Below are 103,477 nucleotides of genomic sequence, written 5' to 3'. Positions count from 1 at the left end.
TTATTGCTGGCCTTTTTTTGTTAGACGGGAAAAGGTTTCGCTCAAGAATGTATTTCAATTCTATTTTTAGCTTTATTGTTGGAATTCAGCATCAGCTTGGCTACTCAATCCGTAAGATAATTGACCTTAGGTGCTCAGGTAAGGTTCTGATTTTTTAACAGGTGAGAGAAGTTCGCTAAGAATTTTTGGATTTTCTTTGCTACCACCAACTGGCAGTATTGGTTATCTGGATTATTGGTGTAATAGTCTTGATGATAGCTCTCCGCACTGTAGAAATTACGGTAAGGAACAACGGTGGTAACGACGGGATCTGCGAACTCTCCACTTTCATTAATAGCAGCTATTTTTTGATTGCTAAGTGCTTTTTGTTGATCATTGTGATACAAAATCGTTGAACGATATTGTGTGCCAATATCATTACCTTGGCGATTAAGCGTCGTTGGATCATGAATAGCAAAGAACACCGTTAAAATCGTTTCGACACTTATAAGATCGGCATCAAAGGTAATTTGCACTACTTCGGCGTGATTTGTACTGCCTGAGCAAACTTGCTCGTAACTTGGATTTTCTACATCACCGTCGGCATAGCCGCTCACTGCGCTTTGAATCCCTTTTATTCGTGAGAAAATATTTTCTACACACCAAAAACAACCTGCACCTAGAGTGATTTTTTCAATTGTCATTTGCAACTCGCTTGTGTTGATATACGGGCAGTTAATTGCCTACGACATTGTATGGCTAATGATGTTTGTTTGTCTATATCCGTCTTGCAGCGACCCGGTTGACTATCATCGCAAACGAAATTTTAGGACGTTTTGTTGGCAATGTCGTTATCAAAAGTCATAGCCTACGTGTTGATGAAAACGCACGGTTAGCTCATTTTGAGCTGGGTCGATTTCAAGCTCTGTTGCCATTAATTTTATTGCTTGCTCTATTTGGTTAAGAAAACGACCAAAACCATAGGCATCAAAGCTTTCTTTGGTGGCGACAAAAATTAGATGAACGTTGTCAACTAATTCGTCACTTCGCCATTTACTGATGATCCCGCATGGACTTTGTTCAGGGTTATAACCGAGCATTTGCAACTCACCTGCTCTTGATATTTGTTCTTCTACACTATGCCTGACAATAGGAACCAATCCATTGGCAATAAGAGCACCATTGTTTAGGTTAAATCGTTTGGCAACTAGTGAAAATGAGTCTGTTAAGAAGGTATACAAAGGGTTATAAGGATCGGTGGAGTTTAGATCAATATCGACCAAATTAAGAATTTGCTCAGTAATGGTTAAATTAACAACGGCATAAGTAATCGAGGAGCTTTGCTCTGGAAACTCAAATTGATATTGACGATAGCGGTCGCTAATATGTTTTAGTTTATGCGCTTTTTTATTGATGCAACCTTTATTTTTGGCAAATAGATCATAAGTAAGATGTTGATGATCTCTTACGCGAATGCTGTTGGCGTCTAGTTTAAATTGCTTACTATAGTCGGCAAGAAGCTTTAGCACTCGCTTATGAAAATGGGCGGCGTTTTTACGTATGTCATCGCCATTTGCCAGGAACACTAGAGTGATTTTATTTGCTCTTTTTGATACATCGTAAAAGGCATTTTGTAGGTGATGCTCCTGAGGATTGTAATAAAACAGTATTTGTTGCCTAGTTTGCCATTGATGCATATCTTGACTATATCTAACCCTGACCAATTTATCATTGGCAACAAAAACAGTACTTTCTAGTTGATAATCGTGACTGAGAGTGAACAATGCTTGCGATAAACTTTGGTAGAGCTTTTCGTATATTCGTTCACTGTCATTTAGCAGGTCAAACTGGCGTATAAGTTCATCTGTTAACGCGAATTCGGCCAAAATATATTGGTTATCTCTTGCCGATGTTGGGATATAAGCTTTTTGAGCGGCACTACGTTTACGTACGATCGACATTTACTATTCCTACAGTCACGCTATTACGCGGTTTTCCTAAATCGGAATAATTATAAGGCTTGCTTATGACAGAATTATGTCAATTATCTGGTTGCTTTAACAGTAAGCAGGTGCTTACTGCTGCGGTAAATGATACGTGACTATTTGATTTCGTCCGTTACCTTTCGCTTGATATAACGCGGTATCGGCTTCAATGATGGCAGCGTCTAAAGATAAGTCATCTCTGACATTGGTAACACCAATACTGGTCGTAATCGCTTTACTTAATCCGAGTTTTTGGTAGGGAAAGTTAGCAATACTGTCAACAATCTTTTGATAGATAACTCTGGCTTTTTCAGGCTCTTTGTTGGCGAGTAATAATAAAAACTCTTCTCCACCTAAACGACAAAATATATCACCTTCACCAAGTAGCTTTTCAATGGTTTTTACCGTCGCTTTTAGTACAGAGTCTCCAATGTCATGTCCATAGGTATCATTGATACTTTTAAACTTATCTAAATCCAAAATTGCAACGGATAAATTGATATCACCTGTCCGATTTTTAGATTTTTTAAATAATGTTTCAGCTAATTCTAATCCTGCGCGTCGATTTAAAATACCGGTGAGGCTATCGGTATTTGCAAGTGTTCTAATCTTCTTGAGTAGGATAAAGGTCCAAATTAGAAGCCCTACTAATAAAATAATAAATATCGATAGAACCATCAGGTATTGGTTTTTCGCTTTGATTAATTGCTGTGACAAAGAAAGCTTTTGCTGCTTTTTTTCATTCTCAAGAGCTAACGCTTCGACAACTTGACTTTGCTCTTCAGCATGAGCAACTTTGGTCGAACGTTGAGAGCGCACGGCACCTTGACTATCACTGTAATTTCTAACGGCTTTGACAATGCTCTTCGCCGCATTATATAAGGCGTCGATATCATTATTTTTGTAGTATAAATCAAGGTTTATGTTATCAACTTTAAACAAGCCAAAGATATCATTGTTCGCTTTATAAACAGGTAAAACTTCATCAATTATCGCTTGTGCTCGCTCAAATTGTTTTAATTCAATTAATGCTTCAGCCATCATTATTTTAGCATTACTGATAATGTCAGGTCGCAGTCGCTGTGAATGCTCCAGAAAACTATCTATATTATCAACCGCTTCTTTGTAGTTTTTTAATTGAAAATTCGCAGTAGCTAAATTTTCGAGCACACCTAAAAAACGGTCGTGTTTAGGAGTAATCTCATCTCGCTCTAGCAATTCAGTCAACATCACTTTTGCTTCTACCGCTGCTCCTTGGGCGATTAGCGACCGTGCTTCAAGTTCTTTAAAAGCAATAAGTAAGTTATTGGCTTCAAGTTCTGTCGCTTGTTTACGACCAACTACGATAGCATTTTGAACTTCCTTAAAGTCTTGGAAGTTCAATCGTAAATTTGCGATGTGTAAAAGCATGTTCAAGGCTAGGTAATACTCTTCTATGTCTTGCCATTGACTATAGTTAGTAATGGCAATATCTAAAGCGATGTCCGCTGCTTGGCTTCCGAGGTAAGCGTAGTAGAGCATGTAGTTGTAGTAAGCCGTTAGCAAACTGTCGTCAAACGAATTAATGGTAGACTCCATTTGCTGAAGTGATGGCAGTGCTTCAGCCCATCGACCTTGAACAAACAACTTTCCTGATAAAAGCAATTCTAACCAAACTTGGTTAATCGGTTTACTGCGATCAAGTATGCTTTGTGAGCGTTCAATGTAGTAATCGATAGCAGGATAGTTATTAGCAAGACTAGCGGTATTTATGGCAAGAATGATCCAGCGAAGCTTTTCTTTGTTGGTACTAAAGTTTACTTGTATCTCCAAGTTTTTCATGCCTTTTAGCGCCAAATCAGCATCAGTGTAGGAAAGTTTTTCTAACTTATTGAGTTGTTCATTAAAAGAGCTTGTATACGCTGTCGATGGCATACTAATCATCGTAATGAAAAACATTGCCACAATATTGATAAAGTACTTCTTATTTATCATAAATTAGTTTATCCATGTTAATAATTAGCGATCAGCTACAGCCTATTTTCCTTGAGGTAATTATCAAACGAAGCTTACTCTTGATTTGTTCAATTAAAGTTTTGCTAGTGTGATCAGAGCTAGCAACAGAGTAATCGTATTGTTATTACTTTTATGATGATGATCTTCGTCGTTAATGTATTAGCTAGAATCTATATTTCTATCGATTTTATTTCTATTAGTTGCATAATGTTAAAACAATAATCTAGAGTCAAGTTTTTATATGTTATCAAGCGAAAATGAGCTGCGTATCGCGGTAAACCAAATCATGCCTTTTGGCAAGTATGCAGGAAGAAAATTGCTCGAATTACCTGAGCCTTATTTAGTGTGGTTTCATGCCAATGGTTACCCAGAAGGCAAGTTAGGGCAGCAATTGGCATTAATGTATGAAGTTAAGCTTAATGGACTAGAGGCGTTAGTAAAGCCATTAGTTAATCGATAGTATTTGTACGGAGGTTAAATTTTTTAATTATTAAAACTTTTTACTTATGTATTACAGTTATATTGCGATTTTATTAACAGCCTGTTTTTTAAATCGATTATTTTTATTTTGGTTTTGTGTGTTTTTTCTACAGCAGTATTTCACTTTATCAAGTCTGTTCACCACATGAAAAGTGCTTGCAATGACCTCTTATTTGTTCTTAAATCAAAAGGTCGATAAATTTCCTTTGTCGACCGTAGAAGTCAAAATAAAGCTATACTTATCAATAAGTTATGGAGTGAATCTATGAGAAGACAAAAAAGAGATCGTTTAGGTAGAGCGTATTCAAACGGTTATCAAGCAGGCCTTTCCGGAAGAAATAAAGAAAATTGTCCTTATCAAAATAGCGATGCAAGATCAGAATGGTTAGGGGGATGGCGAGAAGCCATTACCGATAGAAATTCAGGGTTATTTAAATAACAAACAAGATACTAAAAAAGCTCCGAAAGGAGCTTTTTTAGTATCTAAAAGGCAAAAAGTACATTTAACTATTTATTTACTTCTAAATTATCAACATTTTTATTCATTAAAGCGAGTGCTTGATGCCACTCTTGTGGTGTGTTGCAGTTTTTCAAGAGCGTCGGTGACTGCACGTCTAATGAAATGTGAGCGATGCCACTGATAAACGCTTTTATACTTGGACCTTTGTTATTTGCAGATTTAAGTAAGTGCATGAGGGTTTTTAGCATTTCATTGTTGCAAGGTAGATACAAGGGAAGGGGAGATTGTTTAAAGAAGCAAGCTTTGTTGGCATTTTCACCCGTACGTAATAGCTTTTTCAATAGACAAGGTGTTATCAGAGGCATATCAATTGGCAGCACTAAAATAGCGGATGGCTTTGTTTTGTTTACTACGCTATAAATTCCAGATAATGGACCAAGGTTGGCAAAGACATCAGGAATATCATGTTGGTCGCCACTGACAACAACCTTATCGAGCGAACACTGAGATAAAAGGGCGACGGCATATTCCAACATAGATTGATTACCGAGTCGTAATGAACCCTTATCTATACCCATTCGAGTTGATTTTCCTCCTGACAATACAACACCTAAGGTCATTTTAACCACCAATTGTCGAGAAGTTTTCAGTGGCTCCAACCAGTTTGTCGTGAAGAAAGTGACTAGACTTTTTATCCATCAGTAGTTGCCTTAAATACGGTGCGAGCTGGTTTTTATTATCGTGTGTTAATAAATGCCGAAGATCATGCCCTTGTTCGGTAAAAAGACAAAGGTGCAGTTTGCCTAAAGCACTCACTCTAAGTCGATTACAGCTGTGACAAAAATCTTTGCTATAAGGCATGATCAGTCCGATGTTGCCTTGATAATCATCATGTGAGAATTCTAATGCTGGGCCTGAGGTTTTATCACGCGCCAAAGGGCGCCAACCATCATTTAGTAGCCTTTGTTTAAACTCATCACCAGCAACATGTTCCTTAGCGAAAAACTCTGGATTGTCGCCTGTTTGCATTAATTCGATAAATCTTACCGTAATTGGTGTTTGTTTGACCCAGTCTAAAAAGTAGTTAAGTTGCTTTCGATTGAAAGTATTCATCAAAACGGAGTTAACTTTTATCTTAGTCAAACCAAGTGCAATAGCATTATCGATACCTTTGAGTATTTCGGGTAACTTATTATGGCCAGTAATGGTATTGAAAAGGCGAGGATCTAAGCTATCGATACTCACATTAAGTGAGGTTAATCCAGCTTCAACCCAAGTAGGTAATTGTGTTGAGAGTTTATATCCGTTGGTGGTAATGGCAATGTGGTCAATGTGATTAATGTTTGATAGGGTTTCTATCACCTTCGGTAAATCTTTTCGCAGGGAAGGCTCCCCGCCAGTGATCCTAACTTTTCGAGTGCCTAAGGACGCAAAGGTTTCTACCAGTACTTTTATTTCTGGTATCGATAGAAAGTTGCGCTCAGAATTAGCTTGGTAACCATTCGGCAAGCAATAATCACAATTGAAATTACAAACATCAGTAATCGATAGCCGCAAGTAATTAAACGAGCGGCCGAAAGTATCAGTTAACATTTCACCTTTCCAAATGTCGGGAGGTTAAAGCGTTTCCAGTTTAACCTTGGTGATCTATTTGTGATCACGGCTTAAGCGGCATATTTATCACAACTTAGCCAGTTAAGCTCGGCGAATTTAAATTTGTTATAGTCTAGCGAAGTTAGCTTATAAAGTCTTCAATGTTAAACTATAGCGTCTAGCGCTTGTATATGCAGCTTTTATGAAAAAATGACAAGCTAAGACTTGTAACATTTTGCTTTTTTAATGTTATTACTTGCAAAAATTAACGATCAGAGTATATTACTGTTTATGTATACAGTTGTGGGTGTTTTTTAGTTAAGTACAATTGTACAGAGCGAATTGATAAATTATTAAGGGAAAGCAATGGCAGTAGAAAGTCGATTTGTCGTTATCAGAAATGGGGTGGAGGTTGAGACATTTATGGATAAGAAAGCGGCAGATGAATATGACAAAATGTTGGACATGGCGGATAATTTGACCGAAATGCTTCAAAAAGCCCCAATTGAATTATCAGAGAGTCTTCAAGAAGAGTTAAGTATCTATCTAGCTAAGCATAGAGAAGATGTGCTTATTGCGCTGCAAGCTAAAAAACCAAAAGCGGTGAAGAAAGCGCCAAGTAAACCAAAAAACGTATCTGAAGATAAAAGTAAAGAAGCTGCAGATTCATCGGCTGATGCAGCATAAATTTTTTGGTAAGGTAGAGTGGTACAGTACGAACTGATCCGCAGTGATCGAAAGTCATTGGCGTTAAAAGTGATTAATGGCAAAGTGATCATTCGTGCACCCTTTTACACTTCACAAGATTATATCGACGCTATTGTCGCCAAACGTAAGTCTTGGATCGAACAAGTTACTCAAAAGCAAGCTCAACAACTACCACTACAGAACTTTCTTACCCATAATGGACGCCTTTGGTTGTGGGGAAGGTTACATCGCTTAGTTATTCTTGAAAGTAAGCAATCGGACATTATTATTGATGATGAAACGGTTACCCTCTGCATTAAATCGAGCACCTACCAACGTATTAAAAATAACCATAAGTTAAATATCTATATAAAAAAAACGTTAGAACAATGGTTTGCTAAGCAAGCTGAACTAGTGATTCTTCCCAAAGTAGAGAAACTTAGTCAGCAAGTAGGACTGTATCCAAAAACTGTTAATATTAGGCAATTCAAGGCTCGTTGGGGGAGTTGCGATAACTTTGGTAAGATACAATTTAACTATCTGTTGTTAATGGTACCCGATTGGGTTATCGACTACGTGGTTGTGCATGAACTTTGTCATTTAAAACATTTAAACCATAGTCGAAAATTTTGGCAATTGGTCGCACAACATTATTCAAATGTTGAGCAGGCTAAAAAGTGGCTTAACCTCCATCAGGCTAAGCTCATTTGGCAAGGTGTTGATGCGCTAAATCCATTTAAAAAATAATTTCAGTGATCTGTTGTATCTCCTCGTGCGTACAAAAAATAACCATTGGTTTGAAACTTGCTTTGTTAGTTCACCATAGTTAGGCATTGAGAACGAGGGGATTGTAATGAAAACATACGATTATTGCTTAAAAGCAACGACGATTTACCTGTTATCAGCAATGGTTTCTCTAACTTTTATCACGGTTGTCTTGTTTTAGTGGTTAGTTTAAGGCCTTGCTAAATAATTTGAAAAGCTCAGTAGCGAAACGCTATCGAGCTTTTGTCTCTTTTCAATAACTTTATATAATTTTTATATTAGAAACATGAGCTTAACGATTCCGTGATTCAAGGAAAGATATTTGATGTTCAAAAAATGACAATAAATCGTCTTAGAGCATTAACACCAGAGTAATTTTAAGGTAAATTAAAGCGGTTAAAAAATAACAATAAAAAAGGATTAGTAATTCCATGAGCTCGTCAGTATTAATCTGTGATGACTCCAACCTCGCGCGAAAACAGGTGTTACGTAGCCTGCCAGAGTCGCTGAAATTAAATGTTGAGTTAGCTACTAATGGACAGGAAGCCGTAAACCTTCTTCAACGTCAAAATGTTGACCTTTTATTTCTTGATTTAACCATGCCTATTTTGGACGGCGTTGGTGTTTTACAAGCAATTAAAGACCACGATATAAACGTGTCTGTGTTTGTTATTTCCGCAGATATACAGCCTGAAATGCAAGCCAAGGTTTTAAGTTTAGGCGCAAAAGCTTTTTTGAAGAAGCCTATACAACAAGCGTTGTTAATTGAGCAACTAACAGATCATGGTTTTGTATGAAGCATTTTAATTTAAATGAAGACCAGCAAGATTGTTTACAAGAATTAATCAATGTTGCCATGGGACAAGCCAGTGATCAGCTAGCAAGGTATTTAGATACGTTTGTTTATTTGAAAGTACCAAGTATTGAACAAGTCAGTTCTATTAATCTCATAAATGCGTTAAACCCCTCTAAGGATGCTGTTGCCATTGTTAGTCAGGGTTTTTTTGGCTATGAGGGGATACGTGGTGAAGCGCTATTGGTTTATCAACCCAAAGATTCGGATCGCTTAGCCGATTTGTTGGGTTATGAGCCGGGTGAGTTAACACTGGAAGAACAAATCACGGATCTAAGTTCTATTTTGACAACGACATTTTTAAATGTCTTTGCCAGCCAAATAGATAACCAAATGTCTTACAGTGCGCCAAGATTGTTATCGTCCAAACAGGATGCGATGTCTGAGCATATTGCACAACAGTCGTTTAACTGGGATTTCGCTTTAAAAGTCAAAATTACCTATCAAGTGACCGATTACTCGTTTAATTGTGACATGATTTTGCTAATTCCTGAATCTGCCATCGTTAATATTACCGCGGTAATTGATCGTATATTGGAGTCCTTCTAGATGCTGGCAAATAACTTTTGTGCGAGTATTACTGAAAAATTGAACACGGGCATTTTGGTCATTGATCTAGACTTTAACATTGTCTTTTGGAATCGATTTTTGATGATTCACTCGAACAAAGCAGAACAAGATGTTATTGGTCACAGTATATTTGAAGTGTTTCCAGAGCTTCCGAAGCGCTGGTTTGAACGTAAACTCTCGAGTGTTATTGAACTTCAAAATCAAACATTTTGCTCTTGGGAACAGCGCCACCATTTATTTGAATTGCCCCATACAAGGCCAATAACGACCGACAGTGCTTTTATGGCACAAAATTGTACGTTTATTCCATGTATAGAAGATGGCAAGACTAATCAGGTTTGTATTTTAATTGAAGATGTGACTGATGTTTATCATTATCAAACCAAGTTAAACCTTGCGTTAGAGCAGTTGGCGCTGTCTAACCGTATCGACGGGTTAACAAAAGTATTTAATCGTAAGCATTGGGAAGAATGTTTAGCGAAAGAGTTTGCTAGAGCGCGTCGCTACCAACACAGTCTCGCATTGATCATGTTCGATTTAGATCATTTCAAATTGCTAAATGATACTTTTGGCCATCAATGTGGCGATAAAGTGCTGATAAAAGTCGCTAGTGATATTTCTGATCTATTACGCTCTTGTGATTTATTTGGACGATATGGCGGTGAAGAGTTTGCTGTGATTCTACCTGAAACTGATTTGCAAGGTGCTGTAGATGTTGCGGAACGAATTCGTCACGAGATCGCTAACATGAATATTAACTATCTTGATGAGTCCATTGACGTTACAGCAAGTGTCGGCGTCGCGGTGATTAACTCAGAAGATAGTCGTTATGAAGATTTGATTTCGAGTGCTGATATTGCCTTATATCAAGCTAAGGCTTCTGGAAGAAACTTGGTTTCGATTGCAAGAGAACCGGTTGAATGTGTATAAAAAACGAATATATTCAACTTGTCCTATCATTTATTCATAAACTATAACCATTTATTCAATGTTAGCTGTTGACATCTAACTGCGCATCAGGCATTTTAGCTTCATGAAATTACGTACTAGCCACATTACCATTATTATCACCACTACCATTCTCAAACGACTGGTGGTTATTGGCTGACGTATAAAAAAAATTATTTTATCAAAGCTCGTAACCACAAAGGTTTCGAGCTTTTTTGTTTTTAGGGGATGTAAAAATGCGTGTATTAAAATTTGGTGGTTCATCATTGGCAACGGCGCAAAAGTTTATGCAGGTTGCTGATATCGTGAATAACCAAGCTCAACAATCACCAGTAGCTGTGGTTGTTTCAGCACCTCAAGGGGTGACCAATCATTTAGTTGCAATGGCTGAAAATATTTCAGATGAGCAAAAACTGAAAGATGACTTAACCCATTTTAATACCGCAATTACTAATATTATTAATGATTTGAGTGCTCAGTTACCAGGCTTTACTAGCCAGCATGCTGAACAAGTACTTGCCAATTGGGAGCATAAGTTAGCGCGTTATTTACAGGGTGCGACGATGTTATCCTACTGTCCTGATCATATTAGAGCGATCATTATCAGTATTGGTGAACGTTTGAGTGTTGCTATTTTAGAGTCGGTGCTTAATGCGCAACAAGTTGATAACTGCGTTATTGAGCCTGAGCAATTTCTACGCACAAATGATGTCTCACTAAATGCCTTAGCCGATTTGGTATTGTGTAAAGAGCAATATAATCAGCATTATAGCAATTTAGCGCGAGTTGGCATTATGCCGGGCTTTATTGGCGTTGATAGTAGGGGCAATGTGACAACGTTAGGGCGAAATGGCTCCGATTATTCTGCGGCAGTATTGGCAGTATGCGCACAAGCTGAACGTTGTGAAATTTGGACTGATGTTAATGGTGTCTACAACGCTGATCCTCGACTAATTAAAGAGGCAAAACTACTTGATTATTTAAGTTATCAAGAAGCGATGGAGCTTTCTTATTTTGGCGCCAGTGTCCTGCACCCGAAAACCATCGGTCCTATAGCTCAATATCATATCCCTTGTTTAATAAAAAATACCAGTAATCCTGAAGCACCGGGTACGTTGATCGCTAATGAAACTGATCAACAAAAACAAGTGAAAGCGATTTCGAATCTTGATGATTTAACCATGGTAAATGTCTCGGGCCCAGGAATGAAAGGCATGGTCGGTATGGCAAGCCGAGTATTCGCGTCCATGAGCCGAGAAAACATCTCACTGGTATTAATTAGTCAGTCTTCAAGTGAATATTGTATTAGCTTTTGTATTCATTCTGAAGATGCGCAAGCTGCTGAACAAGCATTAAAGCAGGAGTTTGAATTAGAATTACTCAATGGACTTTTAGAGCCGATTAATTTGCAGCATGAACTGTCAATCGTATCTTTGGTTGGTGATGGTATGCATCATCAACAAGGCGTTGCCGCAAAGTTCTTTAGCTCTTTGGCGCAGGCACGTGTCAATGTCGTTGCTATTGCACAAGACTCTTCAGAGCGCAGTATTTCAGTGGTGATAGAAAAACGTAAGTGCACTGATGCGATGAAAGTGAGTCATCAAAACTTTTTCTCCCACCAACCAACAATTGATGTGTTTCTTGTTGGCTGTGGTGTAGTTGGTAGTGAGCTCATCGCACAAATTGCGCGTCAGCAACAAAAATTAAAAGCGCAAAATATCGTGCTAAAAGTTTATGGCTTAGCCAATAGTAAAGGAATGGTTTTTGATAAAGAGGGTATTAATCTCGAAAACTGGCAACAAGTACTCAATCAAAATCCTGTTGCGGTTAATGTTGAAAACATTAAAGCTTTTGTGAGAGAGAATCATCTGATTAACCCGGTGCTGGTAGATTCGACATCAAACGAGCAATTGGCAATGAGTTATGTTGATTATCTCAACGAAGGGTTTCATGTTGTAACACCTAATAAAAAAGCGAATACGGATTCATGGCAATACTATCAAGCGCTTCGAAAAGCTGCTCAGCATACCAATCGCCGCTTTCTCTATGAAACTACGGTTGGCGCAGGGTTACCTGTCATCGACACCTTACAAAGTTTGATAAAAGCGGGTGATGAATTAGTGCAGTTTGAAGGAATATTGTCTGGTTCATTATCTTATATTTTTGGTAAGCTAGACGAGGGCATGAAACTTTCAGAGGCAACGGCAATTGCCAAAGAAAATGGCTTTACAGAACCAGACCCGCGTGATGATTTAAGTGGTATGGATGTCGCACGTAAGTTGCTGATAATGGCTCGCGAAGCGGGTATGCAATTAGAGTTAACAGATATCGAGATAGAGTCGGTATTGCCTGAAGACTTTGATGATCAAGGTGATGTGGCGACGTTCATGCAAAACCTTTCCAAGGTCGATGAATGCTTTAGCTCACGTGTCGAAGTCGCTAAAGCTGAAGGCAAAGTGTTACGTTATATTGGTAATATTATCGATGGCAAATGTAAGGTATCGATCGAAGCGGTTGGAGCAGATCATCCTTTATATAGCATAAAAGATGGTGAAAATGCTTTGGCTATTCATAGTCGCTACTACCAACCTTTACCATTTGTGTTAAGAGGTTACGGTGCTGGCGCTGAAGTAACGGCGGCTGGGGTCTTTGGCGATTTATTAAGAACATTAGCTTGGGAGCAACAACACTAATGTCAGTATCAGTATTTGCACCGGCATCAATTGGAAATGTCAGCGTTGGTTTTGATGTTTTAGGTTTAGCGGTGAAACCGGTAGACGGTTATTTGCTTGGTGATATTGTTACCATAGCCGAATCAACGAGTGATTCACTTGAAGTTATTGGTGAATTCGCCAGTAAATTGCCCGGTAATGTAAAAGATAATATTGTTTGGGGCTGTTTAAGTTTGTTCAATCAAGCAATGAAAAAAGCAGGTCACAAAACGGTAAATGTCAGCATGACTTTGGACAAAAAGATGCCAGTCGGCAGTGGTTTAGGTTCAAGTGCATGTTCGGTAGTTGCTGCTTTAGAAGGGTTGAATCAATTTTATCACAAGTACTACCAGACTGGATTTAATCAACAACAAATGTTGTTGATGATGGGAGAAATGGAAGCTCAAATTAGTGGTAGTCTACATTATGATAATGTCGCACCATGCTACTTAGGTGGTATGCAGTTAATGGTGCCTGATGACAATATTATTAGTCGTTTTTTACCACAGTTTGATGATTGCTATTACATAATGGCGTATCCTGGCATTTCTGTTTCTACCAAAGCGGCTCGCGAAGTGCTGCCGAAAGAATATAGTCGTCAGGATTTGATTACCTTTGGTCAGCGTCTAGCAACTTTTGTCGATGCATGCCATCGTCAGGATAAACAGCAAGCATTTTCAGTATTAAGTGATGTTGTTGCAGAGCCATATCGCTGTCATTTATTACCTAAATTCTCTGAAGCAAAAGAATATCTGTTGGCGCAAGGGAGCTTGGCCGTGGGAATTTCTGGCTCTGGTCCAACGTTATTCTGTGTTGTCGATCACAAAGAAAAAGCACAGCAATTGGCGACATGGTTGAAAAATCATTATTTACAAGTAGCAGACGATGGCCATGAATATGGGTTTGTTCATATTTGTCAGGCAGATAGTCAAGGTGCCTGCGTTATATAAACCGTTTTTAAAAGTTAGAGAGAACCATAGTGAAATTTTATAATTTAAAAGAAAGTGATGAACAGGTTAGTTTTTCAGGTGCCGTAAGGCAGGGGCTAGGTAAAAACCAAGGTTTGTTTTTTCCAGAGTTTATTCCAGCTTTTGATGATATCGAGTCGTTATTAGCATTGCCGTTAATTGAACGCAGCGTTAAAGTATTATTGCCTTTTGTCGGTGACGATTTATCAGAAACACAGTTAACCGAAATAGTGACAGAGGCGTTTAATTTTCCCGCGCTGATTCAGCCTATTAGTGAAAATAGAGCCATATTAGAGTTGTTCCACGGGCCGACGTTAGCATTTAAAGATTTCGGTGCTCGTTTTATGGCCAAATGTCTGCAAGCATTTAGCAAAGATAAAAAGATCACCATCTTAACAGCGACTTCTGGCGATACCGGTGCAGCTGTTGCTCATGCTTTTCATGGCTTAGACAACATTCGTGTCGTTATCTTATATCCCAAAGGTAAAATTAGTTTATTACAAGAAAAAATGTTTACCACTTTAGGTGGTAACATCGAGACACTTGCTATAGAAGGGAGCTTTGATGACTGTCAGGCGTTGGTCAAACAATCATTTAATGATCGAGAGTTGGCGACGACTATTGGATTAAATTCAGCTAATTCAATCAATATTAGCCGTTTACTCGCCCAAATTTGTTATTATTTTGAAGCGGTCGCACAACTATACCGCCAGCAAGGTAAAGCAGGTTTAAATAACTTAGTCTTTTCTGTGCCAAGCGGTAACTTTGGTAATTTGACTGCAGGGTTGTTTGCTAAAGCGATGGGCTTGCCGATCAAGCGTTTTATTGCCGCTACCAATGCAAATGATACAGTGCCTCGCTATTTACAAACAGGTGAGTGGTCGCCTAATGACACGATTGCAACAATGTCTAATGCCATGGACGTCAGTAATCCGAATAACTGGCCGCGCGTTGAACATATGTTGATAAATGGTTTGGTTGACAAAGATTGTGTTAGCTCTGTCTCTATTGATGAGGAACAAACGCAAATGACAGTGATTGCGTTGGCAAAACTTGGCTACATTAGTGAGCCTCACGCGGCCGTTGCCTACAAAGCATTGCAATACAATGCGGCGGATGATGAATTTGGCGTCTTTTTAGGTACTGCCCATCCAGCTAAGTTTAAGGAGGTAGTTGAAAGCACCTTAGGGCAACCAATAGCATTGCCAAAAGAGCTTGCAGATTGTGCGAGCGAGACCATTTTGTCAAAAGATATGCTAGTAAATTTTGACAACTTAAAAGATTATTTAATTGCAGGAAATTAACCAAGTAATGTAAATTTCCCGTACATTCAAAGGCAGTATATACTGCCTTTTTTATTGAGTTTATTAATACCGAGACGTTTATTTTGTCCCCAATAAAGCCTAACTTACCGCCCAAGTGGCAAGCGTTTATTGCTGAGCAGCAACAACAGGAATACTATCAACAGTTAATGACTGACCTTGACCAGCAAAAAGCTGCTGGCGAGATAATATTCCCTGATGAGCATGATATCTTTAATGCATTTGCTTATGCTGATGTGCCCGATATCAAAGTGGTCATTTTAGGCCAAGACCCTTATCACGGTTTGGGAGAAAATGAAGTGCCGCAAGCCCATGGTTTAGCGTTCTCGGTGCCAAAAGGCATAAAGGCACCACCCTCCTTAGTCAATATTTATAAAACTCTAGCGTTGGATATCAAAGGGTTTGTTACCCCTAACCATGGCTGTTTAACTCGGTGGGCTGAACAAGGTGTTTTGTTGCTGAATACTGTACTGACCGTTAAAAAAGGACAAGCAAACTCCCATCAAAATTTAGGCTGGGAAAAATTTACCGATGCAGTAATTGATAAGCTAAATAAGGAAAGCTCTGGATGCGTATTTTTGCTGTGGGGAAGTCACGCACAAAAGAAAGGGCAAAGTATTAATCGAGAAAAGCATTACGTTCTGACCTCAGTTCACCCATCACCACTATCGGCTTATCGAGGCTTTTTTGATTGCCAGCATTTTTCCAAAGCAAATTACTGGTTAAAAAATAATGGGAAAAATGCAATTGACTGGTCACTTGAATAAAGGGTATTGCGTTACCAAAAAATACTGACCTACCTTGTTTTAAAACCAGTAGGTCAGCATTTTTCTATCACCCTTGCTTAGGCACTATAGTTCCATCACTTAGCGTGACGGTTTCTATCGTTCTACCTTTGCAATACTCGTCTAGCTTATTTGCTTCAATCGCTAAAACTTTTTTAGCGCGGTTAACTAGACTTTCAAGTAAAGGATTTGACACAGATAATAGCGATGTTTGCAATCTATGGGCATTACATACCTCAATAGGAATTTGAACTTTAATCAAGGCCTCTTTGCGCTCAATCATTTTATCTGTATTGATATAATGTAAGGTAATTAAACTATTATCGAGCTGGCTTTGCACTAAACCTCCATAAATAACATTGTATGCAAGCCAGCAAGCGATAAAAAATCCAAGAGTAAAGCTAAAAAAATGCTTTAAAAGTGTTGCTATAATTTTTGCAGTTTTAGTCATTTATGGCCTTTAACTTAAGTAATGTAGTGGCAAATTTTATCATATCTTATTTAACTAAAAAATTTCTTTAAGTGTGCGTATTGGGCACGTTTCTATGGTTTATGAACTACCATTTCCTGCTACAAAATTAGATTAGGGAATTTAGTTGTTGTTGAATTAAATGGAAATAGAGAAGGTAACCAAACGAATAAGTGTTGATAATTCACCAGAACATCATATGTCATAGCGATGTCGTTTATATCTTTACTCAACCTCATCTTTGCATAAAGGAAGTATTTCTAACGCCTAGTTTAACTTACTTATGTGTAATATTGTCGTGAAATAGTTGGCTATTTCTGCAAGAACACGCCTTGAATTAAGTAAAAGGTAATGTGCTAGAAAGCCACAGTGAGTTAAGAGTTTGATTTTATTGTTTTCGTGTAATTTCTCATGCAAACCTGAGGTGACTTAATCAACAGTTGCGTCGCTGTGCCTATTAGTACAAATCCTCACAGAGGAACTTAAGGTAAGCGTTGCTCTGTCATCTTGGTAGTTAAAGTGAATGAAGATATTACGTTAATTGAAATAGTTTTTCCCTTAATGCGTTTAAATGATGTTTGGTGAGTTGTATTTTTCTACTATCTTTGTTTTGTTGGGTTATTTTTGCTAAATAATTATTTATGTTAGATTTTTATTGTTGTCATTCTGTGTTTTGCTAAAATTTGATTAGGTTCTTGTTGTTAATTAGAGTGTGTCATGTCATTAGAGCAATATTTTTTACCATTTCGTCGTCATATTATTGGTCAAGATTTGTGTCATACCATTAACGGTGAGAAGCACCAAATTGTTTATGCAGATTGGACAGCGAGTGGACGGTTATACAGACCTATTGAGCGTTACATCACTGACACTTTAGGCCCATATGTTGCTAATACTCATACGGAAACGAGTTTAACAGGCCGCGCGATGACCAACGCTTATCATGAGGCTCAAAAAGTTATCAAAAAGCATGTTAATGCTTGCCAAAACGATATACTCATTACTGCTGGCACTGGGATGACCGGCGTTATTAATAAGTTTCAGCGGATATTAGGTTTGCGTATTCCAGAGCGAATGCAACCTCAAGTACATTTCGAAGAGTGTGATAAGCCGGTTGTTTTTATCACCCACATGGAACATCACTCTAATCAAACATCCTGGAACGAGTGTGATGTTACCCTAGAAATTATTGATCCTGATAGCGATGGGCTGCCATCATTAGCGCATTTAACGTTATTATTAGAAAAATATGCGCATCGCAAAGTAAAAATAGGGTCTTTTAGTGCGTGTTCAAACGTGACAGGGATCAAGACTCCTTATTATCAGCTGGCAGAAGTAATGCACGAGCACAATGGCTTATGTTTTGTTGATTTTGCATGTTCAGCGCCTTATGTCGATATTGATATGCATCCGAGTAATCCAAAACAGGCTTTAGATGCAATTTACTTTTCTCCGCATAAGTTTTTAGGCGGCCCTGGAAGCTCAGGAGTACTGATTTTTAATAAATCGTTATACAAAAATCGCGTTCCTGATCACCCTGGCGGAGGAACCGTTACTTGGACGAATCCATGGGGTAAGCATAGCTTTTTTAATGATATAGAAATGCGTGAAGACGGCGGTACGCCGGGCTTTTTACAATGCATTAAAACGGCTTTAGCGATTAAAGTTAAAGATGCAATGGGCACCGATAATATTGCCAAGCGAGAGCAAGAAATTACCCACTATGTCATGGATGAATTAGCAAAAAATGATCAGGTGGTTATGCTTGAACCTGAATGTCGAGATAGGTTAGCGATTGTGTCGTTTTATGTGCGCGGAGTTCACCATAATTTGGTTGTACGTCTGTTAAACGATAAATTTGGTGTTCAAACGCGTGGTGGCTGCTCTTGTGCAGGCACTTATGGGCATATTTTGTTGAACGTTGATCAAGACACCTCGTCAAAAATTACTGAACAAATCGATATGGGGGATTTTGCTGAGAAGCCTGGCTGGATCAGAGCAAGCTTTCATCCGACGATGAGTAATAAGGAAGTTGCATATGTTGTTAATGCGATAAATCAAGTCACTAAAAATATTGTTGAATGGAGCAAAGGCTATCGTTTTGACCCAACCTGTGGTGATTTTCACTTAATTAACGGTGATGTCAGTTATCCAAGCTTGGCTGAATTTGATGCTTTTGGTGTCAGTTCAGAAACTCAGCAGGGTACTTCAATTATAAAAAAGTTATTCGGTTAATTTGTAAGTGAGCAACAATCGCCTTGAAACTGTTTTAGTTTCGAGGCAATACACTTTTGAATTATCCTTGGGTCAACACCCCTAGGCTTTAAAATCAATTAACATTTCCGCTGCGACACAATGGCAATCATGTTGGCAAATCGGGCAGCAATATCCATCTTTGCTTAACTCATTCCAACGATCAGGATGGTTTTTTATCAGTTGACCACCACATTTGGTAAAGTATTTTACCGCGCTGTTTCCTGGGCTTTCTCGCCATAGGTGGCTGATGCCAGCCTTAGCACCTTGCTTCATTGCCGCGGCTATTGATAATTTTAATAGTGTTGAACCAATACCATATCCGCGATAATTTTCATCAACGGTATTGCACTTAAAATAACAAATTTGCCGAGGTGAATATTGCCATAAATCAGGAGAGCACCATTGATCAATATCCCAACGTCCCACAGCAAAGGTAATACGAAACCCAACTAATTTATCACTATCATAAGCAACATAGCTTGCGTTAACACCTTTGGCTACCCCCTTGTCATACCAAGACTGCATGCTGTGATTATCCAAGTAACCAGCTCCATGTACGTCGGTCGCTAAACGGATAACGGCTGAAAAATCTTGTGGCTGCATTTCACGATAATTTAGTTGCATCTTACTGATCATATTAGCTTAGTTAGTGTAAACGAAATCATAGCTTATCAGGCTTTATTACGATAATGTAGCCTTATTGAAATTTTGGCCCAGACGACGTGAGGCCTGCTAATTGCACCGTAATGGAGTAAAAATAACGATGTACGATCCTCTTCTTGATAGTTTCCCTGGCTGTGGTGAAGCTTATCCAGACAGTTATTGGGCAAAAACTTCAGGCCAACCCCCTGCTGATGATGGAATAGTTTGCAAAGACATTGATGTTGACGTAGCAATTATTGGTGCTGGGTACACTGGAATGTCATGTGCATTGCATTTAGCGAGAGAGCACAATATTAAAGCTCATGTTCTAGAAGCCAATCAAGTAGCCTGGGGGTGTAGCGGAAGAAATGCAGGATTTATTCTAAAGTCTTCAGGACGAAAATCTTTTCTCACGATGGAAAAACAGTGGGGAGAAGAGGTCATGCGCGGTATTTATGATGAGATGGCTGCAGGTGTTGATACAGTAAATCGCTTAATTGGTGAGGGAATAGAGTGTGATCGCCAAACCAATGGCTACATTAAAGTTGCTCATAAACGTAATAAATTTACTGAATTAAAACAACTTGCCGAGCTGCAAAAATCGAAGTTTGGTTATGATGTTCAAGTGTTGGACCGAGAAACATTACATCAACACTATATGGCAGATCAAAATGCTTATGGGGCAATTAGATATCAAGATGGCTTTGGTCTTAACCCTCTAAAACTCGCCTGGGGCTATCAAAAGCTTGCCAGAGAGGCTGGCGCCAAGATACATACGAGCTCACCAGTTCAGGATTGGATCGAGTGTGGCAGTAAACAACGGCTAATCACGCCCAAAGGAATCGTTAGCGCGGATAAAGTGGTTATTGCAACCAATGGCTATACCCCAAAAGGATTTCATCCTTTGACGACCAATAAAACGTTACCCGTTTTATCGCAAATTATCGTGACAGAGCCGTTAACGGATGAGCAGATACAAGCGTGTAATTTTTTAACGTCTAACGTGGTAATGGACACGAGAGAGCTCAAGTATTATTACCGTAAGCTACCGGACAATAGGATACTGTTTGGTGGGCGAGGTGCGATTACAGGTAAGTCAGCAGAAGATCCCTACTATGCCAACCGATTATTAAGTGTTTTAAAAACAAGTTTTCCTCAGTTAAAAGAATTAACGATCGCCTATGCTTGGTCGGGCTGGATTTGTATGGCATTAGATGATTTACCGCATATTTATCAAAACCCAACTCAATCAGTTTTCTACTCAATGGGGTATTGCGGTGCAGGAGTTTCTTTCTCTGTGCAAGCAGGCAAACGGTTAGCTGAAAAGGTTGCTGAGAAGTCAGTGCCGAATTTACCTTTATATAATAAGCCTTTGCCAACATTTCCGTTTGCACCGCTGAGGCGGGTAGGCCAGTGGGGCTTTTTTCATTATGGAAAAGTTAAAGACACTTGGTTTTAAACGCAGATAAAGGACTACAGCTAAGTTTTAGTCACATGAACTCGTTCAATTGACGCGATTGAGTTGCCCATTTTGTTTAAAACTCGCGATATTATCGGCGATCAAATCAAGTAGCTTTTGCTGTGCTTGGTGACTTGCCCAAGCAATGTGGGCTGTGATCACAAGGTTATCGAGCGGATTTGCCAATAGTACATCATCAGCCTGTGGCGGTTCTTGAGTTAGCACATCCAACACCGCGTATGCGATCTGTTTTTGTTCTAACGCTTGGTGTAAATCCTTAGGATTGACAATCGCGCCACGAGCGGTATTAATCAGCATCGCCGTTGGTTTCATCAACGCTAAGGTTTTCGTATTAATTAACCCTTCCGTCTCTGGAGTCTGCGGACAATGCAGAGAGACAATATCCGCTTGTGCAAGTGCGTGTTCAAATGAAACACGTCCTCCGCGGATCTCGCTAGCGTTTGGTCGTTCAGCGATTAAAACTTCCATGCCAAACGCTTTGGCAACATTCGCGACGCTCGCTCCTAATGCGCCATAACCAACAATCGTTATCGTTTTCCCAGCGATTTCCTCACTACCATTACCGTGTAAACAAAATGAGTGATGTCGTTGCCATAAACCGCTTTTAACATTGTCGATGTGGTGTTGAGTCTTGCTAAAGTAGGCAAGTATTTGAGAAAACACATATTGGGTGACCGAGTTTTTCGCGTAATCAGCGACATTAGTTACGGCAATGCCGAAGGCCTTTGCCGCGACTAAATCGACATTGTTAGTGCCGGTGGCGGCAATACAGATAAGTTTTACCTTGGAAAGTTTTGCAAGAATATCATGGCATAAAACCACTTTATTGGTGATGACGATATCTGCGTCTTGGCAGCGTTCAATCACTTGTTGATTGGCTGTCAGCGGATAGGTAATCAGTTCGTTAACTTGGCTTTTTATCGCGCTTAGCGAAAGTTGCTCACTAAAGGTTTGACGATCTAAAAATACAGCGCGCATTTTGGTTAAACTCCTTTATTAATTGGTTGGCTTTTCAAGTTGAACAATTTCTTCGCTAATGAGTTGAAGGCGTTCATGCATTAATTGTTGAGCATCTTGCAAACCTTGATTGTAAAAGTAGCTTCCCATCTCATCGCTGATAAAATCGAGTAAAAAATCTGCGTCAAATTGTCCCAGTTCGATGCTTAACTCGTGTTCAAAATATTGTTGTAGTTTTAAGATCAGGTGGTCTTTCTTATCTTGCTCAAACTTCATTGTTTTTACTTAGCGGGTTAATTTTGCGGTATAGTATAACGAAAGTTGATTGAGATATCTTGGAGTCTAAATGGCCACTAAGCCTTCATGGCAGGATAAAGTTAAAGCACTTTGGTATACCGAGTGTCAGTTTTGTCGTCGCGCCCGCTTGTTGCTTTTGTGGTTAGTATTGATGTTAATCGTTGATGGCTTATACTTTCATTTAGTATTCTCATTTTAATCGTCTCTTTGGAGGGCACAATGTCACTACGATGGAGTGATTCTTTAGAAATCGCATTAGATTTGATTGAGCAGCATCCCGATATTGATCCTAAACAAATTCGATTTACCGATTTGCGCGAATGGGTTTTGGCACTCGAGCGCTTTAATGATGATCCTGCGCACTGCGGGGAAAGAGTGCTAGAAGCTATTCAACTTGCGTGGATAGAAGAAGCAGATTGATAACCTTTACTTGTTAATGCTATTACTCACATATGCTCAAATTTAAGTACATTAACTGTTGTTATTACTTTTTTGTCCAATAATCTTCGTCTATACTTGCAGGCACATTCGTTACGTGTCTTTTTCTTCGCTAACTAACCGACTCATTTATTGATAAAAACATGACTGATAAACAAAAACGTCCTTTATACATCCCTTACGCAGGTCCAACATTATTAGAAACGCCTTTGTTAAACAAAGGCAGTGCATTTACCGCTGAAGAACGTAAACACTTTAATTTAATGGGGTTGCTACCGCCACGCTATGAGAGTATTGAAGAGCAAGCTGAGCGCGCATATATGCAATATCGAAGCTTTCACACCAACTTAAATAAGCACATCTATTTGCGGGCGATTCATGATAATAATGAGACATTATTTTTTAAATTGGTTTCACAACACTTAGAAGAAATGATGCCAATTATCTACACGCCAACGGTGGGAGATGCCTGCGAACAGTTTTCTGATATCTACCGCAGCTCACGTGGCTTGTTTATCTCATACGAAGAGCGCCATAATCTTGATGATATCTTACGAAATGCCACTAAAAATAAAGTAAAGGTTATCGTCGTTACTGATGGTGAACGCATCCTAGGACTTGGAGATCAAGGGATTGGGGGAATGGGGATCCCGATTGGTAAGTTATCGCTTTATACTGCTTGTGGTGGTATTAGCCCTGCTTATTGTTTGCCAGTTATGCTTGATGTTGGTACCAATAATGAAAAACTGTTAAATGATCCAATGTATATGGGCTGGCGACATGAACGCATTGGTCAGGCAGAGTATGACGAATTTCTAGAGATGTTTATTCAGGCCGTTAAACGACGCTGGCCTCACGTGATGTTGCAGTTTGAAGATTTTGCTCAGCCAAATGCTATGCCGCTATTATCACGTTATCGTGATGAAATATGCTGCTTTAATGATGATATTCAAGGCACTGCATCGGTAACGGTTGGTACGCTATTGGCGGCGTGTCGTTTGAAAAAAGCTCACTTAGCAGATCAAACTGTGGTTTTTGTTGGTGGTGGCTCTGCAGGGTGCGGCATTGCTGAGCAAATTATTGCGCAAATGATTAAAGAAGGTGCAGCACCTGAAAAAGCAAGAAGCCAAGTGTTTATGGTTGATCGCTTCGGATTGCTTACCGAAGGAATGGCTAATTTACGAGATTTTCAACAAAAGTTAGTACAATCGAAAAGCGCGGTTGCTGATTGGGAAATTTTAGGAGACTATGCGTCGCTAATTGAAGTGATAGAAAATGCTAAACCTGATATTTTAATTGGCGTCTCCGGTGTTTCTGGGCTTTTCACTGAGCATGTCGTAAAAACGATGAAATCTCACTGTCATTTACCGATCATTTTCCCATTAAGTAACCCAGTGAGGCAGGTAGAGGCAACCCCTGAGCAAGTGATTCATTGGACAGAAGGTGAGGTCATTGTTGCAACGGGAAGTCCGTTCGACCCGATTGAATATCAAGGAAAGCTTTATCATGTTGCTCAGTGTAACAACAGTTATATTTTTCCGGGTATTGGGCTAGGGGTCGTTTCCGCCAATATCAATCGTATCACCGATGAAATGTTGATGATGGCCAGCGAAATGTTAGCGCAATCTTCACCGCTGGCTAATACCGGCAAAGGCGAGCTTTTACCTCCGATTACGGAAATTGCTAATCTTAGTAAGAAAATTGCTTTTGCTGTTGCAAAGGTTGCTTTTAAGCAAGGATTAGCGCTTGAAATTAGCGATGAACAATTGTTAGAAAAAATTGAGCGTAATTTCTGGAAACCTGAATATCGACAATACCGACGCATTAGTATGTAGTCTAATTTATCAGGTTTAAGTTATCTTGAGCAGATGGGGCTTAACTCTATCTGCTCAAGATATTATTTTTCATTGCTTCAGCATAGAGGTTATGCATTCAGTAATATTTATAATGCTTTGTATCTGCTGATAAGAATTATTAGTCATTTAATGGCATTTAGTCTATAATCGCGCCCAAAATTTTCCCAGTTTATTAATTTATACTTTAAGAGGGCTAAACATGGCTATCGAACGTACGTTTTCTATCGTAAAACCAGATGCAGTTGCTAAGAACGTAATTGGTCAAATCTACAACCGTTTTGAAACAGCAGGTTTAAAAATTGTTGCTGCTAAAATGGTTCATTTATCAAAAGAAAAAGCAGAAGGTTTCTATGCTGAGCACAGCGAGCGTCCATTCTTTGGTGCTTTAGTTGAGTTCATGACTTCTGGTCCAGTAATGGTTCAGGTGTTAGAAGGTGAAGATGCTGTTCGTAAGAACCGTGAAATCATGGGCGCTACTAACCCAGCTGAAGCGTTAGCAGGTACTTTACGTGCTGATTATGCTAACTCAATCGATGAGAATGCATGTCACGGTTCAGACGCTTTAGAATCTGCTGCTCGTGAAATTGCTTACTTTTTCTCTGATGATGAGATTTGTCCACGCACTCGTTAATCTCATTCACCAATACGGCTTACCTAGCCGTTACATGATTTAGTAAGTGGTTATAAAAAGGATTTTACTGATTTTCAGTAAAATCCTTTTGCTATTTAGCCATAGGTCATCACTAAATTGTTTGCTTTGGCGATAAAGTGTACAATTTACTTGGAATTTTAAGTTGGAAGCGTTTTCATGACAGATGTTGTAACTGTTGAACCCATTGTAGCCAAGAAAAAAGTTAATTTACTTAACTTAGATCATCAAATGATGCGTGAATATTTCGCCTCAATTGGTGAAAAACCGTTTAGAGCCGATCAAATAATGAAGTGGGTCTATCATTTTGGCTATGATGATTTTGAGAAAATGACGAATCTTAACAAAAAGTTAAGAGAGAAGTTACAACGTAATTGTGAAATCAAAGCACCGGAGATTTCTAAAAAGCAAGTCTCAAATGACGGTACCATCAAATATGCATTGTTGCTTGAAGGCGGACAAGAAGTTGAAACGGTATGGATCCCTGAAAACGACAGAGCAACCTTGTGTGTATCCTCTCAAGTAGGCTGTGCGTTGGAATGTACTTTTTGCTCAACAGCCCAGCAAGGCTTTAACCGTAACTTATCGATGTCAGAAATCATAGGACAAGTATGGCGAGTAGCAAATGATATTGGTGCAACTCGTATTGCAGGTAAACGACCCATTACTAATATTGTCATGATGGGGATGGGAGAGCCATTACTCAACATGAAAAATTTAATTCCTGCTTTAGATACCATGTTGAATGATTTAGGCTATGGCCTTTCAAAACGCCGTGTCACGGTAAGTACATCAGGCGTAGTCCCAGCGCTTGATATGTTGAAAGACAAAATAGATTGCGCGCTGGCAATTTCAGTTCATGCGCCGAATAATCAATTGCGTGATGAACTTGTACCCATCAATAAAAAATATCCACTCGAAGAATTTTTAGCTGCTGCTGGCCGCTACGTTGAAGGTTCTAAAGCCAATAAACAAGCAACTATTGAGTATGTGATGTTAGATCATGTTAACGATAGCACCGATCATGCCCATGAACTTGCACACGCATTAAAAGATTTACCGAGTAAAATTAACCTGATTCCTTTTAATCCATACCCAGGTTCACCCTACAAACGTTCGAGTAATTCTCGCATTGATCGTTTTGATAAAGTACTGCAAAGTTATGGCTTTACAGTGATTACCCGTCGTACTCGTGGCGATGATATTGATGCCGCTTGTGGGCAGTTAGCGGGGGATGTTTTAGACAGAACCAAACGAACTGCAAGCATTGCAGAAAAAAAACAGGTGAAAGCTGACGAAATATCAGTAAAAATAGTAGGATAACTCAAGTTCAAAAGTGAAACCTACGGATGATGGTGAATAGTAATAAAATTTTGATTAGTTTGGCATGTGCTGGAATGCTAGCTGGCTGCGTAACTCAGCGTTATGATGGCGAGAATAATAATCCAGTAATTCAAAATGAATCATCTAAAAATGATATCGCTATGACTCGTATTTCCTTGGGTTTAGAATATTTGAGGATGGGCAATACTACCCAAGCAAAGCTTAACTTAGAAAAAGCGAAACGTTTTGCGCCAAACTTAGTGCAAGTACATACGGCTTTTGCCCATTATTATGATAAAGTGGCTGAGCCAGAATTAGCCATTAAGGCCTATGAAAAAGCACTTTCAATTAAGCCAGATGACGCTGATACCTTGAACAATTATGGCGCATTTTTGTGTAAGCATAATCAATTTGATAAGTCAGAAAAGCAATTTTTAAAGGCGATTAATACGCCCAGTTACCTTCTGGTATCACAAAGTTATCAAAACTTATCCATTTGCCAATTAAAGGCAAAGCACTTTGATAAAGCAGAAAATTACTTAGAAAAAGCTATTGTGCATAACCCGAACGATGCCGATGTTTTACTTCTTATGCTACAAGTGCAATATATCAAAGGGAATTACAAAGGGGCGAAAGAGTATCTTCAGCGTTATGAAAAAGCGACAAGACGTTTTACGCCCGAAGCGCTAGGATTGGCGTTTAAAGTCTATGACCGTTTGTTTGACCGTCAAACGGCAAAAAATTATGCCAGTATGTTAGTAAAAATGTTTCCAGACTCTTATCAAGCACGTCAGTATTTGCTTAATGGCTTAACGGATACTGATGCAGACAAACTGGCTAAAGAGTATCAGTTAACGCAAATAAAACCTTATGAGAAGAAAAAACGGGTTGTTGTATTGTCGCCTGATAAACCTCTTTCAAGTAAGCCTGAGAAAACCCTAGTTGCGTCAGATGCTAAGGCGAATGAAGCTCAAACAGACGTAGTTGCAACTGAAGGTTCACCAACCGATACCAGTGAATCTGAACAAGCTAAGGTACAGGTTAGCCAAACCGAAGCAAGCGCGATTGAACAAGTTCAGGAAAGCTCGGTAACCGCAATTTCAGAGCCTCAAAGTGAAGTAGAAAATACTGATGAAGCTCCCTTGAAAACAGAGCTTCTAGCGGTTAGTCCTGAAATTGAACAACAAGAGCTTGAGTTGGCAAAACAGCGAAAAGCTGAATTAGAAAAACAAAAAGCAGAACAATTGCAAGACGATAGTGATGTTTCAAGCGCCGTCGCCAGTGCATTGCAGGTTGAGCAAGTATCACCAAGTAAAAAAACAGAAGATGGTCAACAGTTGATGACCATCCCCGTTCATGTCGTCAAAAAAGGAGAAAGCCTTTTTGCTATTTCCAAAAAATATAATATTCACATGAAAGCGATTGAACGCTGGAATAACTTTAGCCGCAATCAAGTATTGCGTCTTGGACAAGTGCTGTATTTAGCTAACCCTGATAAAGCCGCTAAGTCTCAAGAGAATTAATCAATGACGAATAAAAATAATACCGAAGAGCTATCAGATGATATGGAGGTTGTCGGTCCAGGACAAATGCTCGCACAGGCGCGTGAAAAAGCTGGCTTAACCCAAAAGGATGTCGCCGAAAGATTAAACTTTCGAACTACATTAGTTAAAGAGCTTGAGCAAGATATCTTTGATAAAAGTTTGCCTGCAACGTTCAACCGAGGATATCTAAAGAACTATGCCAAACTGGTAGATCTTCCCGTAGATGATGTTTTAGCAAGTTATGAAATGATTTGTGTTGCAGAAATGCAAGGGGCTGAAATGCAGAGCTTTTCGAAACAGACAGAAAAGCAGGCGGAAAATAATCGGTTAATGTGGGTAACCTACCTAATCGTTGCGTTACTTATTGGTTCAACCTTAATGTGGTGGCTACAAGAAAATGCAAAAGAGCAAGACAATGCCAGCACTAACGCATCACAAGTAGAAAGCTTGCCCACTAAAACTAACGATGATAGCCAAACGAGTGTCGAAGGTAATGCAGAACTTAGTGAAAATCCTGCGGCTGAGCAAAAGGCGGAACAAGCGATAGAACCTACAGTGAGTGATGTCAATGAGAATCTTGGTGAGGAGTCTTCCACGCAAAGCCTTTCAATCGATGCAAATCAAGACACCACTCAACCAACGAGTGTAGGGCGACAAGCATTAGATCAGTCAAATCAGCAAGCTAACCCTGATGCGAATGTCTCTGACACTGAAATTTCCGCGGCAGATAGTGTTGATGTTAGCTTTACTTTTTCTGGTGATTGTTGGGTTAATATTTATGACGCTACCGGAGAGCGCATTGCCTGGGGCATTAAAAAGTCAGGGTATGAAATGAATATCCAAGGTATTCCGCCGTTTAATATCACCCTAGGTAAGCCAGAGTTAGTCACCATAGTTTACAATGGCGAGGCTGTTGATACGTCCTCGTTTGCTAAAGGCAATATTGCCAAATTTAATTTACCCATGACGGAAGAATAGTCCGTTTTATACAGTCAGTAATTTAAGAGATCTTATGTTTAAAGAATCCCCGATTATCCGCCGAAAATCTCGACAAATTATGGTCGGCAATGTGCCTGTGGGTGGCAATGCACCAATAGCGGTGCAATCGATGACCAATACCTTAACCACCGATGTTGAAGCAACGGTTAAACAAATAAAGGCACTAGAAGCCGTTGGCGCTGACATTGTTCGAGTAAGTGTGCCAACCATGGATGCCGCAGAAGCATTTAAGCAAATAAAGCAACAAGTTAATGTCCCTTTAGTGACTGATATTCACTTTGACTATCGCATCGCACTAAAAGTTGCTGAATACGGCGCCGACTGCTTGCGAATTAATCCAGGCAATATTGGTCGAGAAGATCGCGTTAGGGCGGTAGTGGAATCAGCGCGAGATAAAAATATCCCGATACGTATTGGTGTTAATGGTGGCTCTTTAGAAAAAGACATACAAGAAAAGTATACTGAGCCAACACCTGAAGCTTTGCTTGAATCAGCAATGCGACACGTTGAAATTTTAGATAAACTGAACTTTCATGACTTTAAAGTCAGCGTGAAAGCGTCTGACGTCTTTTTAGCCGTAGGGGCTTATCGATTGTTAGCAAAACAAATTGATAACCCACTGCATTTAGGGATTACTGAAGCTGGCGGATTGCGATCTGGTTCGGTTAAATCATCTATCGGGCTAGGCTTATTACTTTCTGAAGGTATTGGTGATACCTTACGAGTATCTTTAGCTGCAGATCCCGTTGAAGAAATTAAAGTTGGCTTTGACATTTTAAAAGCACTTAAGTTACGTAGTCGGGGTATTAACTTTATTGCCTGTCCAAGTTGCTCTCGTCAAGAGTTTGATGTCATTGCCACCGTCAATGAACTTGAGCAACGTGTCGAAGATATTATGACCCCGATGGATGTATCGATTATTGGCTGCATTGTTAATGGCCCTGGTGAAGCGACGGTGTCAGATCTAGGTCTTACCGGCAGCAGTAAAAAAAGTGGCTTCTATTTAGATGGTGTCCGTCAAAAAGAGCGTTTTGATAATGATAATCTCGTTGAACAGCTTGAACAACGTATTCGAGCGAAAGCGAAATTAATGGATGAACAAAATCGCATCAACATTAAACAATTATAGCAATTTACCTGGTAGAAAAATTCAACGATAAGCAGTTAAATTTTACGTTTGTCGTCAATCTGCCTATAATGCGCGCAGCATAAAATATTTGAGTTAAAAGAGAGAAGTTACCAAGTGAGTAAAGCTATTCAGGCCGTTAGAGGGATGAACGATTGTCTTCCTTCAGAAACTAACATTTGGCAAATGGTTGAAGATACGCTGCGCCGTGTTGCCAGCAATTATGGCTTTGCTGAAATTAGAATGCCAATTGTTGAGTCAACTCACCTTTTTAAGCGCTCTATTGGTGAAGTTACCGATATTGTTGAAAAGGAAATGTATACCTTTGAAGACAGAAATGGTGATAGTCTGACATTGAGACCTGAAGGAACAGCTTCTTGTGTAAGGGCTGGCAATCAGCATGGCTTGTTGTACAATCAAGAGCAACGCTTGTGGTATATGGGACCTATGTTTAGGCATGAGCGTCCACAAAAAGGCCGCTATCGACAGTTTCATCAGTTTGGTATCGAAGCATTTGGTATTGCAACTCCGGATATCGATGCAGAAATTATTTTACTATCTTCTCGCCTTTGGCGGGAACTTGGAATCAATGAATTTGTCACATTAGAGTTGAATTCGTTGGGATCTTCAGAAGAACGCGCTAATTATCGAGAAGCATTAGTTGCCTTCTTAAAAGAGAAAGAGCACTTACTCGATGATGACAGTAAACGTCGGATGCATACTAATCCGTTGCGGGTGTTAGATAGCAAAAATCCAGATGTGCAAGCAGCGCTAGTTGATGCACCAAAGCTTTCTGAGTATTTTGGACAAGAGTCATTGGAGCATTTTGAGCAAGTTTGTCAGCGTCTAGACGCGGCGGGCATATCATATGTTATCAATGAGCGACTGGTTAGAGGTTTAGATTACTATAACCGCACAGTGTTTGAATGGGTGACTGATAGCTTAGGTGCACAAGGTACGGTTTGTGCAGGAGGCCGATATGACGGTCTAGTTGAGCAACTCGGTGGTAAATCTACACCAGCGTTTGGGTTTGCACTGGGTATTGAACGCTTAGTGTTGATGTTAACTAGCTTAGAAAAAGTAACTAACATTCGCCCGCAGGCTGATGTTTATTTAATCAGCCTTGGTGAAGGTGTTGATGTCAAAGCTTCTGCGTTAGCAGAACAATGGCGAGATGCGGTTCCTGATATTCGTATTCAAAACCATTTAGGTGGCGGCAATATGAAAAAGCAAATGAAGCGCGCAGATAAATCGGATGCAAGCGTAGCTATTATTATCGGTGAAGACGAGCTAGCACAGCAAATCGTCGCGGTAAAATATTTACGTGAGAAGAAAGAACAACAGAGTTTGGCTTTTACACAAGTGCCAGACTTTTTAGCAAGTTTAATTAAGGGTTAGTTGTGGATATACATCAAACAGAAGAACAGCAAGTCGAAACGATAAAACGTATTTGGAGCGAGTACGGAAATTCAATTATTGCCGGTTTAACCATTGGTTTAGGTGGCTTTATTGGCTTTAATTTTTATCAAGAGAATAAGCTTGAGCAAGAATTAGCAACCGCTGACGCCTATCAGTCAGTTGTTGAATTGTTAGCAGAAGAAAAGAATGAAGCGTTTAGAAGCCAAGCTAACGCTTTTATTGCTGAAAATAAAGAATCAGCCTATGCCGTGTTAACGGCGCTTTCGTTAGCTAAAGATGCAGCTACACACCAAGACTGGTCTCAAGCCGAGCAGCATTTAACAACAGCAATTAATCAATCTACCGATAAAGCAATTACCGGAATTGCTGTGTTACGTAAGGCAAGAGTTCAATTGCAACAGGAAAAAATAACCGAAGCATTAGCCACTTTAGAAACGCCTATAGCAGCGTCATTTGCTGCTAGTGTAGACGAAATCAAAGGTGACGCTTATTTAATGCAAGGTAAAAAAGAACTTGCTCGTAACGCTTATCAAGCTGCAATCACGGCAAGTGGAGATAATGTACCGTCTGCTTTGCAAATGAAGTTAGATGATTTAGCAGAGAGCGTTAGCATCGCTCAGTAAGAGGTTATTCTCTTTCCTAGACGGGAGTATTAAGTGCGCATATATAATAAGAAATTAACGTTATCCTTATTGATGGCAATAGGGATCACAGCGTGTTCATCAACGGATGAAATCGATCCAACTGAGCCTGCTGAATTACAAGAAATTCAAGTAAGCTATACACCTGAGGTTGTTTGGAGTCAATCAGTCGGCGATGGCGTTGACGATTATTACTCACAGCTTCGACCTATCGTCGCTTACGATAAAGTCTTTACTGCTAGTAGAGAAGGCGATGCATACGCATTTGATGTCTCAACAGGTAAGCAAATATGGCATATCGATTTAAGTGACATCAATAATGAACGCGGATTTTTTGACAGCACAACCTCTGCGATGATTAGCGGTGGACCTACGGCTGGCATTAATCGAGTGTTTTATGGTAGTGAAAATGGCGATGTCTTTGCTTTAGAAGCCGACAATGGCAGCGTAATTTGGCAAGGAAAAGTTAAAGGTGAGGTTATTGCAGCACCAGCCTTTGACCAAGGTAGTGTTGTCGTCAATACATCTTCTGGCATTATTAAGTCCTTCAATGCAACCAGTGGCGAAGAGGGGTGGCAAATAGAGCAAGACGTGCCACCGTTATCGTTACGCGGTATTAGTGCTCCTGCCGCTTTAGCAGGTGGTGTGATTGTCGGAGCTGCCGATGGTACATTGACTGTTTATATATTAGATAACGGTCAACAAGGTTGGACAGCCGAAATCGGTGAAGCAAGTGGTTCTACTGAGCTTGAGCGTGTTATTGACGTAGATGCAGCACCTATCATTTATGATGATAAGGTCTATGCTGTGTCAGCGAGAGGACACCTGGCTGCGGTAGATTTACGTTCAGGCCGTACACTTTGGAAGCGCCAGTATTCATCATTTAGTGCCGTTGCTATTGACGGAAATACCATTTTTCTAACAGACGTTAAAGGTCATGTTTACGCAGTAGATAGACTTAATGGTTTAGAAAAATGGAGCCAGCCAGCGCTCACGAATCGAACAGTAACAGGTCCTGCTGTTGTCGGTGACTATGTTGTTGTTGGTGATTATGAAGGTTATTTACATTGGCTATCTCAAGAAACAGGTGAATTTGTTGCCCGCTATGAAGTTGATAGTAGTGGCATATACACTGCGCCAACAGTTGTTGACGGTGTATTGATTGTTCAATCAAGAGATGGTGACTTACAAGCAATTAAAACCCCCTAACGGTTTTGATTAATGCTAAAATAGTAAACGGCTCCTCCGTGTATTGCGGGTGGGGCCGTTGTTTTTATAGAATTGTCTTATTTTAATAGACTATGAATTATCAGTTTGAGGTTTAAATGCTCCCAGTTGTCGCCCTAGTTGGCCGTCCTAATGTTGGCAAATCAACGCTATTTAATCGATTGACTCGCAGTCGAGATGCACTAGTGGCGGATTACCCTGGTTTAACCCGAGATCGTCAATATGGACAGGCGCAAGTAGAAGAGCACCCCTTTATTGTCATTGATACGGGGGGTATACATGGTGATGAAACCGGGATTGATGCCTTAATGGCAGAGCAATCGATGATGGCTATCGATGAAGCGGATGCGGTACTCTTTTTAGTCGACGCTCGTGCAGGTATGACTGCCGCTGATCAAGTGATTGCTGAGCACTTAAGAAAGCAAAATAAGAAAGTATTTCTCGTTGCTAATAAGATCGATGGTATTGATGCTGATTCTGCCGTCGCTGAGTTCTATGCGCTAGCTTTAGGTGAAGTTCATCAAATCGCTGCTGCGCATGGACGAGGTGTTACTCAGCTATTAACCTTGGCCTTGACCCCGCATATCGAAGCATTATCGCAACGCTCAACAGAGGAAGTGGATGAATTAGATGAAGAGTATGATGCTTTCGAACCCAGCTTAACGGATGAGGAAGTCATTGCTCAATCGCCAGAGCAAGATGACATGATCAAGCTGGCGATTATTGGTAAGCCAAATGTTGGTAAGTCAACGTTAACCAATCGAATTTTGGGTGAAGAGCGGGTTGTTGTCTATGACATGCCAGGCACCACTCGCGATAGCGTTTATATTCCTATGGAACGGGAAGGACGCAAATATACACTGATTGATACCGCTGGTATTAGACGTCGTAAAAATGTTACTGATGTTGTTGAAAAGTACTCAGTAATAAAAACATTACGTGCAATAGAAGATGCTAATGTATGTTTACTGATCATCGATGCCCACGAAGGTATTACCGATCAAGATTTGAGTTTATTAGGGTTTATTTTAGAAGCAGGTCGCTCATTAGTGTTAGCCGTCAATAAATGGGATGGCTTAGATGAACACGTTAAAGATCGAATTAAGTCGGAATTAGATCGTCGTCTTGGTTTTATTGATTTTGCTCGAATGCACTTTATTTCAGCACTTCATGGAACCGGCGTTGGTCATTTGTATGAATCCGTTGAAGAAGCTTTTGTTTCCGCAACTAAACGTATTTCAACGTCAATGGTCACTAAAATACTTGATATGGCGGTATTTGATCATCAACCGCCAATGCATAATGGTAGGCGTATAAAGTTAAAATATGCGCATGCAGGTGGTTATAACCCGCCAATCATCGTTATTCACGGTAATCAGGTTAAACACTTACCCCCCTCATATAAGCGCTATTTGATGAACTACTATCGAAAGTCGTTAAAAATTATGGGAACACCGATTAAAATCGAGTTTAGAGAAACGTCTAATCCTTTTGCCGGTAAAAAGCGATTATCTTATTCTGAGCAGAAAAAAATCGCTCGAAAAACACAAGGCTATAATAAAGATAGTTAATAGTGCCAAGATAAAATGTCCTGCGGACTCAATAGGGGAAACATCACTAGATTTTCCCCAAATCAATGAGTTCCGCAGTGACCCGCTTATCACTTGGCGTAATGTAGCGCTAAAAATCTAATCGATTAAAGCTGAGCTGATTTATTTATGCCAAGCAGATATCTGCTTTGAATTGTGATAACGCTTGGATATCAATTATTTGCAAATAAAGTGCTTTTTGCTAATGTAAGAGATATTCATTAGAAAAGTTAAGCATAATTGTTATGACTGCTGCACCGATAAAAATAGACACTGCTGAGCGGCTAAACCGTAATTTGGCGCTAATGCAAGCTGGGTCGGCAGTTACCATCGATGTTTCAACCCCTGCCGGGCAAAAAGCCAAATTTAGAACCGTATTTATTGGTTATTTACCTAAACAGTACGTACTCATTCAAATGCCTGAAAGTAATCGTCTTGGTAATTTTTCCAATTTTATTGTTCAAGGTACGGCCGTTACTGTAAGAGGGTTAATTGAAGGGCATGAAGGTACAGTAGCCGCATTTATCTCCTCTATAAGGCAAACGCTTCAAATACCCTCTCGCATCATGGTGTTAGACTTTCCCAAAACGGTCAGTGTGCAAAGTTTGCGTAATGCCGTTCGTATTGATGCTAATATCGGCAGCACAGTCCAAGTTGGTGAAGAGTACTGGCAGGCGACAATTACAGATATTTCAGTCAGTGGATGTCAATTATTAATCACCAATGGCTATAGTTTAAAAATTGCTAAAGGTGACAAACTAAACGCTGTGATCGAAAACTTCCAAGATAAAGAAAACCTAAAACTAGTCTATGAAGTGTGTTCAACAAAAATTATCAATGAAGATCTTTCTTTAGGGATCAAGTTTGACCCAAGTTACCGCGAAGCTGTGATCAGGATCATTAACGATATCCTAATCCAAGATCAGTAATACCAATTAAACTAAAGATCTGATTATTCAGCCAGAACTAAAAGACTTAGAGGCAAGGACTTGAATGCAGTTAATGCTTATTAAGCTTTCGTATGTTTTTGTTTCGCGATGACTTCACCAATGATGTAACCATCACGCACTTGAATCTTTATCTGCTCATGTTCATTGGTATCATTAATACTGCGAATTATTTTTTCGTTTTCATTTCTGGTGACGCTATACCCGCGAGCGATTGTCGCTAATGGACTAACAACGTGGAGTTGTTCGATTAGGTGTCCGAATTTTTGTTGCTTTGACTTTATTTGACGCTCAATTGCATTGTAAAAGCGCTTTTGTATTTGAAGGTATCGCTCTTGATTGCGTATGAGCATTTTTTCTGGGTTATGGCTGGTGAGCCTCGTAGCTAATCCGCTAGGCATAAGTCTTAATGCTTTTACGTAGCGATACATCGCTTGCTCGAGTCGGTTCGCTAATTCGTCGGTTTTTTGCTGTTGCTGTTGCAAGCGTGCTTTAGGATGAACTTGCATTAACCGGTGTTTTACTTGGCTAAATCGAACCGAAGATCTTGATAAATAACCTTGTGCTAAAAAATGAAGGTGCTTAGTTCTATTGCTTAGTTGAGTCAAAAGTTCATTGGCATCGGTTGATACCAATTCAGCAGCTGCAGAGGGTGTTGGTGCTCTTAAATCAGCAACATAATCGCTAAGCGTTGTATCAATTTCATGACCGACGGCGCTAATTATTGGAATAACACTATGATAAATTGCGTTAACGACGGTTTCTTCATTAAAGCACCATAAATCTTCTAAAGAACCGCCACCTCGTCCAACAATCAACACGTCACAATAGTGATGTTTATTGGCACTTTCTATAGCAAGACTTATGTCATTTGCTGCTAGGTCTCCTTGAACCAAACTTGGGTAGATGACCACCTCTACACTTGGATTTCTTCGTTTTAACACTGTGATGATATCTTTTACGGCAGCACCGGTAGGAGAGGTGATAATACCAACGCAATTAATTGCTTTTGGCAATGCTTTTTTATGCACCGGCGAAAACAAGCCTAGTGCGTTGAGTTTCGCTTTTAATTGTTCAAATTGCTGGCGCAGCAATCCATCACCTGCTGGCTCCATCGTTTCAATGATTAATTGAAAGTCGCCGCGGGGCTCGTATAGTGAAACTTTTGCTCGCACCAACACTTGTTGGCCATTGGCGGGGCTAAGACGAACTCTTTGGTTACTGCCTTTAAACATAGCGCAGCGTACTTGAGACTTACTGTCCTTTAACGATAAATACCAATGTCCAGAACTTGCTGGTACAAAGTTAGATATTTCACCCGTTAACCAAACCGTTCTTAACTCACTTTCCAGCATAAACTTCACTTTTTGGGTAAGTTCACTAACCTGTAAAATATGCTGTTGGCTCATAGAGAAGGTACTCTTTCATTGATTTTTTTGTGAATTGGGCTGCTATTATAGTTTTTTAAGGGAAATAATAAAATTTAAGTTTACCTGTTCTAGAAAAACGGTTAAAATTCTGCCGCAATATTTCATCCCTTACCTACTTTTTTAGAGAGATGTTGCGATGCTACGAATTGCTCAAGAAGCACTAACTTTTGATGATGTTCTTTTGGTGCCTGCGCACTCAACCGTTTTGCCTCATACGGCTGACTTAAAAACCAAATTAACCCGTAAAATAAGCCTTAATGTCCCTATGGTATCTGCATCTATGGATACAGTTACCGAGGCTAGATTAGCTATTACTCTCGCACAAGAGGGTGGTATTGGTTTTATCCATAAAAATATGACGATTGCTGAACAAGCGCGTAATGTTTCTCAAGTAAAAAAATATGAAAGCGGTATCGTTTCTAACGCGGTAACCGTGAGCCCTGATGCTACTATACGCTCAGTGATGGAACTTGCTGATGAGTTAGGCTTTTCGGGTTTTCCTGTTGTAGATAGTGCCAATAATTTAGTCGGTATTATCACTGGGCGCGATTTACGTTTTGAAACTAATTTAGATAAGCCTGTTTCAGCGTTAATGACCACAAAAGAGAACTTAGTCACCGTTAAAGAAGGCGCTAACCGCGAAGAAATTCTAGGCTTAATGCATGAACACAGAATTGAAAAAATTCTGATGATTGATGACGACTTTAAGCTTAAAGGTCTAATTACAGTTAAAGATTATCAAAAAGCAGAAAGTAAGCCTAACGCATGTAAAGACGAGCTAGGTCGATTGCGAGTTGGCGCGGCTGTTGGTGTTGGTGCAGGTACTGACGAACGTATCGATGCATTGGTTGCTGCTGGCGTTGATGTGTTATTAATTGATACTTCACATGGCCATTCACAAGGGGTTATTGATCGCGTTAAGGAAACTCGTGCTAAATATCCTGACTTACAAATTGTTGCTGGTAACGTCGCAACTGCTGCTGGTGCAAAAGCATTGGCTGATGCTGGAGTTGATGCGGTTAAAGTAGGGATTGGTCCAGGTTCAATTTGTACAACTCGTATAGTGACTGGCGTCGGGGTGCCACAATTAACGGCAATTTCAGATGCTGTTGATGCGTTAAAAGATACGGATATTCCAGTTATTGCTGATGGCGGTATACGTTTTTCTGGGGATATTGCCAAAGCGTTGGTTGCTGGGGCACATTGCGTAATGGTTGGTAGTATGTTCGCCGGTACCGAAGAGTCTCCAGGTGAAGTTGAATTATATCAAGGTCGCTATTACAAGTCTTATCGCGGTATGGGATCTTTAGGTGCGATGAGTCAGAAAGAAGGCTCTAGTGATCGCTACTTCCAAAAATCTGATGGCGAAGCGGATAAATTAGTGCCTGAAGGAATTGAAGGTCGTGTCGCGTATAAAGGTCCGGTCGCGGCTATTATTCATCAACAAATGGGTGGTTTACGCTCTTCAATGGGGTTAACAGGCTGCAAAGATATCGAAACGATGCGAACTAAGCCTCAATTTATGAAAATTACTGCAGCAGGGATGGGAGAGTCTCATGTACATGACGTTACCATTACCAAAGAAGCGCCAAATTATCGCATGGGCTAAACATTAGTTAAGTCAAATAAGACAAAAAGTAACGACAGATAACGTAGTTGCTTATAATTTTTAATTGCAGGCTGATCTGTTAATAATCACAGGTCAGCCTGCTGCTTTATCATCATCAGATACGTTTTATTAGGAAATACACATGAGCAAAGATATTCATGATCATCGAATACTCATCTTAGATTTTGGCTCTCAATATACTCAACTTATTGCTAGACGCGTTAGGGAGATTGGTGTTTATTGTGAATTATGGGCTTGGGATGTAACTGAAACGCAAATTAAAGAGTTTGAGCCTACAGGTATCATATTAGCGGGTGGCCCAGAGAGTGTTACTGAATTTAATTCGCCACGTGCGCCTGAATATGTCTTTAATGCTGGTGTCCCAGTATTAGGCATTTGTTATGGTATGCAAACCATGGCAGAACAGCTCGGCGGCGCTGTTCAAGGTTCAGAGCATAAAGAGTTTGGTTATGCTGCTGTTGAAGTTATTGCTCAATCATCGCTATTTAAAAATATTGAAGATTCAATTAATAGTAACGGTAATGCCTTATTAGACGTTTGGATGAGCCATGGCGATAAAGTTTCTGAAATCCCTTCCGATTTTGTCACGATTGCACAGACACCGAGTTGTAAGTATGCCGCGATGGCAAACGAAGAGAAAAAGTTTTATGGTGTCCAATTCCACCCAGAAGTCACACATACTAAGCAAGGAATGCGAATTTTAGAGCATTTTATTGTTGATATTTGTCAATGCGAAAAGCTATGGACGCCAAGTTCAATTATTGAAGATGCCATTGAGAAAATGAAAGCTCAAGTTGGTGATGATGAAGTGGTTCTCGGATTATCTGGTGGTGTTGATTCATCGGTTGTGGCGATGTTACTTCACCGCGCTATCGGCAAAAAGTTAACGTGTGTATTTGTTGATAATGGTTTGTTGCGCCTTAATGAAGGCAAACAAGTGATGGAAATGTTTGGTGATCATTTTGGCTTGAATATTATCCATGTTAATGCTGAAGATCGTTTCTTAGCTCGCTTAGCGGGAGAAAATGATCCCGAGAAAAAGCGTAAAATTATTGGTAATGTATTTGTTGAAATATTTGATGAAGAAGCGAGTAAATTAACTAATGCTAAGTGGTTAGCGCAAGGCACCATTTATCCAGATGTTATTGAGTCAGCGGCATCAGCTACGGGTAAAGCACATGTCATTAAATCTCACCATAATGTTGGTGGCTTACCAGAAGATATGGAGCTTGGTTTAGTTGAACCATTACGTGAGCTATTTAAAGATGAAGTGCGCAAAATCGGTTTAGAACTGGGCTTGCCTTATAACATGTTATATCGTCATCCATTTCCAGGACCTGGACTTGGTGTGCGTATCTTAGGTGAAGTAAAGAAAGAATATGCCGACTTATTGCGTCGTGCTGATCATATCTTTATTGAAGAGTTACGTAAGCATGACTTATATGACAAGGTTAGCCAAGCATTTACTGTGTTTTTACCGGTGCGTTCTGTTGGTGTCATGGGGGACGGGCGCAAGTATGACTGGGTGGTTAGCCTAAGAGCCGTAGAAACGATTGATTTTATGACCGCGCATTGGGCGCATTTGCCATATGACTTTCTTGGTTTAGTGTCTAATCGAATCATTAATGAAATCGACGGCATCTCACGAGTGGTTTATGATATTTCAGGTAAGCCACCTGCAACGATCGAGTGGGAATAGTGATTCTAAAGCATAATGCTTAGCTAGAACTTATAAAACTAGCTTATAAAAGTAAATTTTCGACGTAAAACCCCATTGTTAATACAATGGGTTTTTTTTATCGAAACAAGGAACAATTTTTGATGGCAATTGAAAGAATCGAAACTGGAACACGCATGAGCCGTATTGTTAAACATAATGGTACAGTGTATCTATGCGGACAAGTATGCGCTGATGCGTCAAAGCCAATCAAAGAACAAACGGAGACGATGTTAGCTAAAGTTGAAGCATTACTAATTAAAGCCGGCAGCTCAAAAGAACATATGTTATCAGCGACCATTTATTTAAAAACAATGAAAGATTTTGCCGCAATGAATCAAGTGTGGGATGCCTGGGTACCCGAAGGCTGTGCGCCAGCACGAGCATGCGTGCAGGCACCAATGGCAAGAGAGGCTTTATTAGTTGAGATTTCGGTAATCGCCGCACAAATAGGTGAGTGCTAAATTCTCTAAGCTCATTTACTTGGTTTTATTCGTAATTTTTTGTTACAATTTGTTAATGATTTGTATTTAAGTACAATTCTATTTAATTTAAATAATATAAAATTTAGTCAACCAACAAGGACGTTTATATGCGTTATATCCTTTTTGTAGCTGCGGTGCTGCTGAGTATAAGCCAGTTTTCATTTGCTAAGTCTCAGCAAATCCCACTACAGCATTTTTATCAATTACCAATGGTTCAAAATCCGGTAATTTCTCCAGACGGAAAAAACATTGCTGTTATTTTGAATCAAGATGGTTTAACTCAAGTCGCCATTGTTGACTTCAATGATCATAGCAAGGTGAACGTAATCCTTCAGTTAGGTGCAGAAAAGTATCGCATCGATGAGTTAAACTGGGCTAATAATGAAAGGGTTTTGGTAACTGTCAGTCAACCAATGAAAGTTGATCGTTACCGATTAAGGAGTACTCATTTATATTCTGCATCACTTGATGGTAAAGATGTTTTTGAGTTAAGAAAGCGAGGAAAAAGGCGTGAGTCAGCATTAGAATTCTACTATGCTAGTCCTTCGCTTCTGAGTTTGCTACAAGATGATCCTGAGCATATTTTAGTCACTCAAAATGACCCTCGAGATAAGAATTATAGCTCAGTCTTTAAGGTTAATGTTAAAAACGGTGATTTTGAAAAATATTTACCCAATGGCAAACGAATTGTCAGTTGGGGAGTATCCCCCAGCGGTGAAATACTGCTCGCTGTAGGTGTTGATAGCGATCCAGATAAAGATATTAATTACATATACACAAGGAAAGATTCTCGATCAGATTGGCTTTTGGTAAAAACCCGTGAGGCATTTAAAGATGAAACCTTTGGGGTAATTTCTTATTTACCAGAAGAAGACTCTATCATCGTACTTAGTGATTATGTAGAGGACGATACTAAGCCACGAAAAACGTCGTTGTGGAAATATAGCATCGCAGAAAATAAATTTACGGAGTTATTAGGGCAAGCTCCTGGTCAATATGATGTAACAGGCGCAATTTCTCGTCTAGAGGGGAAAACAAGAAAGGTTATCGGTTTTACTTATAATGATGGTTTTTTAAAACGGCAGTATTTTAATCCAACTAGCCAATCAATATCAGTCCAAATAAGTAACTTATTTAAGCAAAAAGGCTTGCAAGCGAGTTTATGGGACTGGGATAGCACCAAAAGTCGTTATATTGTAAAGACAGTTAGTGATAAAAAGCCTATTAATTACTTTCTATATGATAAATCAAAGAACAAGCTGACGCCATGGTATGGTCAATACCCCGTTCTATCAAAAACAAATTTGAATGATGTTATGCCGATTACATTTAAGGCGCGAGATGGTATGCAGTTACATGGGTATTTAACTTTACCAACGCATGTACAGAATGCACCTGTGGTATTATTTCCGCATGGAGGTCCTTATGCACGTGATAGCCAATATTTCGATCCCTTTGTACAAATGTTTGCCAGTCGTGGTTATGCGGTTTTACAAGTGAATTATCGCGGCTCTACAGGGTATGGCACTGATTATCAAACGGCGGGTTACCTCGAGTGGGGTAAAAAGATGCAAACCGACCTAATCGACGGATTAGATTGGCTCGAATCTAAGCAGCTGGCTAATACTAAACAAGCTTGCATTGTCGGTGCTAGTTATGGTGGTTATGCTGCTTTGGTTGCAGGTTTTCAAACCCCTGACCGCTTTAAATGCATCGTAAGTATTGCGGGAGTATCTGATCTTACTAAACAAGTAAGTGATTGGAGAATGAAAGGTTTAAAGAACTATGTAGAAAACGCCGTTAGCTCTATTAAAAGCGAACAAATATCGGTTTCACCGATTTATCATGTGGAGAAATTTAAGGCGCCTGTTTTATTAATTCATGGAAAGGTCGATACCAGAGTCAGCTATTATCAATCTGAATTAATGTATGATGCATTAAAAAACGCCGACAAAGAAGTTGATTATGAACTGTTTGATTGGGGCACCCATCATTTAAATGATGCAGGAAATCGCCAAAGAGCTATGGAGTTGATGGAAAGCTTTTTGCAAGAGCATTTATAAGAATTTTCAATATTATTATAAACCGCAACGAGAAAGTTCATGTTGCGGTTTTTTTAGTATAGTACTCTTTGTTGCTGTAATTATTTACAGTGTTTTTATTGACGATGTTTAATTGCTAGGTATACTGAAAAACATTGTTCACACTGATAAAGGGATGTTAATGGTAAGGCTATTTGGTTTTGGCTCTTATTTTGGGGTATTAGATGCAAGTCCATTCGTGGTTAAGGCGGATTTATTGCTGAAAATGTCAGGGCTGGCGTATCAATATGATGGCAATATTAATCATATAAAAAACTCGCCTAAAAATAAATTACCTTATATTCAAGATGGTGGGCGATTGGTAGGTGACTCTCATTTTATTCAACAATATTTGAAATCAGAATATCAGGTGTTGATGGATGAACATCTAAGTGAAAAACAACTCGCACAAGCCAGTTTATATAGCAAAGCAATTGAAGAAGGCTTGTATTGGTGTTTGGTTTACTCTCGTTGGATAGCACCTGATACATGGCCAATTGTGAAGGACGCATTTTTTGGTAAATTACCACTACCGTTGCGATTGCTTGTTCCAAAGCTTGTTCAAAAAGGAGTGAAAAAGAATCTCTATGGTCAAGGTATATTAAGGCATAGTGAGCGTGAAATTTTGCAGATAGCTAACGAACAATTTGCTACGCTATCCGTGTTGCTTGCCGACCAAGATTACTTTTTTGGCCAACAACCAAGTACCTTTGACGCTATTGCCTATTCGATGTTGATGGAATTCATAAGTGTTAACTTTTCCAACCCATTTAATGAAGCGGCGAGAAGCTATCCTAATTTACTCGCGTTTTGTCAACGAATTGAAAACCAATATTATTAACAAATAAAAAAATCATTATTTCTCTTTTTGCTGTAACAAATTCCCAATTCTTAAGACTGAATAGAAAAGATTGGATAAAAGAGGTTTTTTTATGAGTGAGTTTTTTGTCTTAGCAGGTGGCATAATTGCAATGATGGTGGTTATGCAGGTGGTAGCAAATAAGTTTGGTCTTGACGTTAATGGCCTTTTCGGTTCATTGGAGCCGGTAAAAGGTACCAATGTTGATATGCTTTTATCGGCGAAAGATAAAGAAATTAAGGCGTTGTCTGAGCGCGTTGCGGTATTAGAGCGTCTGGTGACTGATCCAAGTGAGCAGTTAAAAAGAGAGATAGAACAACTTAAATAATATCTGGCTAGAGTTACCTTTTAACAGATGTGCTATTTAGTGTAACTTAAGCACCGACAGTTCTCTGTTAGTGCTCAAGTTAAACGGCTAAGCCAGTGATTGCTGGCTTAGTTGCTGTTAGCTTAGTGATTGTGTCCACAACCGCCTTCACCATGGACATGTCCGTGGGCTAATTCTTCTTCAGTTGCATCGCGCACTTCGATGATTTCGACATCAAACTGTAAATCTATGCCAGCAAGTGGATGATTACCGTCTACGGTAATTTCATCATCTTTAACGTCTACAACGATAACGGTTTGCTCACCTTCGTCTGTTGTTGCTCTTAGTTGAGTGCCAACTTCTAAATCGTCAATTCCTTCAAACATTTTCTTAGGAACGGTTTGTACAAAGCCATCATGACGCTGCCCATAGGCTTGCTCGGCTTCGACACTTACTTCAAATTTATCGCCGGCAAGGCGATCAACGAGCGCAGATTCTAGCCCTGGGATCAAATAACCGGTGCCATGGATAATGGCCAAAGGGTTATGATCGTATGAGCTGTCGATTAAAGTGCCTTCGCTGTCAGATACGGCATAATGTAATACGACAACTTTATTTGGGGCTATTTTCATAATTGATCCTAAATTTTATTGATTAGTTAAAGAGTAGGGCAGCGGCCTCAAGCTTAATATCGCCTCAGGGTGTCCTTGAATACGGAAATTGGTACTAATACTTACATCTGATGGCAGCACCATTTGTAATAAAGTTTGTTTATCATCTTGATAACTACAGAGAATGTCACCAGCTTTACGCCAGTTTTCGCCAATTTGCATTTCAACAATACTATCAGATTGTATACTAAAATCTAGTTGTCCTGCTAAAGTTTGCATTGAACGTTTATTTTTTCCTAGATACTGCATTCGAGCAACAGTTTCCTGTCCTAGATAACAACCTTTAGTAAAACTAATGCCATGAATTGCTTGTAAATTAAGCATTTGTGGCACGTATTCACCAATATCTGGTTGGGTTAAGCAAGGGAAACCTTCTGTAATTTCGTGGTAATTCCAAACTGCGTCAGTCACGGTTGGCAACTTAAGTGGTTGAAGTTTTCCTAATACAGCAGATTCATCACCTATGATTAAATAGCGAGGAATTTCACCACCTAAATAAACGAGCGTTATACCGTTATGGTCAACGACTGGTGTAAGGCTATCGGGTATTTGTGAGAACTGACGCTGCAGAAGTGCTTTTCTATCTTTACCTGTCAACACATAGTAGCTTAATTGCTCTGCTACCTTTATTTCTACTTTTGCAAAAACACCAAATTTTTGCAGTTCGGCTAAAGAATTTTTTATGGTTTGCAAGGGTTGAATTAATAGTAACTGCTCTTGTCTTTCAATTAAGCGAAAGCAACTATGAACCTTACCTTTAGCATTACAATGGGCTCCTATAAGAAGAGGGTGTTCGCTTAAGCTATTAACATCACAAGTGACTTGACCTTGCAGGTACTTATAACGCTCTTCTCCAGAAAGAGAAATTGCGCCAATGTTAGCCAACTTAATTAAGTAGTTGTCAGGAAGTGAAGAAGTATTACTCATAGTTTATCAACGCATTTTTTCAAATATTTAGTTAGGTAAAAATGAGTTTATCAAATTGTCGTCACTGGGTTAACTGTCTTTTTGTGATCTAATTCATCAAAAACAAGTCAATTACATAGCTAAACTAGATTCGAATTTGCTAAAATAACGAAAAATAACTATCGGGAAACTAAATGTCTGAAGGTAAAAATAAAGCTCGTTTAAAGTGGGCTTGTCGTAGAGGGATGTTGGAGCTTGATGTCTTATTTATGCCTTTTGTCGATGAGGCTTATGATGATTTGTCAGAAGAAGATAAATTGACATTTGAACGCTTACTAACCTGCCAAGACCCAGAATTGTTTGCATGGTTTATGGGGCATGAAACTTGTGAGGATGAGGCGCTAAATGGAATGGTTCAGCACATACTCTCAAGGGTTAAAGTATAATATAACAATTAGCCCGTCATATTGTTTTTACTTATTTAAATTGGCTTATTTAGCATTTAATATCGTTGTTTTTCAGCTGTTGCTTTTAGCCTTCGAGTTGGGCGCCAACCAGTGGTTGATTATTATGGTCACACTCGTTGGTTGCGTGTGGTATTTTTATAAATTTAGGCAAGACTACCCGCGTCCGATTGTACTTTTTGAAGATGGCGTATTGCGCTTAGACAGCAATGAAAGTCAACCGGCGACATTGACACCGGCAAGTCGCACTACACCTTTTGGATGCGTTTTGGCGTATCAAATTGAAAAGTCTGAAAAACGTAATTTGCTTAACAACGATATGTCGTTGCAGGTCAAGAATAATGAGCATTGGGTTATTAATAAGCAGATTTTTATTTTTAGAGATAGTGTTGATGCTGCAAGCTATGCTCGGTTATGTCGTGTAATTAGGCGTCAAAGAGCGCTTAAAGATATTTAAGCCGCTCAGCTAACAAGATTTATTTTAAAGAGTTTTTTATTTTTACGTTAGTTTGGCGAGAACACTAAAATGAGAGTTTAACATCAATCTGCTCTTTAAAGCCTTTATAAACGCTATTATTTTTTACTTGGTGTTAATATCGTCGGCATTGGCTCTTTTGCTAACTCTGGGTAATCCAAAGTGTAGTGTAACCCTCTGCTTTCTTTTCGACTCATCGCGCTTCGAATAATTAATTCAGCTACTTGCACTAAATTTCTCAATTCTAAAAGGTTATTACTCACTCTAAAGTTACGATAATATTCATCTATTTCTCTTTGCAATAATTCGACTCGGTGCAAGGCTCGCTCTAAGCGTTTAGTCGTTCTTACTATCCCGACGTAATCCCACATAAATAATCTTAGTTCGTGCCAATTATGTTGAATGACAACTTCTTCATCAGAGTCTGTGACGCGACTTTCATCCCATGCAGGCAATGGCAAATAGGGTTTAGTCGTGTTTAAACTGGTTTCAATGTGTTTAGCTGTGGCTCGAGCAAATACTAGGCACTCTAATAATGAGTTACTGGCTAATCGATTAGCACCGTGTAATCCTGTATAAGTTACTTCACCGATAGCATACAGGTTATCAATGTCTGTCAGGCCATTTTTATCTACCATAACACCGCCGCAGGTATAATGTGCGGCGGGAACAACCGGCATTGCTTGTTTGGTAATATCAATACCTAGCGCTAATGTTTTTTCATAAATGGTGGGGAAATGTTGTTTGATAAAGCTCGCTGGTTTATGACTGATGTCAAGGTACATACAGTCAGCACCTAATCGTTTCATTTCAAAATCTATTGCTCGAGCGACAATATCTCTAGGTGCCAATTCTGCTCGCTTGTCGAAACTTGGCATAAAGCGACTACCATCTGGTCGTCTTAATATGGCACCTTCTCCTCGCAACGCTTCGGTTAGTAAGAAATTACCTGCTTTGGGATGAAAGAGACAGGTCGGATGAAATTGATTAAATTCCATATTGGCAATTCTGCAACCTGCTCGCCATGCCATTGCGACACCATCACCACTGGCCACGTCAGGGTTTGAGGTATACTGATATACTTTACTTGCACCGCCTGTTGCTAGAATTGTTTTATGAGCATAAATCCGCTCTACTTTTTCGCTATTTCTATTCCATATATAGGCACCGATACAAGCATCTTTGCTATTTTTGTCAACAATTAAGTCAATGGCATTATAGCGCTCAAATACGCGAATTCGGTTATGCTCTTTGACTCTTTCTACCAAAGTTGTTTGTATTGCTTGCCCTGTTGCATCAGCGGCATGTAAAATTCGTCGATGACTATGTCCACCTTCTCGTGTTAAATGATAGGGCTGGTTTGAGTCACCTGTACCTTCCTTATCAAAATCAACACCTTGGTTGATTAACCACATCATGCATTCTTTTGCATTTTCAGCGGTATATTTGACGATTTCCTCATTACATAAGCCGGCACCAGCGACTAAGGTATCGGCAACGTGCGAATCAATGCTATCTTTTTCGTCTAAAACAGCGGCAACACCTCCTTGTGCATACATGGTCGAGCCTTCGTTTACAGGCCCTTTGCTAAGTACCACAACATCTGCATTTTTCGCTAAATGCAGCGCTAATGACAGTCCAGCGGCTCCACTGCCAATAATAAGTACGTCACAATTGTGTTGCTGATTCATAATGTTAATTAAATAAGGTATTCTATAGTGAAGTGAATTTTAACGTTAATTGTGATTTCATCATAGTCGTAAAGCGCTTATTGTTCGATTTATTAATTTTTTTTAAATTTAAATCGAACTTTTAAAAAAAAGCTATGTCTTACTTTTAGCGTTTGCCAAGAGCCAGATGTAATAAATAACGTGAGTTTTAGGAGAAGTGGCTCGAATGAGCGAACAAAATGTCGACCAAAAGTTGGTTGAACGAGTTCAGTGTGGTGATAAGAATGCATTTAATCTGCTCGTTAGTAAGTACCAGCATAAAGTGGCGAATTTGGTTTCACGCTATGTTAAAAACCATAGTGATGTACCTGATATAGTGCAGGAGGCTTTCATTAAGGCATATCGCGCGTTGCCAAACTTTAGAGGTGAAAGTGCATTTTATACTTGGCTGTATCGGATAGCGGTAAATTGTGCAAAGAACCATATGGTAGCCGGGAGTAGGAAACCACCAGGCTCGGATATCGAAATTGAGGATGCAGAAGTTTATGACGAAGGTGAAGCGTTACGAGAGAATGCTTCTCCTGAAAAGCTTCTGCTAACCCAAGAAATTAAGCGTGTTATTTTTAATACGATAGAGCAATTACCTGATGATTTGCGTACCGCAATTAATCTGAGGGAACTTGAAGGATTAAGTTACGAAGAAATTGCGACCATTATGGAGTGTCCTGTGGGTACAGTGCGCTCTAGAATATTCAGAGCTCGTGAAGCTGTGGATAAGAAAATTCAGCCTTTGTTAAAACGTTAATGTTTTGCAAAGAATAATATAGGTGCAACTATGAATAACGCAAAGTTTGAGAACGTCTCTTCACTCATTGATGATGAACAATTAAGTGATGATTCAATCGAACATGCATTGAATGAGCAGGAACTTTCTGAGGCATGGTCAAGGTATCACTTTATTGGTGATGTGATGCGTGATGAGGTTAGTGATCAGATACCGGTCGATATGAGTGCTAGTATTGCAGCAGCTATTGCGGAAGAACCAACCGTCTTAGCACCTAAGCAAACGTCTGGCTTTAGAGACGCGGTTAAGGCGCAAGTGATCAAACTCGTCAAGCCTTTTGGGCAAGTGGCTATTGCTGCCTCTGCTGCTGGGTTAATGGTTGTGGGAGTTCAGCAGAATGTTGCCAATAATGATGTCGTCTCACCTAGCCAAGTTGTTAAAACGACACCTTTAGGTGGTTTCGCAGAGCCAGTTAGTTTAAACTTTCAAAACTCCGCTAATAAGCGCAGCGAGCAAGAGCAGTCTATTGCAGAACAGCAGCGTCGTTTTCAAGCGTTGTTGCATGACCATCAACAGCAATTGAAATTAAGCGCTGTTATAAGTGAAACAGAACAATCAGAGAATAAGGCAGAAGATACGCCTAAATGATAAAATTTATAAGCCTTTTGGTAGCGGTGACCTTGTCGTTTCCGCTATGGGCAGATGAACAAGCTAAAGCATCGTTAAAAAAACTTTCAGAATCGATAAAATCTCTCAATTTTAGTACATCCTTTGTTGTCGTGAAAAATAATCAGGCAGAACCCTATCACTGGTTTCACGGTGTCGATGAGTCCGGTAAACAACTCGAAATACTTTCGGCGTTGAATGGTCCAAGAAATGATGTCTTAAAAAGAGACAATATTGTGAGTTATATAGAGTCTGAACTACCTCCGTACTCAGTCTACGCAAATGAGCTTAAAGGGCCTATTCCTACAGCGTTCGCAAAAGATTTTGATGTGATTGAACAAAGCTATAGTTTTGTTTCTGTTGGCCGAAGCCGAGTGCTCGGACGTAGCGCGCAACTAGTGCGAATTGTTCCTAAAGATCCTCATCGTTATGGATATTGGCTTTGGTTAGATCAAGAGTCTGGCTTATTGCTGAAAATGGCTGTTGCAGGTCGAAATGGGCAATTACTCGAGCAAGTGCAATTTACCCACTTAGATTTAAATGACCAATTGCCAGATAGTTTGCTGCAGCTGAGGTCTGCTGACTTACCTCAGGTAATAGAGCTACCCGAAAATTATCAAGTCCCAGAGCTGTCCTGGCGTGTAAATTGGTTGCCGCAAGGCTTTGAAAAAATAAATGTTAATCGCCATCGAATAAGCATCACTAAGCAACCAGTAGAATTTGTGTTGTTTAGCGACGGTTTAACTGAAGTATCTGTTTATGTAGGTCACAGTAATGAAAGACAAAGAACGGTCGATTACGTTATGGATGGTGCAACCGTTGCGTTAAACCAAGTGAATAATAACATAGAGGTCAGTGTTGTTGGCAAAATCCCATCAACGACGGCAAAAGCTATCGCTGATTCGGTAATTCTGCTGACAAAAACTCGGTAAGCATATGGTTGAAGAAAGTGCGCGAGTTACTCAGGTGCTCGAACCACATAAAGTTATTGTTGAAAGTGAAGTTAAGTCAACGTGTTCAGGATGTCAGCAACTTGAAAACTGTGGCAGTGGTCAAGTTGCGAAAGCTTTTCCTCATAAAAAACTTTCATTAACACTGGAAACCGACTTAGCACTTTTAGCAGGTGATACGGTTGTTATTGGTATCCCGCAACAAGCGTTGCTGTTATCAGCATGGCAAGTATATGGATTTCCTTTGCTAGGTTTAATTGTAGGAGCACTCATTGCTCAACAATTACTCGAAATAGGGGTGTTGTTGCATGAGATTTTTGCTATTTTATTTGCTGTGTCGTGCGGATATGTGGGCATGAAGTTGGCGACAAAGAGACAAAAACTACTAGCGATTAACTCAACGCTAACCCCTAAAATTTTACGAAAAGAAACAACGAAAATTCCTGTAACAGAAATTCAGTAGTTTATATCAACAAAAGATAGCGGCAGAGCGCTAAATTCGATAAAATCTCGCAATTATTTACTTTATTACCCTTTGAATTGAATTTTCATCTATGAAACATATCCGAAATTTTTCTATTATCGCTCACATTGACCATGGTAAATCCACTTTATCAGATCGCTTGATCCAACATTGTGGAGGATTGCAAGATCGCGAAATGGAAGCTCAAGTACTCGATTCAATGGATTTAGAAAGAGAACGCGGTATTACCATCAAAGCGCAAAGTGTTACGCTTGATTATAAAGCCAAAGATGGAGAAACCTATCAGTTAAATTTTATCGATACGCCAGGACACGTCGATTTTTCCTATGAAGTTTCTCGTTCTCTAGCCTCTTGTGAAGGAGCGTTGTTAGTTGTAGATGCCGGACAAGGTGTTGAAGCTCAAACAGTGGCAAACTGCTACACCGCTATCGAAATGGATTTGGAAGTACTTCCCATTTTGAATAAAATCGATCTTCCTCAGGCTGATCCAGATAGAGTAGCAGAAGAGATAGAAGACATTATCGGTATCGATGCAACAGGTGCTGTTACATGTTCAGCAAAAACCGGTCTTGGTATCGAAGATGTACTAGAAACCATTGTGGCCAATATTCCTCCACCGAAAGGTGATCCTAATGCTAATCTTCAAGCGCTAATCATCGATTCTTGGTTTGATAATTACCAAGGGGTAGTTTCCCTCGTTCGTGTGATGAATGGTGAAATTCGTAAAGGCGACAAGATGGTGGTGATGTCTACAGGACAAACTCATATCGTTGATAAAGTCGGTATCTTTACCCCTAAACAGTATGAAACAGGCATATTAAAAACGGGTGAAGTTGGCTTTGTAATCGCTGGTATTAAAGAGATTCATGGTGCACCTGTTGGTGATACGTTAACCATCGCGAAGAAAGAGGCTGATAAGCCTTTACCGGGTTTTAAGAAGGTACAGCCTCAAGTCTATGCCGGTATTTTTCCAATTAGTTCAGATGAATACGAAAACTTCAGAGAAGCGCTCAATAAGCTAAGCCTTAATGATGCGTCATTATTTTTTGAACCCGAAAATTCATCGGCATTAGGTTTTGGTTTTAGGGTCGGCTTTTTGGGGATGTTACACATGGAGATTATTCAAGAGCGTTTAGCTCGGGAATATGACCTTGATTTAATAACAACTGCCCCAACTGTTAATTATGAGATTGCATGCACCAATGGTGATATTTTATCGATTGATAATCCGACGGATTTGCCACCACTTAATAATATTGATGAAATACGTGAACCGATAGTTCAAGCAAACATTCTTGTACCGCAAGAGCACCTTGGTAACGTCATTACTTTGTGTATTGAAAAACGCGGTGTACAAAAAGATATTATCTATCATGGTAATCAAGTTGCGGTAACATACGAGTTACCGATGGCTGAAGTCGTCATGGACTTTTTTGATAAGTTGAAATCGACAAGTCGTGGTTATGCATCGCTTGATTATCATTTTGTCCGTTTTGAAGCTGCGGATATGGTCAGAGTTGACGTGATGATCAATGGTGATCGCGTCGATGCGCTTGCGATGATCACCCATAGAAGTAATTCTGTTGCTCGCGGTCGTATGTTAGTAGAAAAGTTAAGAGAGCTTATTCACCGACAAATGTTTGATATTGCAATTCAAGCTGCGATTGGCAATAACATCATTGCACGTACAACGGTGAAACAGTTACGTAAGAATGTAACGGCTAAATGTTATGGTGGCGATGTTTCACGTAAGAAAAAGCTTCTTCAAAAGCAAAAAGAAGGTAAAAAACGCATGAAACAAGTGGGTAATGTAGAAGTACCTCAAGAAGCGTTTCTTGCTGTATTGAAACTCGAAAAGTAATAGGACGGTTATGGCAGTTTATTTTTCAATTTTTTTAGTAATAGTTACGGTAATTACTGGCATTGTCTGGCTCGCGGATAAGTTCTATCTAGCGCCGCAAAGACAATTGAAATTAGCTGCCGCTCAACAGCAATGTGAAAGTGACTTAACGCCTGAAGTGGTTGAAAAACTGCTTGAACCATCAGGTTTTGTTGATACCTCAGTGCAGGTATTTCCTGTTATTGCGTTTGTATTGATTCTAAGGTCTTTCTTATACGAACCGTTTCAAATTCCATCAGGTTCGATGATGCCAACCTTGCTTGATGGCGACTTTATCTTAGTCAATAAATTTAATTATGGCTTAAGAGATCCTGTTGCTCGCCATAAGTTTTATGAAAATGGTGCACCGGAGCGAGGCGATGTGGTCGTCTTTAAATACCCTGTTGATCCTAATACCGATTTCATTAAGCGAGTTATTGGATTGCCGGGCGATAGAGTCATATATCGAAATAAGTCTTTGTATATCAAGCCAGCATGTCAAGTCAGCGATGCCAAGTGTCCAGAGTTTGAACAAGTTGAAACTACCTTTGTTAACAGTGATGAATACAGCAGCGAGCAAGAGACATTGACTCGCTACACTGAAAAGTTACCAAATAAAACGCATGATATTTTGGTGAATAATCAGATTCTTCAACGTACTGAGCACTTTTTTCAACAAAATGGCAGTCAACGCGATGAATTTGTTGTACCTAAAGGACATTATTTTGTCATGGGTGACAATCGCGATAATAGTTTAGATGGTCGCTTTTGGGGCTTTGTTCCCGAACAAAACTTAGTTGGTGAAGCTGTTGCTATCTGGATGAGTTTTGATTTTGAACGAAGTGAAGACGATTTCTTACCTCGTTGGATACCAACCGGCATTCGTTTCGACCGAATAGGTAGTATTCAGTAATGCGCAAGAACACAGCTTTGGCGATTGCTCGCCTTAGCAAAAAAATTGATTACCAATTTAATGATGAATCGCTTCTTGTCAGAGCCTTAACTCATCGAAGTGCCAAAGGGAAGCATAACGAACGTTTAGAGTTTTTAGGGGATTCCATACTTGGTTTTGTCATTGCTCAAGCATTATATGAGCAATTTCCCAAAGTTAATGAGGGCGATTTGACCCGCATGCGATCTAGTTTAGTGAAAGGGGTGACCTTAGCTGAATTAGCGAGAAGTTTTGAATTAGGTGAGTATTTAATTCTTGGTCCAGGTGAGATGAAAAGTGGTGGGCATCGAAGAGAGTCTATACTCGAAGATGCTATTGAGGCGATCATTGGAGCGGTTTATTTGGATTCCGATATTGATACTTGTCGCACTTTAGTATTGAAATGGTTTGAACCACGATTGTCGGCTATAAAGCCGGGACAAGCACAAAAAGATCCTAAAACGCAATTACAGGAATATCTTCAAGGTAGGAAAATTGAACTGCCACAGTATGAGGTAATCAACACTACTGGGCAGTCGCATAATCAAGAATTCACTGTTCGTTGTACAACGGCAGTAATAGAACAAGAAGTCATTACTAAGGGCTCTAGTCGACGCAAAGCCGAGCAATCGGCTGCAAAGCAAGTATTATCGTTATTAAAGGCTGGAGAAAGTTAATGACAACTCAACAACGTTGTGGTCTTATCGCCATTGTAGGTCGTCCGAATGTTGGTAAATCTACATTACTTAATGCCTTGTTAGGACAAAAAATTAGTATTACCTCAAGAAAGCCACAGACAACTCGTCATCGTATTCTCGGCATTTTAACTGAGGGTGACCATCAAGCCGTTTTAGTTGATACTCCGGGCTTACATGCAGAAGAAAAACGTGCCATTAATCGTTTAATGAATAGGGCGGCTAGCAGTTCAATAGCAGAAGTAGAGTTAGTACTCTTTTTAGTTGAAGGGACGCATTGGACGTCTGACGATGAATTAGTCTTGAATAAGGTTAAAAAGAGTGGTGCACCGTGTATCTTGATTGTCAATAAGGTTGATAATGTCCAAGATAAAGAAGCCTTGCTACCTCATTTGCAAAAGCTCGGTGCGATGCACGAGTTTTCCGATATTGTCCCGATCTCTGCAAGTAAAGGAGATAACGTCGATAAAATAAGAGCCATGTGTTTGAACACATTGCCAGAGGGCGATTTTTGGTTTCCTGAGGATTATATAACGGATCGTTCTAGCCGTTTTATGGCATCGGAAATTCTTAGAGAAAAGCTAATGCGCTTTACCGGTGATGAACTGCCTTACTCTACTACCGTTGAAATTGAGCAATTTAAAGTTGATGATAAAGGTGTTTTACACATTAACGCTTTAATACTGATCGAGCGCAATTCACAAAAACGTATGGTTATCGGTAATAAAGGTGAAAAGTTAAAAACAATTGGTCAAGAAGCTCGTAAAGATATGCAAGAACTATTTGGTCAACGTGTTTTTCTTGAAACTTGGGTTAAGGTTAAGTCTGGTTGGGCAGATGATGAACGCGCTCTACGCAGTCTTGGCTATGGTGATGACTACTCTGGTTAAAGTGTGGTTGACAAGAGTTAGGCATTCATAGTTTGTCATTTCAACAGGTCATTGGGGCAACATTGGTAAATAGTGATGAATGAGTCATTACAAGCTGCTTACTTATTGCATCATCGTCCCTACAAGGAAAATCAATTACTCGTTGAGTTTATTACTGAACATAGCGGAAAGGTAGCGGCTGTTACTTTTATTAGCCACTCAGCTAAGTCAGATAGAAAGAGCTTACTGCAACCATTTAGACCTTTAATAGTCTCTTTTTCAGGTCATCACAGTTTACGAAAATTAACTCTAGTTGAATCAGATGGTCGCTCGTTACCGCTTAAAAAAGATAGCTTGTATAGTGCATTCTATTTAAATGAGTTGTTAGTTAAGCTTTTACCTGAATTAGCACCTTGCCCTGAGCTATTCGCATTGTATCATCACAGTATTCATTCGTTGGTTCAAGGCGTTGATTTAGAAAAGATCTTGCGACAGTTTGAACGAATGTTGCTTGATGAATTGGGTGAATCCATTGATTTCTCATCTTTGCTTGCCTCCCAAGGGCAAGAAGTTCAGTATATTCCCAATCTAGGGTTTGTCGAGGCCAATAAACAGTATCATTACCCGATATATCAGGTAATAGATATTCAGGCAATTGCAGATGGCAACATCGTGACTCAACAAACTCGTCGTGCTTACAAATTACTGATGCGGCAGGTTATAGAACATATACTTGGAGATAAAACACTCCATAGTCGCAAGCTATTTAAAAGAGGTTAGAATGAAAGATATATTATTAGGTGTAAATGTTGATCATATTGCGACACTGCGTCAGGCTCGAGGTACGAGCTTTCCTGACCCCGCACATGCTGCAAGTGTTGCCGAACATGCTGGCGCTGATGGGATTACCATACATTTACGTGAAGATCGTCGCCATATCCAAGATCGAGATGTTTATGTTATGAAGCAAACGTTACAGACTCGGATGAATCTTGAAATGGCAGTCACAGAAGAAATGCTGACAATCGCATGCGAGGTTAAGCCCGAGTTTTGTTGTTTAGTGCCTGAAAAACGAGAAGAGTTAACCACCGAAGGTGGGCTTGATGTTGCGGGGCAGCAAGATAAGATCAATGACGCAGTAGCAAGACTGGCCGCATCGGGCATAAAAACAAGTCTATTTATTGATGCTGATTTAGCTCAAATCGACGCGGCAGTAATGAGTGGCGCACCCTTTATCGAAATTCATACGGGTGGTTATGCTGATGCAGCAGATGAAGAGAGCCAGCAGGAAGAGTTGCAGCGACTCATTAAAGGAATAGAGTATGCTCATGCTAAAGGATTGAAAGTGAACGCCGGCCACGGTCTAAATTACTTTAATGTGAAGCCGATTGCTGCGATTCCTGAGATCATAGAATTGAATATTGGGCACGCGATTATCGCCCGAGCGGCTATCGATGGTTTGGACAAGGCTGTTCGTGATATGAAGCGCTTGATGATAGAGGCGAGAAGTTAAGGAAGGTTATGTCTGTCATTGGTATTGGAAATGATATTGTTGAAATCTCGCGCATCGCTCAGATGGACAATGCAGTTAAGGTTAAACTTGCCAAACGAATATTGACCGAAAACGAATTTCAACATTATTGTTCACTTAAGGTTTCGGATGCTTTTTTAGCGAAACGATGGGCTGGAAAAGAGGCCGCAGCTAAAGCCCTCGGCACAGGTATCGCTGCGGGTGTCTCTTTTCAACACTTTGAGATTATCAACTTGGCATCCGGTCAACCGAGTTTGCAGTTGTCAGAACGCGCTTTGGAAGTTGCCAAAAGCAAGGGTGCTAGAGATTGGCATATATCACTTTCAGATGAAAAGCACTACGCAACAGCGTTCGTTGTCCTCTCAAGTTAATTGTACAAAAAATTAGTATTTTTTTTTATATCACCTATACTCAGAACTATACTCGCTGTTAATTTGGTCTTAGGTCGTGTTATATGCAGTCACTTAAACAACCTATTGTAGAAAGAAGAAAAGAGCCTCCAGAGAAATCTGTGTGGTGGAACAAGTTATCTTTGGCGCAAAAATTCTCAGCAAGTAGCTTAGGACGTTTTGGCTATGAACTTCAATTTGTTCGCAATGAAAACGGACACAGTATTGCTGTATTGATTTGTAATGGAGGTGTTGCTGTTATCAGTGAAGACGGTGAAATAGATACTTCGCCAAACATTCATATCCGTTGATAGCTCATTTCTTGTTTTACAGTTATTAGTGGCTGTCTTCAGCTTCCATGAAGCTGTGTCTTTACATTGTTGTTCACAAAAGCGCTAACGCAACGGCCTTAAAAATTCTTAGCTTCGACATTTTACCTATATCATCTTAAAGCGTTAATAATAGCTTAACCCTTGTTATACCTTTTAAGTTACTTCTGTGGTTTGCTTAAGTTCATCAAAGAATTGTGGCGCAAAATGGATGACATTATCAATATGTTCAAAAAGCTCTGAAAATTCAGGTTCAAGATCATCGATAAGTTCACCTTGTTTTAACGCTGTTTCAAGGTGATGAACTATTTGAGCAAGGCTTGGCACGCCAGAATAACAGCAGGCTCCATTGAGCTTATGAATAGTGACTTTCAGCTGTTCAATATCTTGAGCAATTAACGTCGACTCTAACAATTGTTTTGTTTCAGGTAAACTGTCGACTAAACCGTGTAGCATATCGTGGGCAAGTTTTGACTTTTTACCCGCTCGTTTGAGTGCTAATTGCCAATCTATAACTTTAGCTAATGGTACCGGTGAGCTTTCAATATTGGGGAGTACTTCTTCTTTGTCTGCAGGCGCTTGATTGTCTGCTATCGTAAGCAGCCTTTGCCCTAATAATTGAGGATCACAGTATTCATAAATAATGTGTTTGAGCATTGCCTCATCAATTGGTTTGGTCATATACGAGTCAAACCCTTCATTGATGAGTTTATCCTTTTCACTGCTTAGCGCATGTGCGGTAACAGCGATAATTGGCGTTTGTTCGTTGAAGGTATGCGCTTTAATATTTTTAAGCGCGGTAATGCCATCCATTACCGGCATTTGAATGTCCATAAAGATCAAGGCAAATTTTTCATTCTCACAAAGTTTTACGGCTTCTTTACCATTGGTTGCTAACATTACTTCTTGAACTTGCTCATTTAATAAGGCATTAATGAGTTTTAAATTGGCATCATTATCGTCGACCGCTAGCACTTTAATCGGAAGTTTGTTTTCGGTGGCTTGCATTTCATAAGCAGGCAAGTTCATCTTACTTGGCGCTAATACTTTTTGCAGTTTATCTGCTGTTATTGGTTTGCTTATACAGCTTTTTGCACCGGCGACAATGAGCGCTTCTTGCAAGTTAGGTGAGTTACTATTAATGGCAAGGTGAATAATAGGGACATGTTGCTTAATTTTATGGATAAGCTCTTTTAAATTGTTCAGTGCCGTTGGGGTTGCGTCGTGGCCAATTAAGGCAAGGTCAAATTGTTGCCGAGCAAGAACTTCGGTTACCTCAACCATGTTTGAGACTTTTGTTACCTGCATTTGCCACTTTTCTAAAATTTCTGTTGTTGCGACGCTGCTATAGTGATGCGACTCAAAATACAGTATTCGTTGTTTTACCAGTAAAGCAGGAGATAAAGAAATACTTTCTGGAATTGGATTAACTTCGCACTGGAAAGTAAACCAAAACGTTGAGCCTTTTTTCTCCTCACTGAAGAAGCCTATCTCACCGTTCATTTCGGCAACAAGTCGCTGCGAAATAACTAAGCCGAGTCCTGTACCGCCGTAGAGCCTGGTCACACTTTGATCTGCTTGTCCAAATGCTTCAAAAATTGACTCTTGTTGCTGAGCGCTCATACCAATACCGCTGTCGGTCACCGTCACTTTTAAGACAGCACTTTGTTGACTGATTAGTTCACTGTCTATTTCAATATTAACATAGCCATCATCGGTAAATTTAATGGCGTTACTGGCAAGGTTAATGAGAATTTGCTTTATTCTCATCGCATCGCCGATATATGAATCCGGAAGGTTGTGATTAACTCGTAAAGAAAGCTCGATATTTTTCTTATGAGCGCTTGGAGCAAGCAAGGTTAAGGACTCTTCTACAGATTCACGCAGCGAGAAAGGTACTTTTTCGATAACCATTTTACCGGCATCAAGTTTCGAGAAATCAAGAATATCGTTAATGATTGCTAGCAAATTTGCCGCTGAACGTTCTATGGTCTGTAAATAATCACGCTGAGTATCGGTTAATGGAGTCTTTAATACCTGACGAGTAAAGCCAATAACACCATTCAATGGTGTGCGTAGCTCATGACTCATATTTGCCAAAAATTCTGACTTCACCTTATTAGCTTCTTGCGCTTTACGTTTAGCAATATCAAGCTCTACGTTTTGGATCTCAAATTGTTCAAGGCTTTCTCTCAAGTCGATGGTTGCTTGGTCAATGCTTTTCTGCATCTCATCATGATAATCTCCAAGCGATTGAGCCATGGCATTAACACCATTCTTTAAAAAATTCAATTCGCCAATAAGTTGCCCACTAACACGACTCTCTAGCTTTCCTTCTCTTATTCTATCAACGGCCTGCACCATAGATTTGATTGGGCGAGTAACATTTTTTATTAAGCGAATAGAGAAAATGGCATTAATCAGTACACCTAAAATCACCAAGGTAAAGGCAACGAGTACTTGGCTTTGTTGGTCATACTTTATCTCATTTTTGTCTATTTGCATGGCAATATAGCCAACGATTCCTTGAGATAAATTATTTCCAGTGCTACTGCTATCAAGGTTAATTTCATTGATAATCGGTGTACGAAAAATCAAATAGTCATTGTTATCCGTCACAGTCGTTGTTTCTGGAATGCTTTCATTAGGGCTGAGGCGCATTAAACCAATATCGCCGTGATAGGCGCTGGTAACAAAAATTTGATTATCTTTTGTAAAAACTGTGATGCTTTTAATGATTGATGACTGGCTGCGATGTGCAAATCCTACGAGATTACGGAGTTTGTCACGTTTATTTTCTGTCAGTGCTTCGACACTAGCAATTGCTAAAGGCTCAATAACACTGCGAGAGCGCTCTGTTAAATAATGATCGAGTTCAGCATACCGATTGTATGAGAAATAGCCAGCAAGCGTTATTCCAATTAACGTTGTTGGTACTAGGGTTAATAAAATTACCCAATCTTTCAGACTAATTTTATGCATTATTCACTGAACTTTAGTGTTTAATCTTTTATAGTAGAGTAAGGCGTATCATGGCATAACTTAGCACAAATGGATAGCATCGCTGTTGTCATCCTAATGCACTGGCCAGATATCACATTTAAACAACAAAAGAGGGATTCATGGTTTCGGTTAGAAAGTCTCATCAAATGTCTGAAACAAGCTTTGAACATTGGTTAGATTCGCTTGAATTAGTTGCTCCTAAACGCGAGGCGTTAGAGCAGCTTTGGGGGCGGGTAAAGGATATGTTTGCTGGTAATGAAGAATGTGAGACTAAATCATTTGAAATGGTCGAAATTTTGGTGTCATTGAATTTAGACAGTGACTCGCTCATCGCAGCTTTTATGTTCCCGTTATTGGAGTATAAGATGATAAACCAAGCGTTCTTAGATGAAAATTTTTCTAAGAATGTTTGTGACCTATGCCATGGCGTTGTTCAAATGGACGCCATTCGTTCATTACACCGAAGCCATAAAGGTAAAGCCGCTGAAAATCAGATAGAAAAAGTGAGAAAAATGCTTTTGGCCATGGTTGATGATGTTCGTGCCGTGGTGATAAAACTTGCAGAAAGACTTTGTTATTTAAGGTTAGTTAAGAATTATGACGAAGAAACACGAGTTATCGCAGCTAAAGAAACTGAAACTATTTATGCTCCGCTGGCAAACCGTTTGGGTATAGGCCAATTGAAGTGGGAGTTAGAAGATATTGCTTTTCGTTATCTTCATCCTGATGTTTATAAAAAAATCGCCAAGTTACTTGCTGAGAAACGTTTGGACAGAGAGCAGTACATGATTGACTTTGTTGCTTCGCTCAATGAAAAACTAAAAACAGAAGAAATAAAAGGAAAAGTTTACGGTCGCCCGAAACACATCTTTAGCATCTGGAAAAAAATGCAAAAGAAATCGTTGGATTTTGAGCAATTATTTGATGTCAGGGCCGTTCGTGTCATTGTCGAAAGGATACAAGATTGTTATGGCGCATTGGGGGTAGTTCATACTAACTGGAAACATTTGCCGAGTGAATTTGATGACTATGTCGCGACACCTAAAGCCAATGGTTATCAGTCAATTCATACCGTGGTATTGGGACCCGAAGGAAAGTCGGTAGAAGTACAAATTCGTACGCAGCAGATGGATGATGATGCCGAACTTGGTGTCGCTGCTCATTGGCGTTATAAAGAAGGAACTGCGAGCGGCAAAACAACCGGTTTTGACGATAAAATTAGTTGGTTAAGAAAAATACTACAATGGCAAGAAGACGTTAGTGAAAATGATGATTTCATTGATGAACTGCGCAGCCAAGTTTTTGAAGATAGAATTTACGTATTTACACCTCAAGGTGATGTAATAGATTTACCTGCAGGTTCAACACCTTTAGATTTTGCTTATTACATTCATTCTAATGTTGGCCACCGTTGCATTGGTGCAAAGGTATTTGGCCGCATTGTACCATTTACCCATCGCCTTAAAACTGGTGATCAGGTTGAGATCCTAACCAGTAATACTCCTAACCCCAGCAGAGACTGGCTAAATCCTAATCTGCACTATATTCACACACCAAGAGCCAGAGCTAAAGTACAGCACTTTTTCAGGCTCCAAGATCGAGATAAACACATCGCTCTAGGCAAAGAGCAATTAGAGCAAGAGTTGGAAAAATTGCAGTTAACTGCAGTTGATTTGTCGGCAGCGGTTAATAAATTTAATATGAACACACTGGAAGATTTATTTGCTGCACTAGGAAGCGGAAACGCCAGACTGCAGCAAGTGGTTAATTTTCTTCATCAACAAGCAGAAAAACTACAACCGAAAGCTGAAGTTGACTTACAGAGTCTGGTCAGTAAACCATCAGTACAGAAATCAAAAGTTGATAACAATGGTATTACGGTTTCAGGCGTTGGTAATTTGTTAACTCACATGGCTAAGTGTTGTATGCCAGTTCATGGTGACGAAATTACTGGCTTTATTACCCAGGGGCGCGGAATTTCAATTCATCGACAAGATTGCGAACAACTTGCTCATTTATTATCTACTCAACCTGAGAGGCAGGTCGACGTTCAATGGGGTGAGCAAAGTAAAGGCGCTTACAAAGTGACTATTATGATCACCGCTTATGATAGACAAGGATTGATTCGAGATATTTCGACGATTATCGCTAATGAGCGCCTAATGATTATCGGTTTAGAAAGTCATTTTGATCAAGCAAAAGAAACGACGACAATGTCGATTCAATTAGAGATTGAGAGCAATGATAGTTTAACGCGGTTGTTAAACAAGTTTTTGCAATTAGATGATGTTATCGAAGCGATTAGAAAATAATTAGAGCGTCTTGAATTTTCATGTTTTATTTTTGTTCGAGTTAAATGTGTTTTGACCACGGCGCAAGGAATGTAGCATAGTTATTCTATGTAAAATCCTTGCAGAGCTTCTGCGTCCTGCTCACGCTAAGTACTTAGGTCTTATAGGCAACAAAGGGCAAAGCACATTTAAACGAATCCGTAGGACAGCGTTTATACGCCATTTATACTGTGTTATCGTCAATTCGAATAGAATAACTATGAAACATTGACTCTGTCTTGTATAAATGACGTCTAAATCACTGCAAAAACAAACAGTAAAGATCAACACGCTCTAATAAGAAATTATAATGATGAAAAATGATAAACCTTCCATAGAAAAACTCCGTTGGATCATGTCGCAACTTAGAGATCCTGAAGCAGGATGTCCTTGGGATATTAAACAAACCTTCGCATCAATTGTGCCTCATACGATCGAAGAAGCCTATGAAGTTGCAGATGCGATTGAATCACAAGACTTTACCGAGCTAGAAAAGGAACTTGGTGATTTGTTATTTCAGGTGATCTTTTATAGTCAATTGGGGCAGGAGCAAAGTAAATTTAACTTTGATAGTGTGGTTGCAGCCATTTGTGAAAAGCTGATCCGTAGGCACCCTCATGTCTTTGGTGATAAGAGTTTAACCACCGATGCGCAAATTAAAGCCAACTGGGAAAATGAAAAAGCTAAGGAGCGCCAACAAAAACAAAATGATAGCGAGCTAAGCATATTAGCAGATATCCCTAAAGCCTTGCCGGCATTATCTCAAGCGGCAAAGATTCAAAAACGCTGCGCGCATGTCGGCTTTGATTGGGATAATATCGATGATGTCTTCGCTAAAGTTGAAGAAGAAGTACAAGAAGTTAAGCAGGAGCTACATCAATCTAAAGAAAACCTTGCCGAGGAGTTAGGTGATTTAATGTTTGCTGTCGTCAATTTATGTCGTCACGCAAAGCAAGATCCTGAAAGCTTGCTGCGTCAAGCCAACCAGAAGTTTACCCTCCGTTTTCATCAAGTTGAGGCGCAAGTAAAACAATCAGGGCAATCCTTTGAACAACATTCATTATCGGAGCTAGAGGCATACTGGCAAAAAGCAAAGCAGCATAACTAACCGTCGCAACTTATCAAAAGGAAACAATATGTTAGCCACACCACAATTAACTGATAGCAGTCTAACCCTAGATAGTGGCATAGCGTTACTGCAATTTGAGCGTCATGATGTTCGTAATGCTTTAACCGGAACTGCATTGGTTGATGATATCGTATTAACCTGTGAATGGGTTAATAAAAACCATGACATCGCTGTACTAGTGATCACTGGTCAGGGTAGCGCATTTTCCTCTGGCGGTAATGTTCGGGATATGGCCAGTAAATCTGGTGATTTTGAAGGTGATGTCCAAACACTTGAACAACGTTACCGTCAAGGTATCCAACGGATGCCGCTGGCAATAAGTCAGCTAGAAGTCCCTGTGATTGCTGCCATTAATGGGCCCGCGATTGGAGCAGGTTTTGATTTAGCCAATATGTGTGATATGCGTATTGCTTCATCTCGTGCTAAGTTTGGTGAAACATTTATCAATTTAGGGTTAATACCTGGTGATGGCGGTGCTTGGTTTATGCAGCGACTTATTGGTTATCAAAAAGCCGCCGAATTGACATTTACCGGCAAAATCATCGATGCTCAAACGGCTCAAACCTATGGTATTGTGATGGATGTGGTTGAACCTGATGCACTAATGTCAACAACAATGGCATTAGCGAAAGAAATAGCAAGTAAACCTAAACAAGCGACACGTTTAACCAAGCGTTTAATGAAACTTGCACAGAAAAGCGAGTTGCCAGAGTTTTTAGAGGTTTGCGCGGTCTATCAGGGCATGTGTCACCAAAACCCTGAACATTTAGCAGCGGTTAACGCTATGCTAGCTCAAATGAACAAGTCTTAAGCTAACTAAGGTGATAGACATTAACTAGGAAGATTTGTGCGAGCAATCAACTTCATTTTTAGCTTTGTAACACTTTTGTTAGCCAGTTACTCTCCCAGTGCCTTGGCAGAGAGCCTAGCAACGCTGGAAAAAAGTGATTCTGGACTTGGTTATTTAGCTCTTGGTATCTTCACCCTTGCCTATTTTTTAGTCGTACTTGAAGAGTTCATCAAGCTTAGAAAGTCAAAACCAGTGATATTAGCATCCGGTATTATTTGGATTATCGTTGCGGTTCTTGCGTTTGATAGCAAAGATGGTGATGCGATTATGCACGCGGCCCTTAATCATAACTTACTCGAATATGCATCACTTTTATTGTTTTTAATGACGGCAATGGTCTATGTAAATGCATTAACTGAACGTAATGTATTTGAAGCGTTGCGAGCATGGTTGATTAAACAAGGTTTTACTTATCGGCAGCTTTATTGGATCACCGGTTTTATCGCATTTTTTATGTCGCCGATTGCGGATAATTTAACAACGGCCTTGTTAATGGGAGCCGTTGTTTTAGCTGTAGGAGCTGAACAGCCAAAATTTGTTACCTTATCGTTTATCAACATTGTTGTTGCTGCCAATGCTGGTGGTGCGTTCAGTCCGTTTGGTGACATTACTACGCTAATGGTTTGGCAATCAGGTAATGTTCATTTTTTTGGTTTTTTTAACTTATTTATTCCTGCATTGGTTAACTTTATTGTGCCAGCGATAATCATGGGGGTTGCCATTCCTGCTCTACAACCTAAAGCTTTAGATGCAAAAGTAAAAATAAAACCTGGTGGTTATTTTGTCTGTATGTTGTTTATTTTAACGATTATCACGGCTATTAGCTTTGAACAGCTGCTTCACTTGCCACCTTATTTAGGGATGATGACAGGGCTCTCTTACCTGTTTTTCTACTCTTACTACTTAACGGTTTCACGGCGGAAGTTGGGAAGCAGTATTTCAGAATTTAATATTTTTAACCGTGTTGCCCGTGCCGAATGGGATACTTTGCTATTTTTCTTTGGTGTGATTTTCTGTGTCGGTGGTTTAGGGGCGATAGGGTTTCTAACGTCAATTTCTAGCTTTTTATACCAAGATCTGGGGGCTACTACCGCCAATATCATCGCAGGGTTATTGTCAGCGGTGATTGATAATATTCCAGTGATGTTTGCGGTATTGTCGATGGAACCAGATATGGATACCAGCCAATGGCTATTGGTGACTATGACCGCTGGCGTTGGTGGAAGTTTATTGTCAGTAGGCTCAGCTGCTGGCGTTGCATTGATGGGGCAGTCTAAAGGGATGTATAGCTTTTTTAGTCATTTAAAATGGAGTTGGGCGATAGCGCTTGGCTACGCGGCTAGTATTGCAGTGCATCTTATTATTAATGGAGGCTAAGCATGATAAGCTGGTTCACTAAACAAACGTTGATAAGGCGTGCAACGGTCGCAGGAGTCATTGGGGTTTGTATTGCCATTATAGCGTTTACTTACAATTACCATTATCACCATTCAAACTTTATTGGTTATCAAGTCATCGTCGCACCAGCGATACTTATGTTGAGCTTTTTCACAGAAGAAATCAATTTTGTCCCTAAAATGGTATTATTTCTAACGGGTCAGTTTTTAGGATATTTTATTGTCGCTTATACAATTATGAAGATAGGTTTGCGGTTAAACAAATCTTAGGAATTTCTATGCATTTCTTAAAATAAGCAAGATTGGTCAAGATCTATTGCGGAGTTCAGGTATTGTTTAGTTACCAAGCACAAGGGATCAGCGATGAGTTGTTATCAACGACGTTTTAATCAGGTGTTGAGCTTTATTGAACAGAATTTATCTGAGCCAATAAATGTTGAACAGCTTTGTAAAATTAGTCATTTATCAAAATTTCATTTCCATCGGCTTTGCAGCAACTACTTTGGTATGACTGTAATGACCTTAGTGAATTTGCTGCGCTTAAAGCGAGCGGCTTACCAGCTAGCCTATCGAATTGAAAAACCGGTGATTGAGATCGCCCTTGAAAATGGGTATCAAAGCCACGAAGGATTTACCAGAAACTTTAAAAAGCATTTTCTCCAAAGTCCTTCACAATTTAGACGGTGCCCAAACTGGATTGCTTGGCAACAACACTATCAACCAATGATTACGTTAAGGAGCCAAATGATGGAACCAGATGACCAATTTAATGTCGAGATTGTTAATTTTGAGCAAACGCCGATTGCGATAATGTCGCATAAAGGACCACAACATCAATTAAGTCAAACGATAAGTAAGTTTATAGCTTGGCGCAAAAAGAATAAGCTCTCGCCGAATGTCAGTCGAACATTTAATATTATCTATGATGACCCAAATGTCACACCACCAGAGGACTATCGATTCGATTTAGCCTGCACTTATCGTGGCTCACCGGATGTAAGAGATGAAAATATTCAGTTTAGTGAGTTACCTGAGAGTCAATGTGCACATATTCGACATACTGGAAGCGACGATACGCTAGGTAACGCTATCAATTATTTGTATTCGCATTGGATAGTAAAGCAACAATATCAATTAGCGGACCTACCGCTATTTATTGAGCGAGTAAGTTTCTTTCCCGAAGTAGCTGAGCAAGATATGATAACCGACATATACCTTCCTATTTGTTAGCCTCAGCATAAATTTTAAATAAAGATCATAAAAGGCTCAATTAAAAAGGGTAACGCTTTTACGTTACCCTTTAATGAATTTGAACTGAAGGCTTACTGATATAAAGGTTAAGAGTCTGACTCAGCAATTTCAGCATTGTGATAGACATTTTGTACATCATCACAATCTTCTAGCATCGCCATGAATTTCTCAAAGTTGGCGATGTCATCTGGATCGGTGATCTCAGTATACGTTTGAGGAACCCAAGTAATTTCTTCAACTTCCAAGTCATACTCAGGCATAGTGTCAGCAAACGTTGTTTTTATTTTGTAAAACTCAGTATGCGGCGCATGAACAGTAATAATACCATCTTCGAGTTCAACGTCTGTGACATCAATGTCTGCCATCATTAGATTTTCCAAAACGGCTTCATCATCATCACCTTTAAACGCAAATACCGCTTGATGATCAAACATATGAGATACGGTACCAGACGAGCCAATTTTTGAATTAGTTTTAGTGAAGCATAAGCGGACATCTTTAATGGTTCGATTACCATTGTCAGTTAAACAATCGATAATGACCATGCAGTTTCCAGGGCCAAATCCTTCATAGCGGGCTTCGGCATAATCTTCACCTGCGCCACCTTTCGCTTTATCAATTGCTTTTTCGATAACATGCGCAGGCACTTGGTCTTTTTTCGCTTTATCAATTAAGCGACGCAATGATAAGTTGCCATCAGGATCAATGCCGCCATTTTTGGCAACAACGTAAATTTCTTTACCGTATTTAGAATAAAGTTTGGTTTTTTGGCCGGCGGTTTTCGCCATGGAAAGTTTTCGGTTCTGGTACGCTCTACCCATCTTGCATCATTCTCTGTGACTAAAATTCTAATCAGGTGATTTTAAAGTGTCTTAGGAGGTTTTTCTAGTCGCGGATTGATTTTGTTTGTTTTAATTAGCAACTAAACTGCCATTGGATAGTAAACATTAGCTATTATTGATTAAAAAAATAGCCAGACCTTTTTGTTTAAGTCTGGCGTTAATATGTTAATTTACTCATTTAGTCACCGTCTGTCGCGTTGTGGTTGTCTCGACTTCCCATATGGTTACGCTCAGGTGGCGCAGATGGTGAGCAAATACCCAGATATCTTTTATCGGCTTAAAAGAAAAGTTCATTTTCATTCTCCTATTTGGTTGCCGTCATTGCTAAAGTTGACATCGATGAAGCACTAGCGAGTGACTTTTTAAGATGATGAAGGTTGTTAACAATCACTTGATCATTGGTTAGCAAAAGTGCTGAGGTTAAGTCATCAAGAGCAGCATACTTATCATCTAAGTAATAGTTAACGATGGCTCGGTTACTAAATGCTAACGCTTTTAGTCTTTTACTTTGATGGCTGCTAATCGCTTCTTTGTCTATTGCGCTAATCGCTTCACTGCAGTCTGTTTTTGCTTGCACATAATTTTCAGTTTGCAGGTTAGCAACGCAAAGCCCCATTTTTTTATCGAAGACGCTGGTCCTTTGAGTAAGCTCTAAAGCCTCAATGCCTTTTAAGTATTGACCGGTTTTTATTGCGCTTGAACCATCAGCACCCTTGATAATAGCGACGGTAAATTTAGGTGATAACTCATAAGCTAGCGCAGAACCGATATATACAGAACTTAATGCTAGCAAGGTTAACAGTGGTTTTATTGTTTTCATAACAAATCCTTAAGTAGTTTCTAGGTTTATACGCGAACCGTATTGCTTGCGTATAATCAAAGGATATGTGCAGACCATACTGGTGACAAACGATATAAATTACATTGCATAAGTGAAGTTTTTTCAGTTATCACCTTGTGGTTTCTTTTTAGTTCAATGGTAAAGTTTGACCTGCACTTTACCTTACATAACCTCAGCTCTGCATAAGGAATGCATTTCTAACGGCGATTTTTACTCACTTCTGGGTTATATTGTCGTGAAATAGCTGGCTATTCCTGCAACAACACGCCTTGAATTAAGTAAAAAAGTAGCGCGCTAGGGTCTGTTGACCTTTGTTTGTTTTTTCTACAATAGGTTATTTTTAATAGTAGCAAAGCAGCGTGAGTGAAGTTTGGTTATTCCAAATGAACGAATGCTAATGCCGTTAGTATTAAAAATAGCCATTGCCCGAAGGGCTGAGGCTAAAATGACACTACTCTGCGTTAAAACCTCTTCTTTTAGCTCACTAAACTTCTTCGCTTTTGCCTTGATTACCGTCATTTTATCGCTCAGCATAAATTTTAAACAAAGGTCAACAGACCCTAGAACGTGACAGTGAGCTTAAGAAACTGGTTTTATTGTATTGGTGCTATTTCTTATACAAACCTGAGGTTACATACTTTGACCGAATGTTTCGACGACCCAGTTGGCAAATAATCCAAGTTCACAACGTTGTTCCAAATTCTCGTGTTGTACTAAGTAATACCTATCATTAGTAACGAGTTCATAGTCAAATAATTTCACCAATAAGCCTTCACTGAACCATGCTTTACTCATTGGTTGCGGAACTAACGCTATTCCCATGCCTTGCTGAGCAGCACGTGCCACGCCAAACATACTGTCGAATTGAATGATTTGTTTAGGATCAAAGTCAAGCAGATCGACTTTATCGGCCCATTGGTGCCAAGACCATGGCCGTGATTGATGCAATATCAGCGGGACTTGGTTAAGTGCATCAAAACCGCGGTTATACCATTTTTTATAAAGTTTTTTATTGCAAGCCGCCACATAACGGATGGGAAAAAGTTCGTTGACGATACTGGCATTAGGTTTGCCATTTGCTAACACAATTGATAAGTCTGATGAAGAGGTCGCTTGCGCTCCTGTTTTTATCGTTTCTAATTGTAGATTGATATTAGGGTGTTGTTCTGCCCAATAGCTTAACTTTGGAACAAACAGTTCACTAGCAAAAAACTCGGGCAAGCTGATGATGATGGTTTTATTTTGCTGAATATTGGTAAATTCAGAGATAGTTGACTCGAGCTCATTAATAATGGGATGTACAGCATTGTAAAACTGCTTGCCGGCACTGGTTAATGCGATTGCGCGAGTTTGTCGCTCAAATAAGGTGATCCCCATTTGCTCTTCTAGTTGTTTGATTTGGTGACTAACCGCTGAAGGGGTTAAAAATAACTGCGAGGCAGCATGTTTGAAACTAAGACATTTTGCTGCAATGCAAAACGAACGCAATCCTCTTATGGGAGTTTGTATGGCCATATAGGGTATCGTACTACTTATCTGTTCAATTAAAACATAAGCAAAGCAAGAGCCAAACCAATAGTTAACTATTTGATATTTTTTGTTTTTATTTTATTTGTGATAGCTTTGTATGCATGTTTGTAGCGCGTTTGCACTTTTTCGGTGCAATATAAAATGAATAAAAATAAGGCGCTTAATCACTTAAGCGCCTTTACATTAAATTAAATGCAAGCCTAGAAATCAGGGGAGATTTCGAAAACAAGTAAAGCATAGCGAGGTGACAAAACTGTGACAAACGAGATTTAATCACCTAATAGTTTAATTTTATTCACTTGTTTGAATAAATGTTCTTAAAACACTCACTGAACAGTATTTGTCTATAATAGAGTACAGGTCTTTTATTAATCTGCACTTATTATGCGCGCACTGCTGTTATTATATTTGACATTATTGTCATGCTCTTTAGTTGCTAAAGAGTTTATTGTTGGGGTTCAGGACGTATCATTTTATCCTTTGTATGACTTTCCGAACCCAAGCTATGCTAAAGAGCTTTTAGATACCTTTGCTGCCAGTAAAGGTTATAAATTTACTTATTTACCATTACCGATCAAGCGAATTGATTATTGGTACAGCGAAAATGCAATCGACTTTAAGTACCCAGATAATAAACGTTGGTCAGGAGGACAAAAATTTTATCCGAAACTAAAATACAGTTTATCAACGCTAGAATTATTAGCTGCTACTGTGGTGCCTAAAAATAACCTCGGTAAAAGTCGGAAGAGCATTAAGCGGTTAGGTACTATTTTGGGCTTTCATCCTACTATGTGGCTTGATTTAATTAAAAAAGGTAATACCGTTGTAGTGGAAAGTCCTTCGGCACTGAATATAGTCAAGCAGTTGGTTCATGGTCATGTTGATGCGACGAACTTAGAGCCGAGTGTCGTTAACCATTTTTTATCATTAATTGGTGAAGAAGGGGCGTTAGTTGTTGATTTAAGTTTACCGCATGAAGTCTATTCATATCACCTTTCGACGATAAATCATCCTGAAATACTCGAGGAATTCAATCTGTTTTTAACTCAAAATCAAGCACTTCTATTGCAGTTACAGAAAAAGTATAAAATTACCAACTTAGAAAAATATCAACTGAACTTGTAACTCTTCTACTTCGAGTGCAGCCGAACTTCAATTTACCACTACTTAATTGAAATATTACATCTACTTTACGTTAATTTTCGGCTATAATTCGCGCCGCAAATTTATCCCCTCATTTTAAGAGTTGAAAACCTAATGGTCGATTATCTATTAATTGCATTTGCTGTTTTAGCATTGTTATCTATTGTTTTTGAAGAGGTTACTCACATTAATAAGGCAAAAACGACCTTATTCTTCGGTTGTATTTCTTGGGTAACGCTGTTTATCAGTCATCAAGTTGGCGGGGCGGAGCAATTAAATCACCATTTAGAAGAGAACTTATTAGAAATTGCTGTTTTATGGCTGTTTTTAATGTCAACGATGACATTTGTTGCCTATTTGAATGCTAAAGGGATTATTCAAATGGCGGTTCAAAGGCTATTTCCACAGAAATCGTCAGTTGCTGTCATCATGTTCTTGCTCGCCTTGTTTTCACTCGTCTTGTCAGCTATTTGCGATAATGTTACCGCGACGTTAGTGTCGCTGACACTACTACAAACCTTTGATGTCAGCAGGCGTGTAAAGCTTCGAATGGCCATTATTGTTGTGTTTGCGGTTAACTCTGGTGGTGTTGCGCTGATTACTGGAGACGTAACAACACTAATGATTTATTTGGATGGTCATCTACAAATATCACAGTTATTTATTCTGCTTATGCCTGCTGCGGTTAGTGTGCTTTTCTTAGCCATCATTCTGTCTTGGGGAATGAAAGGCGAAGTCAATACAGTGCCAGCATCTAGAGATTATGAATCAGTTGATGTCCTTATAGCGATTATCTTCTTCAGTACCATTTTATTCACCATGTTGTTAAATGTTGCGTATCAAATACCGCCGGTGTTAACGTTTTTAACCGGGCTGTCAGTCATGTTCCTTGTTGGTCGTCTATATCATAATGACAAGCAAGAAAGTCAGATATTAGAATATATCAGGCAAATTGAATACGATACCTTGTTGTTTTTCCTCGGTATCTTGTTGTTAGTCGGGATGTTGAAAGAAATCGGTGTTTTACAATTAGTTACTCAGATTTATAATCAGTTTGATCCCATATATTCTAGTTATAGTGCAGGAATTGCATCGGCAATACTCGATAATGTACCGTTAACCGCGGCTTTATTAAAAGCAGAGCCGGTTTTAACTATCCCGCAGTGGTTAGGCTTAACATACGCTGTTGGTGTTGGCGGGTCGTTGCTGGTAATTGGTTCAGCGGCAGGGATTATTGCGATGAGTAAAATAAAAGAAATGACGTTTATGACTTACGCTCGTTATATTCCAGCTTTATTTTTAGCGTATACCGTTGGTTATGTATCAACTGTTGTGTTGGCAGATTACTTGTATTAAGTTGTTCATCGATAATAAGGAGGTTTTGTGGATTTAGCTGGGTTATTGGTTGCTAGTTTGAGTGCGCTTGGATCATTAGTTCAGGCTTTCTATACCGCAAAGTCAGATCAAGGCAACGTCTCAAAAACAACAATAAGTAAAGCGAAAAAACGCGCTAAAAAGCCACTTAAAACTGGAACAAAAACGGTATCGGCGGTTATCGATGATAAGTTGTTGCTCGCTTTATCCAAACAACTTGAGCAACATCAAAGCGAATTGATAACCGCTTTTGAAGCGAGAGATATTAATGCTGAGCAAACATTGATTAATGTTGAACAAGCGCGACAAAATATTTGTCATGTTCTACAACAAATCAAACGCTTCAATCAAGGTGATTTACCGACCAAGCGCTTAGAAAAGCTCTGGCATTCAAATGGTTGTGATTGCTAATTGGAGATTAAGCACTTAAGCAACTAATGTATCGTTCAGAAAGTAAGGTAACACTGGTTTTATCTGAGTATAGCTTTTCCGCATCACCAAATATTTTATCAGCGCAAGCACTTTCAAAACTTTCTAACTTTAACAAACATGAAGAAGGAGATTCACCTGCTGCTTGTTGAAAGCTTTCATCTTTACAAAGCTTTTTAGCGAAATCTGTGGAGCCTATTCTTATCTCATCTATGGTCACTGGTGAATACTTTAGTTTAGTAAAAACGTCACCGTATGTTTTTACATTAACTTGAGCCCCAGAAAAAGCCTCATTTTCATAAAAAAACACACCGATTATGATAAGTCCAAGTATAGTTATGTACTTCACGATAATTCCTTACAACAACTGTAAACAGCAATCACTTCATTCACACTGTTAGAGTTTAAGTGATAATTACGTATCGCCAATTAAGGCAAATAGAGTTGAACCAAAAAATAGTTTTGTCCAAGATTCTAGAGAATATTATGTTAGTTGTGCCTGTGTAAAGTTTTTATTAATAAAATGTATACAAAAAAACAAAACAAAAGTTACTGGTATTGTCACACCTGAAGTATCTTAACGAACCAATTTTATAGTCCATCCTAAAGCCGTAATTAAACGACAACAGTCAATGCTTACTATAACCAAACACTATTTTAGACACTTAGCATGTTTGGTTTAATTATTACCATTTAGAGGTTTCTTGGTGCGAGATTAAGCTGTTCTAATTAGCGGTTCTTAAAGAAATTCGAATGTTTTGATGGAAAGAAAAAGTAGCAGGACCCTTGAGGTTCTATATAAGTGGAGCAATTTACTATAATCGCTCTGTCAATTTAGTTTAGACACTGACTCATTATCAGTAGGCCATTTTCAGGAAATGATCAATTGATAATTATTTAGACGAAAAAAAAACCTCGCATATGCGAGGTTTTCTTATAAATGGTGCCGACTGCCGGAATTGAACTGCCAAGATGGCTTAGCGACTGATTACAAATCAGTTGGCCAGTTCCTTAATAAATTTACTTGGCATTATCTCTAGACGAAAAAAACTCGCATTTGCGAGGTTTTCTTATAAATGGTGCCGACTGCCGGAATCGAACTGCCAAGATGGCTTAGCGACTGATTACAAATCAGTTGGCCGTTCCTTAATAAATTTACTTGGCATTATCTCTAGACGAAAAAAAACCTCGATGTTATCGAGGTTCTTTTATAAATGGTGCCGACTGCCGGAATCGAACTGGCGACCTACTGATTACAAGTCAGTTGCTCTACCAACTGAGCTAAGTCGGCACACGAAACTGTGTGCGATAGATTAAACTACAGGAATAACTATCTTGGCACCAAATTAATGAAGCTTTGAGTAAAACATTCATCAATTTAAATTCTTAGTATAAGAATGGTGCCTCGAGGCGGAATCGAACCACCGACACGAGGATTTTCAATCCTCTGCTCTACCGACTGAGCTATCGAGGCGCATCTTATAGTTTGTCTTTTTGGCTTTGCCTTGAAGACGGGCGCTATTAAACTGTTTTTCCTTTTCGACGTCAACTCTTTTTTAATAAAAAATTTTTGTTTGTCGTTTTTTTCGGCTTATTGCAGCAAAAAAGCGCACAATGGTTAAATTTTAACTGTATCTATCGTAAGAGAGTTTATTTTTTCTCAGGAACGTAACCTTCAATTTTAGGTTCTATACCTTCAAAAAGGTAATCGATCATTTGTTTTTCTAATATGGCACGATCATCTGGGTTCATCATGTTCATTTTATGTTCGTTGATCAACATGGTTTGCTTCTTTTGCCAGTTAGTCCATGCTTCTTGACTAATATTGTCAAAAATTCGCTTACCAACCTCTCCTGGGTAAAGTTGGAATTTTAACCCTTCGGCTTCTTTTTTTAAGTGTTGGCAAAATACCATTCTGCTCATAATGATTCTCTTGTCTATTTAATGTCGTTGTTAGCATTAATATTATCATAATGTATCCACCTAACTTAAGTGTTATCTCTTTTCTATGACATTTGCTAGTGTCCACTGTCCGAAACACCAATATGTCGTTATTTCTAAAAGTGTCCGCGGACAGTTTTTATGGCGGTTCCTCTTTGTTATTTCTATTTAAAACAATGGTTTATTGTTTTGGCACGGCTGCTGCTTTAACAAGAGCAAGTTGTTTTAGAGGAATAAATATGATCAAAGATACAAGTCAGCAGGACACAATGGTCAATAAACCTAAGCCTAATCGTATTAAGCAGGTTGTTGTTGGTACATTAATTGTTGGCGCTGTGACTATGGGATGGAAAGCCGTAGGGTCTTGGCAAACTAATGAGGTCAGCATTGCGAGAAGTCAGCTAAAGTTGGCTACTGTTGAGCGTGGTGATTTGATGCGTGACATTGTTACTACGGGGAAAATTGTCGCAGCCAATGCCCCCATTGTTTACAGTCCTGAAGCGGGATTAGTGACATTACTTGTTAAACCTGGCGATATGGTTAAAGCGGGTCAGCAAGTTGCGATGATTGAAAGTCCACAGCTAATGGCGAATTTTAGTCAACAAAAAACCTTAGTGCAGCAATTAACCTCTGACGTTAGCCGTGAAAAACTATCAGCCAGAAGAACTCAACTGGCGTTACAACAAAAAGCAGAATTAGCAAAGGTTAGTTTAGCGGCAGCAGAGCGAGAAGCTCGTCGCGCAGAAGTATCGATTAAGCGTAATTTAATTAGTCAAATCGACTATGAAAAAGCTCAAGATGATCTTGCTAAAGCGAAGTTAACCGCACACCATGCTGAGCAAGAAGCCAAAATAACAGAAGATACGTTAGCTTTTGAAGTAAAAAACAAAGAATTACAACTGAAAGCAGTGACACAAGAACTTGCTGAGCTTCAACGCAAAGTAGATGAACTTGCTATTGCATCAACGGTTGAAGGTATTGTTGGCAATTGGTTGGTTGAACAAAAAGCGAAAGTGACTAGCAACGAGTCGTTAATGATGATTGTCGACCTGTCTGCTTATGAAGCCGAGTTGCAAGTGCCGGAAACGTTTGCCGATGAAATTGGTTTGGGTATGCCAGTTGAGATCAGTATGAGTGACAAGCAACTTAAAGGTCAATTGGCGTCTATTTCTCCTGAAGTTATTAGTAACCAAGTGACTGCACGCGTGAGAATTAGCGATGCAGGCGATATCAACTTACGTCAAAACCAACGGATCAGCGCACGCATAATTTTAGAAGAAAAACGTGATGTTCTGATGGTACGCAGAGGGCAGTTTTATCAAAGCGGCGCTGGCAAGCTTGCTTATCGAGTTGACGATAATATTGCCAAACGTATTTCGATGGTAAGCGGTGCCACAAGTATGACACATATAGAAATAGTAGAAGGTTTAAACGAAGGCGACACCTTAGTTGTCTCAGATTTAGAAATATTTGATAACAAAGCACAAGCGTTGCTTTACTAATTAAGGAATTTACACATGCTTAAAATGAATAACATTAATAAGGTATACCATACAGATCTTGTTGAAACACATGCGTTACGTGAGTTTAGTTTGGAAGTGAAGGAAGGTGAGTTCGTCGCAGTAACCGGCCCTTCAGGGTCTGGTAAAACAACTTTTTTAAACATTGCTGGCTTACTAGAAACAGTGAGTGCTGGTGACTATCAATTGGATGGTGAAAGTGTTGTGGGTTTGAATGACCGAGCGTTATCACGTTTACGTAATGAAAAAATTGGCTTTATTTTTCAGGGGTTTAATTTGATACCTGACTTAAATCTCTATGAAAACGTTGATGTGCCATTGCGTTATCGTGGTTTTAGTGCCAGAGAGCGTAAACAAAAAATCGAGCAAGCCCTAGAGCTCGTTGGTTTAGCGTCACGAATGAAACATCTCCCAGCTCAATTGTCCGGTGGTCAGCAGCAACGCGTCGCGATTGCTCGTGCTTTGGCGGGTGAGCCAAAATTCTTGTTAGCGGATGAGCCAACAGGAAACTTAGATAGCTTGATGGCAAAGCAAGTGATGGAGCTTTTAGAAGACATTAACAGGAAAGGTACCACCATCGTTATGGTGACTCATGATCCAGACCTTGCCAAAAGAGCGCACCGAAATATTCAAATCGTCGACGGTCAACTTTGTGATTTTAAAATGTACCAAGGTGGCAAGTTAGCGGAACCAGAAAAAGCTTCTGCGTAAACCTGTGTTGATGACTAAGGAATTATTATGTTTACCTATTATATAACTCTGGCAATGAAAAGTTTGCGTAAAACGCCTCTTAGTACAGGTTTGATGGTAGTTGCCATTGCTTGTGGTATTGGTATTACCATGACGACATTAACGTTAAACCATGTACGTTCAAATGATCCTATTCCTGAAAAAAGCAGCGTATTATATGCCATGCAGTTGCAAACCTCTGGAAAAGATACCACTTGGAACACTGATGATAATGTGCCGACACAAGTCACTTATCAAGATGCAATGAATGTTGCGCGGTTCTTGCCAGAACTTAAACACACACCTATGTACAAAACGGGCTTTGCGGTACGTTCTTTCGACCCTCAATTTACGCCATTGTTAAATTCGACCCGTATGACCAACCGCCATTTCTTTTCGATGTTCAATATCGATTTTATATATGGTGGTGCGTGGTCAAAAGAGATTGATGAAAACCCAGCCAATCAGGTAGTTATCGCCAGTGATCTCAATGATAAATTATTTGGAGGAGGAGATAACGTTGGCAAAGAGATCTACTTAAATAACGATACCTATCGTATTGTCGGTATCATTGAAAACTTTAATCCAGCTCCTAAGTTTTATGATGTAAATAACGGTGCTTTTCAAAATAGCGAGCAAGTATTTATTCCAATCTCATTAACGCAAGTAGCCCAGTTTGACTCTTGGGGAAATAATAATGGTTGGAAAGATGAGGAAATTCATTCATTTGAGGATAAGAAATCGTCTGAAATTTTATGGTTACAATATTGGTTCGAAATTCCTGATAAGCAAGCGAAAAACCAGGTTGAGCAATACTTAGCTGGCTACATTGAGCAACAGAAAAAACTTGGTAGATTTGAACGTGATGATGCTAAAGCACATTTTAAGAATGTGAAAGAGTGGCTTACGTATAATAAAGTAGTGAGTGATGATAGTAATGTGCTCGTTGGCGTTAGTTTCTTATTCTTATCGGTTTGTCTTGTAAACACTATTGGTCTATTGCTAGCGAAGTTTTTACGCTCTGCTCCCAATGTTGGTGTGCGTCGTGCACTAGGCGCAAGTCAAGGGCAGGTATTTTTACAGCATTTGGTTGAAGTAGGTCTTTTAGGCTTAATGGGCGGATTAGTGGGATTAGGCTTTGCTCAAATTGGGTTATCTGTTCTAAAAGCGCAGTTTAGAGGATATGACGTGCTCGCGACTATGGATATGACAATGTTTTTAGCAGCTCCGGTTATCGCAGTAACTGCAACAGTCTTTGCTGGTATTTATCCAGCGTGGCGAGTTTGTAAAACTCAGCCTTCTATTTATCTTAAAACTCAATAGGAGTAGACAATGTTAGCTATTTCTCCAATTTTTAATGCCATGATGCGCAGTAAAAGTAGCGTCGTGTTAATTGTTATGCAAATCGCATTAACCTTAGCCATTGTTAGTAATGCAGCCTTCATTATTCATGAGCGTATCAATGATATGAATCGAGATACTGGTATTCCTGAATCTCAAGTTGTTGCTTTTTTTATGTATTTTTTTGATGACGAGGTCGACATTATTCAGCAACTTAGAATTGACGGCCAAAAGGTTAAGGAATTACCAGGGGTTATCAATGCTTCAGCCATTAATCAAGTACCGCTATCAGGAAGTGGTGATTCGTGGTCGGTGCGAAATCAAGCGGAAAATGAAGGGGCGATATCGGTTGGAACCGGAACTTTCTTTGGTGGTGTTGACGTGGTTTCTTCATTGGGGCTAACCGTTTCACGCGGGCGCGATTTTAGGCCTGAAGATATGATAGCAAGAGTGAATGGTGATGAAGAGCCTCAAGTCGTCATTATTACTCAGGCGCTTGCTGATAAGTTATTTCCTGAGCAAGATGCACTAGGAAAAACACTTTACACTTATACTATGCCGCTACAAATCATCGGTATTATCGATCAAATGCAGGGGCCGTGGGTGCACTCTGAATTGGTTGAACGGAATATGTTTGTACCTGTCGAGGTAACCAACAAGTTTTTCAGGTTTGCTATCCATGTCGAGCCAGAATACGTCGAACAAGTGATGGCGGATATTCAGGAATATATGCTATCGCTGGAGAATCGTCGTGTTGTTAATCCGCCGATGACTGTTGCTGAAAATAAGAGTGGTAGTTACCAAAATGATCGGCTGATGACTAACATGCTCATTATCATTATTACCGTGCTCGTATTTATTACCGCATTGGGGATTGCCGGTATGACGATATTCAACGTTAATCGTCGTCAAAAGCAAATTGGAACGCGAAGAGCTATTGGTGCAACCAAAAATGACATTATTAGTTACTTTTTAACCGAAAGTTTCATTATGTGCGCACTTGGCTTGGTATTAGGCTCTATCGGGGCGGTGGTACTTAGTAATTACTTGATGAGTTATTTTCAATCGTCAGCGCTCTCGATTAATTACATAATTGGAACCATTGTTGGTATTGTTATCGTTGTTGCTTTCTCTGTGTTTTGGCCAGCACGAAAAGCATCAATGATTTCGCCTGCAATTGCAACACGATCTGTTTAGTAATGACCTTGAGAGGATGTTCCTCTCAAGGCTTCTTAATAAAATGTAACTTTTAGCAACCATAAGGAAATATAATGTTTAAAGGCATTGTTGCTTTTTTATTAATCCTCTTTAGTTTACACAGTAATGCTATTGTCACTCGTCATGATGTGAAACAGCAAAACTACGTAGTTGAACAGGCACCTGGTTATTTCGTTGATATGCCACATGAAGGGCAAGGGGTGCTAATTGCATCGCAATGGGTTCTAACCGTTGCTCATGTGATTTTTTATGACTACCGAGGTAAAACCTTAACTATCGGTGGCAATTCGTATGTGGTAGAGGATGTCGTTGTTCATCAAGGCTTTACTAAGTTTGATCAGCAACTTTTACAGCAAGGGACTGAAGCAGTGATGAATTTTCAATATGAAAATAAAGATATCGCTTTAGTTAAGCTGAGCAAACCTGTAGAAAATGTAAAACCAATTGCGTTATATCAAGGTCAGCAAGAGCTTGGTAAAGTGGTTACTGGCTATGGTCGAGGAGCGACGGGGAATGGAGAGTCTGGTGCGGTATTTGAGACTAAGCGCGCCAAAACATTACGCAAACTTAATAACCGAATTGATGAAGTCAGAACGCATTGGATTTCAATCACTTTTGATAACATTGCAACGGCGTTGCCGTTAGAAGGGATTGATGGTTCTGGCGACAGTGGCGGCCCGCTGATTATCGAGGAAAATGGTAAAGAAATGCTGGTTGGCATGTTTGCTTGGGATTATGTCGAAGGGCCGTTATCTGATTTTGTTGCGGGCCTGTATGGACATAAATCTTATCAAGTTAGGGTTTCTGCTTATTTAGATTGGATAGCTGCTATTATTAAGGCACAATAAACGCTCTAAACTAAGTCTATGATTTAAAATAACATTAAATATTTAAGCTAATTGCTATTAGACAAACAATAAATAACTAGGTAAAGATAATCGTTAATGGAAAAAATTTTAGTTGTTGATGATAATCCATCGGTTTGCCAAGCGTTAACCATATTGCTTGAGTTACATGATTACCAGGTCGTGACCGCAGCAAGTCCTGAAGATGCGTTGCCAATAGTGATGTACCAAAGTATTTCTTTGGTGATTCTTGATATGAACTTTACTCAAGACACTACTAGTGGTGAAGAGGGGAAAGCGGCTTTCTATCAAATAAGGCAACTTCAGCCTGATCTCCCTGTAATTTTACTAACCGCATGGACTGATTTGAGTACGGCGATTGAGTTGGTAAAAAATGGTGCTGCCGACTATCTTGCCAAGCCTTGGGACGATGAACGTTTATTGGTTACCATCAATAACCTAATCGAACTAAATGAAGTACAAAATAAATCACAAGCGTTAACTAAACAGCAACGTGAACGAGAGCAACATAACAATAGTGCTAACTTGTGCGGGATCGTATTTGCCAGTACTGCAATGCAGCGGCTTATCGACATGACAGTGCAAGTGGCTAAATCGCATGTCAACGTATTGATAACAGGCCCTAATGGCTCTGGCAAAGAAAAAATAGCCGATATTTTACATGCCAATTCGCCCAGGGCGAATAACGCATTAATAAAAGTGAATGTTGGTGCTTTACCTGTTGATTTGATGGAAGCTGAGCTCTTTGGTGCAGAGGCAGGGGCGTATACTGGCGCTAATAAAAAGCGCATTGGTCGATTTGAGGCGGCCGATGGTGGCACCTTATTTTTAGATGAAATAGGTAACTTATCCTTATCAGGTCAAATGAAATTGTTGCGTGTTTTACAAACCGGTGAATTTGAAAGGCTTGGTAGTAATCAAACATTAAAGGTAGATGTTAGAGTGATCAGTGCTACTAATGCCAACTTAAACAATGCCATTGAGCAAGGCACGTTTCGTGAAGATCTTTATTATCGCTTAAATGTTATACAGCTGGAGTTATTGCCATTAAATCAACGAAAAGATGACATTGTGCCGCTAATCGAACATTTCACTCAAGGGGCGAAATCAATACCTAAATTAACCTTGGAAAGTTTATTAAGCCATCAGTGGCCCGGTAATGTGCGCGAGTTGGAAAATGCCTGTCAACGAGCATTATTATTATCGCAAACACCTGATTGGCAACCGCAAGATTTTGGATTGGAGGCTGTTGAAATAACTCATGAAGCTTCACATGACGAAAGCTTAACCAAGGAAATGGTGGAGCAGGCGATTAAAGAACATGGAGGCGTGATCAGTCGAGCCGCTAAGTCATTGGGCTTAAGCCGCCAGGCGTTGTATCGAAGGATGGAAAAGTTTGGAATTGATAAATGAGCTTCTCCTACACTAAGTGGCGCTTTACTTTACTTTGCTTAGCCATGGTGTGGCTGAGCAATGGCATCCTATTCTATCTGCTTGGCGGACAAGATTGGCTTGAATTGGTATTGATCATGAGTTTTATTTCGATACTCGTGGTTAGCTTGATCAGTTATTTCATTACACCATTTATTAAAAAATTTTCGGCACTAGAAGCGGGATTGCTTAATTTTAAAGATAATGATTTTTCAAATACCTTGCATGTGCAAGGTAACGATGAACTAAGTCAATTGGCGGCACTATATAACGATGTAGCCGTTAAACTAAGAGTTGATAAGCAGCATATATATCAACGAGAGTTACTGCTTGATAAAGTGATTGAAAGCTCACCAATCTTGATGTTCTTAGTCGATGATGATGACTTTTTTGTTTATTCTAACCATGCAACGCGGCATTTTCTTAATGAAGGGCGTCGTCTCGAAGGAGAAAAGTTTAGTGAACAACAAAAGCATTGGCCTGAAAGCCTGCAGCAAGCGTTAGCGCATCATCAAGACGGTTTGTTTTCGGTAGAACATCAATCAGAAGTTGAAACGTGGCACTTGTCTCGTGGTGACTTTACCCTAAACAATAAAAAGCATCGTTTATTTTTATTAAAACGAATGACTAGAGAGCTAAACCGCCAAGAAGTCGCGGTGTGGAAGAAAGTTATTCGGGTAATAAGTCATGAACTTAATAATTCGTTAGCGCCGATTTCGTCAGTGACTCATTCAGGTAAGCTTATCGCCAATAAACTCGAAAATGATAAGTTGGTTTTAATCTTCGACACCATTAAAGAGCGTATTGAACACCTCAACCATTTTATTATTGGTTATGCGCGTTTTGCTAAGCTTCCCAACCCCATTATAGAGTCGGTGAGTTTGCCGAATTTCATTGACAAGCTTCGAACACAATTTTCGTTTAAACTTGAAAGTGATGTGCCTGCTGTTACTTTGAATATCGACGCTAGTCAGGTTGAGCAAGTGTTTATCAACCTACTTAAAAATGCGCAAGAGTCTGGCTCGGATAAGCAGCAGATAGCGATGGATTTTATTGTTACTGATAAGATGGTCAAGTGCCGTATTAAAGATCGTGGTACTGGCATGTCAGAGCAAGTGCTAAAAAATGCCTTGATCCCTTTTTACTCGACTAAACAATCTGGGACGGGGTTAGGGCTAGCACTTTGTCGAGAAATTATTGAAGCACATCATGGCAGAGTGTCTCTTCATAATCGTCAAGGTGGTGGTTTAACCGTGACTATTGAATTTGCTCTCTAATTTTTTGATTTTTGTCTTCTAGCCAAGGCCTCGTCGAACACTTTCATTATCCCTCTAAAAACCATTGATTTTTAAATATTAAGGCAACGACCCTATGCCGTGCTCGTCACAAAATTAGATATAAAGTAAAAAATATAAGGGCATAATGTATACAATATATTGAAGTTTGTACTACGATTGGTTATTCTTGGTAAGTTTTTTGTAAACAAATAAATAAAAACTAGGGGAAAAGTATGAATTTCAATACAAAAAATACATGGCGTAAAAGCCTTGTAGCGATAGCGATAGCGGGGTACTTAGGCGCTCCTGTTGCAATAGCAAGTGATAAAACTATGGGTAGTGTCGAGGGTGTTGTTGCTGTTGAGTCAGGCAACTCTTTGGCTAATGTTGACGTTACCTTAAAACATAATACCAAAGGTATTGTTAAGAAAACCCAAACTGATGAAAATGGTCAGTTTGATCTTAAAGGCCTACCAATAGGCTCTTATACAGTGACATTTTCAAAAAATGGCTATCAAACAGTTTCTGAAGCTCAAATTAACATTTCAGCTGGTAATACAGCATCTTTTGATGTTGCAATGTATTCAGACAACGTCGAAAGAATTCAGGTAACTGGTGCGTCCATCCGAGCTGTAAATATGGAAAGTTCTACTGAACAGCTTACATTAAGTGCTGCAGAGTTAGAAAAGCTTCCTGTTGCTCAAGATCTTTCGTCAGTAGCATTACTTTCACCAGCGGCTTCTTTAGCTGCAGATCCTGCTGGAGATTATGGTCGTGGTGTTTCATTTAGTGGTTCATCTGTTGCTGAAAACGGTTACTTTTTGAATGGCTTGAATATTACAGACATCCGTAAAGGCTTAGGTTATGTTGATTTTCCATGGGAAGCAATAGCACAAACTAATACCGTAACCGGCGGTGTGCCTGCTGAGTATGGCAACTTCATCGGTGGTGTTACTGATGTTGTTACTAAGTCTGGTGATAATGAGTTTAAGTTTGGTGTTAAAGCTGATTATCAACCTGGAAGTTTTCTTCGCTCAAGAAGCCCTGATATTCTACAATTTGATACCGCTCATCCTGAAACAGATGGTGATGGCAATGTAACAGGCTACCCATTAGCGCTAGATACATATAATGGTGAAGATTACACTAAAGATGCTCGTTATAATATCTGGGCAAGCGGTGCTATTATTGAAGATACGTTATTCTTTTATGCGCTTTATAACCCACAAAAAATTACTAACCGTTGGGCAGATACTACCACAATGACGCAACGTGTTGATGAAGCTGATTTTTGGTTAGCAAACGTTGATTGGTATATTAATGAAGATCATAGCTTGACTTTTACTGCTATGAATAACGAATGGGAGCGAAACGAGTATTACGCTGATTATAGCTACAGTGCAGCAGGGCGTGATCAAGGTAAGCGCACAGGTGAATACGGTGAGCCGACTCAATCTGAATGGGGTGGTTCGATGTTTTCTGTTAACTACAGTGGCTACCTCACCGATGATTTAAGTGTTTCAGCCGTATATGGTATTACCGAGCAAGATACATTAGAAATTAACCCTGTAGCTCATTTGAGCCGTGTTTGGGATAAGCGCAGCGGTTCTTGGCAGCGTCGCGGAGATTGGCAAGGATGGTCAAGTGGTGCACAAAGTGAAGATAAGCGAACTCAAACGCGAGTTGATTTTGACTGGGTGCTAGGTGACCACACGATTAACTTTGGTTACAGCCATGAGTTAATCGAAACCTTTGACCGTTCAGAATATTCAGGCAATGGCTGGCGATATGATGTTTCTATCGCATCAGAAGGTGATGTTTCATACATTAACGGTATTATTGAAAGGCAAGCCAACAGAGACGGCGTAGCGTATGTACCATCTCCGCTATCTGCTGGTGATGAATATTTCTGGACAAAACAATATAAGAAAAACGGTAGTACAGAGCAAAATTATCGTTCGTTCTATATTGAAGATAACTGGGTTGTCAATGATCAGTTAACGTTAAACATTGGTGTTCGTAATAGCTCTTTTGATGCTTCAACTGGTACAGGTGAAGAATACGTTGCTATGGATAATCAATGGGCTCCTCGTTTAGGAGCTAACTACGATTTGTTTAACGATGGTTCAACTAAACTATTTGCAAACTATGGTCGTTACTATATGCCAATTTCACCAAACACCAGTGCGCGTATGACTTTGCCTGAAGTCAATATTACAGGTTATGGTATGTTCGATGGCTTCAATGAAGAAAATAACACGCCTAATATCGTAGGTGATTTGTTTGCTGTTGAAGTTAATAGTGATGGTGAGTTAGCACAACCGGTTTCTACCTTCGTTGATAAAGACTTAGATCCAATGTATAGCGACGAGTTTGTATTGGGTATTAAGCATGAATTAAACGATGACTGGAAAGTCGGTGCTCGTTATGTTTTCCGTGACCTTAAATCTTCAATTGAAGATACCAACTTACGTTTTGCTTTAGTTGAAAAATGGGGCAGAGAAAACCCAGAAGAACTAAAAACTTTACAAGAACTTGGGCTTAATACTGATGTAAGTTGGTTAGCATTGGTGATCAATCCGGGTAACCCTGTTAAGCTTGCTTATGATAAAAACCAAGATGGTGAAGTATCAAGTGATGAATATGTTGAGTGGGATGCAGAGTACTTAGGCCTTCCTAAAGCGAAACGTAAGTACCATGCTATTGAATTGACAGCAGAGGGGCAACTTACTGAAAACTTTAAATTACACGCTTCATATACATGGTCTAAAAATAAAGGAAGTACAGAAGGCTTAGTTAGTGGCTCTCACTCTCAAGCAGATCCAGGTTGGTCGGGCTCCTATGATGCGCCTGAGTTAACCGATAACAGTTATGGTCGTACATCAAATGACATACCACATAAGTTGAAATTATTTGGTATTTATGACGTAACTGAAGAGCTTTCTTTAGGCGTTAACTTAGCAATTCAGCAAGGTCGTCCAATTAATAAATTAGGTTATCATCCACAAGGTGTCGGTTCTTGTAGTGAGCCTATGTGGTTAGATGCTGAAAAAACACAATTCAATAATAACGCTATTACTGATTGTACTGATATTAGAGGAACAGATTTCTACTACAATGGTGAACCTTCACCGCGTGGCTCTCATGGTCATAGTAAATGGATCTATAACTTAGATATGAGTGCTTCATATAGCACGGAAGTCGCTGGTGGTAACTTGTTTGTTTCTGCAACTATCTACAATCTGTTTGACTTTGATACTGCGACATCTTACTACGATGTAGCAGAGTTAGAGCAGGGCGTTGATGATCCAAACTATAGAAAGCCTAAGCAATTCCAAGCTCCTCGCAGTGCCCAATTAACGGTTCGATATGAGTTTTAATCGTTAAAGTTAGCACATGATAAAATGCCAGTCCGCTTTATTGACTGGCATTTTTTTACCTTTTTTATCAGTATTCGACAATGTAACTGCACAAAAGTAGCTAGGTATTATATTGCTTAGCGCATATTGATAAAATGGCGATGACTTTAACGCCTCCACTTTTTAAAAGGTAAAAAAGTGGAACTAGTCGTCAAATAAAATTTAGAAATCCATTGATAGTTTTCAATCGAGCTCCTGTCACAATTTCAATCCAACAATCAAAAAGCTTTATGTAGGTAACTGAACTTTTACTAGCATTTTCATTCCAATATAAAAATGAAAGGGATGTTATAATTATTTGTTAAAAATAGGATATTATATGAAATATATAACTCTCACTCTGTTATTTTTAAGCCTTGGTTGCTCGTCGATTAAGCAGGGCATACCTAAATATGTCGTCGAACACGTTATCGAAAATAACACGGATATTGAACTTGGCTATAGTGGTGCAAGATGCAACCAAATTAAAAATAGTTGTTCTACTTCAAATTACAGTGAATGGCAGCAGTCTAATGGTGATACCGCGTGCTCATGCCAAAACAGTAACTAACTAATAAAAGAATTTAGTAAAGCTAAATCAGCCAGAATAAGGTAATTTGGTTTTTATATCATGCGACTTTAGCGTTATTTTGAATCATAAAGAAAGGAAGTTATTTAATGAAAAAAGCAAGCAAGCTATTAGTGCTTATCTCTTTAGTGGCATTGGTGAGTTGTAAGGCAACATTTAGAGCGAATAATGCCGAGCCTACCGTGCCTACTAACTCATTTGAGCAGAGCCTCTAGCGTCCCTTTCAGTAAGCTCTATAAATAAAAGGTCGCTAACAGTTTTCACTTGTGCTTCTGTCATGGTGTGCTTTGGATTCGTTTAACTCGATTGTATTGCTTGTTGCTTGCTCTGCGCCCAAAATAACGTGGCGTATCACAAGTGCCGTGATTAAAGTGCAGTTATTTTGAAACATTTTGCCGCAAAAGTAGAAAACCCGTTAATTAAACTTAGTTATTATGCAGTTGGCTCGTATGACTGCGTAGTTCAACGGTGTTACCTTGCGGGTCATTGATATAAACAGATAATCCATAGCCTTGAGCACCATAGCGTCTCTCGAACTTAGGTACTGAAATACCATGTTGAGTTAAGTGATGCTCTATTTCTTGTTCAGAAACTGGCGCCAGTTGCAGGCAAAAATGGTCTAGATTATTGTTCTTTTTTGTTGGTGCTTGACCGCCTTGACGACCTAGCTTACCGTCAATATCGACAAGATCAATTAACGCATTGCCAGCCCTTAATTGCGTTAAGCCGAGTTCGTCGTCAGTTTCTCGTTCGACATCACAGCCTAAAACGTCGCAGTAAAATGACAACATTTCGTCCAATTTATCGGTACGTAAAACAATGTGATCTATACCTAATATAGTAACCATAACGACTCCTTTTAGTTTTAAGAGGTGTTAGCCACAATGTGAGAGCGCGTTAACCTCTTCAATAATCTTACAACTTGCTGCAGCAAGTCCAACGGTATTACGGTTAGCTAAGTTATACCAAATATGCTCGCAAGAATCATTGATAACTTCGCTCACCGATTGCGGCTTTACTTCAATCAATACCGGGGTTATATCAAAATGAAAGTGGCTAAAGGTATGTCGAAATGGTGTCAGCGACTTTTCATTATTTATCACCAGTCCCAGTTGATTTATTTTGTCGTGATAATCTTGCTCACTGTCTACTTCGATAAAGCTAAACAGTCCACCCCAAATTCCAGTAGGAGGGCGTTTAAACATCAGCAGCTGATCAGCGCTTTTTATCACTAACAGAGTCGCTGACTTTACCGGCGTACTTTTCTTTGGTTTTTTTTGAGGATAGTTGTTTTGTTCATTGAACTTATGAGCAAGACAACTATCTTGCAATGGGCAAACCGAACATTTGGGCTTTGAACGTGTACAAATCATTGCGCCCAGATCCATCATCGCTTGATTATATGGTGCAACATCATCGTTTGGCGTCAAACACTCAGTAATCGGCCATAACGCTTTTTCATATTTACTTTGACCATTGTGTCCATCAACCATATAACAGCGCGCTAAAACACGTTTAACGTTGCCATCGAGGATAGGGTAAGGTTTATTTAACGAGAGGCTTAAGATTGCGCCTGCTGTTGACCGACCTATGCCGGGTAAGGCCATTACTTGTTCAATATCTTCTGGAAATTCGCCCTGATATTCTGTAGCAATAATTTTAGCGGCCTTATGTAAATTGCGAGCACGGGCGTAATATCCCAGCCCTGTCCAATGGTGAAGCACGGTATCTTCATCGGCATTGGCTAAATCGATAATGGTAGGAAAACTCTCCATAAAACGTTGGTAAAAAGGGATCACCGTGGTCACTTGCGTTTGCTGCAGCATAATTTCAGAAATCCACACCCGATAAGGGGTTTTGTCTTGCTGCCAAGGTAAGGTTTTTCTGCCGTGTTGGTGATACCACGCTAATACCTTCTGACTAAATTTTTGTGCAGAAGTTTGGGATATTTGTGTTTGAGTCGTCATAGTGAGGCGCAGTGTAGCGAATAACCGTTAACTGAACAATATAATGCTTAACACTTAACGCCTTACAATAGATGAATTTATTCAAGACGCCCTAGCAATTCTGGCAATTTGCCATTATATTTCCCATGTTTTAAGGCAGAAGAAAGTTAATCAATATGAAAATAGATGCAAAAAGTCGCAATAGACGTCTTCGTAAGAAGTTAAGAGTGGATGAGTTTCAAGAGTTAGGTTTTGATGTTGCTTGGCAACTCGATAAAGCAACAGACGATGCGGGAGTTGATAATTTTCTGACTAAGTTTTTTAATGAAGCAATCGAGCCTAATGGCTTAGGTTTTGGTGGCGAAGGCGATACCTTATGGCATGGTCTTATCTGCACACAAAAAATAGGCAAATGTACTGACGAGCACCGTCTATTAGTTGAAAAGTGGTTAAAAGATAACGGAGCTACTGCTGTTTCAGTTGGCCCTTTATATGATGTTTGGTGGGCAGAGTAGTTTACCCTACAGCAAGTATTAATGTGCTAAACTTCAAGACATCAACGGTGTTGTCAGCTTAGTTATAATTGCTCGGTCCACCAATTATCATCACATTGGTAATAAGCGCCGGGCTCCGTCGGTGCTGGTACGCTGTATTTAAATAATACGGGCACCGCTGGGTTGACTTTGCTTTTCAGTGACCAACTCTCAATAGAATTAATTAATTCTTGTTCGAGTTCGCGGCTGATTTCTCGACAGGCCCGAACGAGTTTGCCGTGCCCCATCGGATCGATTTCAACTTCAATTTCGAGCAGCTCAAACGATATTTCTTGGTAGATTGTCGATGGCATACTGATCGCCATGTCATCCATCTGCCAAAATTCGACAAATTGTTCCAGCGACACAGATTTAACATCGGTTATAACGTGTTGATAATCTTCTTCTGCGTTGGCAAGGTAGTTAGTTATTGTATTTTCGTCAACTTCTAGCTTATCAACCATCTGCTGATAACTTAATCCATTTAGGGCTGTTAATAAGGTGTCAAATTGCTCAATTGTTGTACCATTAAAGGTTTGTTTAAAGATCGCCATTCTGGCGGTAAAGCGGTCGAGTTCTTGTGAACTTAATACCGGAGCGACCTTAATCATCATATTGAAAAAGTCGTCGATGTCGTTAATGGCATATGGTTGATTTAGCCGATTATGTCGAAATGCGTTGAGCTCTTTAGGTTCGTCGGTTAACGCTGCATTGCAAGCAGATGTTTGAGGTAAGTTCGTTAACGAAAACTGCAACGATGTTGCTTTTCTTTCAGGTGAGTTATCACTCGTGTTATTGGCTAAAGCATACTGCCACTTTTCGACCGCCTCGATTGCACTATCTTCGAATGCAAGCGGACCTTCAGCTTGTAAAGCTTCAATAAAAACTGGCTTGCCCTGTTCATTGACAAAAAATTGTAGAGAAACACAACCTTCAAGGTTATTTTTCAGCGCGTCAAGGGGATAATTGGGGGCAACATTTTGCTCAAGGATCCAACGCTCTGCTTGGGTTGCAAAAGTAAGGCATAACGCCCCTGTAAAAATGAATGATAATATACCTTTCATGACGTCCCTGTAGTAACTTTTCGCTGTTGAACTGATGAAGACTTTTTAGGATATTACAACTATTTTGTGCATATGTGTATACTCCAAAAACATTAGTTGCAGTGTTAATTAACTAACGCGTTTTTTATGACTTGTTGAATAAAGATTTTTAATTTTAGTAGGAAAGTTTGTCATTGGCTTAAGTACGAATGATAGAACTCATGATACCCTTGCAAGGCTTTAGGTACAGAAATAAAGGGGTTGCCGTTGTGACCTACTCCCTTGCTGTAGTTATACTCCCATATTAAGTTTTGTGGTGCTTTAAGCTCCAAAGCACTTAATAATCCTTTAAAAGAACCGGTAATAATGTCGTTTTCTTTTTCCCCTAAACTCAAATACAGATATTTTGGGCTACCTGTAGTGATGGGTAAATTATGCTTAAATTCTGTCACAACAATTGAATTGTCGTACCAAGCAGCAGGGCTAAAGGCAAAATAGCCGGTAAACATATCAGGCTTGGTCACTAATGTGTACAGCACCATACTACCACCGGCTGAAAAACCGCTCAGTATTCTATTACTGTTTATCGGATAGTTATTTTCAAGATAAGGAATTAACTCTGTTTCGATAAATGAGAGAAATACATCTGCTTTACCAAAGATCTGAGGATCATTTTGCTCCGGTGGTCTAGCCTCAATATTAACTTCTTTTCGTGCAAAAGGGGGGACTAAATCCCTGTTTCTGGAATCTTGCCAAAACAAGTTTGGAATAGCCACTAAGATAGCTTGTTCTAGGCGCTTTTCTTGAGTTTCTTTTGTTAAGGTTTTGTGCCATCGTTCGAGGTTAAAGTTGCCATCGGTTTTGATGATTAAAGGATATTTTTTGTTGCTATCATAGTGCTGTGGTAATCGAATAAAAATTTTACGATTTTCATTTAAGACCGCAGAGTAAATTTCAATGTCGGTAAATTTTGAGGTGTACTGTTCAGAGTACCGTTTGGTAACGATATAGATGAGAATAAAGCTGCCCAGCACTAATATGCTAAAGAAGTACTTATTTTTAAACAAAACCATTAATCGTTATCCTGAGCAACTTAATTAACCTTTAAATTAATAAGGACTGAACATTTGTGCTCAAAACCTAACACAAATATCTTCGTTATTGTTTGATTATTTGTAACAATTTTCATCGTTAATCTTGCTGGCTTTAATCGTCATTGGGCGGATCTCCATTATCCTCTTTGCGTTTTCTTTGTTCTTGCTTAGCTTTTTCAACATTTTTAAAAACAGGTGGAGGGATAGGGAATATAGATATTAACGGGAAAATTGCGAGAAATAAAAACGCACCTTTTGACATGCCTTTTCCCCATTTTACCATCCGAATTAATCCATATATGGCGAGTAAAAAACACATAATGCCAGCAAAAATCTGGAGTAGCTCGTAATTGTGAACTAAAGAAAAAAAGCGTTGCATTATCTTACGTAGTTATATTCTATAGTTGATTAAGATTGGGGCAAGCTTTTGTAATTACAAATGATTTGGTGGTTGACTACTATTGCTGGAGCTATTAACTCCAGCAGTTGACATACTGAAAGAAGATATGTTGTTGTTTAAAAGTGGTATTTAACTAACAAGTTGACATTATTTTCATCAACACCATCAATACCATATTTATTGGTCCAATATACATATTCTACCCCGATATACAGTTTAGTTTTCTGATTGATATGCTGGCCAAGGTTATATTTTAACTGTGAAGTAAAATTCATAATCGTTGCGCTATCGTCATTGCTTGGCACAAAATCGATAAAACCGTCATAGGTGAGTCCGGCTATCGGTACTGCCCAACTTAAGGTTACCTGCTCGCCATTGTCTCCACCATCATTGTTTCGATGATAAATATTGAATTTAAAATAAGAAAAGTGGGGGATTTTTAAATTCGTCCCAATACCTAAAAGGTAATGGGTAAAGCCTTCACCCACCTCAGCTGTAGTGGCAATATAAACATTGCTTAGCCAGTCATTTTGGTAATCACTGATTTGCCAGCGTGGCGAAAATTCAGCATAAGTTTCTCTGTCGCCATTGTTTGAATGAAGCCTGTCGACAAATAAGAAACTATCACCCCAGCTATAACCAGCAGCATGTTCAAAGGTAAATACGATACGATCATTGTCTCCAACCTCATAATTACTGCCTTTGAGGAATGTCGCACTGGCGTCACTCCATAGCGTTTCTGCAACACTGAAGAAGGACATTAAGGTAAGTAACATTAATAAAGCTGCTTTCATTGGGGGATCCTTATTCGGTTTTAAATTGAGCAACTAGAGCCTCGAGTTGCTGTTTTTGCCGTTCTAATTCCGTCATTACTTCATTGGTACTGTTAGACAACTGCGCGATTTCTGTTGCCATATCAGCGATTTTTGTCACGTTTTGATTGAGCTCGTTGATTACGCTTGATTGCTCTTGTGTTGCGGTTGCTACTTGCACATTCATCGCGGTAATTTCATTGATCTCGGCAACAACTGCTCCTAGAACACTTTTTGCTTCATTTGTTTTGGTTAGGCCTTCACTAGCAAGCGCGGTATTTTCTTGCATTGCAATCACGGTTTCTTTGGCTTGCGATTGTAAACGTTGAATAACCTCATTAATCTCCTGCGTTGAACTTTGCGTGCGACCGGCGAGTGTTCTTACTTCATCAGCAACTACGGCAAAACCTCTGCCTTGTTCACCAGCTCGAGCAGCTTCTATTGCCGCATTTAAGGCGAGCAAATTGGTTTGCTCCGAAATACTACTGATGGTATCAACAACTGAGCTGATCATCTGTGTTTGCTCAGCAAGGCTGCCAATTTTTTCTTCGGTGATACGGTTGCTTTCTTGCAGTTGCAGCATTACGTGACTTGATTCATCAACGCTTTTGTTAGAGGTATTTATTTGCTGCTCAGAGGTTTCTGTTTTTGTTGCGGTGTTGCTGGCTAGTTCGCTTACCTCTTGAATACTATGGCTCATTTCATTTGTTGCAGTAGCAACTGAGTCTGATTCTGTTTGCTGGTTGCCAACTAATTGATTAACTTCAGCTGCCATAGTCCTTAGTTGTTCAAACGAATTTGCCATGACTTTTTCATTATGTTTGATCTCAATCATGATCTCACGAACTTTTGCTAAAATTGCGTTAAAGCCTTTCGCTAAAATACCGAGTTCGTTATTACGGCTTTCATCTAAACTTTGCGTTAAGTCGCCGCCTTGAGCAGCCATGGCAAGCAGGCGATTACCTATATCAACAATGGGTTTGGTCATACGGTTTGCGATCATTACCATGATGAGAATAAAAAAAGCGACAATAACGATGTTCACGAGTGCCGTTTTAAATAGAGCAGCGTGGATAAGCGACATGGGCTCTGCTTCTGGTAACATCGCGATGATTTTCCAGTTAAGCTCAGGTAAACCGACACTGGCAACGTAAAAATGTTCGCCCTGGTGATATACCTGATCAAAAACATAACCAGCGTTTGTGGTTAATAGTTTTTCCGACGCTCTGGCAAAACCATCAAGGGACTCGAGCTGTTTTTTTGCTAAGTTTGATAAACTTGGATGGATAATCACGTTACCTTGTTGATCGGTAACGAATACATAACCTTGCTCACCAATTTTATTGGTTAAAATGTCAGCGCTAATTTCATCAACAGCATAACCAAGGCCTGCAACGGCTAAATCTTTTCCATTGTGGTTAACGCGATAATTAACAAAAGCGGTAAGCTTAGCGGTACCTTGCTCATAATCAAATGAGATCTCAAAGGGTTTGCCACTATCAAGAAACGAATAAAACCAGCCATCATTTTGGCGATCAACTTGTCGCGTAATACCTTCGTGAGTAAAGTAGTTTGAAGATTGATTAGAGACCCAAAACACAGTTAATGCATTGTTAGCTCTTTGCATGTGAGATAAAAAGTCGATCACCTTGTCATGAGATTCTTCACGCTCTCCAGAAACAGCCCAATCCAGTAAATATTTATTTTGAGTAATAGATTTCGATAACTCAAGTGGAGTACTTAGTTGAGAGCGAATCCTCGATTCAACTTTTGCCAGTTGGTTAGGTAATAAATCTTGCTCAATGTTTTTTTGAAATAAGTCACTGAATATCGCGTTGTTTAAGCCGATACTAAGCAATGACAAAGTGATCAATGAGGTGGTGATAACGGCAATAAGGGCTTTTCGAATTGACACCTTATTCAGCCAAGACATCGTCATCATCGTGCGATATCTCCTATAGTAATTTTTATCGGGGTTTTCTTTAGTTTTAGTCTAAATTTAATAAAATACACAATTTATGCAGGTAAATTTTGGGATGTGTTTGAGTTTGTTGAATGAAACGTAGATAATATCCCGCCTAAATTTTTGCGAAAGAACCGATATGACAGAAAGAACCCATAAAACCGTTGAGCAAGCTCAGCAAGAAGGTAAATATATTCGTAAAGTCCGTAGTTTCGTTAAGCGAGAAGGGCGATTAACTAATGCTCAAGCTAGGGCATTAGAGCTGTATTGGCAGGAAATGGGCTTAAACCATCAAGATGGTGTGATCAACCCAGAAAACTTGTTTGAAAAAGAGCAGCCCATGGTATTGGAAATCGGTTTTGGTATGGGTAAGTCATTGGTTGAAATGGCAAAAAATTCTCCTGAATTAAATTTTATCGGCATTGAAGTTCACAAACCAGGGGTTGGTGCTTGTATTGCGCTTGCTAAAGAGCACGAGGTTACCAATTTAAAAGTTTATGAACATGATGCCATTGAAATCCTAGCAGACTGCATTCCTGATAGCAGTTTAACGACGGTGCAATTATTTTTTCCAGATCCTTGGCATAAGAAAAAACATCATAAACGCCGTATCGTTCAACCTGAGTTTGTTGAAACTATTCGCCAAAAATTGAAAATTGGTGGTGTTTTTCATATGGCCACTGACTGGGAAAATTACGCTGAGTGTATGTTAGAAGATATGAGTTCTGCGCCAGGTTATCGCAACTTATCTGAAACAGGTGATTATGTGCCTCGCCCAGATAACCGACCTTTAACAAAATTTGAAGACCGCGGCCATAAACTAGGCCACGGTGTTTGGGATTTGCAATTTGAGCGAGTTAGTTAACCGCTATTGTTGCTCAATAAAATGCGCTTTAACCGCTTTTGCCATGAGTGAAGGCGGTATTAACCCTTGATTTAAAACAAAATTATTAAACGCGAATCGGTCAAACTTGTCACCTAAGGCGATTTCAACGTCCGCTCTAATTTCTAATAACCTTGAGAAACCATAAAAGTAGCTTCCTGCTTGCCCTGGCATACGCATTGTATAACGATCGACCTCTTGCTTCGCGGCGGCTTTTGAGAAACCAACCTCATTAAGCAATATATAATAGGCTTGCTCTTTGGTGGTCAGTCCTAAGTTTAACATTGGGTCAAGCATCGCTCGTGCATTACGCAATAAACGGTGTTGCAGTGCGATTAGCTGACCTTCAATAGGTAAATAAGGTAACATTTCACCCTCGGCGTAAAGCGCCCAACCTTCTACGTTGACACTGTTAAATGCAAAGTAAACCCTTGCCAAAGATACGCCTTGTTCCAACATGGCTGTGAATTGCAGTTCATGACCTGGGCGACCCTCATGGGCACTTAAGGTATAGGCGACGGCTTCAAAGTTAAAATCGTCGTAGGCAGCATCACCTGTCAAGGCTGGGTTACCTGTGGTCAAGACAAATTGTCCTTGCTCACCTTGGTTGTTAATAAACGGAGGTGGCAACATGTGAGGAGCTGGGCTGCCAGCTGCTTCGGCCTCACTGGCCAAACGCATTATCATGTCGCGTTTAGGGAGCGCGACAACTTTCTCTTTAGCAATAACCTTTTCAAGTACTTTGTTAATATCACGATAATGCTGTTCTATAACATCATTGGATAAAGCGCTCTTTTTTAGGGCTTTAATAACATCGCGATAATCAGCGCTCTCAAAATCAAATTTTTTGGCAACTAGCGGCGCAATCGCTTGCATATTGGCTTTAGTGATCATGTAGCTGGCTTTTGCCCGCTCAATTAATAATTCAGGCGAAATATCAATACCGCGCGTTTTTAAATTTAACGCGTATAGCTCTGCGGGTAACCTAAAATCTGTCCTTGTCTTGGGAATGACGGTTTTGTTAGCCCAGTCAACATAACGACGCAATTGCTTAGCCAACAGCTCAAGTTCAGCTTTTGCTTTTTCAGACAAACCTTTATCGCTAAAAAGCTGGTTAATCCCCGTAATAAACGTTTCTGTTCGAGCAAGAGCTTGCTCTACTTGTTCTTTTACTGGGCCGACTAATTTCTTATTGGTTAACGCTCGTTCAAAACGCTCGATTGCTTGTTGTGATAATGCCGGTTGTCCAGTTTTGCCGATATAACATTGCAAACGGTTAATTGCCATTTGTTGACGCGCTTTAGGCATTTGATCATCGAGGAGTCGTGATAAGCCACTAAATATTGTTTGAGGGACATCGACCCAAGGCAGCAAATATTTTTCATTGAGCTGGTTTCGTTCAAGATCTTGCTCAATATCATTGATCAGGATCTCAATATCTTGCTTGACCGGTAAAATGGTTTCTTTCAGTAATGCTTTCTCTAAGCGCTGCTTGCTTTCTTTTAACGCTTTAATGTGTTGTTGATTAAATTCAACGGTGACATTTGCACAGCGGCTATCCGCTTCAGTGATACCCATATAACTGGCATATTCAGGCTGAAATTGGCTGGCTAATTGAATTTGTTGGTTGGTGTACTGGTTACTTTTTTCAACCCAGTCTGTAGCATTTGCACTTAATGTTATTAGTGCTGACAGCGAGGTGAGAATTAGAGGCCTTGTTATTTTCATGGACATTATCCTTTTTGTTATCTGGCCATGATTATAGGGATGGTTAAATAATCCGCAATAGCTTAATTGTTACATTACTTTTTATTGATGTTGAGAACTTGAATCGAATTTATATCAAATTAGCGGTGCATTTTATCGCGTTGAATGTGCATGAGATGTTGGCTAAAGCGCCAGTAGCCATGCGCCTTAAGCCATTGTTCGGTAATTAATTCGTGTGCCAATGCCCATTGTAAAATTCTTACTGGATACGCACACCAATAGGTTATTGTCGCTTGCTGATGACAGTCGTTATTGGGGAAAAGCGCTGAGCGGTGTTCGGTCAACTCCGCCTTAATGGCCTCAATAACTTTAGCTTTTAATTCATTATTTACCATGGCTTTAAAACGGTTAAATTGCTTTGCACGGTATAACTGCCAGCTAAGCCACAATAGTATTAGCACGGCTAAAACAACAAAATATTCCATGATTACCTAATGTTCACTATGATGGATATCGTCCAAGGGTCTGTTGACCTTTGTTTATTTTTTCTGCAATAGGCTATTTTTTAAAATAGCAAAGCAGCGTGAGCGATGTTTGGTTATTCCAAATGAGCGAAAGCTAATGCCGCTAGTATTAAAAATAGCCATTGCCCCTTTCGTTATGTTTTTGGGGCTGAGGCTAAAATGACGTTTCTCTTCGTTAAAAACTTATCGTTTAGTTCACTATACTTCAATGTTTTTGCCTTGATTATCGTCATTTTATTACTCAGCATAAATTCTAAACAAAGATCAACAGACCCTAGCGTTGTGATCTATTTTTTAATAAATTTATAACCAGTGATCATCGAAGAGATTAACCCTGTTTTTTCTCGACGCTCACCAATGATAACACCAATTAAGTGCAGAGGAATCAAAAACAATAAACCATAAAAGGTATAAACGTGGATGGTGATAAAAGGTTTCCGAAAATCTCGCATCGCCTGGTAGGCTTCTGGATCGACATTTTCTTTTGAGTATGGCTGAATGAGTTCTAGTTGGTTTTTATCTACGGCAATACTTTCAGCAAAGTGTTGCCCCAAAGGTGGGTAATAAATATCGGTGCCTGCAATCACTAATCCAGTGACGGTTTGAATGCTCATCGCAAGTAATAAAGCAGCTATCATTAACTTTCCAAGCGGATTATGACCTTTATATTGCTGATGAGGGTTTTGTTTAAATTCATTGATTTCGTCACCAAACCCCTTCATAAAAGGTAAAGTTTTGCCCCATTTTTCATAGCCCTTTCCAACAAAGCCTAAACAAAGGCGAAACAGTAAATTGATCGCGAATACATAACCAACAATGACATGGCACTGCTTTAATAAAATTTTTCCTTCACTGCTTATATCAAGTGCACCGGCATTAAATATCACCAAACCAATTGCCAGTAAAAGCAAAACAGCGATGGCATTGAGCCAATGAAATAACCGTTGAAATTTAGACCAAACATAAACTGGTTGATACTCATCTGTCATAAGAGCTCTCTGTGATTACGATTATCGACTTTCGAGTTATTAAGTTAGAGGATATGTGATTATTTAACAAGCATACGATCACGACTATTTGATTAAAATCAATTTGTTGACGATTCAAAAGCAAGTAGCTTAGCTTTTAGCGTTAATCCTCCTGCATATCCTGTTAACGCACCATTACTGCCGATGACTCGGTGGCAGGGGATAACAAGCGATATCGGATTTTTGCCGTTTGCTGCGCCAACGGCTCGAACCGCTTTTTCATTACCTATGGCTTTGGCAAGCCATGCATAACTCTTCGTCTCTCCGTATGAGATTTTTTGTAACATAGCCCATACGCTTTGTTGAAAGGAAGTGCCTTGTGGCGCTAAAGAAAGATCAAATACTTGACGCTTTTTATTAAAGTATTGGTCTAATTGTTTACATGCTTGAGCAAACGGCGCACGGGTTTCATCATGAGCATCTAGATGTTGTGGTAACGAGTGCCCTTCTTCAAAGTAGAGCCCGGTAAGGCCAAGTTGAGTAGCGGTCATGAGTATTTGGCCAAAAGGTGAAGAGTATCGGGTGTAGTACATGAGAACCTCAGTTAGTTGAATTTATAACAAGCAGAGTTAGTGTAGGCTGTGCCAAAGCAATAAGGTTGCATAAGAGCGCCATGGCCGCCATTCATCCCCCTGAGCAATGATTTGTTTTTGTGATAATTTGTCGCTATTTTCATCTTTAGCTATTGTGCCATTTAACGCTTTAATCACGCCTAAATCAGCACTTGGAAAAGCATCCGGGTCACTAAGACCACGCATTGCCATATAGTTAATTGTCCAAGGACCAATTCCTTTAATTGGGCTGATTAATTGACTTAATTGCTCACCTGAATGACAAGCGAGTAATGCTTTGTGGTTGTGGTGATAAAAAGCAACCCAACGTTGCAGAGTTTGTCGGCGGGTACTTGTTAAACCTATCTCGCGTAAGTCAGCCGTTAATAGGTCATTAATGGTTGGAAAATAACCGCATAATTGATATTGACTTAAATCGTTAGTTGGTACTAACTTCCTACCATATTTTTCAGCAATGCGCTGTGCAAAGGTCGTGGCAGCTTTTACTGATACTTGTTGTCCTAATATTGCTCTGATTGAAAATTCGAAAAAATCCCAACTGCCGGGTAAACGCAAACCTGAATATTTTTTTAGTGTTTGTGCGAGTATCGGGTGACTTGATAAGCTTTTATGAATTAAGCTCATGTCCGCATCTAAATCAAACATGCGTCGCACCCTCGAGATAACCTGATTTAAATATCGATAATCAGATAAATTAACGGTCAGCAATAGGGCATGCTTGTCAGGATGATGTTTAACTTCTAGCCACCCGTAACACGCGTCGAGCCAAATCGTACGGCGATAACTTTCATTATCAACAAGTTCTATGCCTGAGATTTGACGATCTTTAAAAAAGCTGAGCATTAGCGGCCAGTCAAATGGCGGGCGATAATACAAGGCCAAGGTAACATTTTGTCTGGAGAGCGTTGGTTCTTGATTAGCTCTTAGTTCGCTTGGGGTTTGTTGGTAAGCATTTTTGATAGCTTCATTAAACCGACGCAAACTATTAAAACCTGAGGCGTAGCAACTATCGGTTATTGAAAGTGTTGTTTTAGTCAGTAACTTTCTTGCCAATAATAATCGTTGCTGTTGAAAAAATGTGATCGGAGAAACGCCCAGGTACTGATTAAATAGACGGTTTAGTTGGCGCTCACTTATATTGTAGGTTTTGGCAGTGCTCGATATGGTGTCGCAACTGTAGTCATAGTGACTGATAATATGCTTGAGGAGTATTGGAATATTTAACTCTGGTGCAAACTCTGGAAAACATCGTTTACAAGGCCTAAACCCAGAGCTTTGCGCTTGCTCTGCACTTTGGTAATAAACCACGTTTTCGGGCTTAGGTGGGCGAGCTGGACATATGGGGCGACAAAATATACCTGTGGTTAATACTGCGGTATAAAATTTACCGTCAAAACGTGCATCTCTGCTGAGTCTGGCTTGTTCACAAATTTGCGGATCTAACATGTCGCTATACTACCTTAAAACCGAGTTAATGATTGTAAACGATATCAACCTTGGTACTAGCGATTTTCAGACATTAATAGTGAATTAGATGGTCATTGTATGAAATGACAACTAATACCCTTTCAGTAATTAAAAATAGCAAAACTTTGGTTTTAATGACGTTTTGGCCTATTTTTTAATAATTATTTAAGTAATTTTAATTATTCGTCAGGATTTTATAACAATAGATAAGCTTTTAAATCAGCTGCCTCCTATAGTGACTTTATAAAAACGAATAACAACATAACTATTTTACTGGGTTTGGGGAGAAAGCAATGTTGGAAAGCATTAGCAAGATACTAGGACAAGTTAATACCAAAAAATGTCCATTGGCTTTGGCGATTGTCGCAGCGCTGCCAATCAATTCTGCTTCGGCATTTTTTGATGATGAAATGGGGGGCGAAGAGACTAAAGAGACACTCGAGGTCGTCACTGTTACGGCGCAAAAGCGAGTACAAAACATATTAAAAGTACCCGTCACCGTTGGTACCATAAGTGAAAGCCTTATCGAAGAAAGTAGTTCGATAACGTTAAGTGATGTTGATAAGTTTATTGCCGGTTTTGATTTTGACAGTTCAAACATGACGCAAGCAGGCATTACCATGCGCGGCATTTCAAGCCCTAACATCAGTGTTGGTGGTGATCCTTCCTCGGCAACGTTTTACGATGATGTTTATATGCCACGAGCCGCGCAAAATGTGTTGTTTTCTGATATGGAGCGCATCGAAGTGTTAAAAGGCCCGCAGGGCACATTGTTTGGCCGCAATGCCGCAATGGGGGTGGTCAATATGGTACCTAAGTCGCCACAGCGAGATTTCGACAATTTTGTTAAGGCAACAGTAGGTACCGATAACTTAATGCGTGTTGAGGGCATGGTTAATTTCTCGTTGAGTGAC

General features: G+C 39.6%; 99 protein-coding genes, 2 tRNA genes and 1 riboswitch (1 of these 102 running past the window's edge). Of the genes, 68 read left to right on the top strand and 33 right to left on the bottom strand.

Annotation, left to right across the window (positions count from 1 at the left end; all coding sequences use genetic code 11):
• Nucleotides 1-134: 134 nt before the first annotated feature.
• The 3 genes from msrA to ACSLUH_RS11310 form a co-directional block, all read right to left on the bottom strand.
• A complete protein-coding gene (gene msrA, locus ACSLUH_RS11320) occupies nucleotides 135-683 on the bottom strand; it encodes a peptide-methionine (S)-S-oxide reductase MsrA (protein WP_448567020.1) in 549 nt (182 codons plus the stop codon).
• Nucleotides 684-833: 150 nt separating this feature from the next.
• The gene (locus ACSLUH_RS11315; protein ID WP_448567018.1) at nucleotides 834-1,940 is read right to left on the bottom strand and encodes a DUF3083 family protein; all 1,107 of its coding nucleotides are present in this window, start codon (nucleotides 1,938-1,940) and stop codon (nucleotides 834-836) included.
• A gap of 114 nt (nucleotides 1,941-2,054) precedes the next feature.
• Nucleotides 2,055-3,938 (bottom strand): GGDEF domain-containing protein, encoded by a 1,884-nt coding sequence (locus ACSLUH_RS11310; protein ID WP_448567016.1) that lies wholly within the window; start codon nucleotides 3,936-3,938, stop codon nucleotides 2,055-2,057.
• 262 nt (nucleotides 3,939-4,200) lie between these two features.
• On the opposite strand from ACSLUH_RS11310, the gene ACSLUH_RS11305 reads away from it, so the two are divergent.
• Nucleotides 4,201-4,419: a DUF3820 family protein gene (locus tag ACSLUH_RS11305; RefSeq protein ID WP_448567014.1), complete on the top strand. Its 219-nt coding sequence runs from the start codon at nucleotides 4,201-4,203 to the stop codon at nucleotides 4,417-4,419.
• Between the two features lie 285 nt (nucleotides 4,420-4,704).
• The gene (rmf, locus tag ACSLUH_RS11300) at nucleotides 4,705-4,878 is read left to right on the top strand and encodes a ribosome modulation factor (protein ID WP_448567012.1); all 174 of its coding nucleotides are present in this window, start codon (nucleotides 4,705-4,707) and stop codon (nucleotides 4,876-4,878) included.
• Nucleotides 4,879-4,946: 68 nt separating this feature from the next.
• On the opposite strand, the gene mobA is transcribed toward rmf, so the two are convergent.
• Both mobA and moaA read right to left on the bottom strand, forming a co-directional pair.
• Nucleotides 4,947-5,519 (bottom strand): molybdenum cofactor guanylyltransferase, encoded by a 573-nt coding sequence (gene mobA / locus ACSLUH_RS11295; protein WP_448567010.1) that lies wholly within the window; start codon nucleotides 5,517-5,519, stop codon nucleotides 4,947-4,949.
• A 1-nt stretch (nucleotide 5,520) separates the two neighbouring features.
• On the bottom strand, nucleotides 5,521-6,492 hold the full coding sequence (gene moaA, locus ACSLUH_RS11290) for a GTP 3',8-cyclase MoaA (protein WP_448567008.1): 972 nt from the start codon (nucleotides 6,490-6,492) through the stop codon (nucleotides 5,521-5,523).
• Nucleotides 6,479-6,618: riboswitch (molybdenum cofactor riboswitch) on the bottom strand. (Overlaps the previous gene by 14 nt.)
• A gap of 240 nt (nucleotides 6,619-6,858) precedes the next feature.
• Between moaA and ACSLUH_RS11285 the strand changes: the two genes are divergently transcribed.
• From ACSLUH_RS11285 to ung, 9 genes are all read left to right on the top strand, one after another.
• On the top strand, nucleotides 6,859-7,179 hold the full coding sequence (locus ACSLUH_RS11285; protein WP_448567006.1) for a YebG family protein: 321 nt from the start codon (nucleotides 6,859-6,861) through the stop codon (nucleotides 7,177-7,179).
• An 18-nt stretch (nucleotides 7,180-7,197) separates the two neighbouring features.
• On the top strand, nucleotides 7,198-7,926 hold the full coding sequence (locus ACSLUH_RS11280; protein WP_448567004.1) for a M48 family metallopeptidase: 729 nt from the start codon (nucleotides 7,198-7,200) through the stop codon (nucleotides 7,924-7,926).
• 449 nt (nucleotides 7,927-8,375) lie between these two features.
• Entirely contained in the window at nucleotides 8,376-8,741 is a 366-nt protein-coding gene (locus ACSLUH_RS11275; protein ID WP_448567002.1) for a response regulator, read from the top strand.
• On the top strand, nucleotides 8,738-9,346 hold the full coding sequence (locus tag ACSLUH_RS11270; RefSeq protein WP_448567000.1) for a chemotaxis protein: 609 nt from the start codon (nucleotides 8,738-8,740) through the stop codon (nucleotides 9,344-9,346). The genes ACSLUH_RS11275 and ACSLUH_RS11270 overlap by 4 nt, the downstream gene beginning before the upstream one ends.
• Complete coding sequence (locus ACSLUH_RS11265) at nucleotides 9,347-10,297, top strand: GGDEF domain-containing protein (RefSeq protein ID WP_448566999.1); 951 nt, start codon at nucleotides 9,347-9,349, stop codon at nucleotides 10,295-10,297.
• Nucleotides 10,298-10,551: 254 nt separating this feature from the next.
• Nucleotides 10,552-13,008, top strand: coding sequence for a bifunctional aspartate kinase/homoserine dehydrogenase I (gene thrA / locus ACSLUH_RS11260; RefSeq protein ID WP_448566997.1), 2,457 nt, complete (start codon nucleotides 10,552-10,554; stop codon nucleotides 13,006-13,008).
• Nucleotides 13,008-13,976: a homoserine kinase gene (gene thrB / locus ACSLUH_RS11255; protein ID WP_448566995.1), complete on the top strand. Its 969-nt coding sequence runs from the start codon at nucleotides 13,008-13,010 to the stop codon at nucleotides 13,974-13,976. Before thrA ends, thrB begins: the two co-directional genes overlap by 1 nt.
• Before the next feature lie 29 nt (nucleotides 13,977-14,005).
• On the top strand, nucleotides 14,006-15,298 hold the full coding sequence (thrC, locus tag ACSLUH_RS11250; protein ID WP_448566993.1) for a threonine synthase: 1,293 nt from the start codon (nucleotides 14,006-14,008) through the stop codon (nucleotides 15,296-15,298).
• An 83-nt stretch (nucleotides 15,299-15,381) separates the two neighbouring features.
• The gene (gene ung, locus ACSLUH_RS11245) at nucleotides 15,382-16,083 is read left to right on the top strand and encodes a uracil-DNA glycosylase (protein WP_448566991.1); all 702 of its coding nucleotides are present in this window, start codon (nucleotides 15,382-15,384) and stop codon (nucleotides 16,081-16,083) included.
• Between the two features lie 67 nt (nucleotides 16,084-16,150).
• Here the strand turns inward: ung and ACSLUH_RS11240 are convergent, their stop codons facing one another.
• The gene (locus tag ACSLUH_RS11240; RefSeq protein WP_448566989.1) at nucleotides 16,151-16,552 is read right to left on the bottom strand and encodes a hypothetical protein; all 402 of its coding nucleotides are present in this window, start codon (nucleotides 16,550-16,552) and stop codon (nucleotides 16,151-16,153) included.
• 735 nt (nucleotides 16,553-17,287) lie between these two features.
• On the opposite strand from ACSLUH_RS11240, the gene ACSLUH_RS11235 reads away from it, so the two are divergent.
• Nucleotides 17,288-18,805 carry an aminotransferase class V-fold PLP-dependent enzyme gene (locus tag ACSLUH_RS11235; protein WP_448566987.1) on the top strand — a complete coding sequence of 506 codons (1,518 nt, stop codon included), beginning with the start codon at nucleotides 17,288-17,290 and terminating at the stop codon, nucleotides 18,803-18,805.
• Between the two features lie 81 nt (nucleotides 18,806-18,886).
• Here the strand turns inward: ACSLUH_RS11235 and ACSLUH_RS11230 are convergent, their stop codons facing one another.
• Complete coding sequence (locus ACSLUH_RS11230; protein WP_448566985.1) at nucleotides 18,887-19,462, bottom strand: GNAT family N-acetyltransferase; 576 nt, start codon at nucleotides 19,460-19,462, stop codon at nucleotides 18,887-18,889.
• Between the two features lie 127 nt (nucleotides 19,463-19,589).
• Between ACSLUH_RS11230 and ACSLUH_RS11225 the strand changes: the two genes are divergently transcribed.
• Nucleotides 19,590-20,927 carry an NAD(P)/FAD-dependent oxidoreductase gene (locus ACSLUH_RS11225; RefSeq protein WP_448566983.1) on the top strand — a complete coding sequence of 446 codons (1,338 nt, stop codon included), beginning with the start codon at nucleotides 19,590-19,592 and terminating at the stop codon, nucleotides 20,925-20,927.
• 45 nt (nucleotides 20,928-20,972) lie between these two features.
• Here the strand turns inward: ACSLUH_RS11225 and ACSLUH_RS11220 are convergent, their stop codons facing one another.
• Entirely contained in the window at nucleotides 20,973-21,926 is a 954-nt protein-coding gene (locus ACSLUH_RS11220; RefSeq protein ID WP_448566981.1) for a D-2-hydroxyacid dehydrogenase, read from the bottom strand.
• A gap of 18 nt (nucleotides 21,927-21,944) precedes the next feature.
• On the bottom strand, nucleotides 21,945-22,181 hold the full coding sequence (locus ACSLUH_RS11215) for a DUF2164 domain-containing protein (RefSeq protein ID WP_448566979.1): 237 nt from the start codon (nucleotides 22,179-22,181) through the stop codon (nucleotides 21,945-21,947).
• Between the two features lie 70 nt (nucleotides 22,182-22,251).
• Between ACSLUH_RS11215 and ACSLUH_RS11210 the strand changes: the two genes are divergently transcribed.
• The 13 genes from ACSLUH_RS11210 (at nucleotide 22,252) to ACSLUH_RS11150 (ending at nucleotide 35,942) form a co-directional block, all read left to right on the top strand.
• Nucleotides 22,252-22,401, top strand: coding sequence for a hypothetical protein (locus ACSLUH_RS11210; protein WP_448566977.1), 150 nt, complete (start codon nucleotides 22,252-22,254; stop codon nucleotides 22,399-22,401).
• Between the two features lie 20 nt (nucleotides 22,402-22,421).
• Nucleotides 22,422-22,622 (top strand): Fe-S cluster assembly protein IscX, encoded by a 201-nt coding sequence (gene iscX / locus ACSLUH_RS11205; RefSeq protein ID WP_448566975.1) that lies wholly within the window; start codon nucleotides 22,422-22,424, stop codon nucleotides 22,620-22,622.
• A 161-nt stretch (nucleotides 22,623-22,783) separates the two neighbouring features.
• Nucleotides 22,784-24,475: an NAD-dependent malic enzyme gene (locus ACSLUH_RS11200; RefSeq protein ID WP_448566973.1), complete on the top strand. Its 1,692-nt coding sequence runs from the start codon at nucleotides 22,784-22,786 to the stop codon at nucleotides 24,473-24,475.
• Between the two features lie 220 nt (nucleotides 24,476-24,695).
• Nucleotides 24,696-25,127 (top strand): nucleoside-diphosphate kinase, encoded by a 432-nt coding sequence (ndk, locus tag ACSLUH_RS11195; RefSeq protein WP_448566971.1) that lies wholly within the window; start codon nucleotides 24,696-24,698, stop codon nucleotides 25,125-25,127.
• Nucleotides 25,128-25,304: 177 nt separating this feature from the next.
• Nucleotides 25,305-26,468 carry a dual-specificity RNA methyltransferase RlmN gene (gene rlmN / locus ACSLUH_RS11190; protein WP_448566969.1) on the top strand — a complete coding sequence of 388 codons (1,164 nt, stop codon included), beginning with the start codon at nucleotides 25,305-25,307 and terminating at the stop codon, nucleotides 26,466-26,468.
• A gap of 26 nt (nucleotides 26,469-26,494) precedes the next feature.
• Entirely contained in the window at nucleotides 26,495-27,991 is a 1,497-nt protein-coding gene (gene pilW, locus ACSLUH_RS11185) for a type IV pilus biogenesis/stability protein PilW (RefSeq protein WP_448566967.1), read from the top strand.
• 3 nt (nucleotides 27,992-27,994) lie between these two features.
• The gene (locus tag ACSLUH_RS11180) at nucleotides 27,995-28,990 is read left to right on the top strand and encodes a RodZ domain-containing protein (protein ID WP_448566965.1); all 996 of its coding nucleotides are present in this window, start codon (nucleotides 27,995-27,997) and stop codon (nucleotides 28,988-28,990) included.
• A 34-nt stretch (nucleotides 28,991-29,024) separates the two neighbouring features.
• Nucleotides 29,025-30,140, top strand: coding sequence for a flavodoxin-dependent (E)-4-hydroxy-3-methylbut-2-enyl-diphosphate synthase (gene ispG, locus ACSLUH_RS11175; protein WP_448566963.1), 1,116 nt, complete (start codon nucleotides 29,025-29,027; stop codon nucleotides 30,138-30,140).
• A gap of 114 nt (nucleotides 30,141-30,254) precedes the next feature.
• Nucleotides 30,255-31,535 carry a histidine--tRNA ligase gene (gene hisS / locus ACSLUH_RS11170; RefSeq protein ID WP_448566962.1) on the top strand — a complete coding sequence of 427 codons (1,281 nt, stop codon included), beginning with the start codon at nucleotides 30,255-30,257 and terminating at the stop codon, nucleotides 31,533-31,535.
• A 2-nt stretch (nucleotides 31,536-31,537) separates the two neighbouring features.
• The gene (locus tag ACSLUH_RS11165; RefSeq protein WP_448566960.1) at nucleotides 31,538-32,179 is read left to right on the top strand and encodes a YfgM family protein; all 642 of its coding nucleotides are present in this window, start codon (nucleotides 31,538-31,540) and stop codon (nucleotides 32,177-32,179) included.
• Nucleotides 32,180-32,212: 33 nt separating this feature from the next.
• Entirely contained in the window at nucleotides 32,213-33,406 is a 1,194-nt protein-coding gene (gene bamB / locus ACSLUH_RS11160; RefSeq protein ID WP_448566958.1) for an outer membrane protein assembly factor BamB, read from the top strand.
• A gap of 116 nt (nucleotides 33,407-33,522) precedes the next feature.
• Nucleotides 33,523-34,995: a ribosome biogenesis GTPase Der gene (gene der, locus ACSLUH_RS11155; RefSeq protein WP_448566956.1), complete on the top strand. Its 1,473-nt coding sequence runs from the start codon at nucleotides 33,523-33,525 to the stop codon at nucleotides 34,993-34,995.
• Between the two features lie 263 nt (nucleotides 34,996-35,258).
• On the top strand, nucleotides 35,259-35,942 hold the full coding sequence (locus ACSLUH_RS11150; protein ID WP_448566954.1) for a PilZ domain-containing protein: 684 nt from the start codon (nucleotides 35,259-35,261) through the stop codon (nucleotides 35,940-35,942).
• A gap of 80 nt (nucleotides 35,943-36,022) precedes the next feature.
• On the opposite strand, the gene xseA is transcribed toward ACSLUH_RS11150, so the two are convergent.
• Nucleotides 36,023-37,369 carry an exodeoxyribonuclease VII large subunit gene (xseA, locus tag ACSLUH_RS11145; RefSeq protein ID WP_448566952.1) on the bottom strand — a complete coding sequence of 449 codons (1,347 nt, stop codon included), beginning with the start codon at nucleotides 37,367-37,369 and terminating at the stop codon, nucleotides 36,023-36,025.
• A gap of 157 nt (nucleotides 37,370-37,526) precedes the next feature.
• On the opposite strand from xseA, the gene guaB reads away from it, so the two are divergent.
• The 6 genes from guaB (at nucleotide 37,527) to ACSLUH_RS11115 (ending at nucleotide 44,490) form a co-directional block, all read left to right on the top strand.
• On the top strand, nucleotides 37,527-38,999 hold the full coding sequence (gene guaB, locus ACSLUH_RS11140) for an IMP dehydrogenase (RefSeq protein ID WP_448566950.1): 1,473 nt from the start codon (nucleotides 37,527-37,529) through the stop codon (nucleotides 38,997-38,999).
• 142 nt (nucleotides 39,000-39,141) lie between these two features.
• Entirely contained in the window at nucleotides 39,142-40,719 is a 1,578-nt protein-coding gene (guaA, locus tag ACSLUH_RS11135) for a glutamine-hydrolyzing GMP synthase (RefSeq protein ID WP_448566948.1), read from the top strand.
• Nucleotides 40,720-40,841: 122 nt separating this feature from the next.
• On the top strand, nucleotides 40,842-41,201 hold the full coding sequence (locus ACSLUH_RS11130; protein ID WP_448566946.1) for a RidA family protein: 360 nt from the start codon (nucleotides 40,842-40,844) through the stop codon (nucleotides 41,199-41,201).
• A gap of 128 nt (nucleotides 41,202-41,329) precedes the next feature.
• A complete protein-coding gene (locus ACSLUH_RS11125; RefSeq protein ID WP_448566944.1) occupies nucleotides 41,330-43,285 on the top strand; it encodes a S9 family peptidase in 1,956 nt (651 codons plus the stop codon).
• A 160-nt stretch (nucleotides 43,286-43,445) separates the two neighbouring features.
• The gene (locus tag ACSLUH_RS11120; RefSeq protein ID WP_448566942.1) at nucleotides 43,446-44,144 is read left to right on the top strand and encodes a glutathione S-transferase family protein; all 699 of its coding nucleotides are present in this window, start codon (nucleotides 43,446-43,448) and stop codon (nucleotides 44,142-44,144) included.
• Nucleotides 44,145-44,235: 91 nt separating this feature from the next.
• A complete protein-coding gene (locus ACSLUH_RS11115) occupies nucleotides 44,236-44,490 on the top strand; it encodes a hypothetical protein (RefSeq protein WP_448566940.1) in 255 nt (84 codons plus the stop codon).
• Between the two features lie 122 nt (nucleotides 44,491-44,612).
• On the opposite strand, the gene ACSLUH_RS11110 is transcribed toward ACSLUH_RS11115, so the two are convergent.
• Together ACSLUH_RS11110 and ygfZ are read right to left on the bottom strand one after the other, a co-directional pair.
• Nucleotides 44,613-45,101, bottom strand: coding sequence for an FKBP-type peptidyl-prolyl cis-trans isomerase (locus tag ACSLUH_RS11110; RefSeq protein ID WP_448566938.1), 489 nt, complete (start codon nucleotides 45,099-45,101; stop codon nucleotides 44,613-44,615).
• A 15-nt stretch (nucleotides 45,102-45,116) separates the two neighbouring features.
• Complete coding sequence (ygfZ, locus tag ACSLUH_RS11105) at nucleotides 45,117-46,067, bottom strand: tRNA-modifying protein YgfZ (protein WP_448566936.1); 951 nt, start codon at nucleotides 46,065-46,067, stop codon at nucleotides 45,117-45,119.
• A 173-nt stretch (nucleotides 46,068-46,240) separates the two neighbouring features.
• On the opposite strand from ygfZ, the gene ACSLUH_RS11100 reads away from it, so the two are divergent.
• Both ACSLUH_RS11100 and ACSLUH_RS11095 read left to right on the top strand, forming a co-directional pair.
• Nucleotides 46,241-46,492, top strand: coding sequence for an FAD assembly factor SdhE (locus ACSLUH_RS11100; RefSeq protein ID WP_448566934.1), 252 nt, complete (start codon nucleotides 46,241-46,243; stop codon nucleotides 46,490-46,492).
• Complete coding sequence (locus ACSLUH_RS11095; protein WP_448566932.1) at nucleotides 46,452-46,967, top strand: protein YgfX; 516 nt, start codon at nucleotides 46,452-46,454, stop codon at nucleotides 46,965-46,967. Before ACSLUH_RS11100 ends, ACSLUH_RS11095 begins: the two co-directional genes overlap by 41 nt.
• Nucleotides 46,968-47,083: 116 nt before the next feature.
• Here ACSLUH_RS11095 and nadB read toward each other — a convergent pair whose 3' ends face one another.
• Complete coding sequence (gene nadB / locus ACSLUH_RS11090) at nucleotides 47,084-48,676, bottom strand: L-aspartate oxidase (RefSeq protein WP_448566930.1); 1,593 nt, start codon at nucleotides 48,674-48,676, stop codon at nucleotides 47,084-47,086.
• Between the two features lie 205 nt (nucleotides 48,677-48,881).
• On the opposite strand from nadB, the gene rpoE reads away from it, so the two are divergent.
• The 12 genes from rpoE to ACSLUH_RS11030 all read left to right on the top strand — a co-directional run bounded on the left by rpoE (nucleotide 48,882) and on the right by ACSLUH_RS11030 (nucleotide 58,144).
• On the top strand, nucleotides 48,882-49,460 hold the full coding sequence (gene rpoE / locus ACSLUH_RS11085) for an RNA polymerase sigma factor RpoE (protein WP_448566928.1): 579 nt from the start codon (nucleotides 48,882-48,884) through the stop codon (nucleotides 49,458-49,460).
• 30 nt (nucleotides 49,461-49,490) lie between these two features.
• Nucleotides 49,491-50,087: a sigma-E factor negative regulatory protein gene (locus ACSLUH_RS11080; protein ID WP_448566926.1), complete on the top strand. Its 597-nt coding sequence runs from the start codon at nucleotides 49,491-49,493 to the stop codon at nucleotides 50,085-50,087.
• A complete protein-coding gene (locus ACSLUH_RS11075) occupies nucleotides 50,084-51,037 on the top strand; it encodes a MucB/RseB family sigma factor regulatory protein (RefSeq protein ID WP_448566924.1) in 954 nt (317 codons plus the stop codon). The genes ACSLUH_RS11080 and ACSLUH_RS11075 overlap by 4 nt, the downstream gene beginning before the upstream one ends.
• 4 nt (nucleotides 51,038-51,041) lie before the next feature.
• Entirely contained in the window at nucleotides 51,042-51,518 is a 477-nt protein-coding gene (locus ACSLUH_RS11070) for a SoxR reducing system RseC family protein (protein WP_448566922.1), read from the top strand.
• 91 nt (nucleotides 51,519-51,609) lie between these two features.
• Nucleotides 51,610-53,400, top strand: coding sequence for a translation elongation factor 4 (lepA, locus tag ACSLUH_RS11065; RefSeq protein WP_448566920.1), 1,791 nt, complete (start codon nucleotides 51,610-51,612; stop codon nucleotides 53,398-53,400).
• Between the two features lie 10 nt (nucleotides 53,401-53,410).
• Nucleotides 53,411-54,331, top strand: a complete 921-nt coding sequence (gene lepB / locus ACSLUH_RS11060; RefSeq protein WP_448566918.1) for a signal peptidase I — start codon at nucleotides 53,411-53,413, stop codon at nucleotides 54,329-54,331.
• Complete coding sequence (gene rnc, locus ACSLUH_RS11055) at nucleotides 54,331-55,026, top strand: ribonuclease III (RefSeq protein WP_448566916.1); 696 nt, start codon at nucleotides 54,331-54,333, stop codon at nucleotides 55,024-55,026. The genes lepB and rnc overlap by 1 nt, the downstream gene beginning before the upstream one ends.
• Nucleotides 55,026-55,934 (top strand): GTPase Era, encoded by a 909-nt coding sequence (era, locus tag ACSLUH_RS11050; RefSeq protein WP_448566914.1) that lies wholly within the window; start codon nucleotides 55,026-55,028, stop codon nucleotides 55,932-55,934. The genes rnc and era overlap by 1 nt, the downstream gene beginning before the upstream one ends.
• 75 nt (nucleotides 55,935-56,009) lie before the next feature.
• Nucleotides 56,010-56,693, top strand: a complete 684-nt coding sequence (recO, locus tag ACSLUH_RS11045; RefSeq protein WP_448566912.1) for a DNA repair protein RecO — start codon at nucleotides 56,010-56,012, stop codon at nucleotides 56,691-56,693.
• 1 nt (nucleotide 56,694) lies between these two features.
• Entirely contained in the window at nucleotides 56,695-57,426 is a 732-nt protein-coding gene (gene pdxJ, locus ACSLUH_RS11040) for a pyridoxine 5'-phosphate synthase (RefSeq protein WP_448566910.1), read from the top strand.
• Nucleotides 57,427-57,434: 8 nt separating this feature from the next.
• Complete coding sequence (gene acpS, locus ACSLUH_RS11035; protein ID WP_448566908.1) at nucleotides 57,435-57,815, top strand: holo-ACP synthase; 381 nt, start codon at nucleotides 57,435-57,437, stop codon at nucleotides 57,813-57,815.
• An 83-nt stretch (nucleotides 57,816-57,898) separates the two neighbouring features.
• The gene (locus ACSLUH_RS11030; RefSeq protein ID WP_448566906.1) at nucleotides 57,899-58,144 is read left to right on the top strand and encodes a hypothetical protein; all 246 of its coding nucleotides are present in this window, start codon (nucleotides 57,899-57,901) and stop codon (nucleotides 58,142-58,144) included.
• Between the two features lie 174 nt (nucleotides 58,145-58,318).
• Here the strand turns inward: ACSLUH_RS11030 and barA are convergent, their stop codons facing one another.
• On the bottom strand, nucleotides 58,319-61,144 hold the full coding sequence (gene barA / locus ACSLUH_RS11025; protein WP_448566905.1) for a two-component sensor histidine kinase BarA: 2,826 nt from the start codon (nucleotides 61,142-61,144) through the stop codon (nucleotides 58,319-58,321).
• A 140-nt stretch (nucleotides 61,145-61,284) separates the two neighbouring features.
• On the opposite strand from barA, the gene relA reads away from it, so the two are divergent.
• The 6 genes from relA to ACSLUH_RS10995 all read left to right on the top strand — a co-directional run bounded on the left by relA (nucleotide 61,285) and on the right by ACSLUH_RS10995 (nucleotide 68,101).
• The gene (gene relA, locus ACSLUH_RS11020) at nucleotides 61,285-63,477 is read left to right on the top strand and encodes a GTP diphosphokinase (protein WP_448566903.1); all 2,193 of its coding nucleotides are present in this window, start codon (nucleotides 61,285-61,287) and stop codon (nucleotides 63,475-63,477) included.
• Nucleotides 63,478-63,808: 331 nt separating this feature from the next.
• Complete coding sequence (mazG, locus tag ACSLUH_RS11015) at nucleotides 63,809-64,603, top strand: nucleoside triphosphate pyrophosphohydrolase (protein ID WP_448567028.1); 795 nt, start codon at nucleotides 63,809-63,811, stop codon at nucleotides 64,601-64,603.
• A 28-nt stretch (nucleotides 64,604-64,631) separates the two neighbouring features.
• Entirely contained in the window at nucleotides 64,632-65,435 is an 804-nt protein-coding gene (locus ACSLUH_RS11010; RefSeq protein ID WP_448566901.1) for an enoyl-CoA hydratase-related protein, read from the top strand.
• A gap of 36 nt (nucleotides 65,436-65,471) precedes the next feature.
• Nucleotides 65,472-66,851, top strand: coding sequence for a sodium:proton antiporter NhaD (gene nhaD, locus ACSLUH_RS11005; protein ID WP_448566899.1), 1,380 nt, complete (start codon nucleotides 65,472-65,474; stop codon nucleotides 66,849-66,851).
• A 2-nt stretch (nucleotides 66,852-66,853) separates the two neighbouring features.
• Nucleotides 66,854-67,141 (top strand): hypothetical protein, encoded by a 288-nt coding sequence (locus ACSLUH_RS11000; RefSeq protein WP_448566897.1) that lies wholly within the window; start codon nucleotides 66,854-66,856, stop codon nucleotides 67,139-67,141.
• Between the two features lie 93 nt (nucleotides 67,142-67,234).
• Complete coding sequence (locus tag ACSLUH_RS10995) at nucleotides 67,235-68,101, top strand: AraC family transcriptional regulator (RefSeq protein WP_448566895.1); 867 nt, start codon at nucleotides 67,235-67,237, stop codon at nucleotides 68,099-68,101.
• 107 nt (nucleotides 68,102-68,208) lie between these two features.
• On the opposite strand, the gene ACSLUH_RS10990 is transcribed toward ACSLUH_RS10995, so the two are convergent.
• The 3 genes from ACSLUH_RS10990 to ACSLUH_RS10980 form a co-directional block, all read right to left on the bottom strand.
• Entirely contained in the window at nucleotides 68,209-68,943 is a 735-nt protein-coding gene (locus ACSLUH_RS10990) for a YebC/PmpR family DNA-binding transcriptional regulator (RefSeq protein ID WP_448566893.1), read from the bottom strand.
• Nucleotides 68,944-69,268: 325 nt separating this feature from the next.
• Nucleotides 69,269-69,784 carry a tetratricopeptide repeat protein gene (locus ACSLUH_RS10985; RefSeq protein WP_448566892.1) on the bottom strand — a complete coding sequence of 172 codons (516 nt, stop codon included), beginning with the start codon at nucleotides 69,782-69,784 and terminating at the stop codon, nucleotides 69,269-69,271.
• Nucleotides 69,785-70,435: 651 nt separating this feature from the next.
• Nucleotides 70,436-71,314 carry a LysR family transcriptional regulator gene (locus ACSLUH_RS10980; protein ID WP_448567026.1) on the bottom strand — a complete coding sequence of 293 codons (879 nt, stop codon included), beginning with the start codon at nucleotides 71,312-71,314 and terminating at the stop codon, nucleotides 70,436-70,438.
• 405 nt (nucleotides 71,315-71,719) lie between these two features.
• Between ACSLUH_RS10980 and ACSLUH_RS10975 the strand changes: the two genes are divergently transcribed.
• The 3 genes from ACSLUH_RS10975 to ACSLUH_RS10965 all read left to right on the top strand — a co-directional run bounded on the left by ACSLUH_RS10975 (nucleotide 71,720) and on the right by ACSLUH_RS10965 (nucleotide 74,263).
• Complete coding sequence (locus ACSLUH_RS10975; RefSeq protein ID WP_448566890.1) at nucleotides 71,720-72,460, top strand: hypothetical protein; 741 nt, start codon at nucleotides 71,720-71,722, stop codon at nucleotides 72,458-72,460.
• Nucleotides 72,461-72,592: 132 nt separating this feature from the next.
• On the top strand, nucleotides 72,593-73,834 hold the full coding sequence (nhaD, locus tag ACSLUH_RS10970) for a sodium:proton antiporter NhaD (RefSeq protein ID WP_448566888.1): 1,242 nt from the start codon (nucleotides 72,593-72,595) through the stop codon (nucleotides 73,832-73,834).
• Nucleotides 73,835-73,861: 27 nt separating this feature from the next.
• Nucleotides 73,862-74,263, top strand: a complete 402-nt coding sequence (locus tag ACSLUH_RS10965) for a hypothetical protein (RefSeq protein WP_448566886.1) — start codon at nucleotides 73,862-73,864, stop codon at nucleotides 74,261-74,263.
• Nucleotides 74,264-74,270: 7 nt separating this feature from the next.
• Here ACSLUH_RS10965 and ACSLUH_RS10960 read toward each other — a convergent pair whose 3' ends face one another.
• From ACSLUH_RS10960 to ACSLUH_RS10945, 4 genes are all read right to left on the bottom strand, one after another.
• Complete coding sequence (locus ACSLUH_RS10960; protein WP_448566884.1) at nucleotides 74,271-74,630, bottom strand: hypothetical protein; 360 nt, start codon at nucleotides 74,628-74,630, stop codon at nucleotides 74,271-74,273.
• Between the two features lie 866 nt (nucleotides 74,631-75,496).
• A tRNA-Thr gene (locus tag ACSLUH_RS10955) sits at nucleotides 75,497-75,572 on the bottom strand.
• Nucleotides 75,573-75,679: 107 nt separating this feature from the next.
• Nucleotides 75,680-75,755 (bottom strand) — tRNA-Phe (locus tag ACSLUH_RS10950).
• A 176-nt stretch (nucleotides 75,756-75,931) separates the two neighbouring features.
• The gene (locus tag ACSLUH_RS10945) at nucleotides 75,932-76,204 is read right to left on the bottom strand and encodes an oxidative damage protection protein (RefSeq protein WP_448566883.1); all 273 of its coding nucleotides are present in this window, start codon (nucleotides 76,202-76,204) and stop codon (nucleotides 75,932-75,934) included.
• Nucleotides 76,205-76,461: 257 nt separating this feature from the next.
• On the opposite strand from ACSLUH_RS10945, the gene ACSLUH_RS10940 reads away from it, so the two are divergent.
• The 10 genes from ACSLUH_RS10940 (at nucleotide 76,462) to ACSLUH_RS10895 (ending at nucleotide 88,806) form a co-directional block, all read left to right on the top strand.
• Entirely contained in the window at nucleotides 76,462-77,724 is a 1,263-nt protein-coding gene (locus tag ACSLUH_RS10940; RefSeq protein WP_448566881.1) for an efflux RND transporter periplasmic adaptor subunit, read from the top strand.
• A gap of 15 nt (nucleotides 77,725-77,739) precedes the next feature.
• Nucleotides 77,740-78,453 (top strand): ABC transporter ATP-binding protein, encoded by a 714-nt coding sequence (locus ACSLUH_RS10935; RefSeq protein ID WP_448566879.1) that lies wholly within the window; start codon nucleotides 77,740-77,742, stop codon nucleotides 78,451-78,453.
• Nucleotides 78,454-78,480: 27 nt separating this feature from the next.
• Nucleotides 78,481-79,794, top strand: coding sequence for an ABC transporter permease (locus ACSLUH_RS10930; RefSeq protein WP_448566878.1), 1,314 nt, complete (start codon nucleotides 78,481-78,483; stop codon nucleotides 79,792-79,794).
• A gap of 9 nt (nucleotides 79,795-79,803) precedes the next feature.
• Nucleotides 79,804-81,009, top strand: coding sequence for an ABC transporter permease (locus ACSLUH_RS10925; RefSeq protein WP_448566876.1), 1,206 nt, complete (start codon nucleotides 79,804-79,806; stop codon nucleotides 81,007-81,009).
• A 74-nt stretch (nucleotides 81,010-81,083) separates the two neighbouring features.
• The gene (locus tag ACSLUH_RS10920) at nucleotides 81,084-81,878 is read left to right on the top strand and encodes a trypsin-like serine protease (RefSeq protein ID WP_448566874.1); all 795 of its coding nucleotides are present in this window, start codon (nucleotides 81,084-81,086) and stop codon (nucleotides 81,876-81,878) included.
• A 96-nt stretch (nucleotides 81,879-81,974) separates the two neighbouring features.
• Nucleotides 81,975-83,309: a sigma-54-dependent transcriptional regulator gene (locus ACSLUH_RS10915; RefSeq protein ID WP_448566872.1), complete on the top strand. Its 1,335-nt coding sequence runs from the start codon at nucleotides 81,975-81,977 to the stop codon at nucleotides 83,307-83,309.
• Entirely contained in the window at nucleotides 83,306-84,604 is a 1,299-nt protein-coding gene (locus ACSLUH_RS10910) for a sensor histidine kinase (RefSeq protein WP_448566870.1), read from the top strand. The genes ACSLUH_RS10915 and ACSLUH_RS10910 overlap by 4 nt, the downstream gene beginning before the upstream one ends.
• Before the next feature lie 233 nt (nucleotides 84,605-84,837).
• The gene (locus ACSLUH_RS10905; protein ID WP_448566868.1) at nucleotides 84,838-87,984 is read left to right on the top strand and encodes a TonB-dependent receptor; all 3,147 of its coding nucleotides are present in this window, start codon (nucleotides 84,838-84,840) and stop codon (nucleotides 87,982-87,984) included.
• A 358-nt stretch (nucleotides 87,985-88,342) separates the two neighbouring features.
• Nucleotides 88,343-88,573, top strand: coding sequence for a hypothetical protein (locus ACSLUH_RS10900; protein ID WP_448566866.1), 231 nt, complete (start codon nucleotides 88,343-88,345; stop codon nucleotides 88,571-88,573).
• A gap of 107 nt (nucleotides 88,574-88,680) precedes the next feature.
• Nucleotides 88,681-88,806: a hypothetical protein gene (locus ACSLUH_RS10895; protein ID WP_448566864.1), complete on the top strand. Its 126-nt coding sequence runs from the start codon at nucleotides 88,681-88,683 to the stop codon at nucleotides 88,804-88,806.
• Between the two features lie 210 nt (nucleotides 88,807-89,016).
• On the opposite strand, the gene ACSLUH_RS10890 is transcribed toward ACSLUH_RS10895, so the two are convergent.
• Together ACSLUH_RS10890 and mutY are read right to left on the bottom strand one after the other, a co-directional pair.
• On the bottom strand, nucleotides 89,017-89,439 hold the full coding sequence (locus ACSLUH_RS10890) for a VOC family protein (protein WP_448566862.1): 423 nt from the start codon (nucleotides 89,437-89,439) through the stop codon (nucleotides 89,017-89,019).
• 27 nt (nucleotides 89,440-89,466) lie between these two features.
• Nucleotides 89,467-90,558, bottom strand: coding sequence for an A/G-specific adenine glycosylase (gene mutY / locus ACSLUH_RS10885; RefSeq protein WP_448566860.1), 1,092 nt, complete (start codon nucleotides 90,556-90,558; stop codon nucleotides 89,467-89,469).
• A 155-nt stretch (nucleotides 90,559-90,713) separates the two neighbouring features.
• Between mutY and ACSLUH_RS10880 the strand changes: the two genes are divergently transcribed.
• Complete coding sequence (locus tag ACSLUH_RS10880) at nucleotides 90,714-91,052, top strand: 50S ribosome-binding protein YggL (protein ID WP_448566858.1); 339 nt, start codon at nucleotides 90,714-90,716, stop codon at nucleotides 91,050-91,052.
• 62 nt (nucleotides 91,053-91,114) lie between these two features.
• Here the strand turns inward: ACSLUH_RS10880 and ACSLUH_RS10875 are convergent, their stop codons facing one another.
• The 5 genes from ACSLUH_RS10875 to ACSLUH_RS10855 all read right to left on the bottom strand — a co-directional run bounded on the left by ACSLUH_RS10875 (nucleotide 91,115) and on the right by ACSLUH_RS10855 (nucleotide 96,361).
• Nucleotides 91,115-92,134, bottom strand: coding sequence for an energy transducer TonB (locus ACSLUH_RS10875; RefSeq protein ID WP_448566856.1), 1,020 nt, complete (start codon nucleotides 92,132-92,134; stop codon nucleotides 91,115-91,117).
• A gap of 170 nt (nucleotides 92,135-92,304) precedes the next feature.
• Nucleotides 92,305-93,186 (bottom strand): alpha/beta hydrolase, encoded by an 882-nt coding sequence (locus ACSLUH_RS10870; RefSeq protein WP_448566854.1) that lies wholly within the window; start codon nucleotides 93,184-93,186, stop codon nucleotides 92,305-92,307.
• Nucleotides 93,187-93,319: 133 nt separating this feature from the next.
• Nucleotides 93,320-93,469, bottom strand: a complete 150-nt coding sequence (locus tag ACSLUH_RS10865) for a hypothetical protein (protein WP_448566852.1) — start codon at nucleotides 93,467-93,469, stop codon at nucleotides 93,320-93,322.
• Between the two features lie 254 nt (nucleotides 93,470-93,723).
• Nucleotides 93,724-94,401, bottom strand: coding sequence for a nucleoside-binding protein (locus ACSLUH_RS10860; RefSeq protein WP_448566851.1), 678 nt, complete (start codon nucleotides 94,399-94,401; stop codon nucleotides 93,724-93,726).
• A gap of 10 nt (nucleotides 94,402-94,411) precedes the next feature.
• Nucleotides 94,412-96,361: a methyl-accepting chemotaxis protein gene (locus ACSLUH_RS10855; protein WP_448566849.1), complete on the bottom strand. Its 1,950-nt coding sequence runs from the start codon at nucleotides 96,359-96,361 to the stop codon at nucleotides 94,412-94,414.
• Nucleotides 96,362-96,521: 160 nt separating this feature from the next.
• On the opposite strand from ACSLUH_RS10855, the gene trmB reads away from it, so the two are divergent.
• Complete coding sequence (gene trmB / locus ACSLUH_RS10850) at nucleotides 96,522-97,247, top strand: tRNA (guanosine(46)-N7)-methyltransferase TrmB (RefSeq protein WP_448566847.1); 726 nt, start codon at nucleotides 96,522-96,524, stop codon at nucleotides 97,245-97,247.
• Nucleotides 97,248-97,250: 3 nt separating this feature from the next.
• Here the strand turns inward: trmB and ACSLUH_RS10845 are convergent, their stop codons facing one another.
• The 5 genes from ACSLUH_RS10845 to ACSLUH_RS10825 form a co-directional block, all read right to left on the bottom strand.
• Nucleotides 97,251-98,993, bottom strand: a complete 1,743-nt coding sequence (locus ACSLUH_RS10845; RefSeq protein ID WP_448566845.1) for a DUF885 domain-containing protein — start codon at nucleotides 98,991-98,993, stop codon at nucleotides 97,251-97,253.
• Nucleotides 98,994-99,112: 119 nt separating this feature from the next.
• Nucleotides 99,113-99,457, bottom strand: coding sequence for a hypothetical protein (locus ACSLUH_RS10840; protein WP_448566843.1), 345 nt, complete (start codon nucleotides 99,455-99,457; stop codon nucleotides 99,113-99,115).
• 326 nt (nucleotides 99,458-99,783) lie between these two features.
• A complete protein-coding gene (locus ACSLUH_RS10835) occupies nucleotides 99,784-100,485 on the bottom strand; it encodes a cytochrome b/b6 domain-containing protein (RefSeq protein ID WP_448566841.1) in 702 nt (233 codons plus the stop codon).
• Nucleotides 100,486-100,583: 98 nt separating this feature from the next.
• Complete coding sequence (locus ACSLUH_RS10830) at nucleotides 100,584-101,057, bottom strand: methylated-DNA--[protein]-cysteine S-methyltransferase (protein ID WP_448566839.1); 474 nt, start codon at nucleotides 101,055-101,057, stop codon at nucleotides 100,584-100,586.
• A 36-nt stretch (nucleotides 101,058-101,093) separates the two neighbouring features.
• Entirely contained in the window at nucleotides 101,094-102,542 is a 1,449-nt protein-coding gene (locus ACSLUH_RS10825) for a DNA-3-methyladenine glycosylase 2 family protein (protein ID WP_448566838.1), read from the bottom strand.
• A gap of 314 nt (nucleotides 102,543-102,856) precedes the next feature.
• Here ACSLUH_RS10825 and ACSLUH_RS10820 point away from each other — a divergent pair, with 314 nt between their 5' ends.
• On the top strand, nucleotides 102,857-103,477 hold the 5' end (the start) of the coding sequence (locus ACSLUH_RS10820) for a TonB-dependent receptor (RefSeq protein ID WP_448566836.1). It continues 2,055 nt past the right edge of the window; 621 of the gene's 2,676 nt are visible here — the first part of the coding sequence; its start codon is at nucleotides 102,857-102,859; its stop codon lies off the right edge, out of view.

This window comes from Thalassotalea ganghwensis (assembly GCF_053485795.1).
Note: the sequence above shows the minus strand (reverse complement) of the source record. Positions and strands in the feature narration are given on the sequence as shown.

Bases quoted from the DNA above. Each gene is read 5' to 3' on its own strand.
- msrA (WP_448567020.1), bottom strand. From the start codon at position 683: ATGACAATTGAAAAAATCACTCTAGGTGCAGGTTGTTTTTGGTGTGTA.
- ACSLUH_RS11315 (WP_448567018.1), bottom strand. From the start codon at position 1,940: ATGTCGATCGTACGTAAACGTAGTGCCGCTCAAAAAGCTTATATCCCA.
- ACSLUH_RS11310 (WP_448567016.1), bottom strand. From the start codon at position 3,938: ATGATAAATAAGAAGTACTTTATCAATATTGTGGCAATGTTTTTCATT.
- ACSLUH_RS11305 (WP_448567014.1), top strand. From the start codon at position 4,201: ATGTTATCAAGCGAAAATGAGCTGCGTATCGCGGTAAACCAAATCATG.
- rmf (WP_448567012.1), top strand. From the start codon at position 4,705: ATGAGAAGACAAAAAAGAGATCGTTTAGGTAGAGCGTATTCAAACGGT.
- mobA (WP_448567010.1), bottom strand. From the start codon at position 5,519: ATGACCTTAGGTGTTGTATTGTCAGGAGGAAAATCAACTCGAATGGGT.
- moaA (WP_448567008.1), bottom strand. From the start codon at position 6,492: ATGTTAACTGATACTTTCGGCCGCTCGTTTAATTACTTGCGGCTATCG.
- ACSLUH_RS11285 (WP_448567006.1), top strand. From the start codon at position 6,859: ATGGCAGTAGAAAGTCGATTTGTCGTTATCAGAAATGGGGTGGAGGTT.
- ACSLUH_RS11275 (WP_448567002.1), top strand. From the start codon at position 8,376: ATGAGCTCGTCAGTATTAATCTGTGATGACTCCAACCTCGCGCGAAAA.
- ACSLUH_RS11270 (WP_448567000.1), top strand. From the start codon at position 8,738: ATGAAGCATTTTAATTTAAATGAAGACCAGCAAGATTGTTTACAAGAA.
- ACSLUH_RS11265 (WP_448566999.1), top strand. From the start codon at position 9,347: ATGCTGGCAAATAACTTTTGTGCGAGTATTACTGAAAAATTGAACACG.
- thrA (WP_448566997.1), top strand. From the start codon at position 10,552: ATGCGTGTATTAAAATTTGGTGGTTCATCATTGGCAACGGCGCAAAAG.
- thrB (WP_448566995.1), top strand. From the start codon at position 13,008: ATGTCAGTATCAGTATTTGCACCGGCATCAATTGGAAATGTCAGCGTT.
- ACSLUH_RS11240 (WP_448566989.1), bottom strand. From the start codon at position 16,552: ATGACTAAAACTGCAAAAATTATAGCAACACTTTTAAAGCATTTTTTT.
- ACSLUH_RS11235 (WP_448566987.1), top strand. From the start codon at position 17,288: ATGTCATTAGAGCAATATTTTTTACCATTTCGTCGTCATATTATTGGT.
- ACSLUH_RS11230 (WP_448566985.1), bottom strand. From the start codon at position 19,462: ATGATCAGTAAGATGCAACTAAATTATCGTGAAATGCAGCCACAAGAT.
- ACSLUH_RS11225 (WP_448566983.1), top strand. From the start codon at position 19,590: ATGTACGATCCTCTTCTTGATAGTTTCCCTGGCTGTGGTGAAGCTTAT.
- ACSLUH_RS11220 (WP_448566981.1), bottom strand. From the start codon at position 21,926: ATGCGCGCTGTATTTTTAGATCGTCAAACCTTTAGTGAGCAACTTTCG.
- ACSLUH_RS11215 (WP_448566979.1), bottom strand. From the start codon at position 22,181: ATGAAGTTTGAGCAAGATAAGAAAGACCACCTGATCTTAAAACTACAA.
- ACSLUH_RS11210 (WP_448566977.1), top strand. From the start codon at position 22,252: ATGGCCACTAAGCCTTCATGGCAGGATAAAGTTAAAGCACTTTGGTAT.
- iscX (WP_448566975.1), top strand. From the start codon at position 22,422: ATGTCACTACGATGGAGTGATTCTTTAGAAATCGCATTAGATTTGATT.
- ACSLUH_RS11200 (WP_448566973.1), top strand. From the start codon at position 22,784: ATGACTGATAAACAAAAACGTCCTTTATACATCCCTTACGCAGGTCCA.
- ndk (WP_448566971.1), top strand. From the start codon at position 24,696: ATGGCTATCGAACGTACGTTTTCTATCGTAAAACCAGATGCAGTTGCT.
- rlmN (WP_448566969.1), top strand. From the start codon at position 25,305: ATGACAGATGTTGTAACTGTTGAACCCATTGTAGCCAAGAAAAAAGTT.
- pilW (WP_448566967.1), top strand. From the start codon at position 26,495: ATGATGGTGAATAGTAATAAAATTTTGATTAGTTTGGCATGTGCTGGA.
- ACSLUH_RS11180 (WP_448566965.1), top strand. From the start codon at position 27,995: ATGACGAATAAAAATAATACCGAAGAGCTATCAGATGATATGGAGGTT.
- ispG (WP_448566963.1), top strand. From the start codon at position 29,025: ATGTTTAAAGAATCCCCGATTATCCGCCGAAAATCTCGACAAATTATG.
- der (WP_448566956.1), top strand. From the start codon at position 33,523: ATGCTCCCAGTTGTCGCCCTAGTTGGCCGTCCTAATGTTGGCAAATCA.
- ACSLUH_RS11150 (WP_448566954.1), top strand. From the start codon at position 35,259: ATGACTGCTGCACCGATAAAAATAGACACTGCTGAGCGGCTAAACCGT.
- xseA (WP_448566952.1), bottom strand. From the start codon at position 37,369: ATGAGCCAACAGCATATTTTACAGGTTAGTGAACTTACCCAAAAAGTG.
- guaB (WP_448566950.1), top strand. From the start codon at position 37,527: ATGCTACGAATTGCTCAAGAAGCACTAACTTTTGATGATGTTCTTTTG.
- guaA (WP_448566948.1), top strand. From the start codon at position 39,142: ATGAGCAAAGATATTCATGATCATCGAATACTCATCTTAGATTTTGGC.
- ACSLUH_RS11130 (WP_448566946.1), top strand. From the start codon at position 40,842: ATGGCAATTGAAAGAATCGAAACTGGAACACGCATGAGCCGTATTGTT.
- ACSLUH_RS11125 (WP_448566944.1), top strand. From the start codon at position 41,330: ATGCGTTATATCCTTTTTGTAGCTGCGGTGCTGCTGAGTATAAGCCAG.
- ACSLUH_RS11120 (WP_448566942.1), top strand. From the start codon at position 43,446: ATGGTAAGGCTATTTGGTTTTGGCTCTTATTTTGGGGTATTAGATGCA.
- ACSLUH_RS11115 (WP_448566940.1), top strand. From the start codon at position 44,236: ATGAGTGAGTTTTTTGTCTTAGCAGGTGGCATAATTGCAATGATGGTG.
- ACSLUH_RS11110 (WP_448566938.1), bottom strand. From the start codon at position 45,101: ATGAAAATAGCCCCAAATAAAGTTGTCGTATTACATTATGCCGTATCT.
- ygfZ (WP_448566936.1), bottom strand. From the start codon at position 46,067: ATGAGTAATACTTCTTCACTTCCTGACAACTACTTAATTAAGTTGGCT.
- ACSLUH_RS11100 (WP_448566934.1), top strand. From the start codon at position 46,241: ATGTCTGAAGGTAAAAATAAAGCTCGTTTAAAGTGGGCTTGTCGTAGA.
- ACSLUH_RS11095 (WP_448566932.1), top strand. From the start codon at position 46,452: ATGGAATGGTTCAGCACATACTCTCAAGGGTTAAAGTATAATATAACA.
- nadB (WP_448566930.1), bottom strand. From the start codon at position 48,676: ATGAATCAGCAACACAATTGTGACGTACTTATTATTGGCAGTGGAGCC.
- rpoE (WP_448566928.1), top strand. From the start codon at position 48,882: ATGAGCGAACAAAATGTCGACCAAAAGTTGGTTGAACGAGTTCAGTGT.
- ACSLUH_RS11080 (WP_448566926.1), top strand. From the start codon at position 49,491: ATGAATAACGCAAAGTTTGAGAACGTCTCTTCACTCATTGATGATGAA.
- ACSLUH_RS11075 (WP_448566924.1), top strand. From the start codon at position 50,084: ATGATAAAATTTATAAGCCTTTTGGTAGCGGTGACCTTGTCGTTTCCG.
- ACSLUH_RS11070 (WP_448566922.1), top strand. From the start codon at position 51,042: ATGGTTGAAGAAAGTGCGCGAGTTACTCAGGTGCTCGAACCACATAAA.
- lepA (WP_448566920.1), top strand. From the start codon at position 51,610: ATGAAACATATCCGAAATTTTTCTATTATCGCTCACATTGACCATGGT.
- lepB (WP_448566918.1), top strand. From the start codon at position 53,411: ATGGCAGTTTATTTTTCAATTTTTTTAGTAATAGTTACGGTAATTACT.
- rnc (WP_448566916.1), top strand. From the start codon at position 54,331: ATGCGCAAGAACACAGCTTTGGCGATTGCTCGCCTTAGCAAAAAAATT.
- era (WP_448566914.1), top strand. From the start codon at position 55,026: ATGACAACTCAACAACGTTGTGGTCTTATCGCCATTGTAGGTCGTCCG.
- recO (WP_448566912.1), top strand. From the start codon at position 56,010: ATGAATGAGTCATTACAAGCTGCTTACTTATTGCATCATCGTCCCTAC.
- pdxJ (WP_448566910.1), top strand. From the start codon at position 56,695: ATGAAAGATATATTATTAGGTGTAAATGTTGATCATATTGCGACACTG.
- acpS (WP_448566908.1), top strand. From the start codon at position 57,435: ATGTCTGTCATTGGTATTGGAAATGATATTGTTGAAATCTCGCGCATC.
- ACSLUH_RS11030 (WP_448566906.1), top strand. From the start codon at position 57,899: ATGCAGTCACTTAAACAACCTATTGTAGAAAGAAGAAAAGAGCCTCCA.
- barA (WP_448566905.1), bottom strand. From the start codon at position 61,144: ATGCATAAAATTAGTCTGAAAGATTGGGTAATTTTATTAACCCTAGTA.
- relA (WP_448566903.1), top strand. From the start codon at position 61,285: ATGGTTTCGGTTAGAAAGTCTCATCAAATGTCTGAAACAAGCTTTGAA.
- mazG (WP_448567028.1), top strand. From the start codon at position 63,809: ATGAAAAATGATAAACCTTCCATAGAAAAACTCCGTTGGATCATGTCG.
- ACSLUH_RS11010 (WP_448566901.1), top strand. From the start codon at position 64,632: ATGTTAGCCACACCACAATTAACTGATAGCAGTCTAACCCTAGATAGT.
- ACSLUH_RS11000 (WP_448566897.1), top strand. From the start codon at position 66,854: ATGATAAGCTGGTTCACTAAACAAACGTTGATAAGGCGTGCAACGGTC.
- ACSLUH_RS10995 (WP_448566895.1), top strand. From the start codon at position 67,235: ATGAGTTGTTATCAACGACGTTTTAATCAGGTGTTGAGCTTTATTGAA.
- ACSLUH_RS10990 (WP_448566893.1), bottom strand. From the start codon at position 68,943: ATGGGTAGAGCGTACCAGAACCGAAAACTTTCCATGGCGAAAACCGCC.
- ACSLUH_RS10985 (WP_448566892.1), bottom strand. From the start codon at position 69,784: ATGAAAACAATAAAACCACTGTTAACCTTGCTAGCATTAAGTTCTGTA.
- ACSLUH_RS10975 (WP_448566890.1), top strand. From the start codon at position 71,720: ATGCGCGCACTGCTGTTATTATATTTGACATTATTGTCATGCTCTTTA.
- nhaD (WP_448566888.1), top strand. From the start codon at position 72,593: ATGGTCGATTATCTATTAATTGCATTTGCTGTTTTAGCATTGTTATCT.
- ACSLUH_RS10945 (WP_448566883.1), bottom strand. From the start codon at position 76,204: ATGAGCAGAATGGTATTTTGCCAACACTTAAAAAAAGAAGCCGAAGGG.
- ACSLUH_RS10940 (WP_448566881.1), top strand. From the start codon at position 76,462: ATGATCAAAGATACAAGTCAGCAGGACACAATGGTCAATAAACCTAAG.
- ACSLUH_RS10935 (WP_448566879.1), top strand. From the start codon at position 77,740: ATGCTTAAAATGAATAACATTAATAAGGTATACCATACAGATCTTGTT.
- ACSLUH_RS10930 (WP_448566878.1), top strand. From the start codon at position 78,481: ATGTTTACCTATTATATAACTCTGGCAATGAAAAGTTTGCGTAAAACG.
- ACSLUH_RS10925 (WP_448566876.1), top strand. From the start codon at position 79,804: ATGTTAGCTATTTCTCCAATTTTTAATGCCATGATGCGCAGTAAAAGT.
- ACSLUH_RS10920 (WP_448566874.1), top strand. From the start codon at position 81,084: ATGTTTAAAGGCATTGTTGCTTTTTTATTAATCCTCTTTAGTTTACAC.
- ACSLUH_RS10915 (WP_448566872.1), top strand. From the start codon at position 81,975: ATGGAAAAAATTTTAGTTGTTGATGATAATCCATCGGTTTGCCAAGCG.
- ACSLUH_RS10910 (WP_448566870.1), top strand. From the start codon at position 83,306: ATGAGCTTCTCCTACACTAAGTGGCGCTTTACTTTACTTTGCTTAGCC.
- ACSLUH_RS10905 (WP_448566868.1), top strand. From the start codon at position 84,838: ATGAATTTCAATACAAAAAATACATGGCGTAAAAGCCTTGTAGCGATA.
- ACSLUH_RS10900 (WP_448566866.1), top strand. From the start codon at position 88,343: ATGAAATATATAACTCTCACTCTGTTATTTTTAAGCCTTGGTTGCTCG.
- ACSLUH_RS10895 (WP_448566864.1), top strand. From the start codon at position 88,681: ATGAAAAAAGCAAGCAAGCTATTAGTGCTTATCTCTTTAGTGGCATTG.
- ACSLUH_RS10890 (WP_448566862.1), bottom strand. From the start codon at position 89,439: ATGGTTACTATATTAGGTATAGATCACATTGTTTTACGTACCGATAAA.
- mutY (WP_448566860.1), bottom strand. From the start codon at position 90,558: ATGACGACTCAAACACAAATATCCCAAACTTCTGCACAAAAATTTAGT.
- ACSLUH_RS10880 (WP_448566858.1), top strand. From the start codon at position 90,714: ATGAAAATAGATGCAAAAAGTCGCAATAGACGTCTTCGTAAGAAGTTA.
- ACSLUH_RS10875 (WP_448566856.1), bottom strand. From the start codon at position 92,134: ATGAAAGGTATATTATCATTCATTTTTACAGGGGCGTTATGCCTTACT.
- ACSLUH_RS10870 (WP_448566854.1), bottom strand. From the start codon at position 93,186: ATGGTTTTGTTTAAAAATAAGTACTTCTTTAGCATATTAGTGCTGGGC.
- ACSLUH_RS10865 (WP_448566852.1), bottom strand. From the start codon at position 93,469: ATGTCAAAAGGTGCGTTTTTATTTCTCGCAATTTTCCCGTTAATATCT.
- ACSLUH_RS10860 (WP_448566851.1), bottom strand. From the start codon at position 94,401: ATGAAAGCAGCTTTATTAATGTTACTTACCTTAATGTCCTTCTTCAGT.
- ACSLUH_RS10855 (WP_448566849.1), bottom strand. From the start codon at position 96,361: ATGATGACGATGTCTTGGCTGAATAAGGTGTCAATTCGAAAAGCCCTT.
- trmB (WP_448566847.1), top strand. From the start codon at position 96,522: ATGACAGAAAGAACCCATAAAACCGTTGAGCAAGCTCAGCAAGAAGGT.
- ACSLUH_RS10845 (WP_448566845.1), bottom strand. From the start codon at position 98,993: ATGAAAATAACAAGGCCTCTAATTCTCACCTCGCTGTCAGCACTAATA.
- ACSLUH_RS10840 (WP_448566843.1), bottom strand. From the start codon at position 99,457: ATGGAATATTTTGTTGTTTTAGCCGTGCTAATACTATTGTGGCTTAGC.
- ACSLUH_RS10835 (WP_448566841.1), bottom strand. From the start codon at position 100,485: ATGACAGATGAGTATCAACCAGTTTATGTTTGGTCTAAATTTCAACGG.
- ACSLUH_RS10830 (WP_448566839.1), bottom strand. From the start codon at position 101,057: ATGTACTACACCCGATACTCTTCACCTTTTGGCCAAATACTCATGACC.
- ACSLUH_RS10825 (WP_448566838.1), bottom strand. From the start codon at position 102,542: ATGTTAGATCCGCAAATTTGTGAACAAGCCAGACTCAGCAGAGATGCA.